The organism is Spirillospora sp. NPDC052269, from assembly GCF_040679435.1.
Taxonomy (GTDB): domain Bacteria; phylum Actinomycetota; class Actinomycetes; order Streptosporangiales; family Streptosporangiaceae; genus Spirillospora.
In genome coordinates, this window is record NZ_JBFAUU010000005.1 from 169,939 (window position 1) to 266,612 (window position 96,674).

A 96,674-nucleotide genomic window follows, 5' to 3' on the forward strand; every position below is an offset into this window, starting at 1 on the left:
CGCCTACTTCGTCCAGTCCGGCCTGTTCGCCGGACGCGCCGGGATCATTGCCGCACTCGCCGCCGGCCTCCACCCCGCCTATGACCCGCACGGCGATCCGAGGCTGGACGCGCAGGTCAGCGGCCTGCGCTGGCACGCCATGCCCTACAACGACGGGCTCGCCTTCACCGGTGACCAGCTGATGCGGCTGTCGATGGACCTCGCCACCGGGACGTCCGGGGTGCTGCTCGCCCTGGCGTCCGCGTTCGACGAACGGAGGCCGTCGATGCCCTTCCTCGACGCCCCCGCACGCCCCCTCGACCCCGCACGCCCCCTCGACCCCGCACGCCCCCTCGACTCCGCGCGTCCCCTCGATCCGGCGCGCCACCTCGCTCACGAGACCTCACCCACCACCGACGGTTCGTCCGTCACCTCGGCCGGCTCGTCCGGCCTCATGATCGGCCCTTCCGGCCGCGTAGGGAGCCTGGCCAAGGAGACCCCGCTCGCGTGACGCCGGAACGGCCCGAACCCGTCCACCCACGGAAGGGAAAGGAGGTGTAGCAACCACCATGGCGCTTCTCGACCTGCAGGGCCTCCAGGCCCCCACCGCCTCCGGCGGAGCCAGCGGCGGTAGCGGTCTGACCATCGTTACCTGCGCATCGCACACGCCGAGCAACCTGAGCCTCGCGCTCTGCCACTGAGCCCCGGCGCTCGGGCGTGACGGTCCGGGTGGCCGCCACTAGGGGGTCACCCGGAAACGCCCAATGCCGCCGCGTGCGGCACGGTCCCGGCCGTGCCGCACGCGGCGGTCACCTTTCTTCTAGGTCACCTTCTTCGAGAGGAGGACGGATGCGGACGGCAGCGGATCGCCTGGTGACGCGCACCGCGCGAGAAGGCGGCCTCTGGACGGCCCTCCTCGTCCTGGGCGCGCTCGGTGGCGCCGTCCTGCAACTGCTCCTGCCGTTCGCCATGGGGCGCGCAATCGACGGCCTGACCTCCGGAAACGCCGTCCATGGCCCTTGGACGGCCATCGCCGCGTCCGTCGTCGCGGGGATCGCGGCGTGCGAGGTCCTGACGGCCTGGGCGACCGGCGTCACCGGCACCGGAGCGGCGGCCCGGCTGCGCCGCACCCTGCTCGGACGCGTCCTCGGCGCGGGACCGGCGATCACCCGGCGGCATCCCGAAGGCGACCTCGCGACCCGGATCGGGCTGAACGCCGAGGAGCTCGGCCAGGCCCCGGCGGCGCTCGTCACCGCCGCCGCCCTGCTCATCCCGACCGTCGGGGGGCTCGTCGCCCTGGCCTTCATCGACCCGTGGCTGCTGGGCGCGCTGGTCGCCGGCCTGGTGGCGATCACGCTCGTCCTGCGCGGGTTCCTGCGGGCGACCACCGTCCACGCCGCCGGGTACCAGCGCACCCAGAGTGACATCGCGGCCCGCCTGACGGACGCGCTCACCGGAATCCGCACGATCGCCGCCGCTGGAACCGCGGACTTGGAGACACGCCGGATTCTCGCCCCGCTGCCCACACTTCGTGAACACGGGCTTCGACTTTGGCGCGCCAACGCGCGCGCGGGGGTGCAGGCGGGGTTGACCGTCCCGCTGTTGGAGGTGACCGTCCTCGCCGTAGGCGGATGGCGGCTCGTCTCAGGCGGACTCACCCTGGGCGCGCTGTATGCGGCGGCACGCTATGCGGTGCTCGGCGCGAGCCTTTCGGGCGCGCTCGGCCAGGTCGGCCAACTCGCCCGATCGCGCGCGGCCGCGGGCCGGGTCACCGAAGTGCTCGCGGAACCCGTCGTCCGCCACGGCATGCGCCATCTCCCGCTGCACGGCTCCGGAACCCTCGAGTTCAGGAACGTCACGATCCGCACGCCGGGCGGCGAAGGACTGCGCGGTGTCGACTTCGTCATCCCAAGTGGCGGTGCGACCGCCGTGGTCGGACGCTCCGGCGCAGGCAAATCCCTCCTCGCCGCCCTGGCAGGACGCCTGCTCGACCCGGACGAAGGCATCGTCCTCCTGGACGGCGTCCCCCTGCACGAGCTGTCGCGTACCGAACTGCGACGTGCTGTCGGCTACGCGTTCGAACGCCCCGTTCTGCTGGGGGAGACCGTCACCGACGCAGTGGCACTCGGCCTCCCTTCCCACACGCGCGCGCACGAGGACTACGTGCGGAACGCAGCCCGCGCCGCCCGCGTGGACTCCTACCTAGAACGACTGCCATCCGGCTATGCCACCGCCTTGGCGGACGCACCGATGTCGGGCGGTGAGCGACAACGCCTGGGAATCGCTCGTGCGCTCGCGCAGGGGGAGCGGCTCCTCGTTCTGGACGACGCGACCTCAAGCCTCGACACCGTGACGGAACGCGAAATCGGCGCGGCCCTCACCAGCGCGGCCGACGGCCGGACCCGCCTGCTCGTCGCCCACCGCATCGCCACCGCCGCCGAGGCCGACCACGTCGTCTGGCTCGACGACGGCCGCGTCCGCGCCCAAGCTCCTCACGCCGACCTGTGGCGCGACCATCCGGCCTACCGAGCCCTCTTCGCCGACCCCACCGCCTCTCTCGGGGGAAAGGCATGACCTCCACATCCCGCCCGCGCACAAGCCCACCTCCACAACCGCGCTCAGCCCCGCAACCGCATACAGACCCAGCCCCGCAAGCAACGCCCCCCGCGCGCATGAGCGGCGGGGCGCGGCGGTTCGTTGTTCGGGCTTTGGTCGCGGAGCCGCGGGCGGTGTTGCGGGTACTTGTGTGGTCGATCGTGGAGGCCGGACCTGCACTGTTCGTTGGGCAGGCGGTCGCACGGGCGATCGGGGACGGGTTCGCAGTAGGACGTCCATGGGTGGGGACAAGCTGGCTCGCAGCGCTCGCCCTGGTCTGGACGATCGCCGCGATCGGGGCGCGCCAGGTCGTTTTGGCTGTGGCCGCCACGGTCGAGCCGTTCCGCGACCGGCTGCTGACCGAAGCCGTCGCTGGAACACTGCGGCACGCAGCCCAAGAAGGACGTCCGTCCGGATCCGCAGCCGTCGCACGTGTGAACCTGCAGGTGGAACTGGCCAGGGACGCGCTCGCCGCCCTGGTCACCGTCGTGCGGTCGTTCGCGTTCACCGCCGTGAGCGTCGTCGTCGGCCTGGCAGTCCTGGAGCCGCTCGTCCTGCCCTGGGTGCTGCCACCGTTCGTCGCCGGGCTCGCGCTGTTCGCGGCGTCGCTGCCCGCGCTCGCCCGCCGCCAGCGCGCGTACCTGCTCGCGGACGAGGCGACGGTAGCCGCGACGGCCGAGCTGATCGGCGGGCTGCGCGACGTCGTCGCCTGCGGCGCCGAGGAGCGCGTCGGCGGCGCGGTCCGCGACCGCGTGGCCGCGCAGGAGGCTGCCGGACGCGCCCTGGCGAGTGTCACCGCCCTCCGCACGGTGGCGCTGACCGTCGGCGGCTGGGCTCCGGTGCTGCTGCTCCTGCTCGCGGTGCCCTGGCTGGGTCGCCACGGCGTCGGCGCGGCCATGGTGATCGGCGCGCTCACCTACCTGACGCAGTCGCTCGGCCCCGCGTTCGGCGGCCTGGTCCGCGGGCTCGGCGTGAGCGCCGTCCGCCTCGGCGTCTCTGTGGACCGCGTCCTGACGACAGGCTCCGACACACAGCCCTCCGCCGCCACCACTCCACCAGGGAGGGATGTGCGGCTTCGCGCGGTCACCGCCGCCTACGGCCCCGTCGCGGTGCCGGTGATCGACGAGCTGGACCTGGACGTCCCGTCCGGCGGGCATCTGGCGGTGGTCGGGCCCAGCGGCATCGGGAAATCCACGCTGGCCGCGCTCATCACGGGCCTGATGCGTCCGCGCGACGGGACGGTCGAGATCGGCGGAGTGCGCGCCGACCTGGTCGATCCCGCCGCGCGCGTGCTGATCCCGCAGGAGGCGTACGTCTTCCGCGGCACCGTCCGCGAGAACCTCGGCTACCTCACCCACGACGCCGAACCGCCGTTCACGCAGGCCACGGAGATGGTCGGCTCGGCGGACCTCGTGGCCCGGCTGGGCGGCCTGGACGCCGAGCTCGACCCCGCCGCGCTCTCGGCGGGGGAACGGCAGCTGATCGCCCTGACCCGCGCCTACCTCGCACCCGCCCGGCTGGTCGTCCTGGACGAGGCGACCTGCCATCTCGACCCCGCCGCCGAGGCCCGCGCCGAATCGGCCTTCGCGCAACGCCCCGGCACCCTGATCGTCGTGGCGCACCGGATCAGCTCGGCCCGCCGGGCCGACCGCGTCCTGCTCATGGACGGCGCCCGCCCCCACCACGGGACGCACGACGACCTGATCCGCAGCTCACCCCCGTACGCGGCCCTGGCCGGACGCTGGCGCCCCGCACGCTGAACGCCCCGACTCGACCTCGCGCCCGGAGGTGGCGAACCCATGAGACATCCCGAGGCCGAACGCGGCCCCGTCGTCGAGATCCTGCACGGCCGCCGCGTCGCCGACCCCTACCGCTGGCTGGAGGATCCGGCCGCGCCGGGGACCCGCGCCTGGCTGGACGCCCAGGACGAGCTGTACCAGAAGCACATCGACCCCGAACTCCGGCGGACGTTCCGCCGTCGCGTCGCCGAGCTGGCCGACACCGGATCCGTCAGCGCCCCCGTCTGGCGCGGCGGCCGGCGCTTCGTCCTCCGTCGCGTCGCGGGTCAGGAGCACGCCATCCTGCACGTGGCCGACGGCGACGGCGGTCCTGAGCGGACGCTCCTCGACCCGACCGTGCTCGACCCGTCCGGCACGACGACGCTCGACGCATGGCGTCCCGACCCGTCCGGACGGCTGCTGGCCTGCCAGGTGTCGCGGGGCGGCACCGAACGCGCCGACCTCCTCGTCCTGGACGTCGCGACCGGCGAGACCCTGGACGGCCCGATCGACCGCTGCCGGTACTCCCCGGTGGCCTGGCTCCCGGACGGCGACGGGTTCTACTACGTCCGCGCGGAGCCGGGCGACGAGACGCGGCGACGCGTCCACCTGCATCTCATCGGCGAACCACCCGACCGCGACACCCCCGTCACCGAACCGGCCACGTCCCACGGTGTCGGCATCAGCGCGGACGGCCACTGGCTCGTGATCTCCACCGCGGACGGCGCCGCCCCCCGCAACGACCTGTTCATCGCCGACCTGACGACCGGCCCCGTCCCTTGCCTCAGGCCCGTCCAACAGGACGTCGACGCCCGAGCCGCCGCCGCGGTCGGCCCGGACGGACGCCTCTACATCGTCACCGACCGGGACGCTCCGCGCGTACGCCTCTGCGTCGCCGACCCGTCCGACCCCTCTGTCTGGACGGAACTGATCCCGGAGGACACGGAAGCCGTCCTGTCCGATTTCTCCTTCCTCGACGGCCTGATCGCCGTCACCCACGTCCGGCACGGAACGTCCGAACTATCCATTCACGACGCGCGCACGGGAGAAAGGCGTCGCACCGTCCCGCTGCCCGGCCCCGGCATCCTCGGCCCACTGTCGACCCGTCCCGGCGGCGGACACGAGTTGTGGTTCACGCACAGCGGCATGGCCACGCCCGAAGCCGTCTGGCACTACGACACCCGCAACAACAATCTCACCCTCTGGGAACCGTCCCCTAGCCCCATGGTCCTGCCGCCGATGGAGACGCACCGGATCACCTGCACCTCCGCCGACGGAACTCCCGTGCACGTGGACGTGATGGCGCGCCCCCAGCAAAGCTCGGGCCCGCGCCCGGCCATCCTCTACGGCTACGGCGGCTTCGGGATTCCGCTCACACCGTCCTACGCCGCGGACGCGCTGGCCTGGGTGGAGGAAGGCGGCGTCCTCGCGATCGCCCACCTGAGAGGCGGCGGCGAGGACGGCACGACCTCGCACCGCGCGGGCATGCAGGGCCGCAAGCAGCGCGTCTTCGACGACTTCCTGGCCGCCGCCGAGGAACTCGTCTCCACCGGCTGGACGGCCCCGGACCGGCTCGCGATCTGGGGCGAGTCCAACGGCGGACTCCTCGTCGGAGCGGCGCTGACCCAGCGCCCCGACCTGTTCGCCGCGGCCGTCTGCGTCGCGCCGCTGCTGGACATGCTCCGCTACGACCGCTCCGGCATGGGTGCCCTGTGGCACGGCGAGTACGGCTCCCCGGCCGACCCCGAGGCGTTCGGCTGGCTGCACGCCTACTCGCCGTACCACCACGTCCACGAGGGCACCGCCTACCCGGCGACCCTCTTCGCGGTTTTCGACGGCGACTCCCGCGTCGACCCACTCCACGCGCGCAAGATGTGCGCCGCGCTTCAGTGGGCGACCGCCGGCGACCGTCCCGTCCTGCTGCGCCGCGAATCCGATGTAGGCCACGCGTCCCGCTCCGCCGGACGCTCCTACGACCTGGCCGCCGACCTCCTGGCCTTCGTCACCACCCGAACAACCCCCTGACCACCCGCGCCGCACCACCACCCCACACGAACACCACCGCCCGCCCCGCCCCGCCCCGCCCCGCGCGAGCACCGCCGCTGTCTGCACGAACACAGCCGTTCAGCGGCAACCGCCGCGCCGCGCGGACAGCGGTGTGTCCGCGCGGCACGACGAGGGCCTCTCAGGTGTCAACGTTCGGGACGCGGCGACCGTTGCGTCCTTGGGACGCCGCCTCCCAGCCAGCCGTTCTCCTCGGCGATGGCGACCGCCTCCACGCGGGTCCGTGCGCCGACCTTGGTGACGATGCGGGCCAGGTAGTTCCGGACGGTCCCGGTGGCGAGGAACAGCGACCGCGCGGTCTCGGCGACGGTCGCGCCCTTGGCGGTCTCCTGGAGTACCTCCTGTTCGCGCGGGGTCAGCGGACTTCGGGACGTGGCGAGCTCGGCGAAGGCCAGCTCGGCGTCGATGACGCGCTCGCCGTTCGCGACGTCGCGGATCGCCTGGATCAGGCGGGCGGGCGAGGTGTCCTTGAGCAGGAACCCCTCCGCGCCCGCCTCGACCGCCCGGCGCAGGTCACCGGGCCGCCGTCGTTCGGCCATGATGATCACGCGGCACCCGGGCAGCTGGGTGAGCAGCCGGAAGGTCGCGTCGACACCGTCGAGATCGGGCAGGCCGAGGTCCACGACCGCCACCTCCGGACGGCAGTGCGCCGTCGCGGCCAGCAGCTTGCGGGCGCAGTCCACGGTCTCGACGACGCTGATGTCCGGTTCGCCGTCCAGGAGGGCGACCAGACCACTGCGGAACAGATGGACGTTCTCGGCGAGGATGACGCGGATCACCGGCGCGGTCCCGTGATCGGCTCCTGTCGTGTCGGGGGGATCGGCGCTGGTCTCGGGAAAGGGGGCAGGGCACGTCCGGGCTGGAGGACGAGGGTCATGGCGTCGCCTTGGTGTTGGACTGGGGCGCGGCAGACGCCAGAGTGCTGGAGAAGCCCCGGCCCGTCAAATGCGATATGTCGGAATTGGCTCCTGCCTTATACCCGCGAGGTGAGTATTTTCGAGCCCGTGGTAGCGCAGAGTGTCCACGCGCACACGCATGACCTCCGACGATCACGCTCCGACGACCAAGGATCCCCTGGTAGGGCCCCCGGCGGCCGCTTCCGGCCACGGATTCGATACCGGCCGGTATTCGAAGACGGGAGGAATTGTCATCGACAATCCGACGACACTTCCCTCGCCGGGAGCCCCGCGCGCCCATTGGGAAAACCCGCCTCACGCTCTTTATGAGTCGAGCCCGGACGCCTTAGGCACTACTCCTGGGACAGGCTGTCAGTGGCCGTCTCGTAGTCGCCCGTGGGAGGGTTCTCGTCCTTGGCGTAGACGAGGTGAAGGACCCCGTTCGAGAACGGGGTGGAGCTCAGCAACTTCAGCGGCAGAGTCGCGTCCGCCTCCTCGAACAGCCGCATCCCCTTCCGCGCCGCGATCGGGTGAACCAGCAGATGCAGCTCGTCGAGCAGCCCCTCCTCCAGGAGCCGCCGGACGATCGAGATCGACCCGCCCATCGCGATGTCACCACCCGGCCCGTCCTTCAACTCACGGACGGCCTCGATGAGCTCCCCTCGCAGAACCTCGGAGTTCCGCCAGGTGAACTCCAGCTCCTGCCGCGTCACGACGAGCTTCCGCGCGTCCCCGAGCGACTTGGCCATCCCGGCGTCCGCCTCGCCCGCGGTCTCCCGCTCGGGCCACGCGCCGGCGAAACTGTCGTAGGTCCTCCGCCCGAGCAGCAGCGTGTCCGCGCTGCAGAGCTGCGCGGTCACCGCCTGCCCCATCTCCTCGTTGTAGTAGGGGAAGTGCCAGTCCTGCGGGTTCTCCACCACTCCGTCGAGCGCGATGAACAGGCCGGCCGTGATCTTCCGCATGAGGGATCTCCTCGGCTGATGACGTTCTCCCCAACAGACCATCCCCAGCGCCGAACCTCATCGAACCCACGCAAAGGACCCGCCGTCCCACTGACGTGAATCACTCGACCGGGGCCCTGCCGCTCCTCTTCCTGGACGTGGACGGCCCGCTCATCCCCTTCGGCGCCCCGACCCCCTACCCCACGTTCGAGCCCGAGGGCGAGAACCCCTTCCTGCCCCGCATCGACCCCGCACTCGGCCCCCGCCTCCGCTCGCTGCCCTGCGAACTCGTGTGGGCCACCGCCTGGACGTCCGACGCCAACGACCTGGTCGCGCCTCGCCTCGGCCTGCCGCGCCTGCCCGTCGTCCACTGGCCCAAGCCGTCCGACCAGGACGACCTCGACGAGCAGGCCGGACTCCACTGGAAGACCCGCCACCTTCTCACCTGGGCCGCCGGTCGCCCCTTCGCCTGGGTGGACGACGAACTCACCGAGACCGATCGCGCCTGGGTGGCCGCCCACCACTCGGGCCCCGCCCTCCTCCACCACGTCGACTCCGCCCGCGGCCTGGCCGACGCCGACTTCACAGCCCTCACCCACTGGCTACGCCGGACATAAAGTCCCAGCCCCACACAGGCGCGTGCCTCCCACGGGACGCGGGCCTCACGCGCGGGCGCGAGCCTCACGCGGACACGAGGCTCACACTTGGGCGCGCAAGCTTCACGCGCGGGTGCGAGCTTTTCGCGCGGGCATGAGCCTCACGTGCGGGCGCGCAGCTGCCGGACGGCCTCGGCGATGCCCTTCTTGTCATACGCGCCCGTGGGCATGGTGGAACCGTGGGCGTGCCGGATGACGCCCTGCGCGTCGATGAGGACGCTGCCCGACTGCCACATCGAGCCGAACATCTTCTTGGCCAGGCCGAAGTTCTCGTGCGGAACGCCCCCACGTCCGACGAGCACCGGAACTGGAATCCCGCGCTTCGCCTTCCAAGCCGCCGCGGCCGTGCGATCCTCCGGCACCGCGACGAGCACCTGGACGCCGTCCGCCGCGAACGCGTCGCGCGACCGGACGAGATCCTGGACGTGCCGGTTGCAGATCGGGCAGGACGTTGATCGCATGAAGAACACCAGCGCCGCGCGGTCGACCTCCAGCCCGGTCAGACTGACGGCCCGGCCATCGGTGTCCTCAAGCAGAACGTTCGGGGCGGGCGATCCGGTTCCGAGCATGGCGAACTCCTTAACCAACATGAGTGGACTCGGGGCCGACCTGCCCGTCCAGGCTGAGGCGCAGCCTGGTGCGGGCCCGGTGGAGGTGGGACTTCATCGCGGCGGTGCTCAGCCCGAGCCGTTCCGCGACCGTCCGCCCGGGATATCCCAGGACGTCCCGCATGATGAGCACCCGACGCTGGACGTCCGGAAGCTCCTGGATCGCCTGCGCGACGCGCTCGGCCTCCAGCCGCCGGATCGCCTCGTCCTCGGCGGACGTCACCAGGCCCGCCTCGATCTCCTCCGGCGCGATGACCAGCGATCGGGCCCGGCGCAGGCACTCGTTCCGGACGATCCGGAACATCCACGAGGCCAGCGCCCCGGTCGCGCGCAGCGAGCCGATCTTCCGGTACAGGATGATCAGCGCTTCCTGCGCGGCGTCCTCCGCGTCCTGCGGCGTCGCGCACAAGTGCTCCGCGAACCGCCGGACGTGCGCGTGCGCGCCGTCGAGCACCGCGACGATCGACTCGCGGTCACCCGCCTGCGCGGCCGTGATGAGCTGCGCACTCGCCCAGGTGCGATCCGTCATGCCCTCCTCCTCGGGGTCGGCCGACACCCATAAGAGGCCGCCGCGTCCCGAAAGGATTCACCCCGATCGCTCGCCCGTGATCAGCATCCGCTTGACGGCGGCGTCCACCAGGTCGTGCGCCTCCTGCTCGGTGAAGATGTCCGGCAGCGTGAGGCGCTCCAGGATGAGCCATTTCAGCGTGAGGTACAGGAGCAGCACCGAGGTCGAGTCCCCGGGCAGGTCGGACGCGGTCTGGTGGGCGAGGTTGGCGTCGATGTCCTCGCGGATCCGCTTGGTCAGAACCTCGCGCAGCTCCGGACGCCGCGTCGACTCCAACCGCAGCTCGAGCAGCGCCAGGTACCCGGAGTTGAACGCGCTGACCCGGCCCACCACCTCGTGCATAAGCTCAGCGTACTGAGCATCGTCCTGTACGCCCTCGCGGCTCCGGGCCATCGTGGCCTCATCAGGGAGCAGTCGCGCTGAAGATCGACGACCCGTCCGTCCATCTCGAACCGGGTGACCCGCTCGACCTCATCCGCCGCCTGAAGGCCGAGGACACCGGGCAGGACATCTGGCTCTGCGGCGGCGGCAAGCTGGCCGCCTCCCTGCTCCCCGAGATCGACGAGATCGTCCTGAAGAGCTACCCCGTGATCGCCGGCGCCGGCACCCCGGTCTTCTCCGGAGCCTTCGACCCCACCCTCTTCACCCCGATCCACCGTGAATCCTTCGCCAAGGGCGCCCAGGTCGCCTGTTCACCAGAACCCCTTGACCGAAGCCGCCAGGCGGATTCCTCGCTCAGGCTCCTTCGATCTCGATGAGCGAGCCATCAGGACCGTGCGTAAAGCGTCGCGGCGGGCCCATGGAGTCGATGATTTCCTGAAGGGCAGCATCATGGATGGCCACCTCATCCGGGTTGGACGGATCGGTGAGCCGGAACCCCAACAGCTCAACGTCATCCAGCTGGGGATCGTCCGAAAAGATCTCACCTTCCAGAACGAACCCGAACATCGTCCTGAGCACATCCTCCCCGAGCTCAAGTGGATGGAACGGCAGCGCATACGGCTCGTCCGACCACTCGGGATCATGCGGCACCGCATGCTCGCCGCCCCAGTAAGGCACCTCGAACGGAAACGGTTCGCCGATGTTCTCCACGACCCCCTCATCGGGGGAGAGGCTGAGCGACCGAACCAACCGACCGTCCTCCCAAACCGCGAAGGCCAGCCAGTCGGACACGCTGTGCATCGCATGCAGGACGAGCCTGCGCTCTGCTCCCGCCTCGACCAGATGAGCCGAAAGCTCGGAGGGGCGACTGAGCATCACCCGCTGGTCGCAGACCACATCGACCCCGGGAAAGCTTGCCGCATAGGTCGTCCCATAGGGCGGATAAGTGCCGTCGCCAAGCGTCGACGACTCGACCTCCTGGACCGTCCACCCGGGATAAAGGTCCTTGATCAATCCCCTGGTCCGCACCCGATCCGACGCGGCCGCCGCCCGAAGCACCTCCCGAACGTCCCCGTTCGAATAGACCAGCAACCCAGTCTTGGCCCCCATCGCTGCGCCCTTCTCCGTCGACAATGGCAGGCAGCGTAGCGACCCGCCACGACAGAACGGCGGACGCCTTTACCGGTGTCCGAACAGAGAGGACGTCGTGCGAACGAGGTGGCGACGGCCGGCGCCTCGGGGCTCAGGGGAGATAGGTAGGGCGGCCCATCCACCAGTTGCCGGGGGCGTCAGGGTCGGTGCTGGACCAGAACTCGATGATCGCCTGAACGAACTCCGTGCTGGACAGAAGCCCGTCGCCGTCGGTGTCCAGATGTCGGAACGCCTCCGCGGCGTCGGATTCGGACACGCCGGGGAAGTGGCCACGCTGGAAGACCAGGAACTCGTCCGGACCGACCGTGCCGTCCGCGTCGGTGTCGGCGATGTCCAGGAACGCCTCGGCCAGGGCGCCCACAGTGGCCCGGGCGGCGGCGGGGTCCGCGGCCAGGGAGCGGGTGGAGACGACGAACTGCTCCTTGGTGATGGCGGTACCGCCGCCGGGGATGTGCGGCAGATGCAGGTCCCGCCAGATCCGCAGGAAGGCGTCGATGATCTGGCCCTCGGCGTCCGACCCGGACGGATGCCCGAGCGAGGCGGCGACCCGCCGGCCCATCAGGACGTGGTCGTGCTCGGTGAGCCGCCCGTCGCCGTCGACGTCCAGCGACTCGAATCCGTGGCTGATCTTGGCGGTCAACATGTCGGCAGTGGGCACGATCGCCTCCTAATCACCAGGACGGACGGGCATCACGGTAAGCCGTCCAGCGCCGACATTTCGGACACCGATACGCGAGTGACAGGAGAGTGTGTCCGGTCGATGCCATACACCTGTCACCCCGGGCAGTGCGCTTCACCAACCATGCGCACCGGACGCGCCCGTCCCTGTCGCCCAACGCGGCGGCAAGCGGACAGGCCCACACTCGAACCCTCGTCACCTTGTCGCACAGCCCACCGGACGCGCGTTCGGCCGCTGGGCCTCGGTCCAGGTGCCACCGACCCGCATTGATCCAACGCAGGCGCTCGTTGGTCGCAGAGCGACTTCAGCTGTCAGGCAGGTAGTGCTTGAGCAGCGTCTCACTGATGCCGCCGAGTCGACGGATCAGTTCGGGAGAGGACGCCGATCAGGTAGACGCGGACGCTCTAGACATGCCGTGGCGCCGCGGCCCGCAGCGCGGCCAGCCCCTCTTCGATGAGGACGACGAGCCAGCCGCCATCCAGCCGGGAAACCATCCCGCCCCCTCGACCCTCGACAGCTAGCACGAAGCCACCCGGGGCCAGAGGCCTTGCATGGCATTCAGCCCCGTGAGACGGCAGCCCTGCCCAGTGTCCGCTTCCATGACCTACGACACACCTGCGTCCCGTCGCACCTGGATGTTGCCCGAACCTCGTCCGCGAGAGCGCTGGCCACTCGGACATCGAGGTCACGATGACGATCTACGCCCTCACCTCGCTTGAGGAGAAGCAGGCGGCGCTCGGGAAGCTGGGGGACGTCCACGAGTGAGCCCGTAGCTGTCAAAAGGCCCGGACACATGATCGTGTCCGGGCCTTTTGGCTGTTCAGAAGTGTGGGCAGGGGCGGGGTCGAACCGCCGACCTTCCGCTTTTCAGGTCACACAGCCCCAACGCTGTGCTGACCTGCAAAAACCCTGGTCCCTGACAAGCGACAACCCGATAAGCGGATTGTCTTCCCAACCAAGCTACCACCGCGCTCTCCCGCAACCCCAGCAACGGAAGGCACATATCACCTGGACGCTAGGCGCATGGGCTCGCGTCAGGTACGGGCTCTCGGATCGGCCTCTCGGTGAGAAGGGCGGCGGCGCTCGACGCGCAACGGGCGGGAGGCAGCCAGAACGGAGGACAGCCAGGTCGCCTCCGCCCGGTTGATGATCATTCCGGCAACCGTGATCATTCCGTCAACGGGGCCGTCGAAGCGTATCGAGTTATCGTCGATGCGGAACATCTGCCAGTCAGCATCGCTGTGCCAGAGTCGAGCAAGATCATCGCCCCGGCGCTGAGCGAAAACCAACTCCTCTCCGAACTCGTTCAGAAAATAGCCGACGTAGTCATTCTCGATGATCTCACCGTCGCATAGACGAGCAAGCAATGATTCGATGCCTGATGGGACATCGTTCACGTTCCAGCCTCCTTGTCAGAATCGGAAACTGGTGATGCGAGGGCGAGCATCCGAGATGCCGACTTCAGCAGAGTTTCGTAGGTAATTACTTCTATTCGGGCCGTATGCGTGTTGTAGGTACGCAGGGTCTCCGCAATCTCCTGCTGGGTGATGGTGCCCTTCACGTACCGGGGATGCCCGATTACAACCGTCGCCGAGGCCCTGCGACTGTCGACACGATGTTTATCGAGGATCGCTTGGCGGTTCTCATCCATGGCCCTCAGATAGTTCTGTGCCTGGGATACAGCTTGATGCGCGGGCGCTCCCAGCATGAGGTGACCACTACGCCGAATGACCAGATCCCTGATGTTGGCGCGTTTGAGCTCCACTACATGGAGAGCTCCGTCGCCGCGTAGGAGCGGAATGTCGAGGATGGTGTCCGGTGTGTACTGACGACGGGCGAGCTCGGCAACATAAGCGCCGCCGAAGAGCCACTCCTGGTTCTTCAGGCAGTCATGTAGCGCGCTCTCCGAACTGTTCGGGTCCTCCACCGTCGCGCGCAAGGCCGCGACGCCGGCCCGTCTTGCCCGCAATTCAAGCAGCTGTGCGAGCAGCCCTGCATCAACGTCCTCCACGTTGTCGCTCACGAGCCGCAAGGCAGCGGCGGAGGGTGACTCTGGCAGGGCTCGGAAAACAAGCTCCATGTGTCCGAGCTGCTGTAGCCAAGCCGTGTCCCGAGCGGACAGACGAATTCCACCCTGACCGGAGCCGATGCCTATCCTGCCAGTCGACACAGCGATACCTCGAAAGAGATCACGAGCGTCTGCTGCCGTCGCATCAGGCCTATCCCGACATAAAACATCCAGCGCGGCAACCGCCCGGTCGGCACCCATGGCCATCACCCGCCGCATGTATTCTTCGCTGAACTGTCGAGCTTCGTCGTCGTACATGTTCTCCAGGACTTGGAGATACAGGTCACCACGAGCGTAGGCCGCGAAATGCTGAAAGCGGCGAGCAAGCGCGAAGTCCTCGTGAAGGAAGGCCTCCCGGGCCGTGTCTTCGAGGGCATCCACCAGCGGGCGACCCTTGCCGTACTTGGAACCGTTGTTTCTTCCTCCGATGATCCTCAACACCGCGTCAATGCTCTCTAGCAGCCTCGGGTGACTGGTGAGTTCACGTGCTTCCTCGACCATGCCCAAGAGCGTGAAGCTGGATCGAAACGTCGCCACGCGACCACTATAGAACCGGGCACCGACACAACTGGGCGAACCGGCGGGTAGACGAAAATCCCGCCTTCGCGAACGCTAGAAGACTCAAACGCTAACTTAGGGCTCCTAGTACCGTTCGGCGCACCAGGCCAGGTAGATCCGCAGATCTGATTCGGTGTGCACGCGCGAGGCACCCTTGGACCGTGCCAGGTAGGCGCGCATCGCCAACCGCAGGACGTCCCGGCCGGCGGCCCAGCGCTGGGCATCGCGCCCAGAAGCCCATGGAACGAATTCATGCTTGCGACACAGCGCCCACATCCGGTGCGACCAGACCGACCACCCGCGGCATGAGAGGACGTCTCTAGCTGACGTGTCTTTCAGGGCGGATCACCCCACCCCGGAAGGGGGTGGGGGCCGACGACACTTCTTACAAAGCGGTGCCGATTGGCAGGCGGGTCAGCCTGCTGTAGTGCGTGGAGCTACCGCATAGGTCTGGAAGAAGTTGCCAGCGGTCAGCTTGGCGTACGCGAGTTGCTCCGCGACGGCTATCTCGTCCTTCCAGCGCCCCTGGCCATCGGCGAGCGCGACCGCGAATCCACGAACTGCCTGCTTGAGTCGTTCCCAAGTCTGCGTGGTGACGACTCGCATGTCCGGTACGGCGATGCCCTTGTCGTGGATGGTGTCACTGGGGTGGACCATCACCGGCACCTGGTCTGCGCCGGAGTGAGTACTCTCGTCCCAGCGCACGCTGCCGCCGAGCTGGTCGAGGTCGCTCTTGGAGATCGTGTCGGTCGAGCAGCCGGTCTTCAGCTCGATCACGGCGTGGCGACTGGAGCTCAACGCCCACAGATTGTCCGGGCCAGTTCCGTACCGCTTCTCCGGGCGAGTGCTCGCCAGACCGAGATGACGCCCCAGACGTTCCCACGCTGCCTCCGCGTCGTCGGTTCGGTCCTCATCTCCCCAGACGATCTCGTCCAGCAGTGCCCGGACCCCCAGGACCAGGGCCATGCCATCCTTATATTCTGCCGTCAGGAACTCCGCTGCTGCCGCCGCTTGCGCGGCTGTTGCCTTGAGCTGCATCGGCGTCACTCCAGCGGCTGGTCGCAGAACGAATGGGTTGTCGGCCAGTGCCCTGGTTAGCAGGCGCTGGGCTGAAGCTGCGTCAACCTGGTGCAGGTAGGCGGCACGTTGTTCGGTGAGCAGGCCCCTTGCTGCCTTGTCCTCGAGTTCTGTGATGGTGCGCTGCATCTGATCAGCGGCCCCGCGCAGCTGCCCGGTGACGGCCAGGTCGAACGCTTCCCGGGCCGCGATGGCTTCGGGGCGGACCACGCTGCTCTCGGCGTAGCGGATATCGGCGAGTGCCCGGTGACTCAATGTCAGCCACTGTGGTTCGCGATCCAGGCAGGCGCTGATGGCGAGCCGGACCGCGTCCAACCCCTCCCCTTCAATCTGCTGGGCGATCTGATGACTGAGCTCGACCTGGGCCCGCGTCGCGGGGGAGAGCAGCCCGCGTTGCCGGGGCTCATGGATCGCCACAGCCAGTTCGCTGCCCAGGAGCAGGACAACGCAGTGGTCTTCGCTGTCGCGTACCCCCCGTCCCATGCCTTGCTCGAGCCGCTGAATCTGCCGGATCAGCAAGGTTTCGCTGCCCCACAGGACACCGGCCTCGCGGCGCTCCGCAGCGTCCATCGGGCGAGGCACACCATCCAGGATCAGCAGGTGGCAGGCATTGCCAGGCAGGTCGACACCGTCGTACTTGTTGACCAGCACCACCAGGCCGACATGGCCAGCCTTCAGGTCCGCTACGCCGGCCTCCAGGTCACCGACGAGGTGGACACGGTCGGCGTAGGGGCGCCACGCCAAGGCGGCTTTCTTGGTGGGCACCAGTACGACCACGTTGACCGGTTCGTCCTCGACGACGTTGTCGCCATCACGGTCGCCGTCGGCGAACTGCCGGGCCATGACCCGTACGGCCTCGTCGTCCAGCTCAGGATTAAGGCCGACCGGAGCCAAGATCATCCGATCGCCCAGGTCAGATGCGCTCCCCGGCGTGACTGGCCGCCGCAGCATCGCGGGATCTGCGTCCAGATCGGTGACCAGGACACTGTCGTCGGCGAGGGTGGCGGTGAGGTAGACCCGGCGTGCCGCCTCATGGAAGGCGGGAATCATCGCGATCGGCAGGCACGGCGGACGCAGTTCCACACCGCGGCTGGTGATAGTCGCCGCGCACAGCGGCAGTATGTCCCCGATCAGCGGCCACACGAACTTGAACTCGTCCTCCTTGGCGTGCGGGTGCAAGATCGCCATGACCTCGTCCCGCCTGTCCACCCAGGACCAGAACGGGATCCGGATGGTGGCGGTGTAGTCGTCGGCACAGACGTCTGCCCAAGCCTTGGGTGACTGGGCCTTCACGTCCCCAGCGAACTCTTCGAGGAGTTCGTCATATGCCTCGTGCTCCGCGGGGATAGTCAGCCGAAACTGACCTTCGGCGGTGGCCAAAGCGGCGTGGGCGTCGTCCACGACGACGATGCCCAGGTTAATCTTCTCCCTGTCGTCTCCCACGACGCCAAACACCGACATGCCGTTGATTAGCTTGTGGAAAGTCGTCACCAAGATGGCCCTCCCCTGGCGGAACGCCAGGTCCTTGGCATCGTCGGTGGTGACCAGCCCTAGCCGGTCCGCCTCCGTCCGCACCTGCCGGGCCAGGTAGGTGTCCGGCGCGAGATAGACGGCCTTGCCCACTCCCTCGTTCAACGTGCTCTGAGCGATCAAGAGGCCGACGACGGTCTTCCCACCGCCAGTGTTCTGCTTGATCACGACGTCGCGGTCGCTGCGGCGATCAAACCAACGCTCCAGCACCTCACCCTGCTCGTGCCGAAGGTAGGGCCAGGGGCGATGGGGAAGCGCAGCGTAGATCTCGCGTGGCCGCAGCAGCGGCGACACGTTTCCAGCGCCGACACGGTTCCAGTCGAGTGGCATGGTGCGGAGTCCCTCCTCGGACTACGTCGCGATGCGAGCGTCGCCATCATCTCGCCGACACCGACGCAACGGCATGCCACGACCAGTGAGCTCTTTCAGTGGGTTTGGGCTTCGCGGGTGTGTAGGACGTGGATGGCTTTGGCGAGGTGGCCGGCTTGGTGTGGGCAGCAGCGGAGCTTGTGGAGGATGGCCTAGTGCTTGAGCTGCGCGTTCGCGCGTTCGCCGGGTGCACGAAGTCGGGCGGGGCCCCCGGTTGGCGTCCTTCTGCGACGCGGGTTTGCCGGTGCCGCGGTACGGGATGAGCAGCGGGCCGTCCGCTCCTTGGTATGCCTTGTCGGCCAGGACCAGGAACCCGGCGGTCTCCAGGGCGCGTGGGATGCCCCAGATTCTGGCGGCGGTCAAGTCGTGGACCGAACCGGGCAACGCGCCCGACACCCACACGATGGTCCGGTCGGGTGCGGCGATGACCTGCAAATTCATGCCGTGTCGGCGATGTTTCCCGGAGTAGAACGGCCGGTCGGCGGCGACCCAGTCGATCGGGATGAGGGTGCCGTCCAGCACCAGGTACAGCAGTCCGTCACGGGTGGCCTTGGGCGGCGGGCCGCCAGCAACTGCACGGTCTCGTTGATATAGCGCCATGCGGTCGAGGTGGGGACCCCGAACCCCGCCGACCTCGGCGAACGTCTCGCTTTTGCGCAGGTAGACCAGCACCATCAACGCCTGTGCGCCGGGGCTGAGCGCTCGCCTGCGGCTGCCGATCCCGGTGCGGTGTCGTCGGACCACCCCGGTCGTGTAGTTCAGGGTCTGACGCGACAACGGCAGCGAAGAACGATAGAAAAGCATGTGAAGCCTCTGGTGGGAACGGTCGGTTGTGAGAGATCACCCGTCCTACCAGGGGCTTTACTGCGTTCCCGGCCCGCCGCGCCGCCCGCGATCATGCTGTGACCAGCAGCCCTCCAGACGCCACTGAAAAAGGCTCACTCAGTTCAAACATACGCCACTCTGTGCATGAGCAGTCGTAGTAGCCGTTGCCGCCGCCGAGACTGCCGAGAGTCCGCGTCCGTCCAGAGTCGGTCCCTCAAAGGTAAACAGACCTGTTAAATTCAAGCCTATTGTCAGTACGCCCGCTAGCCAACTCACGACTCAGAAGGCACTTGTCCGATCACCGGCCATCGGTTCATATCATGCGTGCGAGCCGCCACTTCGCTACTCATCGAAGAGTGTCGCTTGCTCTCCATGAAGTGTGACATTAGGTGATGCCACTATTTCCATCACGCTCGCCATCTCCACATCATTAGGCGCCACCAAGAGGGGAACGGCAACGCCGACTAGTTCGTTGAGGGAGAAGGTTGCACTAGTGTGGCCAGACGCAGTGAGCGTGGAGAAATCACAAATCAGTCGCCGTCCGCCTGTAACTGCCACTGTCGCTCGATGAACTTTGGTATTGGGTTTGGTGGCCAGCTGCAAGAGTTCATCATCGCCGGTGACATCGGCATCACCTTTGGATGAATATCCAATCAAGCGGCTGCCAGTGTCGAGCTCAACATTAGCTACCCGAGACCTGTTCCCGGTGGCTCTTCTCCGCAGGTTGTCTACGGATATCCCGTCCCATCGCTCAGGTCTCGGCAGTTCATCGACGCTCTTGGCAGCAATATAGCCGGTCCATCCTCTGCCACGTAGGCTAAGGTTGCGCCGTCGTATGGACCAACTCGGCAGTGATCGGTCGGCATCCTCTCCCAGCTGTTCTGCCTCGAAAAATATACGCATGGCCCGCACCATCAGGCGGTCTACGTTCGCATTAATGAGGCTATTCAGATTGGATGAGAAGTCCGGGACGTCGAGCGCAGCCAATTGCGCTACAGTGATTGAGCTACCGAGGCGCCGCCAAAAGTCCACACTCGCGGACGACAGATTCGAAATGAGGAACTCGAGGTCTTCTTTTGTCAGCTTCCCGGACAAATCCTTCGGGCCGGGAAAGTCGGAGGGGCTTCCCCCGTGACCTTCCCATACCGACTGTAGAACTCTCACCATCCTACCGGACTGCTCAGGCTTTAGCAGTTCTGTCAGATATCGGGTAGCACGCCCAGTGACTTCACCTTCTAGATTTTGGGCGGCCTCAAATCCGTTTGCCGTAATTGCCTCGGCTGTTGTGGCGGATTCATAATTCAAGAATCCCCTTCCGCCCCGCAGAATGGCTTGGGCGAGCAAACCGCCTGTCGCCTGGCCACCTTCCTGTCCCCCAAGTTCTTCTATGCCGTCAGGGTCGGCTACAAGTGTGTCTATGGCTTTGGCGGCTTCAAGTAGCCGGCTCGATGCTGATTCGTTGTCGTTCTCCTGAGGTTCCAGCATGACGATCAGTGGATGGCTCGGGGCGGTCCAACCTAGATCGTCTTGGATCCATCTTGGGTCTGAGGTGGGCCGCAGAAACACATGCCGCTCCCTGTTCTCGCGCGGCCACTGCAGGATCATATCTGGCGCCAGGGAGTTGTTGAAATACTCGGTGTGGTGAACTACAGCACTTGGATCAGCCGTTTCCAGATGCCTGGTGACTGCTGTCTTGACATTCGCAATTAGGCGACTTGGAATAGGCTCGGAATATGCGTAATTTAGTGCAGCCATGAGAGTGCCTGACATTAGTTGGCCACCCTACGGTCATTGGCCAGCATCAAGCTGACGACGTGCACGTAATGCTCGTGCGCAATAACGAGATCTTCCTGTTGATCGCAAAGTGTTATCATCCATACACGCTGCGAGACGCCAGAAATCAAGGCCGGATCGATCTGCTTCTGGGCTTCCGCCTCGTCTAGCGTCCCAAAAATCTGAGAACAATGCTTCAGGACGGACTTCTGTACTGCCAATGCTGTCGCGTGTTCGTGCCATTTTTGAGCCTGGAATGGCGACCAGGATATCCACATAAATATGTCGGAGCGATCCGGCTTCTCGCGCAACGCCACATAGCATTGGGTGAGGAATTCGCGAAAGTGGACAGCCAAATCCATCTCGTGAGTGTAAGATTTTACTTCAGCCAGGAACGTCTTGCCTTCGAGGTCGCCACCGCGAAGCTGGCCGCCCATGTCAAAAGAGAAATCTTTCCCGTGCGGCCAGTCGAAGGCAAGAAGCTCCTTTAGGCCGCGGTTCTCATTTGTCCATATTTGCTTGACGCGCGTTGAGGCGTCGAGCCACTTCTTTGCACGCCGAAGGCCATCGAAGCCCTTTATTTGATGATCCTCGCCCGCCATAGGTTGTCAGATTAGGGTGACTACACAGGGTAAGGAAAGTGCACCTCTTGGCCACTTCCGGCCGTTTGAGGGGTTCGGGCAGCAGGAGGGATCGTTGCCGTCCACTGGGCAAGGCGGCTCAGAACCACTTCCCTCACAGCCTGGGCATGTGCCCGTGCCGGGCTCCGCCCGTTGAGCTGCGGGCTTCGCAGACGCCCGGGACCGGTCGGCAAGGGCGGGGCGGCCCGGAGTGGCCGCACGTCCGTCCGGTACGACGGCGGCGGCCGTTTAGTGGGCGCTCTTGTAGATGTAGAGAAAGTTCCTATCCGGCGCGTTGGAGTCACCTGGCCGACGTGGCTAGTCGGGGCGGCGCCCAGTGTCCGCCCGACTGTCGGGCTGCCTACGTTGCCTCGGATCCTCCTGTGCTTGGTCTATGAGGCCCTGGTGCGCTGCCAAGATCGGGCGCATGAGTGATGTGTTCGGCAAGGGGTTCGAGTTCGGGTGGCCATACGACGAGGTGATGCGGCATGAGGGGTCAGACCTGGACGTGCGTGTGGTGGTTGCGGGGATCCCACAGGACGTCAAGGACGAACTGAAGTACGACGAGATCCCCTGGGGGCGTTTCTCGCATGCCGATGGAGCGGCGGTGAACGTGCCTGAGGACTTGGAGCGGATAGCGTTTCCCGGCGAGGACCTTGCCTGGCGTGCTCTGGCGAGGCTCTGGAACGGCGTGGTACATCAGGGGGGAACCTATCCGCCCGCAGCGCTGGCGGCCCCGTTCCTGATGCGGTTGGCCGTCCCATCGGTGACGCACCTCGTGCAAGCCTCCTTGACCTCGTGGGCGGAGCTGCACGGCGATCCCCATACCGAGAGGTAACGCGGGAGGGGCTCCTCCAAATCGAGAGTGATCAATTGGTGATTCTCTCGAGCGGCTATCTGGAGAACTGGGCGATACAGGCGGTGCGCGTCGCCGTCACTGCTGACGTCTCTCTGCTGCTGGACCTTCTCAATGACGCCGATTCGGAGGTTCGGGCCGGTGCCTGCTTCGTCTTGGCTGCCGCGCTGGACGAAACTGAACTGATTGCCCTGGCGCTGCGACGACGGTTAGACGTTGAGGATGTCCCGGCTGTGCGTTTGAGCCTCATCCTGGCGCTCACCCAACTGGCCAGAGAGCATCCGGACGAGACAACCGCTGCGCTGCTGAGGCAATGGTGGTCGGCTCCGGGCCGGCCCATCGACTGGCGAGTCAGTGCTGCAATCGCCTGGCTCTGCCTGGTGGACGATCCGGTCCCCGACGATCTGCGAGCCCTGCTCACCACGGTGATCAACGATGAACTCGCCGAACAGTGGGGGAGCGTTCCGTGGATGGAAGGGGTCGACAGGGACGGTGTTGGCTTCCGGCGCTGCGTGCACCGGATGCTCAATCCCGGGGTGGGCCGGCGACCAGTCGATGACGATCCATGGGCAGAACCGCATCCGGGATGACTGGCCGTGCAGCGCGAACCAGCGGCTACTGGTATCGAGGAGTGTTGACTCTGCGTCATCGAGGAGGAACTATGGAGCGCAAAGCTTGCCATCTTGCTTGAAGGTGTTTCGACTCAGGCAAGAGAGAAGGACCGGTGTTGGTGATCGGACTCCTCTGATGTCCGGAGACGCTTCATGAACGAGCCTGGTACGCCTCACGACGGCTACGTCCTTCAAGTCGGACGTGGCCTGCGTGCACGAGCCCTTGAGCTCAACTGCGTGACTTCGGCCCAGGCAGGCTGGGTGTCTGGCGGTGGTTGCCATGAGTGTTGAGTCGCCCAGCCATGCCATCGTCGAGGCTGCCTGGCACGCCGTGAGGGACGACGGGCGGGTTCGCGCCGAGCTGATCGAGGTCGCCTACGCGGAGCCCCGCCTCCGCGAGTTGTACCCGTGGACGGGTATGGGGGAGCTGCACTTCAGCCGCTGCACCGGCAAGCGCTGGACGTGGGACATCCCATACATCCAGCCCACGCGAGATGCCTACTGGGTATCGGGCCCGCTGCGTTCCGAGACAGTGGGGCCGGCGGCCTCCGCCGCGGAGGCTGTCGCGATGGTGGTCGAACGCCTTCCAGCCAATTGCGGTCCCGCCTTCCTCGGCACGCCAGAAGAGCTTGCCGCGCACGAGGCGGGTTAACAGTCCGTGGCCTTGCCCCGCGTTATGACTGGGACGACTCAGGGACTCCGCCGGGACAGGGCAAGAGATGGCCTTTCGGCACGATATTCGGCCTGGATCGGGCGCGATCCAGGCGTGGTGATGGAGGACCAGGCGCGGTCCTTGAGCGGGAGATGGGGGGTTGATGGGAGAGGTAGACAGCAGCGACGGAGTGAAGGTGAGGCGGACGGCGCGGAGGCGTCGGTATCAGCGAGGGGTGGAGCGGCGGACGTCTCGGATTCCGGTGTGGGTGTCGGAGCGGGAGCGGGCCGTGTTGGCGGCGGCTGCGGAGCGGTCGGGTTGGGCACTGGGGGCGTTCGTCGCCGAGACCGCTCTGGCGGTGGTTGAGGAGCGGCAGCCGCCGGAGTGTGAGCCGTTGCGAGAGGTCGTGACTGGACTCATGCAGGCTTCTGGGCAGGTGAATCGGGTCGGGGTCAACCTCAATCAAGCGGTTGCCGCGCTGCATGCAACGGGGGCGCCGACCGCTGCGCTTGAGGGATACGCGAGGACGGCAGACCGGGTCCTGCTGCGGCTGGACGAGGCCGTGCAGGAGGCTCGGAGGAAGCTGCGGTGACGGCTCGTTGATCGCCAAGGTCCTGCGGCGGGATCGAGTCCATGGCGTGCTGCGGTACCTGTTCGGGCCCGGTGCGAATGGTGAGCATGTGTCACCGCGGATCGTGGCGGGGTTCAGGCCGTCGCATCTCCTGCAGCCGGCGCAGCGGGTGGACGGGCGGTGGGACCTGCGGTACCTGGCCGAACTGTTGATGTTGCCGGTCGAGGTGCTCGGGGACCGGAACCATCCCCGGCCGGTGTGGCACGTGCCGGTGCGAGCCGCGCCCGAGGACCCGATCCTGACCGATGAGCAGTGGGCGCAGGTCGCCCGCGAGGTGATGGACCGGTCCGGACTAGCGCCGGACGGCGATCCGGACGGCGTCCGTTGGATCGCCGTCCGGCACGCCGACGACCACGTCCACTTGGTCGCCACGCTGGCCCGCCAGGATGGGACGCGTCCGAAGGTGTGGAACGACGCCTACCGCGTGCGGTCCGCATGCCGGTCCGTCGAGGAACGCTTCGGATTACGGCGGACGGCTCCGGCGGACCGGACCGCGGCCCGACGTCCGACACGGGGAGAGACCGAGAAGGCGCGGCGCATCGGGATGCCACGCGATGCGCGGTCCGAACTGCGCCGGCTCGTGCAGACCGCGGCGGCCGGTGCAGGGAGCGAGGCCGCGTTCTTCGCTCAGCTTCAGGACGCTGGCGTCCTCCTGCGACTCCGGTACAGCGAGCGCCAGCCGGACCAGGTGACCGGCTACGCGGTTGCACTGCGGGAATGCCGGACGGCGAACGGAGAGGCGGTCTGGTACAGCGGCGGCAAACTGGCCGCCGATCTCACCCTCCCCAAGCTGCGGCGGCGCTGGCCGTCCGGCCACCTGGCTGTCCCCGGACGGGACCTGTCAGAGCGGACCGTGCGCGCCTACCTGCGGACCGTCCTCCGAGAAGCGGCGGCGCAGGCGCGGACGCCAGCCGAGTTCTTCGAGCACCTGGAACGCGCGGGTCTGCTGCTCCGACTTCGGCAGAGCGAGACCAACCCTGGTGAGATCACCGGATACGCCGTCGCCCTTCCTGATCACTTCGGTGCTAACGGCCGGTTGCGCTGGTTCGGTGGAGGGAAGCTGGCGGCTGAGTTGTCGTGGACGGCGTTGGGGCGCGCGTTGGGCAGTGGGCAGCCAGCGCCCCCGCTTCCAGAACTGACAGCGGAGGAGCGCAAGGCGATCTACCAGGACGCGGCGAGGGCGGCGGAGTTCGCAACGACGGAGATCCGCCGCTACATGGTCGTCGACCCGCATCGCTCCCGAGACGCCTGCTGGGCTGCGGCCGACATCCTCCGATCGGCTGCGCTTGCCACGGGAAACCGCCACCTGGACGAGGCCGCGGATGCCTACGACCGGGCCGCCCGTGCCCCATACGGACGCGTCCCCCGCGCGACGCCAGCCGGGATGCGGCTGCGCGGTATCGCCCGAGTCCTGGCAGCCACCAGGGCCGGGGACGGCTTCCTGGTCCAGTTCGTCGCCGCGCTCGTAACGCTTATCGAAGAAATCGCCGACCTACACCTCTGGCATCGCCGACAACCCCAAGCGGACGCAGCCAGGAGCGCAGCAACACTCATCCGACGCGCGGCGCCAAGGCAGCCCGAACCACGCTGGTTCGTCCAGACCAAGGAAGTCCCGACCCCAGCAGCGGAGATTCCGAACCCAGTAGCGGTGGTGATGGCAGAGCTGCCGCACGGTTGGCAGCCCCCGCTCGTGGTCAGTCCGCCCGCCGCACGCAGGCCGGCTCCCGCCCCAAGACGACGCGGCCCGGCCCGCTAGAAGCCGCATCGGCAGGTCGTCACACTCGTGACGACCTGCCGATGCGCGCCGGAGGATTCAGTGCGAGGTGTCGATCTGCTGAATGATCGCCTCGACGGTGTCCTGCAGATCGAGCAGCGGATACCTGACGGGCAGCCCGTCATCGGTGCACCAGAGGAAGACGTCGCGCGTGATGTCGACACGCAACCTGTCGAGGTGAACCGTCGTCGTGCCGTGGTCGTCGATCTTGTGCTTGGCGGGCAGGCCACGCGAGCGCAGCGCGAGAAGGAGCTGCTGACTTGCGCGAAGCGGCTTTGGGGTGAGGCGCGTGCCGAGCCAGGGCTGCGGCAGAGGCAGCGTGAACCAGACCGCCTTTCCCGTCACCGGATCCGCCTGAAGCCGCGAGCGACTGGGGTGCGCTCCGACCGAGGCAGCGAGGGCGGCGACGATCGCGAGCCCCCTGCCATGCTCGTCCAGCAGGTACTCGTCCGACCGGACGGGAAGCGCCTCGCGGGCGGTGTCGAAGACGGCGACCACCAGATGCGGGGACCGGGCGGTGCGTATCCACGTCCAGAGTTCGGCGGTGCTGCCGGGGGCGTGGAGGAGCTGGTTGGTGGCCAGCTCCGAGACCGCGAGCGCACCGTCATCGATGAGATCGGACGGCAGCCCGAGCTCATTCATCACGATGGTGAGCGCCGAGCGCGTGACGGACGCGCAGCTCGGATCACTCGGCAGCGGGAAGGAGCAGTGTCCTCCAGCGATGAGATCGGGGGAGAGGCTGTTCAGCACGACCCGCCCCACCCGTCCTGTCGCCCGCGCTGCGGAGGGACACAGCACGCCTCCCTGCACGGGCGGGTCTCGACGGAACGCCTCGTGACTGCGCTCCAGAGACGGAAGAATACTCGGCGCCGGACCTCAGGAGCCGCGCCCAGGACGCCACCTATCCGCAGAGTCGGGACGGGCCTCGCCGAGCTGTTGGAGCCTGCGGTGTAGCTGCGCCGGAGAGGGACGGCGACCAGAGGCTGAGGAACCGACGCCCAGGCAGGATGCAGAGCCGGGCGTCGAGCAAGAGGCGCGACCTGAGCGTGCAGTTCCTCAGCCGTGGCCGCCTCCAGGAGGCGGAACGTCCCGTCCGGAGCCTGGTCGAGATGCCAGTAGCTCCCCGTCCAGTCTCCCCACCACGCGACAACCGCAGGATTGCGGACGCGCAGTTCAGCGAGCACCCGCTCCGGGTCGGGCTCGTACCTCGCCCAGGGAGACCGGCTCGGAGACGGGACGCCTGCCTGCGGAAACCGAATGCAAGCAGGCGGGGACGAGCTTGCGGGTTGGACTGTCCCCACACCCGGGGGATTCGTACGATTGTGCATTGGTTGGATCTCCAGAATCCGATCAAGGTCCCGGTCGGTGTGCCAGCACCGGCCGGGGCCGCCTCGTCTCGCGGGGTGCTCCTTCCTCGGCCTCTCGGGGCCGATCACTTGCAGCGACATCACTCATCGGATCTTGTTCAACACGTTGAGTCATCGTGCTGTGGCGCAATCATGCGCCTTCAATCGCACACCTGTCCATGCACTTGTTCAATTTCAGGTGTGACATTCTTGAGTTGATCAACGGAAAGGATCATGTAACTGTGTAAGGCTTCACGCCATGACCGAGCAGAGCCCGACCGTCAGGCATCGGCGGTTGGCCCGCCAGCTTCGTCAGGAACGCGAGCGGGCGGGCATGACGATGGAACGCGCTGCTGCGGCGCTTGGGTGGAGCCGTCCCAAGCTTGTGCGCTTCGAGACGGCCAAGACGAGGCCCAGGCCATCGGATGTCGAAGCGATGCTCGATCTCTATGGTGGCGATGAGGCCATGAAGCTCGCCCTGGTCGGGCTGGCGAAGCACGTCCGCAAGAGGGGCTGGTGGTCGGCCTTCAATGACGTGCTGACCGGTTCCTTCGCCGAGTTGGAGAACGACGCGGGCAGTATCCGCACGTGGCAGGTCCAGACGGTGCCCGGACTTCTCCAGACCAGCGACTACGCGCTCGCCGTGATCCGCGCTGGTAGCAAGGACGAGCCAGAGGCCGTCCAACTGCGGCGGCTTCAAGCGCGCATGGCGCGGAAGGCCGTGCTCGAACGCCAAGACGGACCCCAGTTCACGGCCGTGCTCGACGAGGCACTTCTTCGGCGTCCTGTGGGAGGCACGTCGGTCATGGCGCGCCAGCTCGACGCACTCGCCGATGCGGCTCGCAAGCCCAACGTCAGTCTCCGAGTGCTCCCGGCGAGCGTGGGCGAGCACAGTGGACTGAACGGATCGTTCGTCATCCTCGGATTCGAGGGGGCCTACGACCCCGACGTCGTCTACGTCGGCGGAGTCGCGGGCGAGATCTTCATCGAGGACGTGGAACAGGTTGCCCGTAGTACGGTGAGGTTCGACTGGCTGACTGATCAAGCGCTCTCCGAGGACGACTCGTTGGCCTTGATCGAGGACCTCGCAGAGGAGTACCGGCAGTCTTATGAGTCCTCACGTTGATCTCTCCGAAGCTCGCTGGCGCAAGTCGAGTTGGAGCGGGAGCACGGACAGTGACTGCGTCGAAGTGGCACCCGTCTCCAGGCTCATCGCCCTTCGCGACTCAAAGGCGCCGGCCTCGGGCGCTCTCTTCGTCACTCCCACTGCATGGCGCGCGTTGCTGCACTCCCTGGGACACCTGACGAACGACTGACAGGGATTCACGTTCGCCTCCTCCGCCTCATCGCTGGCGTGGCGAAGGAGTGCATGTCTGCATGACCGAGGGAGTCGCAGAGTGGACGGCCTTGACCTCTCCGGTGCGAGTTGGCGTAAGAGCTTCAGAAGCGACGCCACGCGAGAGTGCGTGGAGGTGGCGGCCGTCGCCTCGCATGTGGCCGTCCGCGACTCGAAAGCCCCGGACCTGGGGACCCTGCTCGTGACGCCGACGACATGGCACGCGCTGTTGCGCCATGTGACAGATCGGGCGAACGCCTGACCCGGACTGTGGCGCTTCGGAGGCTCTGGTCGATCCGCAGGGAGCTGGTCCGGCCTGGATGTGGACCGCTGGCACAAGTCAACTGGAGCGGGAGCACGGACAGCGACTGCGTCGAAGTGGCACCCGTCCAGGCTGATCGCCCTTCGTGACTCAAAGGCTCCGGACTCGGGCGTTCTGTTCGTGAACCCTGCTGCGTGGCGCGCGGTGCTGCGGTGCGTGAGGGATCGGGCGAGCAGCTAAGGACTCGTCCTGCCCGCCAGCAAGGGCGGATCGGTGGACGCGCGGCGCGGTGGTTGTCAAAAGACTACTCAGCGTGGCAGTGTTGGAGCGCAAACAGCTTCAAGCTTTGTTAAGCGGTCGAAGAGCGTGCTGCCGAGCGCCTCGTTCGTTGATCTGGAGTGCGCTGATGTCCGAGCAGGCAGGCCGTGACCCTGATGTGCTGACCACCGCGGAGCTGGCGGCGAAGTTGGGGCTGTCGGCGCAGACCGTCCGGCGGATGGCCAACGCCGGGCAGATCCCCGCGCTCAAGACCGGCAAGGACTTCCGGTACTCCTGGGAAGCCGTTCGCGAGGTGCTTCGGCAACCGCATCGTGAGCCGGAGCTGTCCGTCCCCAAAGAACCCAAGCCGACGAAGGGCGCGGGCTACCGTGCGCAGCGCCGGGCCCGGACTGGCGCTGCGTCCACTGACAGCGAGAACTGAACCGGCTATCCATCCGCGTGCGCTTGCGACGGCGGGGGCGTTCGTGAGCGGCGCGACGATCCGTGAAGCAGGTGATTGTGAGCAGTATCGACAAGCGCATCGCCGCCCTGACCTCCTGGAGTAGAACGCACGACCGCAAGAAACGCACCCAGCCCGCCCGTGACGCCTTCCTCGCTCGCTTCGAGCGCGAGGTCGATCCGGACGGGCAGCTCGACCCCGACGAGCGCCGACAGCGAGCCGAGCACGCGAAGCGCGCCTACATGCTCCGACTTGCGAAACGCAGCGCACAAGCGAGACGACGACAGTGACCGCGAGGGCTTGGGCGTTCAATGCCCAGGCCCTCGCTCTTCGTTGAAGATGCTGCCTGGCCACCGTGAGGGCCCCAATAGGGTGATCGCCCGATAGTGCAAGGCCACGGCGGGAGACCAGATGCCTCAGAAAACGCTCGACGCGGGCTCCATCCTTCCGCTGATGAAATTGAGTCAAAGGGGCCCAGGGGAGGCTTCCGAGCCCCCGCCGGGCCCGGAGCCGATCATTGAGCGCTGGCTTGGCGAGCTCTGTGTCGGCTACGTCTTCGACCTTGAGAACCGATTCCAGGACGTCACTTACACCGACTGCGCGCGGCTTGGCGTCAGGCCTGATGAGCTACCTCACCTTGGGGTCCACAACCTCACGCTCCGGCGGGACAAGCCACGGATCGTGCAAGGAGATCGACGCATCGGGTTCCTCCTTGGAGGCGACCTGGAGGCGAGCCTGCTGCTGGTCGACAATCTCTGGGAGCAGGTCGAGCCGCAGCTTCCCGGCGAGCTGATCGCCGCAGTTCCCGCCCGCGACATGTTGATGGTCACGGGGAGCCAAGTGGCGGGCGGTATTGAGGCGTTGGTGCAGGACGCCGATCGGGTGTGGGAAGGCATGAGGCAGCGCCAGGACGAGCGCCTGAAACTAACAAGAACGCTGTTGGTGCGGCGTGATGGGAAGTGGAAGCAGCTGAGGGAATGAATGATGACGACGGCCCCAGGTGAGTTGCCTGGGGCCGTCGTCTTGTCAGTCCTCCATGATGCGGTCGTAGGTGCGGCGGGCTCGTTTGCTGGCGGCGCTCTTGCCGTAGCGGCGGAGCATCTGCGGGGACGTCCAGCCGTTGAGTTCCATCAGGTCGCCCTCGGCACCGCCCCGGTCGAGCCAGGTGTGGGAGAAGTGGTGGCGGAACTTGTGCGGGTTGACGGCGACGCCGCACTCCTCTCCGCGGCGGGCGACCATCTGGTAGATGCCGTTCGCCGTCATGGGCGGGCGGTTGTTGGTGCCCAGCCACAGGGCGCGGTTGGACGCGTAGGTGTGCTTGTTGCGGACGCGGATGTAGCGGTCGGTCGCGCGGGCCGCTCCGTGGCCGAAGCGGACGATGCGCTGCTTGTTGCCCTTGCCGGTGACCAGGAGTTCGCGGCGCATCAGGTCGAGGTCGCTGCGGTCCTGGTCGTCGGGGTCGTAGGTGATGCCGGCGAGTTCCGAGAGGCGGAGGCCGGTCGAGCGGAAGAGCGTCAGGATGGCGAAGTCGCGGCGCTGGACGAACGTCCGGCCTTCGCAACTGCGCAGGAGCTTGTTGAGTTCGTCCTCGGTGAAGACGGGGACGACCTTCTCGCCCACCGACGGCGGCCGGAGCTTGGCCATCGGGTTCGGAAGTTCCTCGTCGTCGGACCACCAGCGGAAGAACTGCTGGAGCGCCCGGTACTGGTTGTTCGCGTAGCTGTCGGAGTAGGAGTCGAGCAGCCAGACCATCCAGGCCCGGACGTCGTCGGGGATGACGTCGTCCCAGTCGGTGTGAGTGGTCTTGTCGCGAAGATGCGCGGCAGCGAACCATTGCGTCGCTTCGACGTAGGTTCGTACCGTCTTAGGGGATTTGCCCTCAGCGTTGAGGTGGAGGGCGAAGGAATTGATCGCGGCCTGGTAGGAACCTGCGTGGAGGTTCTTGGGCCGCCTGCGATGCGTACCCATCGTGGGAAAGTTTTCCTCTGTTCCAGCGATGTACACCTGGGGTGATCAACCCGTTACCGGTGTTCTCGCTGGTCAGAGGCAAGATGTGGGCAGGGGCGGGGTCGAACCGCCGACCTTCCGCTTTTCAGGCGGACGCTCGTACCGACTGAGCTACCTACCCATGACGCACGTCCGCGCGTCTTGCGGTCCTGACGGGATTTGAACCCGCGGCCTCCACCTTGACAGGGTGGCGAGCACTCCTAGCTGCTCCACAGGACCTTGCGTGCTCCGAGTCTAGCTGGTTCGGAGGTGTTCCGTGACCGGGGCTTTTTGGGCCCTCGCTCTCGGCGACAGGCATGAGCTTACGGGATGCTCGAGGTGAGTGCCAACTCGATAAGCGGGGGTGGGATCGGGCGGGTTTGGAGGGGGTGGTCAGCCCTGGCCTCGCCAGGTGAGGAGGTGGCGTTCCAGGGTGAGGAACGTGGCGTTCAGGACGAGGCCGAGGGCGCCCAGCAGGACGATGCAGGTCCAGACGCCGGGGATGTCGGTGGTGCTCTGGGCGAGCATCTGCAGGTAGCCGATGCCGTTGACGCTGCCGACGAGTTCCGAGATCACCATGAGGATCAGGGCCGTGGAGAGGCTGAGGCGGAGGCCGGCGAAGATCTTGGGGGCGGCGGCCGGGAGGAGGACGCGGAGGATCCGTGCCCGCCGGGAGAGGCGGAAGGCGCGGGCGGTCTCGAGCTTGAGCGGGTCGATGTCCCGGGCGCCCTCGACCGAGTTCAGCAGGACGGGCCAGACGACGCCGAAGACGATCGTGGCGACCTGCATCTCGGTGCCGATCTTGAAGGCGGCGAGGAAGACCGGGGCCAGGGCCGGCGGGGGGATGGCGCGGAAGAGGTGGATCAGGGGCGCCAGGTGGTCGGCGACGCGGGGGGAGCGTCCGGCCAGGAGGCCGACGGCGACGCCCAGGACGCAGGCGATGGCCCAGCCGGTGAGGAGGCGGGCGAGGCTCGGGAAGATGTTGCCGGTCGCCTGGCCGGTCAGGAACAGGTGGGACGCGGGGCCGGAGAACCAGTCCTTGTGCATCCGGGCGAGGATCTCGGTCGGCGGCGGGAAGAACGGGTCGTCCGCGCGGCGGGTGGCGATCTCCCAGAGGACGAACGCGACGGGCAGGGACGCCAGGCGGGCCAGGCGGAGGATCATCGGGCCGTCCTCCAGCGGAACAGGCGGTGTTCCATGGCGGCGAGGACGCCGTTGCCGAGCAGGCCGAGGACGCCCGCCCAGAGGGCCGCGGCGAGCATCGGCTCCATGCGGGCCGAGCTTCCGGCGGTGTTGATGAACGTGCCGATGCCCGCCGAGCCGCTCGCGAAGAGTTCGGCGCTGACCGTGGCGATGAGGGCGATGCCCGCCGACATCCGGACGCCGGCCGCGACGAACGGGGCGATGGACGGCAGGGAGACGCGCAGCAGGACGGAGAGGGGGCCGAACCCGAAGGACGCCAGGGACTCGCGGGCGACCGGGTCCACCTCGCGCAGGCCGTACAGGGTGTTGACGAGCACCGGCCAGCAGGACGCGTAGACGACGATCGTCGTCTTCAGGTCCAGCGCGTCCGGGAACAGGAGCATGGCCAGCGGGATGATGGCGACGGCCGGGATCGGGCGGAGGAACTCCAGGACCGGGCGGACGACCGCCTCCAGGCGCGGCAGGGAGCCGAGGAGGAGGCCGAGCGGGACGGCGAGCGCCACCGCCTCCGCCAGGCCGAGCAGCCAGGCGGTGACGGTGGCGCGCAGGTCGGTTCGGAACGCGACGTCCCCGGCGAGGCGTCCGGCCTCGGTCAGGACGGACGAGACGGGCGGCAGGACGTCCCGGTCCACCAGGCCGGTCCGGGACGCCAGCTCGGCGAGGAGGAGGAACGCCGCGACGCCCTGGACGCCGCGCCTCGTCCGGGTCCACGCGGTTCTCCGGGGCGACCGCCGAGGCGGGGCGGCCTTGCGGGGGACTCCTGCCGCGGGGGTCACTTCGGCGAGGCCACGATCAGTTTTCGGACGTCCGGGGCCTTCTGGAGGTAGCCGTACTGTTCCATGAGGCCGGCGACCTTCTGCAGTTTCGCGGCGTCCAGGCTGGTGGGGTACGCGCCGAGGGAGATCTTGCCGGCGGTGGCGGCGGGGATCTGGGTGTAGGTCGGGATGACCTCGGTGACGGCGCCGCGGTCGGAGGCGACCTTGGTCGCGCGGATGATGGCGCGCTGGAAGGCGGCGATGGTCTTCGGGTGCTTCTCGGCGAACTTGGCCGTGCCGCCCCAGCCGGAGACCGGGAAGTCCTCGGTCGGGCCGGTGACCAGGTCGGAGAGCAGGTTTCCGCCCTGGCCGGTCTGGATGTCGGTGACGAACGGCTCGACGGCGGCGACCGCGTCGACGGTGCCCTGCTTGAGGGCCGCGCCCATGAGGGGCAGCGGGACGGGCACGACCGTCACGTCCTTGTCGGGGTCGAGGCCCGCGTTCTTCAGCTGGACGGCCAGCAGCAGGTCGGTGATGCTCTTCAGGGCCGGGACGGCGACCTTGCGGCCCTTCAGCCCGGCGAGGCCCTGCACGCCCGAGTCCTTGCCGGTGAGCACGGCGAACGAGCCGTTGGAGCCCTGGTAGGAGTCGGCGACCAGGCGGAAGTCGACGGCGCCCTTGTCCTGCGCGGTGAACGTGGAGACGTAGTTCAGCAGCGCGAGGTCCATGGACCCGTTGAGCAGCAGCGGCGTGGCCTCGGGCGACGCCTTGATCGGCTTGGTCCGGACGGTCAGGCCCTCGTCCTTGAAGAAGCCCCTCCGCTGCGCGATGGCGAGCGGCGCCGAGTCGGGGACGGGCACGACGCCCACGTTCAGGACGGGTTTCTCGAGCCCTTGCGGGTTGTCCGCGCCGGATCCGGACCCGGATCCGCAGGCGGAGGCGGACAGCATGAGGCTCGCGGCGATCGCCGCGAGCCCGAGGAGGGAGCGCTTCATCTGGGGGGATTTCCTCGTCAGGGGGCTGCGAAGAGGCGTCAGTGTACGGAAGATCATCTCTCCGTGACGGAGGGCGCTGAAACGTCCGATCCGGCGTCTGTGGGGGCGTCTCCGCCGGGCCTGCTGAAACGTGTCCGGGGGGTCGTGAAAATGGGGTGACGGCCCACCGAAACCACCCTCAAGGGGCCCACCGAAACGGCCTCCGGACGGCCTCCGGACGGTCTCCGGACGGCCTCCGGGACGCCTGCCGCGAGGCGCGGAAGCCCCGCCGCGCGGGCGCTCCGGGTGTTCCGCCCTGAAATCGGGGGAGAAAGATCCACGCCAGGTAACGGGCCGGTAGCGGTCGGATACCGGGTTTGGTGCGGAGTATGGCGCTTAAAGCACGTTGTTCGCTTTTGTAACCTTCTGCACCAGCTCCCGTCGTGGCGCGTCGCTCCACCGGGCGCGTCCGGAAAGAGAAAGGCGGCTCATGGCTGAATCTGAATCCACCCCCGCTGAGGGGTATCAGAGGGGGCTCGGGACCCGGCAGATCCAGATGCTCGCCATCGGCGGGACGATCGGCACGGGCCTGTTCCTCGGCGCCGGCAAGAACATCGCCAAGGCCGGGCCGGGCCTGATCGTCACCTACCTCGTCGCCGGGATCATGCTGTTCTTCGTCGTCCGGGCGCTGGGCGAGCTGCTCATGTACCGCCGGGCCGAGGGCGGCTTCGCCGGGTACGCGCGCGAGTTCCTCGGGCCGTTCTGGGGCTACGCGACGACCTGGACGTACTGGATCATCTGGGTCACCACCGGCATGGCCGAGCTGACCGCCGCCGGCAAGTACATCCAGAAGTGGTTCCCGCACGTCGCGCAGTGGAAGACGGCGCTGATCGCGCTGATCATCCTGTTCGTGGTCAACCTGATCTCGGTGAAGCTCTTCGGCGAGCTGGAGTTCTGGTTCGCGATGATCAAGGTCGTCGCGATCGTCGCGATGATCGCGATCGGCGTCGCGGTGCTCGCGTTCGGGTTCGGCGACGCGGGCAAGACCGCGTCCGTCGACAACCTCTGGTCGCACGGCGGGTTCTTCCCCGAGGGTGCGACGCCGGTCATCATGACGCTCCAGATGGTGCTGTTCGCCTACCTCGGCGTGGAGCTGGTCGGCGTGACCGCGGCCGAGGCCAAGGACCCGGAGAAGAACATCCCGCGCGCGATCAACGCGCTGCCGATCCGGTTCGCCCTGTTCTACCTCGGGTCGCTGCTGGTCATCCTGTCGGTGGTGCCGTGGACGGTGTTCTCCCCGGACTCCAGCCCGTTCGTGCTCGCCTTCGACAAGGTCGGCATCGCGCACGGCGGCGACATCGTCAACTTCGTCGTGCTGACCTCGGCGCTGTCGTCCTGCAACGCGGGCGGGCTGTACTCCACGTCCAGGATGCTGCGGACGGCGGGCGTGAACGGCGACGGCCCGGCGATCCTGAGCCGGCTGAACGGACGCGGCGTGCCGGTGCTGACCGTCGTGATCTCCGCGCTGGTCATGTGCATCGGCGTGGTCGTGAACGCGATCGCGCCGGGCAAGGCGTTCGACTACATCACCTCGGTCTCGACCGGTGGCGCCCTGATGGTCTGGAGCATCATCGTCATCTCGCACCTGATCTACCGGCGGAAGGTCGCGCGCGGTGAGCTGCCCGGGTCGTCCTACCGGATGCCGGGGGCGCCCTACACCAGCTACCTGGTGCTGGCGTTCTTCGCCTTCGTCGTCGTGACGATCGCGTGGGAGGCCGACACCCGCATCGCCCTGTGGGTGATGCTCGGCTGGGCCGCGATCATGCTGATCGGCTGGCAGTTCGTGCGGCGCGCCTCGGTGCGCGCCGCCGAGACGCCCGAAGAGGCTCCGGCCACGGTCTGACGACCGCTTTCCCCGGACGGGGGCTTCCAGCATCCGCTGGGAGCCCCCGTCCTGGTTTCGGGGCGTTCGGCCAGGTCTGGTCGTCGCGGCGGGTGCAAGTGCGGGTGAACACTGCCATTGCGGGGTGAGTCGGACTGGGCCCCCGGGCGGGTGCCGATCTATCGTGGACGCACCCGACGGGGGAGGGACCGGTGACCGGCAGGACCGTGAAGCGCGGCCTGGCCGCGCGACTCGATCTCATCCCCATCGCGCCCCGGACGATGCTGGAGCTGCGCGTCCGCTGGGTGCTGCTGATCGTGGTCGCGACGGCGAACCTGGGTGGCGCGATCGTGGTGCTGCTGTTCGCCACCTTCGTCATCCCGGACCCGCCGATCCACGGGATCGAGCACGTCCGGCTCGTGAACACGGTCGCGTTCTTCAGCTATCCGGTCGTCGCCGGGCCGGTCGCGATGGCCACCGGCCTGGCCCTGTGGCGCCCGGTGATCCGGCTGGCCCGCGACGGCGGCGTCCCGGACGCGGCGCAGCGGCGGGCCGTCCTGCTCGGGCCGCTCCGGCTGACCCTCCTGGTCGGGATGCTGTGGGCGGTCGGCGCGATCGGCTGGGCCGCGCTGGACGCGGCGCTGTTCAACGCGCGGATGGCCACCAAGGTCGGATCCACCTGCCTGCTCGGCGCGATCACCACCTGCACGACGGTCTACCTGCTGTCCGAACGGCTGCTGCGCCCCGCCGCCGCCCTCGCGCTGGAGAGCCGGTCGGCCCAGAACGTCCGGCTGCCCGGGGTGACGACGCGGGTGATGCTCGCGTGGGCGCTCGGCACGGCCGTCCCGGTGTTCGGGCTGCTGGGCGTGGGCGTCGCCGCGTTGGTCACGCCCGGCATCCGCACCACCCAGCTCGCGCTGACCATCCTGGCGCTCGGCGCGACCGCGATCGGCGTCGGGACGGGCGTGACGTTCCTGGCCGTCCGGGCGATCGCCGACCCGATCAAGGCGGTGCGCGGCGGGATGACCCGGGTCGCGCTCGGCGACCTGACCGGCGAGGTGGAGGTGTACGACGCGAGCGAGGTCGGGCAGCTCCAGGCCGGGTTCAACGACATGGTCGCCGGGCTGCGCGAGCACGAGCGGCTGCGCGACCTGTTCGGACGGCACGTCGGCGAGGAGGTCGCGGGCCTGGCGTTCGAGCGCGACATCGAGCTCGGCGGCGAGACCCGGGACGTCGCGGTGCTGTTCGTCGACCTCACCGGCTCCACCCGGCTCGCCGAGACCCGCTCCCCGGACCAGGTCGTCGTGCTGCTCAACGCGTTCTTCGCCGTGGTCGTCCGGGTGGTCGCCGCGCACGCGGGCTGGATCAACAAGTTCGAGGGGGACGCGGCGCTGGCGATCTTCGGCGCGCCGTCCGGGATGGACGACGCCGCCGGGGCGGCCCTCGGCGCGGCCCGCGAGCTGGGCGACCGGCTGCGCGAGGAGGTCCCCGAGGTGGACGCGGGGATCGGCGTGTCCGCGGGGCCGGTCGTCGCCGGCTACATCGGGGCCGAGCAGCGCTTCGAGTACACCGTGATCGGCGACCCGGTGAACGAGGCCGCGCGGCTCAGCGACCTCGCCAAGACCTACGACGAGCGGGTGCTGGCGTCCGGGATCGTCCTCGAGCGCGCCGGGGAGGCCGAGGCCGGGCGGTGGCGGTTCGGCGAGACGATCCACCTGCGCGGACGCAACCGCGCGACCCGCCTCGCCCTCCCGGGACCGCCCGACCGGGCCCCGGACGCCGCCGGGACCGAGGCCGCGGAGCAGGACGAGCAGCGCGACTCCCGCCGCTTCCCGAGGCTGCCGAGGCCGCGCGTCCCGATCCGCCGCCGCCCCGCGCACGACGGCGAACCGGACGTCGCCGGCTGATCTCCCAAGACGCCGGCTGACCTTCCGGGACGTCGCAGTCCGACCTCCCGGGACGCCGCGACCGGGTTTTTGCGCCCTCTTGTCGTGGAGCGAGCCGTCCTGAGGGGGAAACGGGACGGGCGGGATGATTACCTCCCCACGGGAGGTCGGTTGACCAGACTGCGGGCTTTGCCGATACGTGTGCGCATGCCGCTGCTCGCCGCGGCTGTGGCGGCGCTGGCCTGCGTGGTCATCAGCGTGCTCCTGGTCGCCGGCGTGCACGGCCGGGTGTCCGGCTACGACCGGGAGCGGATCACGGCCGCGGCCATGACCCTCGTCCAGATGACCGAGCGGCACCGGCTGCCCGTCCGGCTGCCGGACGTGGACCGCGTCGAGGCCGCGGAGGTGCTGGACGCGCACAGCCGGGTGGTGTCCGGGACGCCCGGCCTGGTCGGACGCCCGCCCATCGCCTCGTTCCAGCCGGGTGAGGAGACCGTCAGCGCCTCCCGCGTGCTCTGCCCGCCGCGCGGGCTGCGCGGCTGCATGACCGTGGTCGCCTTCCGGGTGTTCCAGCCCGGCGGCGACTGGACGGTGTACGCGGCCGACCCGGTCGGGCCCTGGTACGCGAGCGGGGCCCTGCTGGCGTTCGTGATCGGGGCGACGCTGGCGCTCACGCTGCTGACCGCGCTCCTCACCCGCCGGACGATCGGCCGCACGCTCGCTCCGGTGGACGCGATCCGCTACGAGCTCGCCGAGATCACCGCGACCGAGTCCGGCCGCCGGGTGCCGGTGCCGCCCGTCGGGGACGAGATCCGGCGACTCGCCGAGACCGCCAACGCGACCCTGGACCGGCTGGACGCCGCTCTGGAGCGGCAGCGCCGGTTCACCTCCGACGCGTCCCACGACCTGCGCAGTCCGATCACCGGCGCGCGCACGGGGCTGGAGGAGGCGCTGCTGTACCCCGACCAGGCCGACTGGCCGCGGGTCGCGCAGAACGTCCTGGTGTCCCTGGACCGCCTGCAGGCGATCGTCGCCGACCTGCTCGCGCTCGCCAGCCTGGACGCCTCCGCGGACGCCGGTGACGAGGAGGTGGACCTCGCGCGGCTGGTCTCCACCGAGCTCGCCCGCGCCGTCCAGGACACCCACACCTCGGTGGACCTCGACCGGGGCGTCGTCGTGCGCGGCGACCGGCTCCAGCTCGCCCGGCTGCTGACCAACCTGCTCACCAACGCCGAACGGCACGCCGCGTCCCGGATCTCGGTGTCGGTCGCCGGCGAGGGCGACGAGGCCGTCCTGACCGTCGCCGACGACGGCGCGGGCGTCCCGCCGGAGGACCGCGAGCTGGTCTTCCAGCGGTTCGTCCGGCTCCGGGAGAGCCGCGACCGCGACCCGACCGGCACCGGCCTCGGCCTGCCGATCGCGCGCGAGATCGCGCGGGCCCACGGCGGGACGTTGACCATCGCCGACAGCGAGACGGGCGCCTGCTTCGTCCTGCGCCTCCCGCGCGCTCCCCGCACCGGACCCGAGCCGCGCTCCCCGGGCCGTGCCGAGCCGGGCGGCTCCACCCGCTGAGCCGCGCTCCCCGGGCCTGGCCCGAGCTGCGCTCCCCGGGCCGGGCGTTCACCCGCTGAGCCGCGCTCTCGGCCCGTGCGGGTCGACCCGCTGAGCCGTGCTCCCGGGCCGGGCCCGAGCTGCGCTCCCCGGGCCGGGCGTTCGCCCGCTGAGCCGCGCTCCCCGGGCTGGGCGGATCCATCTCTGAGTCGCGTCCTCGGGGCCCCTGAACGCGCTGACCCCCGCGCGGTGGAGGGTCCGCGCGGGGGGTGGTCCGCGAACCGGCCGGCGTGCTCCCGTGCCGCCGTCCGGCGGGGTCGATCGCGGTGGGGACGGTCAGAAGGTGCCCTGGGACAGGTGCATCCACCCGGTGTAGGCCGCGTCCTTCGCGCGGAAGCGGATGCGCTGGAAGGACCGCGGGTTGATGTACCCGGGCCCCGCCGCCAGGACGTACTGGTACACGTGGTCGGACGCGATGAAACCGACGTCCGCGTCGGTGTCGGCCATGCGCCGCCGCAGCTCCGGCGCGTCCAGCAGGCGGGCGGCCTGGATGATCGCCACGCCGTTCACGCCCTCCCGGTCCGGCATCACCGGGCCGATGTTCAGCGACAGCCGGACGCGCAGCCGCATCGCCTCGCTGGCGGCGTGGTTGTGGCGGCGCAACCGGGCGGTGAGCAGTGACAGCATCGGGTCGACGACCCGCGCGGGCGGGGCCTGCGGCGGGACGACGATGAGCATGCCGTCGCCGCGGTCCTCGTGGTAGCAGGCCGCCCAGGGGACGCTCGACCCCTCCAGCGCCTCCGGGACGGCCTCGTACAGGATGCGTCGCAGTTCCATCCGGTCGGTGTCGTTGCGGTGCTCGGCCGAGAACCCCACGACGTCGACGAAGATGATGGAGCAGACCGTCCCGGCCCAGTCGAGTGTGGTCGTCGGACGCCGCCGCACCGGCGGCGGAGCCGATCCGCGCGGCAGGGGCACCGGCACCGTCGCGGCCGTGACCGTCGAGCGCCGCTCCTCCCGCACCGGGGGCTGCGTGAGGCGCGCGTACATCTGCTGGTCCAGGATGGTCAGCACGCGCGGGTACGCGGTGAGGAAGGCGGCGAACTCGCTCACCGGCATCCGCAGCACGGTCAGCCGGTCGAGCGCGACGACCGTCGCCGACCGCGTCCGCACGAGCAGCGCGGCCCGCTCGCCGATCAGGTCGCCCGGCCCCCGTACCGCGACGATCCGCTCACCGCCCTTCTCCCGGACCCGGATCGTGACCTTCCCGCTCCAGATGACCGCCACATGGTCGGCGTGCTCGTGCTGCCGCCACAGGACGTGCCCGGCGGGCAGCACCTCGGGCTCGGAGTACCGCAGGAAGCGCATCCGCTCGACCGAGGTCAGCGCGGACCAGAAGTCCGCCGAACCGGCCGTCCAGCCCACGGGCTCGGGCAGCGTGGGCTCCTCGAACGGGTTCGGCAGGCGGGCGCCGTCGTGTCCCCCGTGACGCGCCGGAACCCCTGATCCGTGCATGGCGGCCGGAACGGCGGGGACGCCGGGCCGGGCCGCCCCCTCGACGGCTCGGCCCGGCACGTGGTCGAGCTCGGCCGCGGGCACCGGCGGACGGTCGTGCCGTCCGGTCTCGTCCAGTTGCGGACGGCGTCCACTCGTGGACACCGAAGGACGCGTGGGGGCCGCCACGTCGTCCTCGCCCAGGGGCCAGAGCATCGGCTGGGTCGGGGCGAACAACCCGCCGTCACTGTGCGCGCCCGAGCGCGCCGGCCCGGAGCGGGGGCGTTCGCCGGCCGGACGGTCCCGTCGGGTGACCTCGTCGGGAGGCCGGTCGATGTCGCCGGAATCGGGAGTTTCGTCGGGATCGAAGGGAAGGTGCCGATCTGGGGGATAACTGGTCATCACGACCCTCATAGGGGGGAGGGGGCGGGACGAGCCGCCGGAAATCGAAGCGCTGGGGCGGGTGCGGCGGGGGTGCCGACCCGCGGTGCCGGCCTCCGCGACCTCTCCCGCGCCGCCGTGGCGTCGCGGGAACGGAATGCCGGTCCGGCCCTGGTGAGAACCGGTCGAGCGTGCTTTGATTGACGGAGACCATCATCGTTTCCGCTGGTCAACGAGCCCACGCCCCGATGATCGGGTGCGGGCCACCGGGCCGGCGGCGACCTGGCGGTCCCCTGCGGAGCCGCCCCCGTCCCCTCTCGATCCCCTGGCTGGCAACCGGTGTCGAGACGGATCCGGGGCGGCTCTGTTCGTGTCCCTGCGGGGCGCTTGATCCGTCGTCACTGCCTCCCGAGCGTCGGCGCGGTGTCGATCGGCGCGCTCCCGCTACCACGGACGATGCCGCAAACCCCTCACGCGCGGTAAAGGACGGTCTAGGCTTCTACCATCCACCTTGGTGTGGAGCATCTGAGCGTCTACCGATTTGCTACATTGCATCCTAGCACCTGCCTTATCGCAAGGAAGAGGATTGAAACCATGACAGAGGTGGACGTGGGGCCACTTCTTCGGTGGACCGCCCGGTCGGCGGGGAGTGCGGGTGCGCCCGGTGGCGAGATGCCTCCCGCCGAGCAGCCGGGTGCCGTCACGGTTGATGTCTCCTCGACGGCCAGCAATGTGTCTTGTTACGTGTTGCCAGGTAGCAACCGGCTATATGATTTCAGTTACGCAAAGTGAGAACGAGCGGATAAGCGGGTGAAGGTGCCGCTCGTTCGGGCTCGGACGCCGGACGCGCCCACCTGCGCCCGTTCCTAGTGAGGATGAGGCTGAGATGGCCACGGACCAGGGTCCTGTAGTCGACAGCGCGTTGCTGCGCAGCGAGCTCGTCAGACTCCGGAAAGAGAAGAGCCTGACCCAGGAGCAGGTGGCGCGCACCCTGGAGTGGTCGCCTTCCAAGCTGATCAGGGTCGAGGGCGGCAAGAGTTCGATCACTCGTACCGACCTCCAGGCGCTCCTCATGACGTACGACGTGACGTCCGAGAGTCGTCAGGAGCGTCTGCAGACGCTCGCCCGAGGGGCCCGCGAGACCCCCTGGTGGAACAAGTACCGGACCCTGGTCGGTGACGACCTGCTGAGCCTGACCGGATATACGGCCGGGGCGTCCTACATCAGGCAGTTCCACAACGCGCTGATCCCGGGTCTCCTGCAGACTTCGGAGTACGCGCAGGTGATCACCTCCGACCTGGCCAACCCGACCGCCCAGCAGATGGCGATCGAGCTCCGGCTGGAGCGCCAGCGCCGGCTCCGCGAGCGCGCGAACCCGCCGCGCCAGTTCTACCTTCTGGACGAAGCCGTCATCCGTCGCCACGTCGGGGTGAGTCGGGACCCCGGCATCATGCCCGCGCAGCTCAAGCACATCGTCGACCGGGTGGAGAACGAAGACCAGCTCAGCGTGCGGGTCATCCCGTTCCGGGCCGGATACCACCAGGGCGTCTACGGTCCGTTCGTCCTGCTGGAGTTCGACGGCGAGCTGTCCGACGTGCTCCACCTGGAGGGCAGGCCGGGCACTGCCGCGACGATCACGGGCGACGACCCGCAGGTCGCCGAGTACCGGGACATTTTCGAACGCATGCTCGAGGCCGCGCTCCCGGCCGACCAGACCATCGAACTCATCCGGCAGGTCGCCGAGGAGTTGGAGGGGTGAGGGAGGGATAACTCGAATCGCACACCTATCGGGCCACCAGGCCATATAGGGCGACCCGTGATCTTGTGGCGGAGTGTAGGCGGGAAAAGGACAAACGTTTACACTCATGGGCGGAGAGGCCACAAGGTCGTGGTGAGTTGTGCCCAACTCGACCCTGGCTCGGTGGGTGCGCCGGTCCGATTTCGGGCGAGGTGGCCCCCGCCAGCAATGTATGGAGGGTTGCTGGATGGTCGTTCGGACGGACCGGGGGAATGCGCTGAACTGGCGCAAAAGCAGCGCGAGTGGCGCCGGGCAGGAGTGCGTCGAGGTCGCGCCCTGGCGCGCGCTGGTGCTCGTGCGGGATTCTCACGCGCCCGAGTACGGAGAGATGGAGCTGAGTCACGATCGGTGGCGCGGACTTCTGACAAGCATTCGCGCCGGACGATGTGACGTCGTGCCAAGGCCCGGCTGATTTTCGTCCTGCGGAATTCCGTGTGTTCGAGTGTGGGTTGTGGGGGCACGGCGCTCGGGCGAGGGACGGTCGCCGCGGGGTGAGCGGAGCGCGTGCGCTCCGCGAGGCCGACGGGGCCGCGGCGGCGACGTCCCGAGGCGGCACGTCGGCCTGTCCTGTGGCGGTGTCGTCCCGTGCCGGTCGTCGGTCCGCCGGGCGGACCTGGTTACCGTGAGGGAATGGTCGGGTCACTTGCCGGGGAGCTTTCTGGGATCGTCCGCACCGACCTGACGGCGCGGACGGCCTACTCCTCGGACGCGTCCCTGTACCGGCGTGTTCCGGTCGCGGTGGCGGAGCCGCGCTCGGTCGAGGACCTCGAACGGATCCGGCGGGTGGCGGTCGAGGCCGGGGTGCCGGTGACCGTGCGAGGCGGCGGGACGTCCGTGGCGGGGAACGCGATCGGGGACGGGCTCGTCGTCGACGTCTCGCGGCACCTGACGGCGATCAGGGCGATCGACGCCGAGGCGCGGACGGCCGTGGTCGAGCCCGGGGTCGTCCTGGACGATCTGCGGGCCGCGGCGGCGTCGCACGGGCTGACGTTCGGGCCCGATCCGTCCACGCATTCGCGGTGCACGCTCGGCGGGATGATCGGCAACAACGCGTGCGGATCGCACAGCGTCGCCTACGGGACGACGGCCGCGAACGTCCTGGAGCTGCGGCTTCTGCTCGCGGACGGGCGCCATGTCACCGCGCGGCGCGGCGGTGTCGACGACCCTGAGCTCGAACGAGGTCTGCGGGCGCTGCGGGACGCGCATCTCGGGTCGCTGCGCACCGAACTCGGACGGTTCGAGCGGCAGGGGTCCGGCTACGGGCTGCATCATCTGCTGCGCGAGAACGGGTTCGACGTGGCGAAGGCGCTGGTCGGAGCCGAGGGGACGTGCGGGATCGTCACCGAGGCGACCGTCCGGCTGGTGGAGCCGCCGAAGGCGCGGGCGCTGGCGGTGCTCGGTTTTCCGGACGTGTACGAAGCGGCGGAGGCGGCGCCCGCGATCGCGGCGTCCGGGACGGTGCTGACCGTCGAGGGCATGGCGTCCGATCTGCTCGCGGCGCTGCGCACCCGGCCGGGGCGCCGGGACGCGGGATCCGACCTCCCTCCCGGCGGCGGCTGGCTGTACTGCGAGGTCGGCGGGGAGAGCCGGGAGGCGGCGCGCGAGGCCGCGCGGGCGATCGCCCGGGTGAGCGAGCACTCCGTCGTCGTGGACGATCCGCGACGTATGCGGGAGTTGTGGTGGATTCGGGAGGCGGGCGCGGGCATCGTGACGCGCCTTCCGGACGGCGGCGAGGCGTGGCCCGGCTGGGAGGACTCGGCCGTCCCGCCCGACCGGCTGGCGTCGTACCTGCGGGAACTGTACGCATTGATGCGGACGCACGGGTTGCGAGGCGTGCCGTTCGGGCATTTCGGCGAGGGCTGCCTGCATGTGCGGCTCGACTTTCCGCTGGCGACGCGTCCGGGGGTGTACCGGGCGTTCGCCGAGGACGCGGCCGATCTCGTCGTCGCGCACGGCGGTTCGGTGTCGGGGGAGCACGGCGACGGCCGCGCCCGGTCCGAACTGCTCGACCGCATGTACTCGCCGGAGCTGCGGGCGGCGTTCGCCGCGTTCAAGCACCTCTTCGATCCGGGCCGCACGTTCAATCCGGGTGTGGTCGCCGATCCGGAGCCGCTGGACGATCGGCTGCGTCCCGGGCCGGGGGCGGACCGCCTCACGATCACTCCGGTGCACGCGCTGGCGCGCGACGGCGGGTCGTTCGCGGCGGCCGTGCAGCGATGCGTGGGCGTCGGCGCGTGCCGGGCGGTGGACGCCGGGACGTCCATGTGCCCCTCGTTCAAGGTCACCCGGGACGAGGTCCACTCGACGCGGGGGCGGGCCCGGGTGCTGGCCGAGCTGCTGCGGGGAGACTCGCTGCGGGACGGGTGGCGCTCGACCGAGGCGCGGGACGCGCTCGACCTGTGCCTCTCGTGCAAGGCGTGTGCGAGTGACTGCCCGGTCAACGTCGACATGGCCACGTACAAGGCCGAGTTCCTGCACCGCCATTACGCGCGGCGCGTCCGGCCGATGGCGCACTACTCGATGGGGTGGCTGCCGCTGTGGTCGCGCCTCGCGACGGCCGTCCCGGGAGCGGCGGGGGTGGCGAACGCGGCGTTGCGATGGCCCGGGGTCGCGAAGGCGGTGAAGCTCGCGGCGGGGATCGAACCGCGCCGTGACCTGCCGCCCTTCGCCGTCCGTCCGCTGCGGGACGGCCTGCCCGGACGGTCCGGTGGACGGCCCGTCGTGCTGTGGCCGGACACGTTCACCGCCTTCCACACGCCCGAGGTCGGACGCGCCGCCGTGACCGTCCTGTCTGCGACCGGGCATCGGGCCGTCCTGCCGCCGCGCGCGGTCTGCTGCGGCCTGACCTGGCATTCCACCGGGCAGCTCGGGATCGCGAAGCGTGTGCTGCGGCGGACGCTGGACGTGCTCGAACCCGCGCTCGACGCCGGGCTGCCGGTCGTCGGGCTCGAACCGTCCTGCACGGTCATGTTGCGGGACGAGGCGCCCGAGCTGCTGCCGGACGATCCGCGCGCGCACCGCCTCGCCGCGTGCGTGGTCACGCTCGCCGAGCTTGTCGCGGACGCCGATCCGTGGCCGTTCGGGACGGTCGACCGGGACGCCGTCGCGCAGGTGCACTGCCATCAGGAGGCCAAGGGGTCATATGACCCTGACCTGCGGGTTCTTGAACGGCTCGGGGTGCGGACGGACGTGGTCGGGGCGGGGTGCTGCGGCCTGGCGGGCGACTTCGGGTTCGCGCGCGGGCACTGGGAGGTGTCGCAGGGCTGCGCCGAACGCGAGCTGTACCCGAAGGCGCGCGAGGCCCCGCTCGTCCTGGCGGACGGGTTCTCGTGCCGCGTCCAGATCATCCAGGGGACGGGGCGACGCGCCGTCCACCTGGCCGAACTCCTGGCGGACGCGCTCTAGCCGATCACCTTCAGAAGGTCGTCGACGTCCTCGTCCGCGGGGACGATCCCGAGGTCCGCGAGTTCTTTGAGGAACTCGGACCGGTCCAGCTCGCGGGTCTCGCGCGTGCCGTCGGGCCAGGTGGTGGTCAGGGTCAGGTTGTCCAGCTGCCGGAGGGCGTCCGCGGCGAATCGCTGCGCGTACACGCGTTCGACGAACGGCGAGTGGGAGTTGGTGGCGACGTAGTGGCTGCCCAGGGCGAAGTCGATCGGGAACGCGCGGACCTGCGTGAACACGTGCCGCCGCGTCCAGCCCTCGGGGCCGTCCTGCTGGAGCGTCCAGTTCCGCACGCCGAACTCGTCGTCGTCGAGCCGGACGAGCCGGAACCGCCAGCCGTCCTGGTCGGACTCGACGCCGTCCTCGAGCGGCAGCGGCTCCAGCGGTCCGCCGCCGAACCCGACGTCGCACAGCCACTCGCGGTCGTCGTCCTGGGGCCGGACCACCAGCAGCGCGTGCGTCGCGGGACGGATCGCCCCCTCCGGCGCGCCGACGACGACGCGTCCAACGACGCCGGTGAAGTCGAAACCGAGCCGTTCCAACGCGGCCGCGAACAGCGCGGCGTGTTCGAAGCAGTAGCCGCCGCGGGCGGAACGCACCATCTTGTCCTGAAGGGACGGCACGTCCAGCAGGACGGGCCGGCGGAGCGCGGGCTCAAGGTTCTCGAACGGGATCGACGTGGTGTGGCCACGGTGTAGCGCGCGGAGCGTCGCGAGCGTGGGGACCCGGTCGCCGTCGTAGCCGATGCGGTCCAGAAACGCGTCGAGATCCAGGTCGTCGCCGTGCCAAATGTCGCTCATGCCGAGAACGCTACGACCTCAACCGCTCTTCAGGTCAAGGCCGCCGTCCACCTGCGCCTTCTCGGCAGGGCGGTCCAGCGGGATGAGGTCCACGCCGGTGAGATCCACGCCGGTGAGATCCACGTTGGGGAGGTTCAAGGCGGGGTCGGGCGGGCTCGCGAGGATGGCGCGGAGTGTCAGTTCCTCCTCGCGGCTCAGCGTCGCGACGAAGCGGGCCAGCACCTCGGGCGGGTCGCTGGCGACCCGGAGCCGGTCGTGCATCTGGTCGGCGACGAGCCGGGACTCGTCCACCGCCAGCTTGTAGAGGAAGTGGCGGCCCTCCCGCATCCGGCTGACCAGGCCCTTGCCCAGCAGCCGGAACAGGATCGTGTTCACCGTGGTGTAGGCGGGCGCGCCGATCAGCGCGTCGCGCAGTTCCGCGGTCGCGACCGGCCGCTCCGCGGCGGCGAGCGCCGCGAGCACCTCAGCCTCCAGTTGCCCCAGCCGTCTGCGCGTCACCGGATCCGTCCCCGCTCCGTCCGACGTTTGCATGATGGGGCAATCGTAGTCCGCGCCGTCCGGTCTGGGGCGCCTCGTCCCTCCCGGTTCTCCCGTTCGTTTCAGGAGATTCCCATCGCACGGTTAGCGATCATGCTCGAGGGTAATGAAGAGGCTGCGGAGAGTAATCAATCTCTCCCGCAAGGACGCCCACCACGCCGGGCCACACCGACCGGAGCCCGTCACCGACCCCCGGGCCCCCGGATCGGCCCGGCGCGGTGGGCGACCCGCCCACCGCGCCTCCTGGCGGGTCAGCGCACGTAGACGGCGGTGCCCACCGGCACGAGCCGGAACAGCAGGTCGGCCGTGTGGTACATCGGGATGCGCGCGCAGCCGTGCGACGCCGGGTACAGCGGGACGCTCGGCTCCCCATGCAGCGCGTAACCGCCGTGGAAGTACATCGGCTTGTAGAGGCCGCCCAGCGGCGCGTGCCGCCAGCCGTTGATCTTCCGCAGAACGTGGAAGTTCCCGGACGGCGTCCGCGCGTACTCGCACTTGCCCTGCGAGCAGTACCGCTTGCCGGAGCCCGTGGACGTGATGGTGATCAGCTGGACCCTGTTGTTCTTGTAGAGCACGACGAGCTGGTGCTTCTTGGAGATCTCGACGCGGTTCGCCGCCCCGCCCTTGATGATGCGCGGCGGCTGCGCCGGGTGCGCGAGGGCCTTCCAGGTCCTCGAGCCCACGGTGCTGCTCGGGGTGATCTTGTTGACGCGCTGGAAGGCGTAGACCGCGTACCGCAGGTCCTTGCCGTACCGGCCGTCGACCGTGCCCGGGTCGTAGTGCAGCGCCCGCAGGCGGGTCTGGAGGTACTTCACCGACGCGCCCTTGTCGCCGTAGTGCAGCGTCTTGGCCTGGGCCGAGACGTCACCCCGCGCGGCCGCGACGGTCCGCGGGGCGAGGCCCGCCGTGTCCGGTGCCCGGTGCACGGCGGCCTCGGCGGTGCCGGGCAGTGCCGCCGAGATCGCCCCGGCGATCGCCAGCGGGACGAGACCAAGCAGGAGTCGGCGCATTCATTTCTCCTCGGGGGTTCGGGGGGAAGGATCTCCTTCTTTGAGTAGTCCTCCCGGGCCTGAGGGACAAGTGGGGTGAAGGGTGTGAATGCCCACGAGAAGACGGCCGAACCCGAAGGGTCCGGCCGTCGTCAAACCACGCGTGTGCGGTCGGTCTCAGCGGACGCGGAGCTTGGGACCGTTGAGCGAGGTGTAGAAGACGTGCTTCTTGCTGTCCAGGCGGCCGACGGCCGCGTAGACGCGGAAGTGTTCGGTGCCTTCGAGCGGGCCGGAGATCCGGCGGACCGCCCCGTTGCCGCCGTGGGTGACGAAGCACATGTCGTGGATCGCGTCGTGGCCCTTGCCGCCCCACAGGTCGTAGCAGAACCCGGCGCTCTTGCCGTCGCCGCGGGTGTCCTTGACCTTGGTCACCATGAAGACGAAGGCGGGACCGGTCCCCTTGCGGGCCCAGTACCAGTGGCCCCAGACCTTCGCGCCGCGGATCTCCTTGGCCTTGTAGTAGTGGATCTTGCCGGTGCGCACCATCGCGGCGCTGGACGAGACGTCCGAGCCGGTCCGGAACGACGAGCCGGAGGCGGCCCGGTGACCGGCGTCCGCGGACGCCGGGAGCGCCGTGGCGAGAGCGGTCGCCAGCGCCGCGCCGCCGACGACGACTGCGGTGAGTTTGCGCATGCTGACACCTTTTGTGCGGGGGTGTGATGTGAGTGGTGGGATGGTATCCCGCCGAACCCCCATCCTGATCATCTTTTCTCGCAGCCTGATGCGACGAAGGACGCGGCACGGTGCCGGTGCGTCAGCGCAGGGGGATCAGGCCCGTCTGGTAGGCGATGATGACGAGCTGTACGCGGTCGCGCGCGTCGAGTTTGGCGAGCAGGCGGCGGACGTGGGTCTTGGCCGTGCCGGGGCCGATGTACAGCCGCTGGGCGATCTCGGCGTTGGTCAGGCCCTTGGCCACCAGGACGAGGACCTCGCGTTCGCGGTCGGTGACGGCGTCGAGCGCCGCTGGGGTCGCCGGGAAGGGGTCGGGTTCCGGCCGGGCCGCGAACTCCTCGATCAGTCTCCGGGTGATGCCGGGGGCCAGCAGCGCGTCACCGGCCGCGATCACTCGGACGGCGGCCAGCAGGTCCAGGGGCGGAGTGTCCTTGAGGAGAAAGCCGCTGGCTCCGCCGCGCAGCGCCCCGAAGACGTATTCGTCCAGGTTGAAGGTGGTCAGGATCAGGACGCGCACCTCCGTGGACGACGTGATGAGCCGGGTCGCCTCGATGCCGTCCATTTCGGGCATGCGCACGTCCATGAGCACGACGTCGGGCCGTTCCCGGCGGGCCCGCTCGACGGCGTGGAGTCCGTTGGCCGCCTCGCCCACCACGGTCAGGTCGGCCGCCGATTCGACGATGCCCGCCAGCCCCGCCCGTACCAGGGCCTGATCGTCGGCGACCACCACGCGGATCACGCGGGATCCTCGGCCAGGGGGAGCCGGGCGGCCACCTGGAAGCCCCGGCCGGGCAGGGGGCCCGCGTGGAACCGGCCGCCGTAGAGGTTGACCCGTTCCCGCATGCCGTCCAGGCCGTGCCCGTGGACCGGGGGCGCGGTGCCGCCGCTGCCGTCGTCGGTCACCTCGATGGCCAGCTCGCCGGCCCGGTAGTCGATGACGGCGCGGGCCGCCGTGGTTCCGGAGTGCCTCACCACGTTGGTCAGGGCCTCCTGGACGATTCGGTAGGCCGACAGGTCGATCCCGGCGGGCAGGTCGCGCGGCCGTCCGCTGATGGCGAGTTCGACCCGGACGCCCGCTTGGGCGGTCTGCGTCACGAGCCGTTCCAGATCCGCCAGCCCTGGGGCGGGGGCGCGGATGGAGACGTCCGCCGGGCCGCCCGGGCCGCCCGGGTCGTCCTCGCGGAGCAGTCCGAGTAGCCGGCGCATCTCGCCCAGCGTCTCCCGGCCGGTGGACTCGATGATGCCCAGCGCGGTGCGGGCCTCGGCCGGCCGATCGTCGATCACGAGATGCCCGAAGCCGGCCTGGACGGTGATCACGCTCATGCTGTGCGCGACCACGTCGTGCAGCTCGCGGGCGATCCGAATCCGTTCCTCGGTGACCTGGCGCCGGGCCTTGTGCCGTTCGGCCTCGGCCCGCTCGGCCTGGCGCACGATCTGCTCCGCCTGCCGCGCGGCCTGCTGCCGGAGCAGGTTCTCGGTGTAGGCGCGGTGCTGTCCCACCGCGAAGCCGACCGTCCACACGGTGACGAAGAGGAAGACGAACATGACCATGCCCCGGCTGGGCGAGGTCGCGATCGCCAGTACCGGCGCCAGCGCCACGGCGAGCGCGACGACCGCGGTGCGGGGGCGGCAGAGGGACGCCGCCGAGTAGAGGACGTAGGGCATCGCCATGACCGGCGGACCCGCACCCCCGCCGCCGTGGACGGGAAGCACGGTCAGGATCGAGGCGGTCATCGCGAGCACCGCCCCCAGCGGGTACCGCCGCCGCAGCGCCACCGCCGCGACGACCAGCGCCGTCCCGGAGAGCACCAGTAGGGCGACGCCCGGCGTGCGCATGTACTTCCACAACGACATCGGCATCATCAGGGCGCATGCCGCGGCGGCGAGATGGTCCAGCGCCCGCCAGTGCCCGGCGCGCACCCACCCGAACAGCGGCGGGCGGAGCTCGGAATGCATGCCCCGACCGTAGGTGCGCGTTCCGGGATACCGCATCGCCCTGTGGACGTATCCCCGCAGGCGTACGCGCACCGATGATCGCGCCGCTCGTATGCCCCCGTGCAGAGCCGAGAAAGGGCCCGCCGGGGGACGAACCGCCACCGCCCGGACCGCCACCGTGGAACGCGGAATGAAGGACACCCCTGGTCAAGGAGACCTGATGATCGAAGTCCACGAGCTCACCAAACGCCACGGCTCTGTCACGGCCGTCGACCGCCTGTCCTTCGTGGTTCGCCCCGGCCAGGTCACCGGCTTCCTGGGGCCCAACGGCGCGGGCAAGTCCACGACGATGCGGGCGATCCTCGGACTGGACACCCCCACGTCCGGACGGGCCCTGGTCAACGGCGTCGCCTACCGGACGATCGACAAGCCGCTGCGCGTCGTGGGGTCCCTGCTGGACGCGGGTGCGGTGCACGGCGGACGGAGCGCCGGGAACCACCTGGAATGGCTGGCGGCCGCCAACGACCTGCCGCGTTCTCGCGTCGGTGAGGTCCTGGAGCGGACCGGCCTGTCCGGCGTGGCCCGCAAGCGCGTCCGCGGCTTCTCGCTGGGGATGCGGCAGCGGCTCGGGATCGCCGTGGCCCTGCTCGGCGACCCGCCGATCCTGATGTTCGACGAGCCGGTCAACGGGCTCGACCCCGAGGGCATCGTCTGGATCCGCACCCTCATGAGGTCGCTGGCGTCCGAGGGCCGCACGGTCTTCGTGTCCAGCCACCTGATGAGCGAGACGGCCCTCACCGCCGACCACCTGATCGTGATCGGACGAGGGGCCCTGATCGCCGACACCGGAATGGCCGACTTCATCCGGTCGAGCTCGCTGAACGACGTCCTCGTCCGGACGCCGCGGACCCGGCGTCTCGCCGATCTGCTCACCGCCAAGGGCGCCCGGGTCGCCGCCGAACCGGACGGCGGGCTCGCGGTCACCGGCCTGACCACCGAGGCCATCAGCGAGGTGGCCGCCGCCCACGGCGTCGAGGTCTACGAACTGGCCAGGCGGCAGGCCTCACTGGAGGAGGCGTACATGAAGCTCACCGACGCGTCCGTGCAGTACCGCGCGAAGGGCGGCAGCCGATGACCGCGCCGTCCCTCCTGCCCGGGCGCGGGGTGCTGCGCTCGGAGTGGATCAAGCTGCGTTCGGTCCGCTCCACCACCGTGACGGTACTGTTCGCGACGCTCGTCGCCGTCGTCCTCGGCGTCCTGGCCACCTCGTCGGACGCGAGCGACGCGGCCACGATGACCGCCCAGGACAAGGCGCGGCTCGATCCGCTGGGGGACTCGTTCATCGGGCTGATCTTCGGCGAGCTGGCGTTCGGCGTCCTCGGGGTGCTCGCGGTCAGCTCCGAATACCGGACGGGCATGATCCGCACGACGTTCTCGGCGGTACCCCGGCGGGGGCGTGTCTACGCCGCCAAGGCGCTGGTGGCCGGGACGGTCTCGCTGGTCCTCGGGATGCTGCTCGCCTTCGGCTCGTTCCTTCTGGGGCAGGCGATGCTGTCGCCCGAGCACCTCGAGGTCCATCTGGGAGATCCCGGCGTTCTGCGGGCCGTCCTCTCCGCCGGTCTGTACCTGTTCGTGGTGACGATGATCGGGGTCGGGCTCGGCGCGATCCTGCGGCACGGCGCCGCCGCGATCGCGGTCCTGGTGGCGCTCCTCTGGCTCGCCTACCCGGTCGGAAGGATCCTCGACCACCTTTCCTACCTGCCGTCCCGGATGCTCCTGTTCAACATCGCGGACGCCATCACCCGGGCGCACCCGGCCACAGGGAGACCTGCGCTGCGGATCCCGTCCCTCGAACTCGCCTACTCCGGCCTCGCGCTCTACCTGCTCGTGTTCTTGGCGCTCGGCGCCTGGAGGGTCTCCCGTGACGCCTGAACCCGTCCTGACCTCGGGCCTCCTCGTCACGCGGGGAATGCTCACCGCCGAGTGGATCAAGCTGCGCTCGGTCCGCTCCACCTGGCTGACCCTGCTCTGCGCGCTGCTGTTCGTGCTCGCCTTCGGCCTGTTCGACACCTTGTCGATCACCGAGTCCTGGAACACCATGTCCGCGGACGACAAGGCGTCCTTCGACCCGCTGGCGGAGACCTTCGCCGGAATGCCGATCGGCGAGCTCGCCTTCGGTGTGCTCGGGGTCCTCGCCGTCAGCGTGGAGTACGAGACGGGGACGATCCGGACCGCGTTCTCCGCCGTTCCGAGGCGCGGAAAGGTCTTCGCGGCCAAGGCCGTGGTGGCGGGCGGCGTCATGCTCACCGCCGGCCTGGCCCTCGCCTTCGTCACCTTCCTCGGCGGCCAGTGGATGCTCTCGTCGAAGCACCTCGACGTCCACCTGACCGACCCCGGCGTCCTGCGGTCCGTGGCCTGCACCGGCCTCTACCTCGCCGTGGTCGGCCTGATCGGCTACGGCCTGGGCGCCCTCATCCGGCACACCGCCGGCGCGATCTCGGTCATGTTCGCCGTCGTCTGGCTCACCTACGGCGCCACGCACGCCGTCGAGAAATGGACCTACGCACCCGACCGCTGGCTCCTCGTCAGCGCCTACCAGGCCCTCTCCAGAGTCCACCCGCAATCGGGCACCAGTGCCCTGCGAGCCCCCACGACCACCATGGCCCTCACAGAACTGGCCACCTACCTGCTCGTCTTCCTGTCTATCGGCGCCCACCGCATGTCCCGAGACGCCTAGGAACGCGCCCGGCAAACCACCACAAAATGACAACGCCGGACCAGAACCTGGTCCGGCGAAGCAAGAAGGCGAAGAAGGGCCCGAACGCCCGTTCCCTCTTTGGAAGTACCCCCTACCGGATTCGAACCGGCGCTACCGCCTTGAAAGGGCGGCGTCCTAGGCCGCTAGACGAAGGGGGCCTAAGGCGGGCTGGGCCCACCGTTGTGCCCAGCATAGGGGACAACGTCGTGGGAAGCACAAACGGTTATGGACGGGACGGAGGTGTCGTAGGCCACTGGGACGCGGGCAGGGACGGGAACGGGGACGACGGGGTGGGGGCCGGGGACGGGGCGGGCGGGGTGACCGGGTGGTCGGGCTTGGGCTCGAGGTGGCGCTCGATCTGGGCGGACGTCAGGCCGAGCCCGCCGAGGCGCAGGTCGTCCCAGCCCTGGAGGCGGTGGGTGGCGCGGCTGAAGTAGAGGACGGAGAGCTCGATCGGGGTGGGCTCCTCGTGTTCGAGGCCGCGCAGGCCCGCGCCGCCGGTGGAGCCCTGGACGAACAGGCGGGTGCCGGTGGGCAGCAGGCTGGTCTCCCGCTTGTGCGTGTGGCCGGACAGGATGAGCGGGGTAAGGCCGGAGAACGCGGCGCCCTCGGCGGGGTCGTGGACGATCACGATGTCCGGGTGGGCCCCGGACGCCCTGAGCCTCTCGGCCTTGCGGAGGCCCTCAGCGCGCATCTGGGCGTCGCCGACGTTGTCGCCTCGGGTGGATTTGTCCGGGGTGTAGCGGGGGTCGCCGACGCCGTAGATCCGCAGGTTCTCGATCTGGCGGGTGGTGTCGTCCAGGACGACGCCGTTCTTCTGCCGGGCGACGGCCTTCTGGGTGCCGCGTGAGTCGTGGTTGCCGCGGACGTAGACGTAGGGGACGCGGAAGGTCGAGATGTCGCCGGCGAACTTGTCCTCGGCGCGGGTGCCGTGGTCCATGAGGTCGCCGCTGTCGATGATCAGGTCGGCCTGGAACTGGTCGGCGACCGAGCGGATCACGTCCCAGGCGGCCGGGTTCAGGTGGATGTCGGAGACGTGCACGATCCGCAGCGTGGACGGGTCGGGCTCGTAGGTCGGGAGGGTGGACGTCGCCGCGTACAGCCGGGACATGTTGCCGACCAGACGGGCGAGCTGCGCCCGGTAGGACGTGAAGCGCTCGACCAAGTTGCGGGCGTCGCCGACGACGCGGGGCGCGTTCGCGAGCAGGCCGGTGTAGCGGGGTTCGGCCAGGGACGACGGGCTGAAGGACAGCCAGGCGGCCAGGGAGACGGCGAGCATCCCGGTGAGCGCCGCGCCGGAACCCGCCAGGGCCCGCCGCCACGAACGGAAGACCAGGAGGCCGGAGAGGAACGCACCCGCCAGGGCGGCGAGGACGGCCTTGAGCAGCATGATCCAGACGCCGTGCCAGAGCTGCCCGGCGATCCGGTCGGTCATCTGCTGGTCGGACACGCCGGGGCTCTCGATGAACGCGCGGGCGTCGGCCAGGCGCAGCTGGGTCACCTGGGCGCGCAGCGCGACCGGGCCCCAGTGGGTGTCGAGGTGGAGGTCGCCGAGCGGCGGGATCGCGATGGTCGTCCCGCCGTGCAAGGACGCCTGGAGGGTGAGTGAGACGTCCGTGGGGCCGATCGGGGTGGCGACGCGTCCGCCGAGGAGCAGGCCGGCGAGCCCTCCCGCCAGGCCGACGATGATCACTGCCAGGACGCCTCCGGCGCGGCGGGTGCGGGGCGTCCGCAGGCGGGACGTCACCGGCCTCAGCCCGTCCGCCGCGTGGGCGCGGGCGGCCCTCAGGCCCGTGCGGACGGACGTCAGGCTTACGCGGGAGGCCAGACTTCCGGGCTTTGGGGTACTGCGCGGCAAGGCGTCTCCCTTCGTGGAGCAGAATGGGCGATGTGATCGAGATGTCGCGAGAGGCGTTCGAGGACCTGGTCGCCGAGGCCCTCGACTCCATCCCGGCCGAGCTGACCGCGCACATGCGCAACGTCGTCATCGTCGTCGAGGACGTCGCGCCCGCGCCAGGGCTGCTCGGCCTCTACCACGGGGTGCCTCTCACCGAGCGCGGCGACTGGTACGCCGGTGTCCTGCCCGATCACATCGCGATCTACCGTGACCAGATCCTCCGGGTCTGTTCGACCGCCGAACAGGTCGTCGAGGAGGTCCGGATCACCGTGGTGCACGAGATCGCCCATCATTTCGGCATCGGCGACGCCCGGCTGCACGAGCTCGGCTACTGACCGCGTGAGCGGATAAGCGCAGATCACGGGCGGGTCAAGGCGTCCGTCCGGCAATGTGTTCCATGAATTGGGCACGGTAGGTCACATAACTGCCACGCAGCGTGAGTTAATGGGAGGAGGGAGAGCGGAGTGGAGAGCGCGTGGCTGGACGGCAGAGCGGACGGCACCGGCGGCCGGCGGAGGCGCAGGCCACCTATCGCGAGGTGTTCGCGGTGGGCGAGTTCCGAGCGCTGTGGCTGGCGCAGGCGCTGTCGTTCATCGGCGACCAGCTCGCGCAGGTGGCGCTGGCCGTGCTGGTCTTCCAGCGCACCGGATCGGCGCTCTACACCGCCCTCACCTACGCGCTGACCTACCTGCCGCCGATCGTCGGCGGGCCGGTGCTGTCCGGGCTGGCCGACCTGTTCCCGCGCCGCACGGTGATGGTCATGTGCGACGTGGCGCGGACGGTCCTGCTCGCGCTGATGGCGTTGCGGGCGCTCCCGTTCTGGGTGCTGTGCGCGCTGGTCTTCCTCAGCGTCCTGCTCGGCGCGCCCTTCACCGCCGCGCGCGCGGCCCTGCTCCCGGACGTCCTGGAGGGGGACAGGTACGTCGCCGGGTCGGCCATCAACAACATCACCCACCAGGCCACCCAGATGCTCGGGTTCGTCGCGGGCGGCGCGATCGTGGCCATGGTCGGCACCTACCAGGCGCTCGGGCTGGACGCCCTCACGTTCGCGGCGTCCGCGCTGATCCTGGTGGTGGGGATGCGCCGCAGACCCGCGCCGCGCGAGCACGAGCGGGCGTCGCGGAGCCTGTGGCGCGGCACCCGGGACGGCGCGCGCCTGGTGTTCGGCGACCCGGTCCTGCGGGCGCTGGTCTCGTTCGCGTGGCTGTGCGCGTTCTACGTCCTGCCGGAGGGGATCGCCGCGCCCTACGCCGCCACCTTCGACCGGAACCCGCTGACGGTCGGGCTGCTGATGTCGGCGATGCCGACCGGAATGGTGTTCGGCGCGTTCGTCTTCAGCCGGTTCGTCCGGCCGACGAACCGGCTGCGGTCGATGGGCTGGATGGCGATGCTCGCCTGCGCGCCGCTGATCGTCGCGGGCGCGCACCCGCCGCTGTGGGGCGTGGTGGCGATCTACGCGCTGTCCGGGGTGGGCAGCGCCTACCAGCTCGCCGCGAACGCCGCGTTCGTCGCGGCCGTCCCGGCGGACGGCCGGGCGCAGGCGTTCGGGCTCGCCCAGTCGGGCATCCTCGCCGGCCAGGGGATCGGCATCCTGGCGGGCGGCGCGGCCGCGCAGTACCTCGGTCCGGAGACCGTCGTCGCGTTCGCGGGCGTCCTCGGCCTGTCGGTCGCCGCGATGCTCACCCTCACCTGGAACCAGCTGCGCGGCTCGCTGATCTCGACGGCCCGGGAGCGTCTCGGCATCCGCGAACCGCGGGAACCCTCCGAGGCCCAGCAGGAGATCCTCGCCGTCCACGAGCCGTCCGAGCCGTCCGAGCCGTCCGAGGTGCCCGAACTGTCTGAGGTGTCCGGAGTATCCGGGGTGTCGCACGAGCCGCTGGGCGGGCTCGCCGGGCGGGACGGGCACGCGGTGCCCGAGGAGCTCGCGGGGAGCGGGGCGTGGGCGGTGCCCGAGGCGGCCGCGTGCGCCGGGGCGCCCGTGGCGTGTGACGGGCACGCCGGAGGTGAGGCGTGCGACGAGTGTGAGGGGCCCGTTCAGCGGCAGGCCGAGGAGGCCATCGCCGAGGAGGCCGCCGCCGGGGCGGGGGTGGAGGCGCCCGGCGGCGCTGAGGCGCCCGCGGCTCCCGAGGCGTCCGCGGGCGCGGAGGTGCCCGCGGAGGCGCGGCCCGGGGAGACCCGGGCGGGCGAGACCCGGGCCGGTGGGACTCGGCCGGGACGAGCCGGGGGCGTCCGGCCGTCCGCTTCGCCGTCCTGACGCGGTCGCGCCGGCCGCGCGGACCGCGCGGTCACTTACCGGGCTTGTCGGAGTTGGCGAAGGTCTCCCTGGCCTTGTCCTTGGCCTTCTGCGTCGCGTCCTGGACGGTGGGGTTCTCCTTGGCCTTCTGGAACAGGTCCTCGGCGACCGACGACTCGGCGCCGTCCTCCGGCATGACCAGCCAGGCGATGACGTAGAGCGCGATGCCCGCGCCGCCGAACAGGGTGAAGACGCCCAGGCCCAGCCGGACCAGGTTGGGGTCGATGCCCAGGTAGCGGCCGACGCCGGAGCACACCCCGGCGATCATCTTGCCGTCGCGGGTCCGGCGGAGCTGCTTGGTGCTGTTCTGCATGTCCATACCCAGAGTCTCCCTCTCCTGATATGCGAGCGACATCGGGATTCGCCCTGAAGTGACCCTGAGAACGTCCCCGATAAAGGGGCCGTCGTACCCTGGCCGCGTCGTTCTGCCCCCGAGGGATGGGATGCCCGGATGGACGTGCTTCGCGTGGACGACGGCCTTTCCGGCGAGGAGCGGATGGTGCGGGACACCGTCCGCGCGTTCGTCGCCGAGAAGATCACCCCGCATCTGGCGGAGTGGTTCGAGGACGGCGTGTTCCCCGCTCGCGATCTTGCCCCTGAGCTGGGGAAACTCGGCCTGCTCGGGATGCATCTGGACGGCTACGGGTGCACCGGGGCGAGCGCCGTCGCGTACGGGGTGGCGTGCCGGGAGCTGGAGGCGGCGGACTCGGGGCTGCGCAGCTTCGTGTCCGTGCAGGGCTCGCTGGCGATGGCGGCGATCCACAAGTTCGGCTCGGAGGAGCAGAGGACCGCGTGGCTGCCCCGGATGGCGGCGGGCGAGGCGATCGGCTGCTTCGGCCTCACCGAGCCCGACCGCGGCTCCGACCCCGGCGACATGCGGACCCGGGCGCGCCGGGACGGCCCGGACTGGGTCCTTTCCGGCGCGAAGATGTGGATCACCAACGGCTCGGTCGCGGACGTCGCGGTCGTCTGGGCCAAGGTCGAGGGCGAGGGGATCCGCGGGTTCCTCGTCCCGGCGGGGACGCCGGGGTTCGGCGCGTCCGACATCCACCGGAAGCTCTCGCTGCGCGCGTCGGTGACGTCCGAGCTGATCCTGGACGGGGTGCGGCTGCCGGGCGACGCCGTCCTGCCGGGCGTGACCGGGCTGAAGGGGCCGCTGAGCTGCCTGTCCGAGGCGCGCTACGGGATCCTGTGGGGCGCCGTCGGCGCGGGACGCGCCTGCTACGAGGCGGCCGTCGGCTACGCGCGCACGCGCGAGCAGTTCGGCAAGCCCATCGGGGCGTTCCAGCTCACGCAGGAGAAACTGGCCTGGATGGAGGTCGCGCTGGGGCAGGCCGGGCTGGTCGCCCTGCACATCGGCCGCGCCAAGGACGCCGGGACGGTCACCCCGCAGCAGGTCTCGTTCGGCAAGCTCGCGAACGTCCGCGCCGCGATCGACGTCGCCCGCGAGGCCCGGACGATCCTCGGCGCGAACGGGATCACACTCGAATACCCGGTGATCAGGCATATGAACAACCTCGAGTCCGTTCTCACCTACGAGGGGACGCAGGAGGTGCATCTGCTGACCCTCGGGAAGGCGATCACCGGGCTGGACGCCTTCCGCTGACGCCCGCGAGGGCCTGCCGATCTCCCGCGTGAGCGCGATCACTGTGTAGCGATGCTTAAAGTCGTCCTGAAGGGTAACTTGCTGGACGACCCGGACGCGGGCTCGGCAGACTGAATCACCCCAGGTCACGGCATGAGCGTAGGGATAGGGAGCGGCATGAGAATCGGGATCGTCGGCGCCACCGGACAGGTCGGCGGGGTCATGCGCAAGATCCTCGCCGAGCGGGACTTCCCGGTGGACGAGCTCCGGCTGTTCGCCTCGGCGCGGTCGGCCGGACGCACGATCCCGTGGGGCGACGGGGAGATCACCGTTGAGGACGCCGCGTCCGCCGACTTCAGCGGCCTGGACATCGCGCTCTTCTCGGCCGGCAAGACCACCTCGGTCGCGCTCGCGCCGAAGGTCGCCGAGGCCGGGGCGGTCGTGATCGACAACTCGTCCGGCTGGCGGATGGACCCGGACGTCCCGCTCGTCGTCTCCGAGGTGAACCCCGAGGCCGCCCGCGTGCGGCCCAAGGGGATCATCGCGAACCCGAACTGCACCACCATGGCCGCGATGCCCGTGCTGCGCCCGCTGCACGAGGAGGCCGGGCTGTCCGCGCTGGTCGTGGCCACCTACCAGGCGGTGTCCGGCAGCGGCCTGGCCGGCGTGGACGAGCTGCACCAGCAGGCGCTGAAGGTCGCCCCGGGCGCGGACGCGCTCACCCACGACGGCTCGGCCGTGGCCTTCCCCGAGCCGAACGTGTACGTCCGGCCGATCGCGTTCAACGTGCTGCCGATGGCGGGCTCGATCGTGGACGACGGCCTGGCCGAGACCGACGAGGAGCAGAAGCTCCGCAACGAGAGCCGCAAGATCCTCGGGATTCCGGGGCTGAAGGTCTCCGGGACCTGCGTCCGGGTGCCGGTGTTCACCGGGCACTCGCTGCAGATCAACGCGCGGTTCGACCGTCCGGTCAGCCCGGAGCGGGCCGCGGAGCTGCTCGCGGGCGCGCCGGGCGTCGTGCTCAGCGACGTCCCGACCCCGCTGGAGGCCGCCGGGCGGGACGCGACCTATGTCGGCCGCATCCGCCGCGACGAGACCGTCGAGAACGGCCTCGCGCTGTTCGCCGCGGGCGACAACCTGCGCAAGGGCGCGGCGCTCAACGCCGTCCAGATCGCCGAGCTGGTCGCCGCCGAGCTCGCTCGCTAGGCCCGCCGGGGCAGAAGCACGAGCGCACAGGCCGGTCCGCCCTCCGCGGCGGGCCGGTCAGGTCAGGTCTTGGCGCCGCGGACCTCCAGGGTGTCGAGCAGGGCGGCGCTGGCGCGGGTGATCTCATCGACGGCGCGGTCGAACGCCTCGGCGTTGTGCGCGGCGGGTGCGCGGAAGCCCGAGATCTTCCGGACGAACTGGAGCGCGGCCGCGCGCACGTCGTCCTCGGTGACGTCCTCGGCGTACGGCGGGCGGAGCGTCTTGATGCTGCGGCACATACCTCCATGGTGCCTCCCGCCTCTGACATTCGCTTTCGTGGGGTTTTGCCGAAGCCCGCCAGGCAAGATGATCTTTAGATTGTCGGCATGAGAACGCGCCGGATGTCCCCCGTCCTGACCGCCACCGCCGTCGCCGCCCTCGCCGGAGCGGCCGCGGTCGTCCCGTCCGCGGCCGCGAACGCCGCGGCCCCGGCGTCCGCGTCGGTGTCCGCGTCGAGTGCGCGCACGGCCCACTGCGTCTTCACCCCGACGCCCGACAACCCGGCGGCCAAGCCCGTCCACCCGCCGAAGGCGAAGACCCGCGCGCACGGCACCGTGGACGTCCGGATCGTCACCAACCACGGCGAGGTCCGGATCCGCATGGACCGTCAGAACGCCCCCTGCGCGGTCGAGAACTTCGCGAGCCTGACGAGGCAGAAGTTCTACGACCACACGCAGTGCTGGCGGCTGACGAACTCCGAGCGCCTCGGCGTCCTGCAGTGCGGCGACATCTACCGCGCCGAGGAGGGCGGGCCGGGCTACAAGTTCGACGACGAGCTGACCGGCAAGGAGACCTACCCGCGCGGCACGGTCGCGATGGGCAACTGGGGGCCGGACACCAACGGCAGCCAGTTCTTCATCGTCCACACGCACGCGAACATCCCGGCCGCGTACACGGTCCTCGGGAAGGTCACCCGGGGCATGAACGTCCTGGACGAGATCGCCGCGGGCGGCATCATCCCGGGATCCGGCCCGCAGGACGGCCTGCCGAAGCACCCGGTGAAGATCATCCGGGTGACCGCGCACGGCTGATCGACGTCTTCGTGAGGCGGGCCGGGATGTGTCACGTCCCGGCCCGCTTCGGCGTCTCTACTGTGGACGCGAGACTCGATCACGAGGAGCCGAGATGACCGCTCACAACGACAGGGCCGCACGGCTGCGCGAGCTGCACCGGCCGGGCGACCCGCTGATCCTGCCCAACGTGTGGGACGCCGCCAGCGCGCGGGTCGTCGCGGACGCCGGGTACCCGGCGCTCGCGACCGCCAGCGCCGCGGTGTCCGCGATGCTCGGCTACGAGGACCACCAGGGCGCTCCGATGGAGGAGATGTTCGCGGCGGCCGCCCGGGTCGTCCGGGTCGCGGGGGATCTGCCCGTCACCGTGGACGCCGAGGCCGGGTACGGCCTCCCGGCGGCCGACCTGGTCGCGCGGCTGGCCGGGATCGGCGCGGTCGGCTGCAACCTGGAGGACACCGACCCCGCCGCGGGCGGCCTGGTCGACGCGTCCGCCCAGGCCGAGTACCTGGCGGCGGTCCGCGAGGCGGCCCGCGCGAACGGCACCGACCTGGTGATCAACGCCCGGGTGGACGTGTTCCTCGGCGCGTCGGGGGCGACCCCGGACGTCATCGACGCCGCGCTCGACCGCGGCCGCCGCTACCTTGCGGCCGGGGCCGACGCGATCTACCCGATCCTCGTCCAGGACGAGACGGCGATCGCGACCCTCGCCAAGGAGCTCCCGGGCCCGGTCAACATCCTGTGCCTGCCCGGCCTGGAGGTCTCGCGCCTCGCCGAACTGGGCGTCGCGCGCATCTCCTGGGGGCCGCAGCCGCACCGCCACGCCATGGCCGCCCTCAAGGACTACGCCACCGCCCTGCGCCCCTGACGGCTCACGGTCGGCGGACGGTGAGCCAGAGGCCCGTGACCGAGGCGTCGCGGTGGAACTTGAGGTGCCAGCAGCCCGCGCTCGGGAAGCGGTACAGCAGTGTCCACTCGTCGCCCGGACGGTCGTAGGGGACGCCGCCCGGGGACGGTCCGGAGACCGGCGGGAGGTCGGACTCTCCCGGGCCGCGCGTGCGGAGCCGCAGGCTGCCGTGTCCCGTCACGCGCAGGGTGAGGCGGATGACCCGGCCCGCCTTGAAGGGGGTCTGGTCGGCCAGGGCCCAGAGGGTCGCGTTGCGGCCCGCCCCCTCGATCTCGGGCCGGCCCTGCCAGACGCCGACCCGGGACCCGGGTTTGCAGCCGCGATGCGAGTCGACGGTCACGACCCCGATCGGTTTGATGGACGGGGCGGCCGCCCCGTGGGCGCACGCGCTGAGCGGCGCGACCGAGCATGCCAGGCCCGCGGCCGCCGCGACGACGGTGCTCCTCATCACGTCTCGCCCCCGCTCGACGCCGTGTGACCCCGTTCACATTACTCTCCGCCACGAAGGCGCGTCCGTCCACCCTCCGGTCAACGCGGTGTACCCGTCCGGCCACACCGGGCCGAACCGGGAACCGCGCGCGGGCGTCGAACGGACGTGGCCTGTGGATGGCCTGACGATCGCCTCACGATGAGCGCCCCCTGAGGGCTGGGGGCGCTCATCCTGTGTCTAGGCGGAGACCTCCTCGATCACCGAGACGCCTCGGGAGGCGTGGGGGCCGTAGCGTTCCCATTCCTCGCGGAGGCGGACGCGGCCGTCCGGGAGGAGTTCGGGGACGGAGCGGACCCGGCCGCTGACGACCGTCGCGTCCGCGAGGACCTGGCAGTACGCGAGGTCCAGGCTGTCGTCGCCGGTGCGGCGGCCGACCAGGTAGCCGCGGACGACGCGGCCGCCGTCGAAGTCGGCCCAGACGGTGTCGCCGTCCTGGTGGTAGCGGCCGACCGGGACGTCCCCGGCGGACGCCGTCTCGGTCGCGGACGAGCGGAACACCCGGCCGTCGTAGTCGATCGGCACGGCCCTCAGCCCCAGACCACGCTGGGCGCCGCGTCGCGGACGGTGTAGACCTCCCGCTCGAACAGCGAGTTGATGATGGTCGCGGCCCGGACCGGGAGCAGCGTCAGGTTCGCGTCCGCGACGCCGTGCGTGTACCGGGCCCGGTTCTGCACGAAGATCTTGTTGCGGTCGGCGCCCTTCCAGCGCAGCGAGTAGTCCGAGTCGACGATCATCTCGCCGGCGTCGTCGTGGTCGATGAGCTCGGTCAGGGACGGCGCGAGCGGCGGCGGGGTGTTGGCGCGGCCGGTGGCGAGGACGACGTACCGGGCGGACACCTTCTCGTGCCCGGTCGGGGACGTCGCCGACAGGACGAACCCGTCGCCGTCGCGTTCGGCGGACGTGACGTCCCGGCCGGGCCGCATGGTCAGCGGGTACCGGTCGAGCCGCAGCATGCCGTCGTAGTTGGCCTGGTAGATGGACTGGAGCGCGCCGGGCGTGATCGCGTCGCCGGTGAGCGTCTGGCCCTCGATGAGCCGCCGCCGGGTTTCCCGCGTGACCTGCTGGAGGAACTCGACGTAGGCGGGACGGTAGAAGTCGTTGGCGGGCGGCGAGTCGTCCATCGGCTGGAACCAGGGCCGCCGGCCGAGCCAGGTGACGTCGGTGAAGCCGTGGCCGAGCAGTTCGAGCACGCACTCGGCGCCGGTCTGGCCGCCGCCGACGACCGAGACGGGGGCGTCGCGGTCCATGGCGGGCAGCCGCGCGGTCAGCTCCTCGGGGACGAACGCGTCGTCCCCGACGATTCCGGACAGCTCGGGCGGGACGTGGGGGAGGCTGCCCAGTCCGAGGACGAGGTGGTCGGAGCGGGCGACCGTCCGCCCGTCGCTCACGTAGGAGAAGCCGACCCCCTCCTCGAAGCCGATCTCCTCGACGGGGACGCCGTACCGGATCCCGTCGATCTGCTCGCTCGCCCACGCCAGGTAGCGCTGGTACTCGCGCCGCGGGATGACGTTGAACTGGGCGTTGATGAGCGCGTAGATCCGTCCGGACGAGACGAGGTAGTTGACGAACGACAGCCGGTGGGTGGGGTCGACGAGCGAGACCAGGTCCTTGAGCCAGGAGGTCTGCATCCGGACGCCCGACAGCAGCAGCCGCGGGTGCCAGGTCGGGACCGGACGCCGCTCCAGCAGGACGAGCCGGTGCGGGGCGACGGCCTCGAACAGCGCGGCCAGGCTCAGGTTCGCCGGGCCCGCGCCGATGCCGACGGTGTGGTGGTGGGGGATGTCGAACTCGGACATGGGCAGGGCCTCCAAGAGGGTCATGCGGGGGTGCGGAGCCGCAGCAGCTCCTCGGCGGCGGTTCGGGAGGCGGCCAGCGCCGTCTTCGCCGCGCCGCCGCTGCCGCCGGTGAAGGTCGACAGCCGCGCGGACGCGCCGGAGACCGGCCGGAGCCGCAGGCCGGGGTCGGGGTGGTAGCAGTCGGCGGCGACGACGGTCCGGACGGCCCGTCCGAGCCGCAGGTCCGAGAAGGTGGCGCGGGCCAGCGCGGACGCGGCGTGCGCGAGCGCCGGTTCGGGACGCCGGTCGTCGGGGTCCACGTCGTAGCGGTCGCTGGGCACGCCGAGCAGCACGCCGTCGCGGTGGGGACGTCCGTAGAGGCTGGTCGTCTCGTCCACGAACACCCGTCCGGGCGGGTTCCCGGCGGGGTGCACCCGGTACTGGACGCGTTTGGTGCGCAGGCCGTCGCGCGGCAGGCCGAGCCGGGTGAGCAGGCCCGGCGTCCACGGCCCGGCGGCGAGGACGACCTGGTCGAACGTGGTCTCGGACGCGCCGTGCCGCAGGGTGAGCGCGCCGTCCGGCTCCTCGGTGAGGCCCGTGACGGGCGCGGTCGTGCGGCGTCCGCCGATCCGCAGCAGGTCGGTGACGATCTCGCGGCGCAGCGCTCCCGGCGAGATGTGCCCGGCGCGGCGTTCGACGACGGCGGGCGGACGGTCCGGGAAGCCGGGCGCGTCGGCGAGGACGGCCGATCCGGGCAGCGCGGCGCAGATCGCGGCCAGGTCGGACGGCAGCGGCGGCGGCCCGGCCTGGATGTACACCGAGCCGGTCTCCCGGTAGTCGGCCCAGCCGCGCAGCAGGCGGCTGCCGTACAGCTCGGCGAGCGACGCGGTGGCCTCGGCCCGCAGCGCGGCGTCGGCCTCGAAGCCGCGGACGATCCCGCCGGACGCGGCGGTCGCGTCGGCGTGCTCGCGCGGGCCCGCGAGTTCGACCTCGGCGGTCCGGTCCTCGAGCCGGATCCGCCAGGCGAGCAGCGCGCCGGCGAGTCCCGCGCCGACCACGCAGATCCTCATGAGCCGTCCCCGGACGGTGTCCCGGTGATCAGGGCGAGGAGGCCGCGCGCCCTCGGGTCGTCCCGCATCGGGAGGAGCAGGCGCGCGGCGAGCGCCGGGTCGAACCCGGACGGCCTCAGCGCGCGGCGGGCGCGTTCGAGGTCGGCCTCGGCGGACGGCGCGCCCGTCTTGAACGCGTCGAGCGTGAAGTCGCTCTCGTACCGGTCGGGACGGTCCTGCGCGAGGAACAGCCGGACGTCGCCCGGGTCCTGCTCGGCGAGGATGTCCAGCGCCCAGACGGCGTGGTTCCGGCTGGTCGAGAACTTCAGGCCGTCCAGCCGGTAGAACTCGTTGACCACGAGCCCGCGCAGGACGCCCGGCTTCACGCCCGCCGCCGCGAACACCGCCGGGATCAGCACGCCGTAGTAGAAGGCGTTGTCGACGCCGAGGAAGTGCCACAGCTCGTCCACGCCGTTCCAGGCGGCGACGCAGTCGGCGAGGGTCCGCACGGACGGGTCCAGGGCCCGCGCGATCTTGTAGAGGTAGCCGAACGCCATCTCGACCCACACGTCGAGGCGCAGGCCGTCGGGGTACGGGTCGTCCGGGTGCGGGTCGTCCGGGGGCGGGCTGTCGGGATGCGTGCTGTCGGGGTGCGGGCTGTAGGGATGCGCGTCCAGCTCGATGCCCCAGTTGGACGGGTAGGCGGCGGGGACGGCGGGCAGGCCGTCCGCGAGCAGCCGCCGGACGAGGTCGACCACGCGTGGGTGCGTCTCGGCCCCGGCCCACGTGCGGGTGAGCTGGTCGCGGTACTCCTCCAGGCGCAGCACGGGGACGCGCGCGGTGAACTCCTCCGGGACGGCGTCGCAGCAGGTGGAACGGGCGTCGCGGAGCGTCCCGGCGGTGTTGTAACCCATGCACGCCTCGCACGCGCCGCCCGCCGCGCCCGCCCCGCACGTTCCGCAGAGACCGGCGACGTAGGCGTGGTGCGCCGTCCGGCCGCAGCTCGGGCACCGGTGGAGGACGGTCTCCTCGGCGTTCTGGGCGTCCTCGAACAGCTCCCCGGCGAGCCGCCCCACGGCCTCGCGGTAGTCGGCGTCCTGGGCGGGGTCGAGGAGGACGTCGTACTCGATCCGGGCCTTCGCGAACGCCGTCCGGATCCGGTCCGAGTAGTCGCGCATGGTCTCGTCCACCGGACGGCCCAGCGCCTCGGCCTTGGCCAGGACGTAGTTCTGGTTGGCGTCCAGTCCGGACATGGTCAGCACGTCCGCGCCGGACGCGCGCAGCGCCCGCGCCGCGATGTCGCCCGCGACGTACGGGCCGCTCAGGTGCCCGACGTGCAGGGGGCCGTTCGGCGTGGGCGGCGGGGTCGTGACGACGATCTTCCTTCGGCGGGCCGTCGGGCGGGTCATTCGGCGGCCTCCTCGGGCATCCAGTAGATGCTCAGCAGCACCAGCGGCTCGCTGTCCGAGCGGTTGTGGATCACGTGCGGCTCCCGGCTGCGCAGCAGGACCGCCGCGCCCTGCGCCGCCTCCGTCCGCTCCCCGGACTCCGGCGCCTCGTAGTCGGCGTGCCCGGACGCCACCACGGAGAGCTCCACCTCCGGGTGCCGGTCGCGGTCGCTGGACCCGCCGGGCGGGATCACGCACCACATGGCGTCGAACGGCAGCTCGCGATCGGCCGCGTACTGCGTCCACCGGCCGATACGGATTCCGTATTCCTCGGTCAAGCGGGCAGAGGAATATTGCAACTTCTCCATGCGATCTCCCGTCGAACGTCTCCGAATCGAGGCGGTCGCCACGGAAGGGATTGTGGCCCGGATAAGCCGCTTTCCCGGTGGCAGGAAGTTGACAGGGCCCCGGTGCGGCAGGCGTTCGGAGATTCCCGCCCGAGCTGAACTGCCGCCATTCGCTTTCCGTGATCCCGGCATTGCGAACCGCGACGGGAAAGGAACATTGACGATCTTGTGACGCCGGGGGACCATGCGGCGCAGTGCCCGGCGAGAGGCAGCTGAACGAGTCGCCGAGGACGCGTCGTTGATGACCGAGTCGAAGGGGACCTGGAATGGATGTCCGTCCGCACCGCGACCGGCGGCGAACCCCGCATCTGGCACTGATCGCCACCGGCATGCAGGCGTGGCGCGAGTACCTCGTCGAGTCGATCGCGCGGGAGTACCGGATCCACCTGTTCGCCAAGTCCGAGCCGTCCTGGGAACTCGCGTACGTGGACGGCGTGACCGTGGTGAACACGCTGGAGCCCGACCTCGCGATCTCCGCCGCCCGCGCGGTGCACGACACCGACCCGTTCGACGGCGTCCTCTGCTGGGACGAGGCGCGGATCTGGCCCACCGCCTGCGTCGCCGAGGCGCTCGGGTTGCCCGGCGTGTCCCCGGACGTGGTCGAGCGCTGCCGCGACAAGCACCTGTCCCGCGTCGCGCTCGACGCCGCCGGGGTGCCGCAGCCCGCGTCCGTCGCGGTCGCGTCGTTCGAGGAGGCCGCGCGGGAGGCCGGCCGGATCGGCTACCCGGTCGTGGTGAAGCCGCGCGCCCTCGCGGCGAGCGTCGCGGTGATCGTGGTCGAGTCCGCGGACGCGCTCGAGGAGGCGTACGAGCGGGTGCGCGGCACGACGCTGCCGGAGGTCGAGGAGTACGAGTACGGCGTGCTCGTCGAGGAGTGCCTGCGCGGCGAGGAGATCAGCGTCGACTCGGCCGTGTTCGAGGGGAAGGTCGTCCCGCTGTACCTGGCGCACAAGCGGAAGGGCTACGAGCCGTTCTGCGAGGAGATCGGGCACGTCCTGGTCGCGGACGACCCGCTTCTCGACGACCCCGCGCTGGTCAAGGTGCTCGAGGACACGCACGCCGCGCTCGGCTTCCACACCGGCCTGACCCACACCGAGGTCTTCCTCACCGAGACCGGCCCCCGGGTCGTCGAGCTGAACGGCCGGCTCGGCGGCGACTTCATCCCCTACCTGGGCGGACGTGTCACCGGCATCGACGCGGGGCTCGCCGCCGCGGCCGTCGCCGTCGGCCGGACGCCCGCCGTGGAGCGCACCCGGACCGGCGCCGCCGCCGTCGAGTTCTTCTACCCCGAGGTCGCCACGGTGTTCGGCGCGCTCCGCGTGGACGAGTCGCTCCTGCACCCCGCCACAGACAAGGTCGTCCCCATCGCGCAGCCCGGTGAGCTGGTCGAACGCGCCGAGGACGGGTACATGTGGGCGCGCTACGCCGCCGCCCTCGCGATCGCCGGCACCGAGGAGGAGTGCCGCGAGGCGCTGGACGCGGCGGCCAAGGCGATCACGCTGGAGCCCGCGCCGCCCGGCACCGCGTCCGTCCCGGCGGGGCCCGCGATGTCCGGGCCGCCGTCCGAGCCGACCCCGATGGCGTCCTGGCGCGCGGCCTCGGAGGCGGGTTCGGGGGGCGCCGCGGGGAGCGCGGGGTGAGTTCGGGCGGCGCGCGCTCCGCGGGCGTCTGGGAGACCTGGCGGGAGGCGCCGGTCCCGGTCCGGGCGGTCATCGCCGGGCTGCTCGTCAACCGGCTCGGCACGTTCGTGCAGGTCTTCCTCGTCCTGTACCTGACGCACCGGGGCTTCTCGACGACCGAGGCCGGGATCGGGCTCGGCGTGTACGGGGCCGGGACGGTGCTCGGGCTGCTGGCCGGCGGCGGCCTCACCGACCGGGTCGGCAGCCGCCGGACGATCGTGCTGTCGATGGCCGGATCGGCGGTGCTCACGCTGGCCGTCCTGTACGCGCCGCAGTTCTGGGCGATCCTCGCCGCCCTGGCGCTGCTCGGCGCGTTCGCCCAGGTCTACCGTCCGGCCTCGGCGAACCTGCTCGCCGAGATGGTGCCGGACGAGCGGCAGGTCATGGTGTTCGCGATGCTGCGGCTCGCGCAGAACGTCGGCGCGACCGCCGCGCCGCTGTTCGGGTCGCTGCTGCTCGCCGCGTCCTACTCCCTGCTGTTCTGGGGCGAGGCGATCGCGGCGCTGGTCTACGCGGTGATCGCCTACATGACCCTGCCCGGCGGACGATCGGGCGCGGCGGCCTCGGAGCCGGACGTCGTCGCGGAGGCGCCGTCCGGCGGCTACAAGGACGTGCTCGCGGACGGCCGCTACCTGCTGTTCCTGCTCGCGTTCCTGCTGAACTCGCTCATCTACGTCCAGTACCTCGCGGTGCTGCCGCTCTCGGTGAAGGCGGCCGGGCATCCGACCGTCGTGTACGGCGCGCTCGTCGCACTGAACGGTTTCATCGTCATCGCGTGCGAGCTGCCGCTGACGAAGAAGACGCAGGGCTGGCCCGCTCGCGCCGTCGGCGTCGCCGGGCTCGCGCTGCTCGCGGGCGGCCTCGCGCTGTACTGGGTGCCACTCGGCGTCGCCGCGCTCGTCCTGGCCACGGTCGTGTGGTCGCTCGGCGAGATCGTCGGCGGACCGACCATGTTCGCCTACCCGGCCAAGGCCGCCCCGGACGGCCTGCGCGGCCGCTACCTGGGCTCGGCCCACGCCATGTTCGGCCTGGGCTCGGCCCTCGGCCCGGTGCTCGGCGTCGAGCTGTGGCACGCTGTCGGACGGCCGGTCTGGCTGTTCTGCGGCGCGATCGGGCTGGTCGCGGTCCTCGCCGCCCGCGGCGGGATAGTGGAAAAATCAACGGCCTTGGCCGAGGCCGACAACAAACCTTCGCCGGGCCATTCGGAAAATGAAGGTACCCCTGTTATGTCTACGGGCGGCGACGCCCCGGTCGCGGCAGAGGACAATGCATAGAGAAGTGAGTGTCCGTAGCCAAGGCGGACGGAAATTGTGTCTTATTGAGGGCATGGCAACCCCACCGCACCACGTGGCCGAGGCGCCCACCGGCGCTGAGGCCGGGACGCCCGGCTCCGGCGTCCCAGGCGATTGCCGGGTCGAATACTTCGCTGCCCGGCCCACCGGACCGCCCGACGGCGAATCCGCGCGCCGCGAACTGGCTCTGCTGGACGGCGGTATCCGGGTCCGGCTCCTGTTCCCGCACTCCGTCCGGATCGACCCCGCCTTCCTCGGCTACGCGAGCATGCTCAGCGAGGCCGGGGGAGAGATCCGCACCGTCGACCGGCTGCCCGCCCCGGTCACCGTCCTCGACCGCTCGCTCGCACTGCTTCCCGTCGGCCCGCCGGACTCCGAGCCGGTCGAGATCACCGCCACGCCGGTGGTGGACCAGCTGCTCTGGACCCTCGCCTACACCTGGGACCACGGCTGGCGCTGCCCCGACGCCGGCGAGCCCGCGGAACTGCGCACCGCGATCCTCTACATGCTGGCCAACGGCGACAAGGACGAGACGGTCGCGCGCCGGCTCGGGATGTCCGTCCGGACCTGCCGCCGCCACGTCGCGTCCATCATGGCCGACCTCAACGCGGCGAGCCGGTTCCAGGCGGGACTGCTCGCCGCCCGAGGCGGACTCCTCGGCCCTCCACCGGAACCCTGACCGTCCACCGCCCGCGGTCGCCGTCGGCGGCCCTGTCTGATGCCGGACGAAGCGGAACTCGCGCCCATCTCGCGGACACCCGCCCGTGAGGGGCCGCCCGTCCGACCGCCTCCCGCCGGCGGTGACCACCCTGTTGCCTCGTGGCCACCGTCCCTCACCCGCAACCCGCTCACCGGAGAACGCCCTCGCGGCATTGCCGTGAGGGCGTTCTCGTCAGTGGGCTCCTAGTACTTGGTGGAGACGGTCACGCCGTTGAAGTCGGTGTTGGCGTAGAGGCTGACGTAGTTGTAGCCACCGGCCTTCAGGCCGGTGACGGTCAGGGACTCGGAGTTGCCCGAGTTCGTGGACCGGGAGGTGTAGGCGCTGGTCGTGGCCCAGGAGTTCGGGCTGAAGTAGAGGTCGGCGTTCCCGCTGCCTCCGGACGTGGTGATGGTCAGGCTGCTCGTTCCGGCCAGGACGTACAGGTAGAAGTACGCGTAGTTGCCCGCCGTCGCGGAGATGCCGGTCCGCTGGCAGTCCTTCCCGAGGGTGCGGGTGTCGGTTCCGTCGCAGGTCGTGCCACCACCGGGAGGGTTGCCGCCGCCACCGGAAAGGGCGTCCAGCCAGGAGTTGAACTCGCTGTCGTAGTTGAGGGACTTGGCGAAGGTGTAGGCGGCGTCGTAGTTACCGGCGCGGTAGTAGCCGAGCAGTTTCGTGACGTCCGCCGGGTGCTTCTCGAACATGAACCGGACCGCCAGGTAGCCCCAGTGGTAGGTGCGGTTCACATTGGTGTTGTCATAGGTCGTGTCGAAGAGCGTGCTCAGCGAGTAGGTGTGGTTCTTGGCCTCGTTGAGCGCGTCGGTGTAGGCCAGGTTGCGGTACGAGTAGGACACGTACTCCGCGACGCCCTCGACCCACCAGATGTCGGGCCGGACGGTGGACGCGTTGAAGTCGCCGTACTGGTCGTAGCGTCCGTCGAGGTAGTGCGTGTACTCGTGGTTCAGGTTCCAGATGCGGGCGGCGAAGCCGTTGTCGTCGGGCCGCTGGTAGGCGATGAACCGCGGGGTGTTCGTCGTGGACGACGGGTCGCCCTCGAGGTACATGCCGCCGTTGTTGGTGTCGATGCCGAAGATGACGCCGGCGTAGGTCTGGTAGTCGCCCGGCGAATGGAAGACGACCACTTCCATGTTGGAGTTGTTGTCGTTCGCGACCGGCTTTCCACCGTCGTTCACGAGGTTGTGGAAGTAGGCGTTCTGGTTGAGCATGCTCGTGCAGGCCGCGTTCGCCTCGTCCGAGGTGAGGGCCTGCGCGATGATGTGCAGGACGTTCGCGCTGCACGTGTAGCTCTGCGTGAGCACGGCCTGCTTGACCCGGTTGGGCAGGTCGCACGTGCCGTAGGACGAGCAGTTCGCCGCGTCGTAGCCGTTGGCCACGTCCGCTACCCGCACCCAGAGCGCCGCGGTGGCGCCGGTGATGGAGCTGCTGTCGAGCAGGCTCTTGATCAGCGGCCGCACCTTGCTCTGCAACCCCGCGTACTGGACGAACCGGGCGGTCTCGCCACCCGCGTTCGAGACCAGGAACGCGTTGTCGGTGCCGAGCATGTTCATGTGGTTGCGGGCGAAGTTGTAGACCGCGTCCACGATGCTCGGGTCGGCCTGGACGGCCGCCGGGTAACCGGTGACCCACTCGCCCCGGAACAGCACGGTGTACACGTTGTTCACCGCGTTCAGCATGTACCAGGACGCGTCGTACGAGCTGTTGTAGGCGCTGAGCAGGCGCTTCACCACGTACAGGTAGCGGGCGTTCTCCGACGAGGAGTCGATCAGGATGACCGCCTCGCCCAGGATCTCGCCGTTCGCGTCGCTGACCGTGCTCGACGCCGGGTTGGCGTAGAAGGCGTCGAGCGCGCCCTCGGTGGCCGTGGCCAGCGTCTTGGTGTACTGGCCGACCGTGCCGGGGTTGTAGTACTGCACGTAGTAGCCCGCCCGCAGGAACAGGACGAGCTGCTCGGTGCTCGTCGAGTTCGTCCCGTTGTAGGACGCGGCGTCGGTGCGCAGCGCGTTCGCGATCGTGACCATCTGCGCCTCACGGAAGGCGCCGTACTGGTCCTGGCCGGTGATCGAGAACAGGGTGTCGACGCAGTCGACCGACGCCGCCTTCACGGCGTTGACCAGCGCGGTTCCGGTGTTGCCGGTGAAGTCCGACACCGAGCAGGACGCCGCGGCGGCCGAGAGCGCGGCCGGTTTGAGGAGCTTCTTGGGGGCCTTCTTGAGGGACGGTGTGAGCGGGTCGCGGAGCTTGGCGCCCTTCTTGGCGTTCAGCTCGTCCGGCTTGACCAGCCTGGTCGGGCCGGTGATCTCGCGGTCGTGGCGGGTGGGGGCGGGCTTGGCGGGTGTGGGCTGGGACGGGGCGGCGAGGGCGGGAGCGCCCGTGCCTCCGGCCGCGAGGGCGGCGGCGACCAAGAGCGTGGTCGCCCATCGGCGAGGGGACATTGGCCAGCTTCTCCTCTGAACGGGGGGAGTGAAGAGAGTCGGGCGAGACCGGCCGGTCTGTGTGGACGGCTGTAAAATGTCACATGCGACATGTCCTAACAAGGCCCAATTCACGGGCCGTTCACGGACATGCGTTCTCGTGCCCGGTCATGCACCGGCACTCAGGGTGATCATCCCGGCGCGGCGCGCGATCACGTCATGACGCGTTCCGCGCCATTTCGCGAGAAGGTCCGGAGGCGGCCTCCGGTCAATGGCGAATCTCGCCGAAAAGCGCGCACTTTTTGACTGGGACTGTAATTAGCAACGCGATGTATAAGTGAGGTGATCAAAACCCCCCGTTCCAGGAGTGCCCCATGCGCGTCCCCCGCCTGCTCGCGTTCTCCGCCGGTACCGCCGTCATTCTCGGCGGCGCCCTGCTCACCACCGGGACGGCCGAAGCCGCCGGCCAGAACTACGTCGCGCTCGGCGACTCCTACTCGGCCGGCGTCGGCGCCGGCTCCTACGACTCCTCAAGCGGCTCCTGCTCCCGCAGCACCAAGGCGTATCCGCAGCTCTGGGCCAATGCGAACGCCCCGTCGTCGTTCAAGTTCGTCGCCTGCTCCGGCGCCACGACCGGCTCGGTGACCAGCGGCCAGCTGAGCGCCCTGAGCTCCTCGACCACCCTCGCCAGCATCACCGTCGGCGGCAACGACGCCGGGTTCGCCGACGTCATGCAGACCTGTGTGCTCAGCTCGGACTCGACCTGTCTGACGGCGGTCAATAACGCGAAGTCGTACGCGCAGAACACGCTTCCCGGACAGCTCGACACGCTCTACTCGGCGATGAAGTCCAAGGCTCCGTCCGCGAAATTCGTGACGCTCGGATACCCGCACCTCTATTACATGAACAGCGGTATCTGCATCGGCCTGAGCAACACCAAGCGGAGCGCCCTGAACTCCGCCGCCGACGCCCTCGACAGCACGATCTCAGCCGCCTCGTCCCGGGCCGGGTTCAAGTTCTCCGACGTCAGGCCCATCTTCAACACCCACGAGCTCTGCTCGGGCGACGACTGGCTGAACTCGGTGACCATCCCGATCGGGAACTCCTACCACCCCACCGCGCTCGGCCAGTCCAGCGGCTACCTGCCCGGATTCAAGAACGGCGTCGCGGCGGCGCTCAAGTAAGAAACGTCGAAAATCGGTGTATTTCGGTCATGTGATGAAGGGGCGACCTGACGTCCGGAATTGGCGTCCGGTGTTCGGCCCCTGAAAATGACCACACGGTCAGCCCCTCGGGTCCCCCGAGGGGCTGACGGCTTCCCGGCGGCGCCCTGACGAAAGTCGGGTACGGCCGGTGCCGATCGTCCGATCCGCCCGGCCGGGCCCGGTTCCTAGCGTGGACCGCATGATCACGATGCGGGACCTGACCAAGCGGTTCGGGGAGCGGACGGCCGTGGACGGCCTCACGCTGGACATCGCGTCCGGCAAGGTCACCGGCTTCCTCGGCCCCAACGGCGCCGGGAAGTCCACGACGATGCGGATGGTCCTCGGCCTGGACCGGCCGAGCGCGGGAACGGCGCTGGTGAACGGCCGTCCGTTCGCCGAGCTGCGGCATCCGCTCCGCGAGGTGGGCGCGCTGCTCGACGCCAAGGCCGTCCACCCCGGACGGTCCGTCCGGGCGCACCTGCTGGCGGCGGCGCGCAGCAACGGCCTGCCCGGACGGCGCGTCGACGAGGTGCTGGACCTCGTCGGCCTGGAGGCGGTCGCCCGCCGCCGCGCCGGGACGCTGTCCCTCGGCATGGGCCAGCGGCTCGGCATCGCCGGGGCGCTGCTCGGCGACCCGGCGGTGCTGATGTTCGACGAGCCGGTGAACGGCCTCGACCCGGACGGCGTGCTGTGGATGCGGCGGCTCATGCGGTCGCTCGCCGCCGAGGGGCGCACGGTGTTCGTGTCCAGCCACCTGATGAGCGAGATGCAGCTGACCGCCGACCGGCTGGTGGTGATCGGACGCGGACGGCTCCTCGCGGACGCCCCGATGGCTGAGGTCGTCGCGTCCGGAACCCGGGTCCGGGTGCGCAGTCCGCGCGCCCGCGAGCTGGCCGCCCGCCTGACCTCCGCCGGTCTGGACGTGGCGATCGGGCCCGACGACGAGCTGACCGTGTCCGACGCGTCCGCCGAACAGGTCGGGACGCTCGCGCACGAGGCCGGGGTGCCGCTGTTCGAGCTGACCGCCCGGCAGCGGTCGTTGGAGGAGGCGTACATGGAGCTGACCAGCACGAGCGTCGAGTTCGGCGTCGCCGAGCCGCGCGTGGAGGTGCGGGCATGAACGCGGGGACGGCGACGGGTGTGAGCGCGGGGACGGCAACGGGTGTGAGCGCGGGGGCGGGGTTGAGGAACGCGTTCGCGGCGGAGTGGACGAAGGTCTGGTCGCTGCGCTCCACGTGGTGGTCGCTGGCGATCTCGATGGGACTGATGGTGGTGATCGCGTTCAGCGTCGGGCAGTCGGTCGTCGATGACAACACCAATGCGCAGCGCGGCGACGACCAGGGGATCGTCTCGGTCAGCGGCACCGCGATCGGGACGGTCGATCTGATCCAGTTCGTCCCGATCGCGCTGGCGATTTTGGTGATGACGGGCGAGTACGCGTCCGGGACGATCCGTCCGACGTTCACCTGGGTGCCGCCGCGCGGACGCGTCCTCACGGCGAAGGCGCTGGTCGTGGCGTCCGTGGTGGTCCCGCTCGGCGTGCTGCTCGGAGTGGCCGGCACGGCCGCGGCGGGATTCGCGCTGGGCGACTGGGGCCGCTTCACCTGGGCGGACGCGATGTCCGACATCCTGGCGTTCGCCCTCTACCTGGGCCTGATCTGCGTCTTCGTGCTCGGCCTCGCGACGCTGCTGCGCAGCACGGCGGGCACGCTGACCACGGCGTTCCTCGGCCTGATGGCACTGCCGATGCTGCTCACCGGCCCGGCGGTGTCGCGTCCGCTGGCCGAGAGCCTGCCGAGCAGCGCCGGACGCACCTTCATGGGGATCGCCGAGGACGCCCCCTACCGGGGCTCGATCGGACTGGCCGTCCTGGTGGCATGGACGGCGGCGGCCATGCTGTTCGGCCGTTTCAGCCTGGTTCGCCGGGACGCGTGACCGCGGCTCAGCGCGGCCCGTCGAACCGGTGCGGCCCGTCCGGGGCGTCCACCATGCCGGCCTCGTAGGCGATGATCGCCGCCTGCACCCGGTTCCGGACGTCCAGGCGGGCCAGCACCGAGCTCACGTACGCCTTGACGGTCCCCTCGACGACGTGCAGCCGCGCGGCGATCTCCGCGTTGGACAGACCGGCCCCCACCAGCGCCAGCACCTCGGTCTCGCGCGGCGACAGGACGGCGGTCCGCCGCCGCGCCGCCGCCCGGCGGGTCAGCCGCCCGCCGCCGAGCTCGCTGATCAGCCGCTGCGCCACCCGCGGCGACAGGTACGCCGCCCCGTCCGCGACGGCCCGGACGCCCGCGATCAGCTCGTGCGGATCCCCGGATTTCAGCAGGAACCCGGCGGCGCCGTCCGCCAGCGCCCGCTCGATGTACTCGTCCTCGCCGAACGTCGTGAGCATGACGACGGCCGTGCCCGGAACGGCGCGGCGCAGCTCGGCCGCCGCGGACAGGCCGTCCAGCCTGGGCATCCGGATGTCGAGGAGCACCACGTCCGGGCGGTGCGCGCGGGCCATCTCGATCGCCGCCCGCCCGTCCCCGGCCTCGGCGACCACCTCGACGCCGGTGTCGGCGGACAGGATCGCCCGCACCCCCGCCCGGATCATGGCCTCGTCGTCGGCGAGCAGCACGCGGATCACGGCGCCGACCTCGCGTCCTTCGCGGCCAGCCTGTCGTTCTGGAAGCACAGCCGGTAAACCTCTCCGAGCCCCAGCAGGTTCCCGTCCGCCCGGAAATACCGGCACCGGGCCCCGGCGGGCGCCTCCGGGAACGACCTCACCCGATCGGCGTCCGGGCTGATCAGCTCCATTCGGGGCAGGACCCGCTCCACGTCGCTCTGCGCCTGTCCGACCCGCAGCGCCGCGAAGTCGCCGGGCCGCAACACCGAGTTCAGCGTCGCGTAGGCGTAGTAACCGACCATCACCACCGACAACGCGGCGACGAGCCCCGCCGGGACCGCGAACGTCACGACGAGCCCCCGCCGCATCTGCCGCCTGTGCCGCGTCAGCTCGTCCTGCGTCCCGTTCTCCGGCCGGGCCAGGACGGCCCGCACCTCGAACCCGCCGTCCGGCATGGCCCCGGCATGCAGCTCACGAACCCGCCCGGCCAACCCGTCCAGCCCATGCCCACCCCCGGTGAGCTGCGACGTTTCCTCCGAGGGGCCATTGGTCACGGTCACGGACGTCCCGTCGACCCGCACCACGACGGCCGCCCCCGGCGCATGCTTGGCCGCGTTCGTCAGCCCTTCCTGGACGACCCGGTACGCCGTCCGCGCGTCCACCGGAACCCCGTCCTCGACCAGCCGGACGTCCATCCCCGACGAGGCCGCCCGGCGCACGAGCCCCGCTACCGACCCGTCGGCGTCGTCCCGCAACAGCCCGATGATCTCGTGCAGCCGGTCGGTCGCGTCCGCCGCGCCCGCGCGCAGCTCGGCCGCCGCCTTCCGGTGATGCTCCGGCAGATCCGCCGCGACCTGCAACGCTCCCGCCCTTACGGCAAGAAGTGCCAACTCGTGCCCGAGCGAATCGTGCATGTCCTGAGCGATCCGAGCCCGCTCCCGGAGCCGCTCCCGCTCGGCGACGATCCGCTGCTCCCGCTCCAACTGCTCGACCCGCTCCCACCCCGCGCGCACGAGCGCCTGATACTGCTGCCGGTACCGCCCCACAAGCCAAGGCAAAACCCCTAGCAGCACCAGCCAGATCGTCAGTGGAAACCACTCGGTCACGTCGTTCCCACGGGCGAGGTTGAAGACCGTCCCGCCGACGCACACCGCCGAGAACAGCCACACCACCGGACGAGCCTGTCCGGCCCGCCGTCCGGTCAGATAGGCCACGACCGGAATCGCGAACGCGAAGTTCCCCTGAACCGTCGTGAGCCCGATGACCAGCAACAACCCAACTTGGGGCCTCACCCACCCGGCCACGGCCGCCCCGATGACCCCGACCCCGGCGACCGCGCCCCACCACCGCCAGTCCGTCCCCTGAACCGGGATCAACCCACCAACGACCACCGGCATGGCCACAACAGCCCAAACCAGCCCGACCCTGACAACCCGCACCACCCCGGCCACGCTACAAGCCGCCCCCCAGCAGGATTACTGCCAAAAGTAAGCAACCTCAGCGTCGGAACAGCGGGCCGCCGACCCGGTGGCCTTGGCGGCGAACGCCTTGCCTCCGGGTCGGCGGCCCGCTTTGGAATGCACCAGAGCCGGCGCGTCCCGAGGTCAGGGAGCGGTGGAGTGGGGGCGGGTGGTTTGCCAGGTGGTGGTGGCGGCGGTGGCCAGGGCTATGAGGGTGCAGAGGGCGATGGCCGCGGTGATCTGGGGCCAGGGGATGACGGTGGGGGCGTCGGCGGCGAGTTTGGCCAGCGAGACGTGTTGGGTGACGGCCGCCAGGACGGTTGCGACGCCGGCGAGGATGGTGCCCACGACCACTGCGATGGCGGATTCGGCGGCGGAGATCCGGATCAGCTGGGCGCGGGTGGCTCCGGCCAGTCCCAGGCCGGTGAACTCGCGGCGGCGTGCGGACATGGCCATGACCAGGGTGTTGGCGATCGCGATCAGCGAGTAGGCCAGGGCGATTCCCAGGATCACCACTGCGGCGTTGTTCGTCTGCTGTTCGAAGTGTGCGCGTTCGGCCGCGAGGTAGGCGTCGTAGGTCATGAGGTGGGCGCCGGTGCCCGCCAGGGCCCGGGTCACCGCGGGGGTGTCGAGGGGGCCGGTGGAGTTCAGGTAGACCTGGGTGGCCGTGGTCTCGTCCGTGAGTGAGGACGAGATGTAGGTGTCGTCGCCGTGTGGGCCGCGGCCGACGACGGCCGAGATGACGGTCGGGATCCGCTTGCCGGACGGCAGGAGGGCGATCACGTGGTCGCCGGGTGCGAGGTCGTCGGATTCGGCCGCGTGCTCGTCGATGACCAGGAAGTTCTCGGGGAGCGCGGCGAGGGAACCGGCGTGGACGGGCGGCCGGATGGTGTCGTTCAGCGCCTGGGTGGGCACCGCGTTCGTGGTCAGCGAGTCGATCTGCTTGCCGTGGGCGGTTCCGATCCGGACGTTCATCGTGGTGACCGGGGTGACCTGGACACCGGGGACGGCCTTGAGGCGGGCGAGCGTCCCGGCGTCGATCCGTGTGCCGCCGTCCGGCATGACCACGGCGGACGCGCGGATCTCCTGGCGCTGCCGGACGAGCGTCGCGGCGTCGCTGGACTTCTGCAGCGTCATCAGGGTGCCGACCAGGCCGACGGCCAGGACGATCGGCGTCACGATGGCGGCCGTCCGGCGCCTGGAGGTGAGGATGTTCTGGCGGACCAGCAAGGGTCCGGCCTTCGCGGAGCGGCGCAACGGCGCGATCAGCAGCCGGGTGACGGGACGCAGGAGGAGCGGCGACAGCAGGGCGAGCGCGCCGACGTAGAGCACCGGGACCGCCTCGTACTTGCGGACGGACGTCGCGAGGTACGGCTCGGTCCGGGCGATCTGGACGCCGGCGATGACCGCACCGGCCAGCATCGCCGTCCCCAGCAGGAGGCGGATCGGCGTCAGCGCGCGGCGCTCCACCACGCTCTCGCGCAGCACCTCGATCGGACGGATCAGGGAGACGCGCAGGAGCGTCGCGCCCGCTCCGGCCAGCGCGGCGCCCACGCCGAGGACGAAGGCGATCAGCAGCGGCACGATGTTGAACGGGATGGTGAACCAGGACGGGGCCACGCCGTGGTCGAGCATCCAGGAGTGCAGCGGGATGGTGGCGAACGGCGCGAGCACGCATCCGACGACCGCCGCGGCCACGCCGATCAGCAGGGCCTCGCCGAGCACCATGCGCCGCACCTGCCGGGGAGCGGCGCCGACCAGCCGCAGGAGCGCCAGCTCGCGGCGGCGCTGCTCGGCGGCGAAGGCGAAGGTCGCGACGACCACGAACACGGCGACGCTCACGGCGAGCCCGGTCGTGCTGCCCGCCATGCCCTGCGCGTTGGCCAGTTCGGCGGATCCTCCGGTGTCGTCCGGGTCCGCCTGGACCCGGTCGTCGCCCGCGAGGACGGCCGCCCGGTCGCCCACGAGCTTGGACAGCCGGGCCGGATCCTGGTCGCTGACCAGCGCGTTCACACCGGGGGAGAGGCGCGCCGCCTCCGCGTCGCCGAAGAACACGGCGTTCTCGAACCACAGCGCGCCGGTGACGCCGACCACCCGGTACGGGCGGACGCCGTCGGGCGTGGCCACCGGGACCTGGCGTCCGATCGACGCCGCGGAGCCGCCGCCGATGGCGATCTCGTCCGCGGACGCCGGGGCGCGTCCGGCCGTGAGGCGGTAGCGCGCGAACGCGGCCGACGACCAGGGATGCCCGGTGACCTTCGACGGCCCGCTGGTGAGCCGGACGGGGAAGCCGCGGTCGGCCGTGGCGTGCCCGGCCGCGGTCACCTTCGCGACCACGTCCGCCGGGAGGACGGCGGGGGACTTCAGCGGATTCCCCTCGAAGCCCAGCGGCGCGACCACGACCGGGGCGTTCTTGAAACGCTGCGGGCCCGGATGCGGTGTGCCGATGGTGGCCGCGAGGGTCAGCGCCATCATGCCGATCATCGTCGTCCCGAGTGCGAGCGCGATGAAGGCGCCCACGAAGCCCGTCAGGCGGTGGCGCAGGGTGGCGACGGAGATCCTCAGCACGCGTCCGCCTCGGCGGGCTCCAGGGCGGCCATCCGCAGGGCGACGGTCTCGGCCGTCGGGTCGGACAGTTCGCCGGTGACCTGGCCGTCGGCGAGGAAGACCACGCGCTGCGCGCGGGACGCGGCCACCGGATCGTGCGTCACCATGACCACCGTCTGGCCGTGGTCCGCCACGATGCCGCGCAGCAGCGCCAGGACGTCGCGCGCGGCGCGGGAGTCCAGCGCGCCGGTCGGCTCGTCCGCGAAGAGCACCTTGGGCCTGGTCACCAGGGCCCGCGCGATGGCGACCCGCTGCTGCTGACCGCCCGACAACTCCGCCGGACGGTGTTCGCTCCGCTCGGAGAGCCCGACGGCGGCCAGCCCCTGGTCGATGGCCGCCGGGTCGATCCTGCGTCCGGCCAGCCGCAGCGGCAGTTCCACGTTCTGCCGGGCCGTCAGCGCCGCGACCAGGTTGAAGGACTGGAAGATGAAGCCCATCCGGTCCCGGCGCAACTCGGTCAGCGCCCGCTCGGAGAGCCGGTGCAGCGGCGCCCCGTCCAGGAGGACCCTTCCGGAGTCCACGCGGTCGAGCCCCGCCGCGCACTGCAGCAGCGTCGACTTCCCCGAGCCGGACGGGCCCATGATCGCCGTGAACGTCCCGGCGTGGAACGCCAGGCTGACCCCGTCCAGGGCGGCGATCTCGCCGTCGCCGCCTCCGTAGGTCTTGCGGACGTCGACCAGGCGGACGACCGCCTGGTCGTCCGCCACGTCGGTGACGTCGGCGGGCTCCGGCGAGGACGCCGCCGAAGAGAATCTCCAGAACATGCTTCTACTTTCAGGGGAACGAACGAGGCGCTCCGGCCTCGACGCACTGAAGACTAGGGCCGCGCCCGACCTGGCGCCTCCGGGCTCATCCCTGAGATCACCCCTGAGTAATCCCCGAAGATCGCCCTCGAAGCGGAGCGGGCGGACGCGTGGTGTTCGCGTCCGCCCGGAGCAGATGGTGGTTCCGATGTCGGTCAGGGGCCATGGAAGGTGACCTCGGGGTCAGGGATCCCGGCGGTGCGCGTCGGACGCCGCCGCCCGCGGTTCGCGTTCAGGGTCGCCGGGCCGCCCACCAGGGGGTCGTGCCGCGCAGGTCGCGGTCGACGTTCGTGACGCAGTGGATGTCGCCGCCGGCGGTGCCGACGTGGTGGGCGTAGTCCCAGTCCTCGATCCAGCGGACGTGGACGCCGACGTTCCGCAGCGCGCTCTCGGTGGCCTGCTCGAACAGGTCCTTCCCGTTCCGGCGCGGACCGTGCTGGGCAGGGGCGAGGTAGCCGCGCGCGCGTGTGCCGGTGGCGATGCCGTTGGCGGCGTCCGGCAGGTACGCGACGGTCAGATCGGTGCGCGGGTAGCCCTTGGGCAGAGCGAGCTTGGTGAACAGCGCCGGGACGCGGACGATGTCCTTCTCGGTGATGCCCGCCTGGTCGCGCAGTTGCCGCAGGGCCTTGTCGACTCCCCGGCCCGCGATGCGGGTGCCGTCCACCAGCGCCGGATCGCGCAGGGCCTGCGCCACGGTCATGCCGGGATTGTCGGTCTTCGACGGGGCGACGCCTTCGACCAGGCGTTGGGATCCGCCGCCGCTCCCGGCGAGGTTCTTCAGGATGTTCAGGCCCAGGCGCGGATCGGCGACCACCATGGCCCAGCCCCGGCTGTTGCGCGCGGGGACGAAGTGCATGAACTCGTCGATGTGCCCGACCCCGAGCCAGGTCGTGTCCACGACGACCGGGGCCTGGTAGCCCTGCGCGGCGAGCATCTTGGTGAACGTCGGGTCGGGCACGAACTTGCCCTCACCGCCGTACACGATCCGTCCGGTGGGGTAACCGGGGGACGGCGGGATCGTCCCGAAGTTGCCGGTCGAACTGGCGGAGCCGTAGTAGAGGTTGTCGTCCGGACGGTCGACGCGTGTGGCGTCGAACTGCTGGATCCCTGCCACGCCCGGCCCGCGCAGCATCGTGAACACCGGACGGGACGCGTCGCGCAGCGGACGGTCACGGGCGGGGAAGTCCGGCGTGACGGCGGGCGACCGGAGGTTCACCACAATGCGATGCTCTGTCCCGCCCGGACCCGGCATCGAGGCGTAGGCGGTCTTGTACATGTCGCCCATCCACCGGTCGCCGCCCGCCGGCGACTCGACGAACGGCTTGCGCAGACCGTCCGCGTCCAGGGCCTTCCGCAGGTCACGCCGGTACTCGTCCGCTCCCGCGAGCGGCCTGCGCGGGGCCTTTCGTCCTTCGAGGGTCTCGGGCGCCTTGGGGTTCGCCACGACCACCCGGTTCAACGGCATGAGGTCGTTCTGGAAGAGCACCGGCGCGACGCGCATCCGCACCCGGTCGGTCTGCGTGGCGCCCCGGTCGGCGACGGTCAGGGTGAGGTCGGTGAACCCCGACCAGACGGCGGGATCGCGGACGACGTCGCGCGCCTCGATCGCGAGCCGGACCCCGCGGCGCAGCTCGTCCGCGCGCACGGCGCCGTCCGCCCCGAGCGCGACGAACGCGCCTCCACGCTCGATGAAGACCCGGACCTTGGCACGCGAGCGGGCGTCCGGCAGCAGCGTCGCCCTCGCGTCGGACGAAACGTCCCGCATCGCCGGGATCTCCAGCCGCGCGAGGTCCGCGAGGTCGGACGCGCCGTTCACCACATCGTCGGACGCGTCGTCGCACGCGGCCAGCGCGGCGTCGGTGAGCCGCGCTCCGGCCGTGGCCGCCGTCGGGCAGCGGGACTGGTCGTCGTCCAGGTTCGGCAGCATGATCGCGCCGCGCGTCGCGGTCCAGGCGCCGCGTCCGGCGTCGTCGGCGGGCGTCAGGCGGCCGTCGCGATCGGTGTCGGCGCGCAGCATGGCCCGCGACGGCGCGTTCGCCGTCGCGGGGGCCGCCAGGCCGGCGAGCACGGCGGCCGAGGCGATCGCCGCCATGCCGATGTTGACGATGCGTGAGTGATCGTTCATGAGGACAGCCTCGGCTCCGGAGCCTCCGCCGGACATCGGCCGTTCGATGGATCATCCGGACGGTCGCATCGGCCGTCGGCATGGTCCGAAAGCCGCGCCGCCGCGTTCTGTGGTGTGTCGCGGGCCTCGCCGCGACGGCCCTGCCGGCCGTCGCGGACACCTCTCGCGTCGGCCTCCCGATCACCGGCGCGGCCTGGCTCGCGGGTGCCGCCGCACTGGCCCTACTGACATTTCCGCACGTCAGGCGGGGTGTGGTAGTGCCCCTGGCGGCCATCGTATCGATGGCGGTGACCCTCCTCTACGAGGGACCCGCCGACAACCGGACGGCACTGTGGTGGCTGGCCGAACTGGGCATATCGGCCCTGACACTCAGGCTGACGGTACGGCGAGCGCCCGGCCGCGCCGCCGCGCTCGGCGGAACGGCCATGGCCGCCGCGATCACCGTCCTTCCGCTGAGACTGACCCTGCACGTCGTCCCGCCCGCGACCTGCACGACTTCGTCGCGCACGACGTCAGCGGCATGATCGTCCAAGCGCAGGCGGCCCAGGTCGGCCCCGATCCCGAGGTGGCGCGCGCCGCGCTCAAGCGCATCGAGGACGCCGGGCTGCGCGCGATGGCGTCCATGGACCGCACCGTCCACATGCTCCACGAAGACGACGGCCCTGCGCGCCGGCGCCTGCGGCTTCCTGCTGAAACGGTCCGGACCCACCCTGCTCGTCGAGGGCGTCCGCGCCGCGGCGGCCGGCGACGCGCTCATCAGCCCGGCGATCACCGCGCGCCTCCTCGACCACTTCCGGACCGGCCCCACCGCCCCGGACGAGCCGGACCCGCGTCTCACCGAGCGCGAGGCGCAGGTCGCGAGCCTGGTCGCCCGGGGACACACCAACGCCGAGATCGCGGCCGAGTTGTTCATCTCACCCGGCACCGCCAAGACCCACGTGGCGCACATCCATCGCAAACTCGGCGTCCGCAACCGCGTCGAGATCGCCGCCTGGGCCTGGGAGAACGGCCACGTCGGCTAGCGGCGGCACGTCCCGGCGCCTCGGGAAAGGGCCGACCCGACCGGCAATGCCCCGCCCAAATCTCCGCCAAATCAGATTCCCCTCCTCCGCGATTCCGGTTTCCGAAATCGGTGGATCGGGGACTTTTCGGGGCGAGATTATTCTCGATTTCACCACCTGGGGCTGGATTCCACTGATCCTCGGCGTGGTCCAGGTGGTCACCGGCGACGGGACATCCGGCGGCCTCTCGTTCGCCGCCCGATCGGCAGGCCCGTCCACGCCAGGGCCGCGAGAAAGCGAGGTCATCATGACCACCGCTCCAGCACCGCGCACCTCCTATTCCGGATGGCTCGGATTCGCCGGGGTGCTCGCCACTCTGCTCGGATTCTTCAACGTCATCGACGGCCTGGTGGCTCTGTTCAACCATCACTACTTCGTCACCAACAGCGGCCACCTCCTGCTCTTCAACTACACCGCCTGGGGCTGGATCTGGCTGATCATCGGGATCATCCAGATCGCCGTCGGCATCGGCATCCTGGCCGGGCAGACCTGGGCGCGCGCCGCGGGAGTCTTCCTCGCCGCGCTCGTGATGATCGGCCAGTTCGCGTTCCTGGCCGCCTATCCGGTCTGGTCGGTGATCAACATCGTCCTGGCGATCCTGGTCATCTACGGCCTGATCAGCGCTCCGCACGGAGCCCGGGCCTGACCCGGGCCGGCGGAGGCACCACCACCGCGCGCCCCCTCGACAGCGTCAGCACGCGCCGTCCCGGGGGCGCCGGGTCGTGACCGCCCCCGGGGACACGACCCGACGAAATCAGCCGGGGGTGACTCGGTGGCTCGGAGCCAGTCCGGCGGTTCGGAATCAGAAGGACGCGGCGGCGTCGCGGGCGGCGGCGAGCGCCTTCTCGCGGGCCGAGTCGGCGTCGGCGGTGACGAGGTTGGGCTGGAAGCGGACGCTGGTGACGTCGGTGATCCCGGCCCAGTTCAGCCAGTCCTCGAAGAACGGCTTCTGGAAGTCGCTGCCGAACGCGGGACCGCGGTCCTCGCCCCAGACCGCGCCGGTGTAGAGCACCGCGGCCTTCTTGCCCGTCATCAGGCCCGAGTAGCCGGTCGCAGGGTCGAAACCGAACAGCATGCCGGGCTGGGAGACGACGTCGATGAACTGCTTGAGGATGTAGGGCACCCCGGCGTTCCACATGGGCACCGAGAACAGGTAGCGGTCGGCCGCGTCGAAGCGGGCGAACGTCGACGCGGCGGCCTCCCAGGCGGCGGCGCCCTCGCCGGACGGCTCGACGCCGGCGAACACGTCCATCTTCGCGGCGGCGGCGGCCGGGCCGAACTCGGGCAGGGATCCGTCCCAGAGGTCGAAGTGCTCGACCTTGTCCTCGGGGTGGGCCTGCCGGTAGGTGTCGAGGAAGGCGTCCGCCAGCTTCAGGGACTCCGAGGCGGCGCCGCGGGGCGAGGCGCTGATGTGCAACAGACGTGACATGGTCGATCTCCGCAGTTCAGGTGGACAGCTCAACCGAAACGGAATAGGTTCCGTTTCATGGAGGAAGATAACGGAATGGATTCCGTTTCGTCAAGGCGCCCGTCCCTGCCGCTCGCCGCCGGCGAACCCGCGGTCGGACGCGGACGCACACGCGCGGACGCGACGCGCAACCGGGGCAAGGTTCTGGACGCGGCCGAGCGTCTGTTCGCGCGGGACGGCGTGGACAAGGTCACGATGCAGGCCGTCGCCAAGGAGGCCGGAGTGGGCGTCGGGACCCTCTACCGCGGCTTCACCGACAAGGCCGGTCTCGCGATGGCCCTCCTGGACGAGCGCGAACGCGAGTTCCAGGGGCGGATGCTCTCCGGCCCCCCGCCGCTCGGCCCGGGGGCCGACCCGGTCGACCGGCTGGCCGCCTTCGTCTCGGGCTATGTGGAACTGGTCGCCGAGCAGCTGGAGCTCGTCCTGCTGTCGCAGACCGCCGCTCCGGGCGCCCGCTTCCGCAGCGGTGCGCACGTGCTGTGGCGGACGCACTGCCGCCACCTGCTGGAGTCGGCCGGAGCCCCCGCCCCGGAGCTCCGCGCCGAAGCGCTCCTCGCGGCGCTCTCCGGCGAGATGATCGCCCACTGGCTCACCGAGCGGAACCGGGACCTGGCCGGGATCTCGGCCGAGCTGGCCGGCCTTGCCCGCTCCCTCGCCGCACCCGGCTGACCCCTCCTCCGTTCCTCCTGGCGCATGCCGTCCCCGGCCGGGGCGGCATGCCCGAAAGCCCTATGGCGTAAGGGTTGTTCGGCTTTGAGGGGCTCCGTGTGGGTACGATGCGGATGATCACTCCCTGAGCCCTGAGGTGCACATGGCCGAGTCCCCGCAGATCCCCATCGGCGTTCCGACGGCGGCGCGCGTCTACGACGTGATGCTGGGCGGCAAGGACAACTACGCGGTGGACCGGGCCGTGGCCGAGGGCAGCCTCGCGATCATGCCGGAGCTGCGCGAGATCGCCCTGCACAACCGCGCGATCCTGCACCGGGTCGTCCGCCACCTCGCCGCGGAGAAGGGGATCACGCAGTTCCTGGACCTCGGATCGGGCCTGCCGACCGTCCGCAACACGCACGAGGTCGCCCAGGAGGTCAACCCGGACGCGCACGTCGTGTACGTGGACATCGACCCCATCGTGCTGGCGCACGGCCGGGCGATCCTGGCCAACAACGCCAACACCGCGGTGGTGACCGCCGACATCCGCGAGCCGGCCGACCTCCTCGACCGTCCCGAGGTCCGCGCGCTCATCGACTTCGACAAGCCCGTCTGCGTGATGCTCGTCGGCATCCTGCACCACCTCGGCGACGACGAGAACCCCGGCGAGATCGTCCGGGTCCTGCGGGACGCCGTGCCGAGCGGCTCGTACTTCTTCATCACCAACTTCACCCGCCTCGGCGACGCCCCCGAGTCCGTCGCCCTGGAGAAGCAGCTCCTGGAGCAGCTCGGCACCGGCCGCGTCCGCACGCCCGCCGAGCTGGCCGGCTTCTTCGACGGCCTCGAGGTCCTGTCGCCCGGCCTCGTCCCGCTTCCGCTGTGGCGTCCCGACGAGCCCGTCCTGGACGCCAGCACCGTCGACGTCCGCTTCATGACCGGTGGCGTGGGCCGCAAGCCCTAGCGGGACCCGTCCGGGGGTGACGGCCTCGGCGCGCCGGGAAGCCGGATCGTGACGAGGAGGCCCCCGGTGGCGCCGGGGGTCAGATCGAGGGTCCCGTCGTGCGCCCGGACGATGCTGTGCACGATGGCCAGTCCGAGCCCGACGCCGGCGTGATCGCCGCCGCGCACGCGTTCCGTCCCGCGCTGGAAGGGCTCGAGGAGGGTCGGCAGCAGGGCCGGCGGGACGGGCGGTCCGGTGTTCTCGACCCGCACCACGCTCGCGTCGTGCCGCGACTCGGTGTGGACCGTCACGGTGCCGCCGTCGGGCAGGTTGTGGACGATGGCGTTCTGGACGAGGTTCGTCACCATCCGCAGGAGGAGCGCCGCGGAGCCGGCGGCCGGCGTCGCCTCTCCGGTGACGTCGAGCGTGATCCCGCGCCGTTCGGCGAGGGGGAGCAGCGTCTCGGCGGCCTCCTCGGCGACGAGGGAGAGGTCGACGGGTTCGCGCGTGAAGCTCCTGCGTTCGCTGCGGCTGAGCAGCAGGAGGGCCTCGGTGAGGTCGATCGCCCGCGTGTTGACGGTGTGGAGGCGCTGGATGAGCTCCCCCTGGTCCCGCGCGGGATCGCCGAGCGCCACGTCGAGCAGCGCCTGCGAGATCGCCAGCGGTGTGCGCAGTTCGTGGGAGGCGTTCGCGGCGAACCGCTGCTGTTCGGTCACGTGGGACTCGAGCCGCTCGAGCATGCCGTCGAACACGTCGGAGAGCTCGCGGAACTCGTCCTTCGGGCCGTCCATGCGGATCCGGTGGGACAGCGATCCGTTCGTGGCCATCCGTGCGGCGTCCGTGATCCGCGCGAGCGGCGCGAGCATCCGGCCCGCGAGGATCCATCCTCCGAGGACGCCGAACACGAACAGGACGGCCAGCACCTCCGCCGCACGGGGCAGGAAGAGGCGCAGGAGGACCCTGCGGTTGGGGATGAAGCCGCCTGGCGCGTAGGGCGTGTGCGTGGGGACGTACCGCAGCAGGGACACCCACACCACGGCCAGCAGGAGGACACCGGCGAGGGAGATCAGCCCGGCGTAGCTGAGGGTGAGTTTCAGCCGGACGCTGAGCCCCTGCCGCCTATCCACGCGCGTCGCCGGGCTCGTCCGCGTCGGTGTCGATCCGGTAGCCGACGCCGAGCACCGTGGAGATGAGCCACGGTTCGCCGAGCCGTTTGCGCAGGGCGGAGACGGTGATGCGGACGGCGTTGGTGAACGGGTCGGTGTTCTCGTCCCAGGCCCGTTCCAGGAGTTCCTCGGCGCTGACGACACCGCCCTCGGCGGCCACGAGGACCTCGAGCACGGCGAACTGCTTGCGGGTCAGCGCGACGTAGCGTCCGTCGCGGAAGACCTCCCGGCGGAAGGGGTCCAGCCGGAGGCCCGCGATCTCCCGGACTGGCGGGCGGGCCCGCGCGCGCCTGCGGTCCAGCGCCCGCAGGCGCATGACGAGCTCCCGGAGCTCGAACGGCTTGGTGAGATAGTCGTCCGCGCCGAGCTCGAACCCGGACGCCTTGTCGTCGATCCGGTCGGCGGCGGTGAGCATGAGGATCGGGATGCCGCTGCCGGACGCGACGATCCATCGGGCGACCTCGTCGCCGGACGGCCCGGGGATGTCCCGGTCGAGGACCGCGAGGTCGTAGGAGTTGACGCTGAGCATCTCCAGGGCCGAGTCGCCGTCACCGGCGATGTCGGCGGCGATCGCCTCCAGCCGGAGCCCGTCCCGGACGGCCTCGGCCAGGTACGGCTCGTCCTCCACGATCAGCACACGCATGCCCCAAGGCTAAACAACACGGCATATCGCCGACATATGCGAGCCTCACCACCTTCACCGCCGTGACCGTGACCGATGCCGAGGTCACCATTCGGAACAGCGATGAATATGTCGGAGATTTCGTCCTCGAAGTCCTGCCGCCGGCCTCCTGAAGTCAGGGCGCGACGCCCGGATGCGGCAGCCGAACCGGCTCGACCCTCCGGTACTCGAAGTGCCACCACTCGTTGTCGTAGACGCGGTGCAGTCCGTACCGTCCGCCATTCCGTTCGAGCCACCGCGCGCCCTCGGTCGGCCGGACGTCGAGCGCGATCCCCCGCACGTGGCCCGATTCCTCCGGCGGCAGCACCCTGTGCCGCGCCGCGGACACCGATCCCGTGCGCCGCACCTCCTCGAAGAAGATCCGCTGCTGTTCCGCCGCGTCCCGATATCCCGAGGTGAGGCCGATCAGCTGTCCGTCCCGCCAGAACGCCTCAGCCCGCGCCCACGTGAACGCCGCCAGCGCCTCCGGCGCCAGCCCCCGCAGATCCTCGGCGGGAAAGCGCAGTCCCAGCGCCCATTGGCAGGCCAGAAAACGAGCACGCCCCGGCGCGCGACAAAACCCGACCGGCACCAACAACACCGCGACAACCCGAGTGACAACCGCAAGAAATGCGCTGTGATCCATGCCTTCACTGAAGACAAACCCCCGTTGCAGGGGCATACGCGCATTCCCATACGCCCGCGATACACGCCACCCCACGTGCGGGGGGTCGGACCACCGTCCGCCGCCGCCCGGTCCCGATTCCGGAACTTCTACCCCATATCGCACGTCGATCCTGGCAAGAGGGATGTCCCTCGGCTGCACCCGGCGGCCCCACGTCGGCGGTGGTCCCCGCATGGTGGCACGCGAACGGAGCAATCGATGATCGTTGGTCTCATGACCGCCCTCTCCGCCTCGGCCTGTTACGGCGTCGGGTCGGTCCTGCAGGCCATGGGATCCCGCAGGTCCGCCGAGAGGTCCGGGACGGTCACCCAGCACGGCGGCCCCAGCCTCTCCTCCACCGCGAAGGCCGCCGTGACCTGGGAGTTCATGCTGGGAACCGTGCTCGACTTCGTCGGCTTCGGGCTCGGCGCGCTGGCCGCCAGGCTGCTGCCCCTGTTCCTGTCGCAGACCGTGATCAGCGCCAACCTGGTGATCACCGCGGTGCTGGGCATCAAGCTGCTGGGCGTGAGGCTGGGCCGGCGGGAGTGGGCCTCCATCGGCGTGGTCTGCGCGGCCCTGGTGCTGCTGGCCGGCGCCGCGGGCCCCGAGGGCGGCGGCCGCACCCCGATATCCACCCACTGGTGGCTGCTGGCGGCCTCCGTCCTGCTGATCGGCGGCGGCACCCTGGCGGTGCGCTGGATGGGATCGAAAGCGGCGATCCCGGCCGGCCTGCTGTCCGGCCTGGGCTTCGGCGTGGTGGGCATCGGGGTCCGGGTGCTGAACGGCGCGGACCCGCTCGCCCCCGGCGCACTCCTGACCGACCCCGCCCTCTACGCCATCCTGGTCAGCGGCATCGGCGGCATGTACCTCCACACCGTCGCCCTGCAGATCGGCTCGATCAACGGCGCCACCGCGGCCCTGGTGGTGGGCGAGACCGTGGTCCCCGGGATCCTCGGCGTCCTCTGGCTCGGCGACGCCTCACGCCCCGGCTACGCCTGGGTGGCCGTCCTCGGCTTCGTCCTGGCCGTGATCGGCGCCGTAGCCGTCGCCTGGTACGGCGAGCCCGAGGACACCCAGACCCAGGAACCCCACCCAGAAGAAGCCGCCGCCTCAACCTGACCGCCCGCCAAGCAACCACCAGCCAACCAAGCGGGCAAAAGCACCCCGTACCTGCGCATCGGTCAGATCCAGCTGCTCTCGTATCAGCTATGGCCGGAGGCGGTGACCAACCGCGAGTTCGTCGCGCGCTTCCCCGACGCCGAGTTCCCCGCGAATGGTCGTCCGCCCGGCGATTGGGCCCGCGAGTTGCTGCTGCGCGTGGTGGAGACCGCAGCGTTCGGCCGTGGTGGTTCGGCGTGGCGGCTGATGGACGGCCAGGCGATCCACTACGGAGGTGCCCCGACCGATGACAGGTGGTCCTTCAGCGGATGGTTCACCGACCCCGCCCCGCCCCGTTCGATGGCCGACTGGACGGGTGATCACTACCGACGGCACAAGTGCCGGACGGTCGGTAGCCGATCGCCATTCGGTCATAGCCCGTGCTTGGCCGGTCGCCGGCTACGCGAGCAGGTTGTAGGTGCGGGTCACGACGGTCAGGTCGCCGTCCTCACGCGTGGAGGGCACCAGATCGCGCGGCGGCGGCACGAAGCCGGGCACGGTCGTGAGGCCGGTCGTCTCCGCGATCGCGGTGAGCCGCTGACCGCCCGGCACGCGCACGCTGATCGAGGCGCCGCCGGCGGGGAGGCCACGGAAGCGGACCTCGCCCGGCCAGGTCTTGGGTCGTGTCCCGTCGACCGCCACCCGTGCGGGCCTGGAACCCGGTATGGCCGCCGACGCCTCGGTGATCGGGCGGTCGAAGCGCAGCGTCACCGAGCGGGCGCCGCGTCCGGCGCTCACCCGCAGCCGGAGGAGGTCGCCGTCGCGGGAGACGATCCGAACGTTGGGCGCGGCAGCCCGCATCGGCTGGGCCGGACCCGTCCACCGCAGGTTGCGGGCGTATCCGGGCGGAAGCCCGCCCTGGTCGTGGCCGGACACGTACCGCCGGGTCCAGGAACCGGGATCCGCGTCACCGCTCACCCAGCGCGCGGTGCCGCTGTCGGCGTTCATCACGTAGGCCAGGTGGGTGCGGCGCGGGTGCGTCTGGTCGTAGGTGTCGACGGCCATTCCGGTCGCGGCCAGCGCGACGGCGAGCGCGAGGGCCGACGGCATGGCGAGCGCGGCCCGCTGCTCGGGGAGAACGAGCTCGGCGAGGGGAAGCAGCGCCAGCCCGAACAGCGCCAGTGCCAGCGCGGGCACGCCCGCCAGCGCGAGCCCCATGCCGTCGAAGGCCGCCTGCGCCCACGCGGGCAGCAGCAATCCGGGGACGACGAGCCCGAGCATCAGCGCCGCAAACCGCCCACGCGGCAGCAGGACGGCACCGAGAGCGCCCAGCGCGCACGCCAGAGCGGGCAGCGTGCACAGGAACGCGGCACCCGGCGCGACCCACGTGAGCAGGACGCCCAAACCCGTCGGCCAGGCGAGCGCGCCGACCGCGAGCGCAGCCGGGCCGAGCCTGCGGCGCAGCGGCACGTACCACAGCGACAGCGCGAGCACGGCCAGCGCGGCGACGGCGGCCCGGTAGGGCATCGGCCGGTGCAGCAGGCCGCCCATCGCGTCGTAGTCGGGCCGCACGCCCGCCAGGATGCTCCACAGCACCTGCGCCAGTACGGCCGTCAGCAGCAGCGGCAGCACCGCGGACACCGCGGCGATCAGCATGCGCGGCAGGCTCGCGAGCCGCCGTTTCCGCACCGTCACGATCAGCCCGCCGAACGCCAGGACCGACAGGACGGTCAGCACCGGCACCAGCGCCCCCGGATAGGTCACCATCACCCCGGGCAGCCGGAAGTAGGTCGTGTCGCCCCGACCGTCCAGATCGGCCAGATCGGTGTTCCCGAGCGTGCGGGTGAGGGCGAGCATGGTGGCGCCGTGGTGCTGGAGGCTGCCCCGATCGAGGTTGCCGATCGAGTCCGTGGCCGTGTGGTAGTGGGAACCGCGCTGGATCCAGGCGAAGTTCATACCGCGGAACCCGGCTTTGGAAAGCGGGGTGAAGTCGGTGTTGTTCGGCAGCATCCGGTAGAGCTCGACCATCGAGGAGTCACCGTGCGGCCTCGGCGCCGCGTGCGCGAACGCGCTGACCAGCCGCGCATTGTTCCGGGTCGTCTCGAACATCAGCGTGGGTCCGCCCGCCCCACGCGCCTCGAAGTTGAGGAGCACACCCTTGGCCCGGCCGAGCGGATGCTCCCGGACGAACGCCTCAGCGCCGAGCACGCCGTCCTCCTCACCATCGGACAGCAGGAGGACCAGGTCGTTGCGCAGCGGGCCGCGCTCCCGCAGCGCGCGGGCCGTCTCCAGGATCGCGGCCACGGCCGCACCGTCGTCGGACGCCCCGGGCCCCATCGCCGCGGAGTCGTAGTGGGCGGCCAGCATGATCATCCCGGTGGAGTCGCTGCCCGGCAGGGTGGCGACCACGTTCTCCACCCGCCCGAACGTCGCCAGCCCCGCCCCCGAGGAGGCTCCGACCGCACGCTGCGCCTGCACGCCGAACCCTTGGGCGCGCAGGCGCTCGACGAGGTAGTCGCGTGTCCTCGCGCTCGCCGCACTGCCGATCGGCCGCGGCTCCTTGGCGAACCGGTTGAGATGGTCGAGGGCTCGCGCGGCACTGAACTCGTCCGCCCGAGCGTCCGCGGGCGACGGGCGCGGTGGGCCGTCCGCCACCGCCCCGGCGAACATGACCACGCCGAGGGCCAGCAATCCGAGCACGCCGGCGAGCACGCGGCGTGATGAGTCGAGCAATTTCTCCTTCACGCGACCCGACGCTAGACACGCCCGCACGGGCCCGGAATGGGGCAATCAACCCGATCGGCCTGCGGTTTCCCGCACCCCCGTTCATGTTGACCATCTCAAGGTGCAGGTCAAACCCCCGGCGATGTCCACCCCTCGCCTACGAACCAATGTGCCCTTCGGACCGGCGGACGCACGCACCGCCTGCTCAGCCGCGGCACCAAACGCGGGCCGCGTCCGAGGTCCTCGCCACCGGTCGGCACGACCTGCGGGAAACGGCTCACCCATCGGCGCTGCCAGGGGCTCCCACAGCTTTGACGCTCCCGCCCCGCCGGGGTGGCACTGAACGCCTACGGCCGCCCACGATGACCCGTGAGCGCCCACGACGGCCGCTGAATCCGGGGCGTGCCCAGGAGGACGCGGATCGCCGGACGACCACGGAGCGACCATGAGGACGAACTACCCCGAAAACAACGCTGGGCAAACGCGACATTCTCGCGTTCGCCCAGGTCAGGTGGGTGGGTCGCGTGGGACTCGAACCCACAACCTACGGATTAAAAGTCCGGAGCTCTGCCAATTGAGCTAGCGACCCGACTGATCCGGTGCCTGTTCGCGGGTGGCGAGCGGGTGGACGGATCAGGTGCCCGATCCTACCGGGCCTCCGCAGAGTGTAGGCCGGGCGGTCGGCGGCCGCATCCCTGAATCCGGCCGGTGCGAGGGGGATGCCGGTGCCGGGACGTGGGGAGGAGCGGGCCGGTGTGGGACGAGCTGGAGTTCGGGGAGGTCAGGGGGTGGGGATGCCCTGGCACGCGCCGCTTGCGCGGGTGGCCGGGGGGCGTCGCGCACCTGCGTCAGCTGATCTGCGTGAAGGGTTGATGCGGGATGTCG

At 70.3% G+C, this 96,674-nt stretch carries 90 protein-coding genes, 4 tRNA genes and 2 pseudogenes (1 of these 96 running past the window's edge); 47 read left to right on the plus strand and 49 right to left on the minus strand.

All coding sequences use genetic code 11. The features are described 5' to 3' along the window. The 5 genes from lanKC to AB0L06_RS12255 form a co-directional block, all read left to right on the plus strand. Positions 1–490, plus strand: the 3' portion of a protein-coding gene (lanKC, locus tag AB0L06_RS12235; protein ID WP_500231016.1) for a class III lanthionine synthetase LanKC. It extends 2,279 nt beyond the left edge of the window; the window shows 490 of its 2,769 coding nt (coding positions 2,280–2,769); its start codon lies beyond the left edge, outside the window; the stop codon is at positions 488–490. A gap of 58 nt (positions 491–548) precedes the next feature. Then, on the plus strand, positions 549–680 hold the full coding sequence (locus AB0L06_RS12240) for a SapB/AmfS family lanthipeptide (RefSeq protein WP_157429682.1): 132 nt from the start codon (positions 549–551) through the stop codon (positions 678–680). A gap of 148 nt (positions 681–828) precedes the next feature. Next, positions 829–2,553, plus strand: coding sequence for an ABC transporter ATP-binding protein (locus tag AB0L06_RS12245; protein WP_500231017.1), 1,725 nt, complete (start codon positions 829–831; stop codon positions 2,551–2,553). Positions 2,554–2,816: 263 nt separating this feature from the next. Continuing rightward, complete coding sequence (locus tag AB0L06_RS12250) at positions 2,817–4,334, plus strand: ATP-binding cassette domain-containing protein (RefSeq protein WP_500231018.1); 1,518 nt, start codon at positions 2,817–2,819, stop codon at positions 4,332–4,334. Between the two features lie 39 nt (positions 4,335–4,373). Further along, entirely contained in the window at positions 4,374–6,377 is a 2,004-nt protein-coding gene (locus AB0L06_RS12255; RefSeq protein ID WP_500231019.1) for a prolyl oligopeptidase family serine peptidase, read from the plus strand. Between the two features lie 167 nt (positions 6,378–6,544). Here the strand turns inward: AB0L06_RS12255 and AB0L06_RS12260 are convergent, their stop codons facing one another. Both AB0L06_RS12260 and AB0L06_RS12265 read right to left on the minus strand, forming a co-directional pair. Further along, the gene (locus AB0L06_RS12260) at positions 6,545–7,195 is read right to left on the minus strand and encodes a response regulator (RefSeq protein ID WP_500231020.1); all 651 of its coding nucleotides are present in this window, start codon (positions 7,193–7,195) and stop codon (positions 6,545–6,547) included. Between the two features lie 470 nt (positions 7,196–7,665). Then, positions 7,666–8,274, minus strand: a complete 609-nt coding sequence (locus AB0L06_RS12265) for a dihydrofolate reductase family protein (RefSeq protein WP_500231021.1) — start codon at positions 8,272–8,274, stop codon at positions 7,666–7,668. Positions 8,275–8,369: 95 nt separating this feature from the next. On the opposite strand from AB0L06_RS12265, the gene AB0L06_RS12270 reads away from it, so the two are divergent. Then, on the plus strand, positions 8,370–8,870 hold the full coding sequence (locus AB0L06_RS12270) for an HAD domain-containing protein (protein WP_500231022.1): 501 nt from the start codon (positions 8,370–8,372) through the stop codon (positions 8,868–8,870). A 140-nt stretch (positions 8,871–9,010) separates the two neighbouring features. On the opposite strand, the gene AB0L06_RS12275 is transcribed toward AB0L06_RS12270, so the two are convergent. The 3 genes from AB0L06_RS12275 to AB0L06_RS12285 are packed head-to-tail and all read right to left on the minus strand — an operon-like array spanning position 9,011 to position 10,478. Beyond that, on the minus strand, positions 9,011–9,478 hold the full coding sequence (locus AB0L06_RS12275) for a peroxiredoxin family protein (RefSeq protein WP_500231023.1): 468 nt from the start codon (positions 9,476–9,478) through the stop codon (positions 9,011–9,013). Positions 9,479–9,488: 10 nt separating this feature from the next. Further along, a complete protein-coding gene (locus AB0L06_RS12280; protein WP_500231024.1) occupies positions 9,489–10,046 on the minus strand; it encodes an RNA polymerase sigma factor in 558 nt (185 codons plus the stop codon). A 57-nt stretch (positions 10,047–10,103) separates the two neighbouring features. Next, positions 10,104–10,478: a hypothetical protein gene (locus AB0L06_RS12285; protein ID WP_500231025.1), complete on the minus strand. Its 375-nt coding sequence runs from the start codon at positions 10,476–10,478 to the stop codon at positions 10,104–10,106. Positions 10,479–10,510: 32 nt separating this feature from the next. Here AB0L06_RS12285 and AB0L06_RS12290 point away from each other — a divergent pair, with 32 nt between their 5' ends. Further along, entirely contained in the window at positions 10,511–10,843 is a 333-nt protein-coding gene (locus AB0L06_RS12290) for a dihydrofolate reductase family protein (RefSeq protein ID WP_500231315.1), read from the plus strand. Here AB0L06_RS12290 and AB0L06_RS12295 read toward each other — a convergent pair. The 8 genes and pseudogenes from AB0L06_RS12295 to AB0L06_RS12330 all read right to left on the minus strand — a co-directional run bounded on the left by AB0L06_RS12295 (position 10,821) and on the right by AB0L06_RS12330 (position 21,099). Beyond that, positions 10,821–11,600, minus strand: coding sequence for a DUF6928 family protein (locus AB0L06_RS12295; RefSeq protein ID WP_500231026.1), 780 nt, complete (start codon positions 11,598–11,600; stop codon positions 10,821–10,823). The two genes, AB0L06_RS12290 and AB0L06_RS12295, sit on opposite strands and share 23 nt — an antisense overlap. A 109-nt stretch (positions 11,601–11,709) precedes the next feature. Next, a complete protein-coding gene (locus AB0L06_RS12300) occupies positions 11,710–12,276 on the minus strand; it encodes an EF-hand domain-containing protein (RefSeq protein WP_500231027.1) in 567 nt (188 codons plus the stop codon). A 1,055-nt stretch (positions 12,277–13,331) separates the two neighbouring features. After that, positions 13,332–13,694, minus strand: coding sequence for a hypothetical protein (locus AB0L06_RS12305; protein ID WP_500231028.1), 363 nt, complete (start codon positions 13,692–13,694; stop codon positions 13,332–13,334). Beyond that, positions 13,691–14,866 carry a Shedu anti-phage system protein SduA domain-containing protein gene (locus AB0L06_RS12310; RefSeq protein WP_500231029.1) on the minus strand — a complete coding sequence of 392 codons (1,176 nt, stop codon included), beginning with the start codon at positions 14,864–14,866 and terminating at the stop codon, positions 13,691–13,693. The genes AB0L06_RS12305 and AB0L06_RS12310 overlap by 4 nt, the downstream gene beginning before the upstream one ends. A gap of 471 nt (positions 14,867–15,337) precedes the next feature. Then, a complete protein-coding gene (locus AB0L06_RS12315; RefSeq protein WP_500231030.1) occupies positions 15,338–17,860 on the minus strand; it encodes a DEAD/DEAH box helicase in 2,523 nt (840 codons plus the stop codon). A 95-nt stretch (positions 17,861–17,955) separates the two neighbouring features. Next, positions 17,956–18,703: pseudogene (locus AB0L06_RS12320) on the minus strand (transposase family protein). Positions 18,704–19,066: 363 nt separating this feature from the next. After that, complete coding sequence (locus AB0L06_RS12325; RefSeq protein ID WP_500231031.1) at positions 19,067–20,209, minus strand: hypothetical protein; 1,143 nt, start codon at positions 20,207–20,209, stop codon at positions 19,067–19,069. A 284-nt stretch (positions 20,210–20,493) separates the two neighbouring features. Then, positions 20,494–21,099 (minus strand): hypothetical protein, encoded by a 606-nt coding sequence (locus tag AB0L06_RS12330; protein WP_500231032.1) that lies wholly within the window; start codon positions 21,097–21,099, stop codon positions 20,494–20,496. 445 nt (positions 21,100–21,544) lie between these two features. On the opposite strand from AB0L06_RS12330, the gene AB0L06_RS12335 reads away from it, so the two are divergent. From AB0L06_RS12335 to AB0L06_RS12355, 5 genes are all read left to right on the plus strand, one after another. Next, positions 21,545–21,955: a hypothetical protein gene (locus tag AB0L06_RS12335; protein ID WP_500231033.1), complete on the plus strand. Its 411-nt coding sequence runs from the start codon at positions 21,545–21,547 to the stop codon at positions 21,953–21,955. A 35-nt stretch (positions 21,956–21,990) separates the two neighbouring features. Continuing rightward, positions 21,991–22,563, plus strand: a complete 573-nt coding sequence (locus AB0L06_RS12340; RefSeq protein WP_500231034.1) for a hypothetical protein — start codon at positions 21,991–21,993, stop codon at positions 22,561–22,563. A 301-nt stretch (positions 22,564–22,864) separates the two neighbouring features. Then, positions 22,865–23,236, plus strand: a complete 372-nt coding sequence (locus AB0L06_RS12345; protein WP_500231035.1) for a DUF6193 family natural product biosynthesis protein — start codon at positions 22,865–22,867, stop codon at positions 23,234–23,236. Positions 23,237–23,399: 163 nt separating this feature from the next. Continuing rightward, the gene (locus AB0L06_RS12350; protein ID WP_500231036.1) at positions 23,400–23,828 is read left to right on the plus strand and encodes a plasmid mobilization protein; all 429 of its coding nucleotides are present in this window, start codon (positions 23,400–23,402) and stop codon (positions 23,826–23,828) included. A gap of 88 nt (positions 23,829–23,916) precedes the next feature. Next, positions 23,917–25,623, plus strand: a complete 1,707-nt coding sequence (locus AB0L06_RS12355) for a relaxase/mobilization nuclease domain-containing protein (protein WP_500231037.1) — start codon at positions 23,917–23,919, stop codon at positions 25,621–25,623. A gap of 57 nt (positions 25,624–25,680) precedes the next feature. On the opposite strand, the gene AB0L06_RS12360 is transcribed toward AB0L06_RS12355, so the two are convergent. Then, entirely contained in the window at positions 25,681–26,391 is a 711-nt protein-coding gene (locus AB0L06_RS12360; RefSeq protein ID WP_500231038.1) for an ATP-binding protein, read from the minus strand. Positions 26,392–27,246: 855 nt separating this feature from the next. On the opposite strand from AB0L06_RS12360, the gene AB0L06_RS12365 reads away from it, so the two are divergent. The 7 genes from AB0L06_RS12365 to AB0L06_RS12395 all read left to right on the plus strand — a co-directional run bounded on the left by AB0L06_RS12365 (position 27,247) and on the right by AB0L06_RS12395 (position 30,284). Continuing rightward, on the plus strand, positions 27,247–28,113 hold the full coding sequence (locus AB0L06_RS12365) for a helix-turn-helix domain-containing protein (RefSeq protein WP_500231039.1): 867 nt from the start codon (positions 27,247–27,249) through the stop codon (positions 28,111–28,113). After that, complete coding sequence (locus AB0L06_RS12370) at positions 28,097–28,303, plus strand: DUF397 domain-containing protein (RefSeq protein ID WP_500231040.1); 207 nt, start codon at positions 28,097–28,099, stop codon at positions 28,301–28,303. The genes AB0L06_RS12365 and AB0L06_RS12370 overlap by 17 nt, the downstream gene beginning before the upstream one ends. 81 nt (positions 28,304–28,384) lie before the next feature. Next, positions 28,385–28,585, plus strand: coding sequence for a DUF397 domain-containing protein (locus tag AB0L06_RS12375; protein ID WP_500231041.1), 201 nt, complete (start codon positions 28,385–28,387; stop codon positions 28,583–28,585). A gap of 60 nt (positions 28,586–28,645) precedes the next feature. After that, positions 28,646–28,825 (plus strand): DUF397 domain-containing protein, encoded by a 180-nt coding sequence (locus AB0L06_RS12380; protein ID WP_500231042.1) that lies wholly within the window; start codon positions 28,646–28,648, stop codon positions 28,823–28,825. Between the two features lie 166 nt (positions 28,826–28,991). Beyond that, positions 28,992–29,285: a helix-turn-helix domain-containing protein gene (locus AB0L06_RS12385; protein WP_500231043.1), complete on the plus strand. Its 294-nt coding sequence runs from the start codon at positions 28,992–28,994 to the stop codon at positions 29,283–29,285. A gap of 77 nt (positions 29,286–29,362) precedes the next feature. After that, complete coding sequence (locus AB0L06_RS12390) at positions 29,363–29,593, plus strand: hypothetical protein (protein WP_500231044.1); 231 nt, start codon at positions 29,363–29,365, stop codon at positions 29,591–29,593. Positions 29,594–29,714: 121 nt separating this feature from the next. Then, the gene (locus AB0L06_RS12395; RefSeq protein WP_500231045.1) at positions 29,715–30,284 is read left to right on the plus strand and encodes a DUF1444 domain-containing protein; all 570 of its coding nucleotides are present in this window, start codon (positions 29,715–29,717) and stop codon (positions 30,282–30,284) included. Positions 30,285–30,329: 45 nt separating this feature from the next. On the opposite strand, the gene AB0L06_RS12400 is transcribed toward AB0L06_RS12395, so the two are convergent. The 6 genes from AB0L06_RS12400 to AB0L06_RS12425 form a co-directional block, all read right to left on the minus strand. Next, the gene (locus tag AB0L06_RS12400) at positions 30,330–31,271 is read right to left on the minus strand and encodes a tyrosine-type recombinase/integrase (protein WP_500231046.1); all 942 of its coding nucleotides are present in this window, start codon (positions 31,269–31,271) and stop codon (positions 30,330–30,332) included. Positions 31,272–31,357: 86 nt separating this feature from the next. Continuing rightward, positions 31,358–31,431 (minus strand) — tRNA-Phe (locus AB0L06_RS12405). Positions 31,432–31,454: 23 nt separating this feature from the next. Continuing rightward, positions 31,455–31,529: transfer RNA gene (locus AB0L06_RS12410), tRNA-Asp, on the minus strand. A 153-nt stretch (positions 31,530–31,682) separates the two neighbouring features. Continuing rightward, positions 31,683–32,453, minus strand: coding sequence for an ABC transporter permease (locus AB0L06_RS12415; RefSeq protein ID WP_500231047.1), 771 nt, complete (start codon positions 32,451–32,453; stop codon positions 31,683–31,685). Next, positions 32,450–33,268 (minus strand): ABC transporter permease, encoded by an 819-nt coding sequence (locus AB0L06_RS12420; protein ID WP_500231048.1) that lies wholly within the window; start codon positions 33,266–33,268, stop codon positions 32,450–32,452. The genes AB0L06_RS12415 and AB0L06_RS12420 overlap by 4 nt, the downstream gene beginning before the upstream one ends. Continuing rightward, positions 33,265–34,242, minus strand: a complete 978-nt coding sequence (locus AB0L06_RS12425; RefSeq protein ID WP_500231049.1) for an ABC transporter substrate-binding protein — start codon at positions 34,240–34,242, stop codon at positions 33,265–33,267. Before AB0L06_RS12425 ends, AB0L06_RS12420 begins: the two co-directional genes overlap by 4 nt. A gap of 469 nt (positions 34,243–34,711) precedes the next feature. Between AB0L06_RS12425 and AB0L06_RS12430 the strand changes: the two genes are divergently transcribed. The 3 genes from AB0L06_RS12430 to AB0L06_RS12440 all read left to right on the plus strand — a co-directional run bounded on the left by AB0L06_RS12430 (position 34,712) and on the right by AB0L06_RS12440 (position 39,561). After that, positions 34,712–36,124, plus strand: coding sequence for an amino acid permease (locus AB0L06_RS12430; RefSeq protein ID WP_500231050.1), 1,413 nt, complete (start codon positions 34,712–34,714; stop codon positions 36,122–36,124). A 191-nt stretch (positions 36,125–36,315) separates the two neighbouring features. Then, the gene (locus tag AB0L06_RS12435; RefSeq protein ID WP_500231051.1) at positions 36,316–38,010 is read left to right on the plus strand and encodes an adenylate/guanylate cyclase domain-containing protein; all 1,695 of its coding nucleotides are present in this window, start codon (positions 36,316–36,318) and stop codon (positions 38,008–38,010) included. Positions 38,011–38,178: 168 nt separating this feature from the next. Next, positions 38,179–39,561 (plus strand): sensor histidine kinase, encoded by a 1,383-nt coding sequence (locus AB0L06_RS12440; protein WP_500231052.1) that lies wholly within the window; start codon positions 38,179–38,181, stop codon positions 39,559–39,561. A gap of 315 nt (positions 39,562–39,876) precedes the next feature. On the opposite strand, the gene AB0L06_RS12445 is transcribed toward AB0L06_RS12440, so the two are convergent. Further along, positions 39,877–41,436 carry a cyclic nucleotide-binding domain-containing protein gene (locus tag AB0L06_RS12445; RefSeq protein ID WP_500231053.1) on the minus strand — a complete coding sequence of 520 codons (1,560 nt, stop codon included), beginning with the start codon at positions 41,434–41,436 and terminating at the stop codon, positions 39,877–39,879. 865 nt (positions 41,437–42,301) lie between these two features. Between AB0L06_RS12445 and AB0L06_RS12450 the strand changes: the two genes are divergently transcribed. The 3 genes from AB0L06_RS12450 (at position 42,302) to AB0L06_RS12460 (ending at position 46,618) form a co-directional block, all read left to right on the plus strand. Beyond that, positions 42,302–43,174 (plus strand): helix-turn-helix domain-containing protein, encoded by an 873-nt coding sequence (locus tag AB0L06_RS12450; RefSeq protein WP_500231054.1) that lies wholly within the window; start codon positions 42,302–42,304, stop codon positions 43,172–43,174. A gap of 226 nt (positions 43,175–43,400) precedes the next feature. Then, a complete protein-coding gene (locus AB0L06_RS12455) occupies positions 43,401–43,625 on the plus strand; it encodes a DUF397 domain-containing protein (RefSeq protein WP_500231055.1) in 225 nt (74 codons plus the stop codon). 218 nt (positions 43,626–43,843) lie between these two features. Next, positions 43,844–46,618, plus strand: a complete 2,775-nt coding sequence (locus AB0L06_RS12460; RefSeq protein ID WP_500231056.1) for an FAD-binding and (Fe-S)-binding domain-containing protein — start codon at positions 43,844–43,846, stop codon at positions 46,616–46,618. Here the strand turns inward: AB0L06_RS12460 and AB0L06_RS12465 are convergent. The 6 genes from AB0L06_RS12465 to AB0L06_RS12490 form a co-directional block, all read right to left on the minus strand. After that, positions 46,615–47,454 (minus strand): arylamine N-acetyltransferase family protein, encoded by an 840-nt coding sequence (locus tag AB0L06_RS12465; protein WP_500231057.1) that lies wholly within the window; start codon positions 47,452–47,454, stop codon positions 46,615–46,617. The two genes, AB0L06_RS12460 and AB0L06_RS12465, sit on opposite strands and share 4 nt — an antisense overlap. An 18-nt stretch (positions 47,455–47,472) precedes the next feature. Then, positions 47,473–47,952, minus strand: a complete 480-nt coding sequence (locus AB0L06_RS12470; protein WP_500231058.1) for a BlaI/MecI/CopY family transcriptional regulator — start codon at positions 47,950–47,952, stop codon at positions 47,473–47,475. Positions 47,953–48,242: 290 nt separating this feature from the next. Further along, complete coding sequence (locus AB0L06_RS12475) at positions 48,243–49,001, minus strand: L,D-transpeptidase family protein (RefSeq protein WP_500231059.1); 759 nt, start codon at positions 48,999–49,001, stop codon at positions 48,243–48,245. A 156-nt stretch (positions 49,002–49,157) separates the two neighbouring features. Continuing rightward, entirely contained in the window at positions 49,158–49,673 is a 516-nt protein-coding gene (locus AB0L06_RS12480; RefSeq protein ID WP_500231060.1) for a hypothetical protein, read from the minus strand. 121 nt (positions 49,674–49,794) lie between these two features. After that, positions 49,795–50,451, minus strand: a complete 657-nt coding sequence (locus AB0L06_RS12485; RefSeq protein ID WP_500231061.1) for a response regulator — start codon at positions 50,449–50,451, stop codon at positions 49,795–49,797. Continuing rightward, positions 50,448–51,668 carry a sensor histidine kinase gene (locus tag AB0L06_RS12490; protein ID WP_500231062.1) on the minus strand — a complete coding sequence of 407 codons (1,221 nt, stop codon included), beginning with the start codon at positions 51,666–51,668 and terminating at the stop codon, positions 50,448–50,450. Before AB0L06_RS12490 ends, AB0L06_RS12485 begins: the two co-directional genes overlap by 4 nt. 199 nt (positions 51,669–51,867) lie before the next feature. Between AB0L06_RS12490 and AB0L06_RS12495 the strand changes: the two genes are divergently transcribed. From AB0L06_RS12495 to AB0L06_RS12505, 3 genes are read left to right on the plus strand one after another with little or no spacing between them, the layout of a single operon-like run. Continuing rightward, the gene (locus AB0L06_RS12495; RefSeq protein ID WP_500231063.1) at positions 51,868–52,782 is read left to right on the plus strand and encodes an ABC transporter ATP-binding protein; all 915 of its coding nucleotides are present in this window, start codon (positions 51,868–51,870) and stop codon (positions 52,780–52,782) included. Beyond that, positions 52,779–53,579 carry an ABC transporter permease gene (locus tag AB0L06_RS12500; protein ID WP_500231064.1) on the plus strand — a complete coding sequence of 267 codons (801 nt, stop codon included), beginning with the start codon at positions 52,779–52,781 and terminating at the stop codon, positions 53,577–53,579. The genes AB0L06_RS12495 and AB0L06_RS12500 overlap by 4 nt, the downstream gene beginning before the upstream one ends. Then, positions 53,569–54,384 (plus strand): ABC transporter permease, encoded by an 816-nt coding sequence (locus AB0L06_RS12505; protein ID WP_500231065.1) that lies wholly within the window; start codon positions 53,569–53,571, stop codon positions 54,382–54,384. Before AB0L06_RS12500 ends, AB0L06_RS12505 begins: the two co-directional genes overlap by 11 nt. Before the next feature lie 106 nt (positions 54,385–54,490). Here AB0L06_RS12505 and AB0L06_RS12510 read toward each other — a convergent pair. Both AB0L06_RS12510 and AB0L06_RS12515 read right to left on the minus strand, forming a co-directional pair. Beyond that, positions 54,491–54,563: transfer RNA gene (locus AB0L06_RS12510), tRNA-Glu, on the minus strand. Between the two features lie 65 nt (positions 54,564–54,628). After that, positions 54,629–56,263 (minus strand): metallophosphoesterase family protein, encoded by a 1,635-nt coding sequence (locus tag AB0L06_RS12515; RefSeq protein ID WP_500231066.1) that lies wholly within the window; start codon positions 56,261–56,263, stop codon positions 54,629–54,631. 32 nt (positions 56,264–56,295) lie between these two features. On the opposite strand from AB0L06_RS12515, the gene AB0L06_RS12520 reads away from it, so the two are divergent. Beyond that, the gene (locus AB0L06_RS12520) at positions 56,296–56,637 is read left to right on the plus strand and encodes a metallopeptidase family protein (RefSeq protein WP_500231316.1); all 342 of its coding nucleotides are present in this window, start codon (positions 56,296–56,298) and stop codon (positions 56,635–56,637) included. Positions 56,638–56,777: 140 nt separating this feature from the next. Further along, complete coding sequence (locus AB0L06_RS12525; protein ID WP_500231067.1) at positions 56,778–58,556, plus strand: MFS transporter; 1,779 nt, start codon at positions 56,778–56,780, stop codon at positions 58,554–58,556. Positions 58,557–58,587: 31 nt separating this feature from the next. On the opposite strand, the gene AB0L06_RS12530 is transcribed toward AB0L06_RS12525, so the two are convergent. Next, the gene (locus tag AB0L06_RS12530) at positions 58,588–58,914 is read right to left on the minus strand and encodes a PspC domain-containing protein (protein ID WP_500231068.1); all 327 of its coding nucleotides are present in this window, start codon (positions 58,912–58,914) and stop codon (positions 58,588–58,590) included. Positions 58,915–59,046: 132 nt separating this feature from the next. Between AB0L06_RS12530 and AB0L06_RS12535 the strand changes: the two genes are divergently transcribed. Together AB0L06_RS12535 and AB0L06_RS12540 are read left to right on the plus strand one after the other, a co-directional pair. Beyond that, positions 59,047–60,201: an acyl-CoA dehydrogenase family protein gene (locus tag AB0L06_RS12535; RefSeq protein ID WP_500231069.1), complete on the plus strand. Its 1,155-nt coding sequence runs from the start codon at positions 59,047–59,049 to the stop codon at positions 60,199–60,201. 156 nt (positions 60,202–60,357) lie between these two features. Continuing rightward, positions 60,358–61,386 carry an aspartate-semialdehyde dehydrogenase gene (locus AB0L06_RS12540; protein ID WP_500231070.1) on the plus strand — a complete coding sequence of 343 codons (1,029 nt, stop codon included), beginning with the start codon at positions 60,358–60,360 and terminating at the stop codon, positions 61,384–61,386. Positions 61,387–61,448: 62 nt separating this feature from the next. Here AB0L06_RS12540 and AB0L06_RS12545 read toward each other — a convergent pair whose 3' ends face one another. Beyond that, positions 61,449–61,664: a DUF2277 domain-containing protein gene (locus AB0L06_RS12545; RefSeq protein ID WP_500231071.1), complete on the minus strand. Its 216-nt coding sequence runs from the start codon at positions 61,662–61,664 to the stop codon at positions 61,449–61,451. An 87-nt stretch (positions 61,665–61,751) separates the two neighbouring features. Here AB0L06_RS12545 and AB0L06_RS12550 point away from each other — a divergent pair, with 87 nt between their 5' ends. Next, the gene (locus AB0L06_RS12550) at positions 61,752–62,456 is read left to right on the plus strand and encodes a peptidylprolyl isomerase (RefSeq protein ID WP_500231072.1); all 705 of its coding nucleotides are present in this window, start codon (positions 61,752–61,754) and stop codon (positions 62,454–62,456) included. Between the two features lie 94 nt (positions 62,457–62,550). Further along, positions 62,551–63,303: an isocitrate lyase/PEP mutase family protein gene (locus tag AB0L06_RS12555; protein ID WP_500231073.1), complete on the plus strand. Its 753-nt coding sequence runs from the start codon at positions 62,551–62,553 to the stop codon at positions 63,301–63,303. Between the two features lie 4 nt (positions 63,304–63,307). On the opposite strand, the gene AB0L06_RS12560 is transcribed toward AB0L06_RS12555, so the two are convergent. The 6 genes from AB0L06_RS12560 to AB0L06_RS12585 all read right to left on the minus strand — a co-directional run bounded on the left by AB0L06_RS12560 (position 63,308) and on the right by AB0L06_RS12585 (position 68,382). After that, positions 63,308–63,790, minus strand: coding sequence for a hypothetical protein (locus tag AB0L06_RS12560; RefSeq protein WP_500231074.1), 483 nt, complete (start codon positions 63,788–63,790; stop codon positions 63,308–63,310). A gap of 219 nt (positions 63,791–64,009) precedes the next feature. Beyond that, positions 64,010–64,354, minus strand: a complete 345-nt coding sequence (locus AB0L06_RS12565; RefSeq protein WP_500231075.1) for an avidin-fold protein — start codon at positions 64,352–64,354, stop codon at positions 64,010–64,012. Between the two features lie 5 nt (positions 64,355–64,359). Beyond that, complete coding sequence (locus AB0L06_RS12570; protein WP_500231076.1) at positions 64,360–65,652, minus strand: lysine N(6)-hydroxylase/L-ornithine N(5)-oxygenase family protein; 1,293 nt, start codon at positions 65,650–65,652, stop codon at positions 64,360–64,362. Next, positions 65,649–66,677: an NAD(P)/FAD-dependent oxidoreductase gene (locus tag AB0L06_RS12575; protein ID WP_500231077.1), complete on the minus strand. Its 1,029-nt coding sequence runs from the start codon at positions 66,675–66,677 to the stop codon at positions 65,649–65,651. The genes AB0L06_RS12570 and AB0L06_RS12575 overlap by 4 nt, the downstream gene beginning before the upstream one ends. After that, on the minus strand, positions 66,674–68,065 hold the full coding sequence (locus tag AB0L06_RS12580) for a class I tRNA ligase family protein (RefSeq protein WP_500231078.1): 1,392 nt from the start codon (positions 68,063–68,065) through the stop codon (positions 66,674–66,676). Before AB0L06_RS12580 ends, AB0L06_RS12575 begins: the two co-directional genes overlap by 4 nt. Further along, positions 68,062–68,382 (minus strand): cupin domain-containing protein, encoded by a 321-nt coding sequence (locus tag AB0L06_RS12585; RefSeq protein ID WP_500231079.1) that lies wholly within the window; start codon positions 68,380–68,382, stop codon positions 68,062–68,064. The genes AB0L06_RS12580 and AB0L06_RS12585 overlap by 4 nt, the downstream gene beginning before the upstream one ends. Positions 68,383–68,717: 335 nt before the next feature. On the opposite strand from AB0L06_RS12585, the gene AB0L06_RS12590 reads away from it, so the two are divergent. Genes AB0L06_RS12590 through AB0L06_RS12600 form a run of 3 tightly spaced genes read left to right on the plus strand, consistent with a single transcriptional unit; the run spans position 68,718 to position 72,101 of the window. Next, positions 68,718–70,091, plus strand: a complete 1,374-nt coding sequence (locus AB0L06_RS12590) for an ATP-grasp domain-containing protein (protein ID WP_500231080.1) — start codon at positions 68,718–68,720, stop codon at positions 70,089–70,091. Next, positions 70,088–71,404 (plus strand): MFS transporter, encoded by a 1,317-nt coding sequence (locus AB0L06_RS12595; protein ID WP_500231081.1) that lies wholly within the window; start codon positions 70,088–70,090, stop codon positions 71,402–71,404. The genes AB0L06_RS12590 and AB0L06_RS12595 overlap by 4 nt, the downstream gene beginning before the upstream one ends. Positions 71,405–71,456: 52 nt before the next feature. Continuing rightward, positions 71,457–72,101 carry a helix-turn-helix transcriptional regulator gene (locus AB0L06_RS12600; protein WP_500231082.1) on the plus strand — a complete coding sequence of 215 codons (645 nt, stop codon included), beginning with the start codon at positions 71,457–71,459 and terminating at the stop codon, positions 72,099–72,101. Positions 72,102–72,325: 224 nt separating this feature from the next. On the opposite strand, the gene AB0L06_RS12605 is transcribed toward AB0L06_RS12600, so the two are convergent. Beyond that, positions 72,326–74,572 (minus strand): M9 family metallopeptidase, encoded by a 2,247-nt coding sequence (locus AB0L06_RS12605; RefSeq protein ID WP_500231083.1) that lies wholly within the window; start codon positions 74,570–74,572, stop codon positions 72,326–72,328. Between the two features lie 353 nt (positions 74,573–74,925). Here AB0L06_RS12605 and AB0L06_RS12610 point away from each other — a divergent pair, with 353 nt between their 5' ends. The 3 genes from AB0L06_RS12610 to AB0L06_RS12620 all read left to right on the plus strand — a co-directional run bounded on the left by AB0L06_RS12610 (position 74,926) and on the right by AB0L06_RS12620 (position 77,691). After that, positions 74,926–75,735 (plus strand): SGNH/GDSL hydrolase family protein, encoded by an 810-nt coding sequence (locus AB0L06_RS12610; protein WP_500231084.1) that lies wholly within the window; start codon positions 74,926–74,928, stop codon positions 75,733–75,735. A 220-nt stretch (positions 75,736–75,955) separates the two neighbouring features. Then, entirely contained in the window at positions 75,956–76,876 is a 921-nt protein-coding gene (locus tag AB0L06_RS12615) for an ATP-binding cassette domain-containing protein (protein ID WP_500231085.1), read from the plus strand. Further along, positions 76,873–77,691: an ABC transporter permease gene (locus tag AB0L06_RS12620; RefSeq protein WP_500231086.1), complete on the plus strand. Its 819-nt coding sequence runs from the start codon at positions 76,873–76,875 to the stop codon at positions 77,689–77,691. The genes AB0L06_RS12615 and AB0L06_RS12620 overlap by 4 nt, the downstream gene beginning before the upstream one ends. A 7-nt stretch (positions 77,692–77,698) precedes the next feature. Here AB0L06_RS12620 and AB0L06_RS12625 read toward each other — a convergent pair whose 3' ends face one another. The 5 genes from AB0L06_RS12625 to AB0L06_RS12645 all read right to left on the minus strand — a co-directional run bounded on the left by AB0L06_RS12625 (position 77,699) and on the right by AB0L06_RS12645 (position 85,359). Next, positions 77,699–78,385: a response regulator transcription factor gene (locus AB0L06_RS12625; protein ID WP_500231087.1), complete on the minus strand. Its 687-nt coding sequence runs from the start codon at positions 78,383–78,385 to the stop codon at positions 77,699–77,701. After that, positions 78,382–79,761 carry a sensor histidine kinase gene (locus AB0L06_RS12630; protein WP_500231088.1) on the minus strand — a complete coding sequence of 460 codons (1,380 nt, stop codon included), beginning with the start codon at positions 79,759–79,761 and terminating at the stop codon, positions 78,382–78,384. The genes AB0L06_RS12625 and AB0L06_RS12630 overlap by 4 nt, the downstream gene beginning before the upstream one ends. 207 nt (positions 79,762–79,968) lie before the next feature. Continuing rightward, positions 79,969–82,392, minus strand: a complete 2,424-nt coding sequence (locus AB0L06_RS12635; RefSeq protein WP_500231089.1) for an FtsX-like permease family protein — start codon at positions 82,390–82,392, stop codon at positions 79,969–79,971. Continuing rightward, entirely contained in the window at positions 82,386–83,195 is an 810-nt protein-coding gene (locus AB0L06_RS12640; protein ID WP_500231090.1) for an ABC transporter ATP-binding protein, read from the minus strand. Before AB0L06_RS12640 ends, AB0L06_RS12635 begins: the two co-directional genes overlap by 7 nt. A 271-nt stretch (positions 83,196–83,466) precedes the next feature. Next, entirely contained in the window at positions 83,467–85,359 is a 1,893-nt protein-coding gene (locus tag AB0L06_RS12645; RefSeq protein WP_500231091.1) for a protein-arginine deiminase family protein, read from the minus strand. Positions 85,360–85,640: 281 nt separating this feature from the next. Here AB0L06_RS12645 and AB0L06_RS12650 point away from each other — a divergent pair, with 281 nt between their 5' ends. The 4 genes and pseudogenes from AB0L06_RS12650 (at position 85,641) to AB0L06_RS12665 (ending at position 87,066) form a co-directional block, all read left to right on the plus strand. Continuing rightward, a complete protein-coding gene (locus tag AB0L06_RS12650; protein ID WP_500231092.1) occupies positions 85,641–85,883 on the plus strand; it encodes a hypothetical protein in 243 nt (80 codons plus the stop codon). Further along, positions 85,880–85,954 (plus strand): annotated as a pseudogene (locus AB0L06_RS12655) (hypothetical protein); the annotation flags it as partial. The gene AB0L06_RS12650 and the pseudogene AB0L06_RS12655, both read left to right, overlap by 4 nt. A 172-nt stretch (positions 85,955–86,126) precedes the next feature. After that, the gene (locus AB0L06_RS12660) at positions 86,127–86,381 is read left to right on the plus strand and encodes a response regulator transcription factor (protein WP_500231317.1); all 255 of its coding nucleotides are present in this window, start codon (positions 86,127–86,129) and stop codon (positions 86,379–86,381) included. 286 nt (positions 86,382–86,667) lie between these two features. After that, the gene (locus AB0L06_RS12665) at positions 86,668–87,066 is read left to right on the plus strand and encodes a DUF7144 family membrane protein (RefSeq protein WP_500231093.1); all 399 of its coding nucleotides are present in this window, start codon (positions 86,668–86,670) and stop codon (positions 87,064–87,066) included. Between the two features lie 156 nt (positions 87,067–87,222). On the opposite strand, the gene AB0L06_RS12670 is transcribed toward AB0L06_RS12665, so the two are convergent. Then, complete coding sequence (locus AB0L06_RS12670; protein WP_500231094.1) at positions 87,223–87,849, minus strand: FMN-dependent NADH-azoreductase; 627 nt, start codon at positions 87,847–87,849, stop codon at positions 87,223–87,225. 75 nt (positions 87,850–87,924) lie between these two features. On the opposite strand from AB0L06_RS12670, the gene AB0L06_RS12675 reads away from it, so the two are divergent. Further along, positions 87,925–88,557: a TetR/AcrR family transcriptional regulator gene (locus AB0L06_RS12675; RefSeq protein ID WP_500231095.1), complete on the plus strand. Its 633-nt coding sequence runs from the start codon at positions 87,925–87,927 to the stop codon at positions 88,555–88,557. Positions 88,558–88,699: 142 nt separating this feature from the next. After that, complete coding sequence (locus AB0L06_RS12680) at positions 88,700–89,497, plus strand: SAM-dependent methyltransferase (protein ID WP_500231096.1); 798 nt, start codon at positions 88,700–88,702, stop codon at positions 89,495–89,497. Here the strand turns inward: AB0L06_RS12680 and AB0L06_RS12685 are convergent. The 3 genes from AB0L06_RS12685 to AB0L06_RS12695 form a co-directional block, all read right to left on the minus strand. Then, complete coding sequence (locus tag AB0L06_RS12685; protein ID WP_500231097.1) at positions 89,494–90,603, minus strand: sensor histidine kinase; 1,110 nt, start codon at positions 90,601–90,603, stop codon at positions 89,494–89,496. The two genes, AB0L06_RS12680 and AB0L06_RS12685, sit on opposite strands and share 4 nt — an antisense overlap. After that, positions 90,596–91,285 (minus strand): response regulator transcription factor, encoded by a 690-nt coding sequence (locus AB0L06_RS12690; RefSeq protein ID WP_500231098.1) that lies wholly within the window; start codon positions 91,283–91,285, stop codon positions 90,596–90,598. Before AB0L06_RS12690 ends, AB0L06_RS12685 begins: the two co-directional genes overlap by 8 nt. Before the next feature lie 154 nt (positions 91,286–91,439). Then, positions 91,440–91,985, minus strand: a complete 546-nt coding sequence (locus AB0L06_RS12695) for a M15 family metallopeptidase (RefSeq protein ID WP_500231099.1) — start codon at positions 91,983–91,985, stop codon at positions 91,440–91,442. A 201-nt stretch (positions 91,986–92,186) separates the two neighbouring features. Here AB0L06_RS12695 and AB0L06_RS12700 point away from each other — a divergent pair, with 201 nt between their 5' ends. Continuing rightward, positions 92,187–93,086 (plus strand): DMT family protein, encoded by a 900-nt coding sequence (locus tag AB0L06_RS12700; protein ID WP_500231100.1) that lies wholly within the window; start codon positions 92,187–92,189, stop codon positions 93,084–93,086. Between the two features lie 438 nt (positions 93,087–93,524). On the opposite strand, the gene AB0L06_RS12705 is transcribed toward AB0L06_RS12700, so the two are convergent. Beyond that, entirely contained in the window at positions 93,525–95,810 is a 2,286-nt protein-coding gene (locus AB0L06_RS12705) for a M28 family peptidase (protein ID WP_500231101.1), read from the minus strand. A gap of 495 nt (positions 95,811–96,305) precedes the next feature. Beyond that, positions 96,306–96,378, minus strand: a tRNA-Lys gene (locus AB0L06_RS12710). Between the last annotated feature and the right edge of the window lie 296 nt (positions 96,379–96,674).

Coding starts and splice junctions, on each gene's coding strand:
- AB0L06_RS12240 (WP_157429682.1), top strand. CDS start 549: ATGGCGCTTCTCGACCTGCAGGGCCTCCAGGCCCCCACCGCCTCCGGC.
- AB0L06_RS12245 (WP_500231017.1), top strand. CDS start 829: ATGCGGACGGCAGCGGATCGCCTGGTGACGCGCACCGCGCGAGAAGGC.
- AB0L06_RS12255 (WP_500231019.1), top strand. CDS start 4,374: ATGAGACATCCCGAGGCCGAACGCGGCCCCGTCGTCGAGATCCTGCAC.
- AB0L06_RS12265 (WP_500231021.1), bottom strand. CDS start 8,274: ATGCGGAAGATCACGGCCGGCCTGTTCATCGCGCTCGACGGAGTGGTG.
- AB0L06_RS12275 (WP_500231023.1), bottom strand. CDS start 9,478: ATGCTCGGAACCGGATCGCCCGCCCCGAACGTTCTGCTTGAGGACACC.
- AB0L06_RS12280 (WP_500231024.1), bottom strand. CDS start 10,046: ATGACGGATCGCACCTGGGCGAGTGCGCAGCTCATCACGGCCGCGCAG.
- AB0L06_RS12285 (WP_500231025.1), bottom strand. CDS start 10,478: ATGGCCCGGAGCCGCGAGGGCGTACAGGACGATGCTCAGTACGCTGAG.
- AB0L06_RS12310 (WP_500231029.1), bottom strand. CDS start 14,866: ATGGTCGAGGAAGCACGTGAACTCACCAGTCACCCGAGGCTGCTAGAG.
- AB0L06_RS12315 (WP_500231030.1), bottom strand. CDS start 17,860: ATGCCACTCGACTGGAACCGTGTCGGCGCTGGAAACGTGTCGCCGCTG.
- AB0L06_RS12325 (WP_500231031.1), bottom strand. CDS start 20,209: ATGCTGGAACCTCAGGAGAACGACAACGAATCAGCATCGAGCCGGCTA.
- AB0L06_RS12330 (WP_500231032.1), bottom strand. CDS start 21,099: ATGGCGGGCGAGGATCATCAAATAAAGGGCTTCGATGGCCTTCGGCGT.
- AB0L06_RS12335 (WP_500231033.1), top strand. CDS start 21,545: ATGAGTGATGTGTTCGGCAAGGGGTTCGAGTTCGGGTGGCCATACGAC.
- AB0L06_RS12345 (WP_500231035.1), top strand. CDS start 22,865: ATGAGTGTTGAGTCGCCCAGCCATGCCATCGTCGAGGCTGCCTGGCAC.
- AB0L06_RS12350 (WP_500231036.1), top strand. CDS start 23,400: ATGGGAGAGGTAGACAGCAGCGACGGAGTGAAGGTGAGGCGGACGGCG.
- AB0L06_RS12365 (WP_500231039.1), top strand. CDS start 27,247: ATGACCGAGCAGAGCCCGACCGTCAGGCATCGGCGGTTGGCCCGCCAG.
- AB0L06_RS12370 (WP_500231040.1), top strand. CDS start 28,097: ATGAGTCCTCACGTTGATCTCTCCGAAGCTCGCTGGCGCAAGTCGAGT.
- AB0L06_RS12385 (WP_500231043.1), top strand. CDS start 28,992: ATGTCCGAGCAGGCAGGCCGTGACCCTGATGTGCTGACCACCGCGGAG.
- AB0L06_RS12395 (WP_500231045.1), top strand. CDS start 29,715: ATGCCTCAGAAAACGCTCGACGCGGGCTCCATCCTTCCGCTGATGAAA.
- AB0L06_RS12400 (WP_500231046.1), bottom strand. CDS start 31,271: ATGGGTACGCATCGCAGGCGGCCCAAGAACCTCCACGCAGGTTCCTAC.
- AB0L06_RS12415 (WP_500231047.1), bottom strand. CDS start 32,453: ATGATCCTCCGCCTGGCCCGCCTGGCGTCCCTGCCCGTCGCGTTCGTC.
- AB0L06_RS12425 (WP_500231049.1), bottom strand. CDS start 34,242: ATGAAGCGCTCCCTCCTCGGGCTCGCGGCGATCGCCGCGAGCCTCATG.
- AB0L06_RS12430 (WP_500231050.1), top strand. CDS start 34,712: ATGGCTGAATCTGAATCCACCCCCGCTGAGGGGTATCAGAGGGGGCTC.
- AB0L06_RS12445 (WP_500231053.1), bottom strand. CDS start 41,436: ATGACCAGTTATCCCCCAGATCGGCACCTTCCCTTCGATCCCGACGAA.
- AB0L06_RS12450 (WP_500231054.1), top strand. CDS start 42,302: ATGGCCACGGACCAGGGTCCTGTAGTCGACAGCGCGTTGCTGCGCAGC.
- AB0L06_RS12455 (WP_500231055.1), top strand. CDS start 43,401: ATGGTCGTTCGGACGGACCGGGGGAATGCGCTGAACTGGCGCAAAAGC.
- AB0L06_RS12460 (WP_500231056.1), top strand. CDS start 43,844: ATGGTCGGGTCACTTGCCGGGGAGCTTTCTGGGATCGTCCGCACCGAC.
- AB0L06_RS12465 (WP_500231057.1), bottom strand. CDS start 47,454: ATGAGCGACATTTGGCACGGCGACGACCTGGATCTCGACGCGTTTCTG.
- AB0L06_RS12475 (WP_500231059.1), bottom strand. CDS start 49,001: ATGCGCCGACTCCTGCTTGGTCTCGTCCCGCTGGCGATCGCCGGGGCG.
- AB0L06_RS12480 (WP_500231060.1), bottom strand. CDS start 49,673: ATGCGCAAACTCACCGCAGTCGTCGTCGGCGGCGCGGCGCTGGCGACC.
- AB0L06_RS12490 (WP_500231062.1), bottom strand. CDS start 51,668: ATGCATTCCGAGCTCCGCCCGCCGCTGTTCGGGTGGGTGCGCGCCGGG.
- AB0L06_RS12495 (WP_500231063.1), top strand. CDS start 51,868: ATGATCGAAGTCCACGAGCTCACCAAACGCCACGGCTCTGTCACGGCC.
- AB0L06_RS12500 (WP_500231064.1), top strand. CDS start 52,779: ATGACCGCGCCGTCCCTCCTGCCCGGGCGCGGGGTGCTGCGCTCGGAG.
- AB0L06_RS12530 (WP_500231068.1), bottom strand. CDS start 58,914: ATGGACATGCAGAACAGCACCAAGCAGCTCCGCCGGACCCGCGACGGC.
- AB0L06_RS12535 (WP_500231069.1), top strand. CDS start 59,047: ATGGACGTGCTTCGCGTGGACGACGGCCTTTCCGGCGAGGAGCGGATG.
- AB0L06_RS12540 (WP_500231070.1), top strand. CDS start 60,358: ATGAGAATCGGGATCGTCGGCGCCACCGGACAGGTCGGCGGGGTCATG.
- AB0L06_RS12545 (WP_500231071.1), bottom strand. CDS start 61,664: ATGTGCCGCAGCATCAAGACGCTCCGCCCGCCGTACGCCGAGGACGTC.
- AB0L06_RS12550 (WP_500231072.1), top strand. CDS start 61,752: ATGAGAACGCGCCGGATGTCCCCCGTCCTGACCGCCACCGCCGTCGCC.
- AB0L06_RS12555 (WP_500231073.1), top strand. CDS start 62,551: ATGACCGCTCACAACGACAGGGCCGCACGGCTGCGCGAGCTGCACCGG.
- AB0L06_RS12560 (WP_500231074.1), bottom strand. CDS start 63,790: ATGAGGAGCACCGTCGTCGCGGCGGCCGCGGGCCTGGCATGCTCGGTC.
- AB0L06_RS12570 (WP_500231076.1), bottom strand. CDS start 65,652: ATGACCCTCTTGGAGGCCCTGCCCATGTCCGAGTTCGACATCCCCCAC.
- AB0L06_RS12575 (WP_500231077.1), bottom strand. CDS start 66,677: ATGAGGATCTGCGTGGTCGGCGCGGGACTCGCCGGCGCGCTGCTCGCC.
- AB0L06_RS12580 (WP_500231078.1), bottom strand. CDS start 68,065: ATGACCCGCCCGACGGCCCGCCGAAGGAAGATCGTCGTCACGACCCCG.
- AB0L06_RS12590 (WP_500231080.1), top strand. CDS start 68,718: ATGGATGTCCGTCCGCACCGCGACCGGCGGCGAACCCCGCATCTGGCA.
- AB0L06_RS12600 (WP_500231082.1), top strand. CDS start 71,457: ATGGCAACCCCACCGCACCACGTGGCCGAGGCGCCCACCGGCGCTGAG.
- AB0L06_RS12605 (WP_500231083.1), bottom strand. CDS start 74,572: ATGTCCCCTCGCCGATGGGCGACCACGCTCTTGGTCGCCGCCGCCCTC.
- AB0L06_RS12610 (WP_500231084.1), top strand. CDS start 74,926: ATGCGCGTCCCCCGCCTGCTCGCGTTCTCCGCCGGTACCGCCGTCATT.
- AB0L06_RS12615 (WP_500231085.1), top strand. CDS start 75,956: ATGATCACGATGCGGGACCTGACCAAGCGGTTCGGGGAGCGGACGGCC.
- AB0L06_RS12620 (WP_500231086.1), top strand. CDS start 76,873: ATGAACGCGGGGACGGCGACGGGTGTGAGCGCGGGGACGGCAACGGGT.
- AB0L06_RS12630 (WP_500231088.1), bottom strand. CDS start 79,761: ATGCCGGTGGTCGTTGGTGGGTTGATCCCGGTTCAGGGGACGGACTGG.
- AB0L06_RS12640 (WP_500231090.1), bottom strand. CDS start 83,195: ATGTTCTGGAGATTCTCTTCGGCGGCGTCCTCGCCGGAGCCCGCCGAC.
- AB0L06_RS12645 (WP_500231091.1), bottom strand. CDS start 85,359: ATGAACGATCACTCACGCATCGTCAACATCGGCATGGCGGCGATCGCC.
- AB0L06_RS12650 (WP_500231092.1), top strand. CDS start 85,641: ATGGCGGTGACCCTCCTCTACGAGGGACCCGCCGACAACCGGACGGCA.
- AB0L06_RS12665 (WP_500231093.1), top strand. CDS start 86,668: ATGACCACCGCTCCAGCACCGCGCACCTCCTATTCCGGATGGCTCGGA.
- AB0L06_RS12670 (WP_500231094.1), bottom strand. CDS start 87,849: ATGTCACGTCTGTTGCACATCAGCGCCTCGCCCCGCGGCGCCGCCTCG.
- AB0L06_RS12675 (WP_500231095.1), top strand. CDS start 87,925: ATGGATTCCGTTTCGTCAAGGCGCCCGTCCCTGCCGCTCGCCGCCGGC.
- AB0L06_RS12680 (WP_500231096.1), top strand. CDS start 88,700: ATGGCCGAGTCCCCGCAGATCCCCATCGGCGTTCCGACGGCGGCGCGC.
- AB0L06_RS12690 (WP_500231098.1), bottom strand. CDS start 91,285: ATGCGTGTGCTGATCGTGGAGGACGAGCCGTACCTGGCCGAGGCCGTC.
- AB0L06_RS12695 (WP_500231099.1), bottom strand. CDS start 91,985: ATGCCCCTGCAACGGGGGTTTGTCTTCAGTGAAGGCATGGATCACAGC.
- AB0L06_RS12700 (WP_500231100.1), top strand. CDS start 92,187: ATGATCGTTGGTCTCATGACCGCCCTCTCCGCCTCGGCCTGTTACGGC.